Annotated in this window: 97 protein-coding genes (2 of these 97 running past the window's edge); 49 read left to right on the top strand and 48 right to left on the bottom strand. The window is 74.6% G+C overall.

The annotated features are described in order from the left end of the window. The 3 genes from AB0H75_RS03100 to AB0H75_RS03090 form a co-directional block, all read left to right on the top strand. Positions 1-731, top strand: partial view of a sensor histidine kinase gene (locus tag AB0H75_RS03100; protein WP_367789368.1) — the 3' portion only. The gene continues 409 nt to the left of window position 1, outside the view; the window shows 731 of its 1,140 coding nt (coding positions 410-1,140); its start codon lies off the left edge, out of view; its stop codon occupies positions 729-731. Next, entirely contained in the window at positions 728-1,366 is a 639-nt protein-coding gene (locus tag AB0H75_RS03095) for a response regulator (protein WP_367789365.1), read from the top strand. Before AB0H75_RS03100 ends, AB0H75_RS03095 begins: the two co-directional genes overlap by 4 nt. A 156-nt stretch (positions 1,367-1,522) precedes the next feature. Then, the gene (locus AB0H75_RS03090) at positions 1,523-2,011 is read left to right on the top strand and encodes an SRPBCC domain-containing protein (protein WP_367789362.1); all 489 of its coding nucleotides are present in this window, start codon (positions 1,523-1,525) and stop codon (positions 2,009-2,011) included. A 417-nt stretch (positions 2,012-2,428) separates the two neighbouring features. Here AB0H75_RS03090 and AB0H75_RS03085 read toward each other — a convergent pair whose 3' ends face one another. Both AB0H75_RS03085 and AB0H75_RS03080 read right to left on the bottom strand, forming a co-directional pair. Further along, positions 2,429-3,355: a M23 family metallopeptidase gene (locus AB0H75_RS03085; protein ID WP_367789359.1), complete on the bottom strand. Its 927-nt coding sequence runs from the start codon at positions 3,353-3,355 to the stop codon at positions 2,429-2,431. Positions 3,356-3,451: 96 nt separating this feature from the next. Then, a complete protein-coding gene (locus AB0H75_RS03080) occupies positions 3,452-4,042 on the bottom strand; it encodes a hypothetical protein (RefSeq protein WP_367789356.1) in 591 nt (196 codons plus the stop codon). Positions 4,043-4,337: 295 nt separating this feature from the next. On the opposite strand from AB0H75_RS03080, the gene AB0H75_RS03075 reads away from it, so the two are divergent. Next, a complete protein-coding gene (locus AB0H75_RS03075) occupies positions 4,338-7,205 on the top strand; it encodes a DUF6493 family protein (RefSeq protein ID WP_367789353.1) in 2,868 nt (955 codons plus the stop codon). Further along, positions 7,202-7,351, top strand: coding sequence for a pentapeptide repeat-containing protein (locus AB0H75_RS03070; protein WP_367789350.1), 150 nt, complete (start codon positions 7,202-7,204; stop codon positions 7,349-7,351). Before AB0H75_RS03075 ends, AB0H75_RS03070 begins: the two co-directional genes overlap by 4 nt. Before the next feature lie 148 nt (positions 7,352-7,499). Here AB0H75_RS03070 and AB0H75_RS03065 read toward each other — a convergent pair whose 3' ends face one another. Genes AB0H75_RS03065 through AB0H75_RS03040 form a run of 6 tightly spaced genes read right to left on the bottom strand, consistent with a single transcriptional unit; the run spans position 7,500 to position 25,306 of the window. Next, on the bottom strand, positions 7,500-8,339 hold the full coding sequence (locus AB0H75_RS03065; RefSeq protein WP_367789347.1) for a GNAT family N-acetyltransferase: 840 nt from the start codon (positions 8,337-8,339) through the stop codon (positions 7,500-7,502). Between the two features lie 60 nt (positions 8,340-8,399). Next, positions 8,400-8,624 carry an MbtH family protein gene (locus tag AB0H75_RS03060; protein ID WP_367789344.1) on the bottom strand — a complete coding sequence of 75 codons (225 nt, stop codon included), beginning with the start codon at positions 8,622-8,624 and terminating at the stop codon, positions 8,400-8,402. After that, positions 8,621-20,197 carry an amino acid adenylation domain-containing protein gene (locus AB0H75_RS03055; RefSeq protein WP_367789341.1) on the bottom strand — a complete coding sequence of 3,859 codons (11,577 nt, stop codon included), beginning with the start codon at positions 20,195-20,197 and terminating at the stop codon, positions 8,621-8,623. Before AB0H75_RS03055 ends, AB0H75_RS03060 begins: the two co-directional genes overlap by 4 nt. Next, complete coding sequence (locus AB0H75_RS03050) at positions 20,194-23,463, bottom strand: amino acid adenylation domain-containing protein (RefSeq protein ID WP_367789338.1); 3,270 nt, start codon at positions 23,461-23,463, stop codon at positions 20,194-20,196. Before AB0H75_RS03050 ends, AB0H75_RS03055 begins: the two co-directional genes overlap by 4 nt. Next, complete coding sequence (locus AB0H75_RS03045; protein ID WP_367789335.1) at positions 23,460-24,734, bottom strand: lysine N(6)-hydroxylase/L-ornithine N(5)-oxygenase family protein; 1,275 nt, start codon at positions 24,732-24,734, stop codon at positions 23,460-23,462. Before AB0H75_RS03045 ends, AB0H75_RS03050 begins: the two co-directional genes overlap by 4 nt. Further along, positions 24,728-25,306 (bottom strand): GNAT family N-acetyltransferase, encoded by a 579-nt coding sequence (locus tag AB0H75_RS03040; protein WP_367789332.1) that lies wholly within the window; start codon positions 25,304-25,306, stop codon positions 24,728-24,730. The genes AB0H75_RS03045 and AB0H75_RS03040 overlap by 7 nt, the downstream gene beginning before the upstream one ends. A 160-nt stretch (positions 25,307-25,466) precedes the next feature. Between AB0H75_RS03040 and AB0H75_RS03035 the strand changes: the two genes are divergently transcribed. Both AB0H75_RS03035 and AB0H75_RS03030 read left to right on the top strand, forming a co-directional pair. Continuing rightward, positions 25,467-27,125: an ABC transporter ATP-binding protein gene (locus tag AB0H75_RS03035; protein WP_367789329.1), complete on the top strand. Its 1,659-nt coding sequence runs from the start codon at positions 25,467-25,469 to the stop codon at positions 27,123-27,125. Beyond that, on the top strand, positions 27,122-28,867 hold the full coding sequence (locus AB0H75_RS03030) for an ABC transporter ATP-binding protein (RefSeq protein WP_367789326.1): 1,746 nt from the start codon (positions 27,122-27,124) through the stop codon (positions 28,865-28,867). The genes AB0H75_RS03035 and AB0H75_RS03030 overlap by 4 nt, the downstream gene beginning before the upstream one ends. Here the strand turns inward: AB0H75_RS03030 and AB0H75_RS03025 are convergent. Then, a complete protein-coding gene (locus tag AB0H75_RS03025) occupies positions 28,852-29,313 on the bottom strand; it encodes a MarR family winged helix-turn-helix transcriptional regulator (RefSeq protein WP_367789323.1) in 462 nt (153 codons plus the stop codon). The two genes, AB0H75_RS03030 and AB0H75_RS03025, sit on opposite strands and share 16 nt — an antisense overlap. Before the next feature lie 53 nt (positions 29,314-29,366). Between AB0H75_RS03025 and AB0H75_RS03020 the strand changes: the two genes are divergently transcribed. From AB0H75_RS03020 to AB0H75_RS03000, 5 genes are all read left to right on the top strand, one after another. Then, entirely contained in the window at positions 29,367-30,260 is an 894-nt protein-coding gene (locus tag AB0H75_RS03020; protein WP_367789321.1) for an alpha/beta fold hydrolase, read from the top strand. Between the two features lie 116 nt (positions 30,261-30,376). Then, complete coding sequence (locus tag AB0H75_RS03015; protein WP_367789319.1) at positions 30,377-30,769, top strand: hypothetical protein; 393 nt, start codon at positions 30,377-30,379, stop codon at positions 30,767-30,769. Between the two features lie 40 nt (positions 30,770-30,809). Continuing rightward, complete coding sequence (locus AB0H75_RS03010; RefSeq protein ID WP_367789317.1) at positions 30,810-31,961, top strand: sensor histidine kinase; 1,152 nt, start codon at positions 30,810-30,812, stop codon at positions 31,959-31,961. Next, complete coding sequence (locus AB0H75_RS03005; RefSeq protein ID WP_367789314.1) at positions 31,958-32,647, top strand: response regulator; 690 nt, start codon at positions 31,958-31,960, stop codon at positions 32,645-32,647. The genes AB0H75_RS03010 and AB0H75_RS03005 overlap by 4 nt, the downstream gene beginning before the upstream one ends. A gap of 101 nt (positions 32,648-32,748) precedes the next feature. Continuing rightward, positions 32,749-34,341, top strand: coding sequence for a Coagulation factor 5/8 type domain-containing protein (locus AB0H75_RS03000; RefSeq protein ID WP_367789311.1), 1,593 nt, complete (start codon positions 32,749-32,751; stop codon positions 34,339-34,341). A 170-nt stretch (positions 34,342-34,511) separates the two neighbouring features. Here the strand turns inward: AB0H75_RS03000 and AB0H75_RS02995 are convergent, their stop codons facing one another. From AB0H75_RS02995 to AB0H75_RS02980, 4 genes are all read right to left on the bottom strand, one after another. Then, complete coding sequence (locus AB0H75_RS02995; protein ID WP_367789308.1) at positions 34,512-35,258, bottom strand: hypothetical protein; 747 nt, start codon at positions 35,256-35,258, stop codon at positions 34,512-34,514. Continuing rightward, a complete protein-coding gene (locus AB0H75_RS02990) occupies positions 35,255-35,578 on the bottom strand; it encodes an RNA polymerase sigma factor (RefSeq protein ID WP_367789305.1) in 324 nt (107 codons plus the stop codon). The genes AB0H75_RS02995 and AB0H75_RS02990 overlap by 4 nt, the downstream gene beginning before the upstream one ends. Positions 35,579-35,665: 87 nt before the next feature. Continuing rightward, positions 35,666-36,286 carry a GNAT family N-acetyltransferase gene (locus AB0H75_RS02985; RefSeq protein WP_367789301.1) on the bottom strand — a complete coding sequence of 207 codons (621 nt, stop codon included), beginning with the start codon at positions 36,284-36,286 and terminating at the stop codon, positions 35,666-35,668. A gap of 55 nt (positions 36,287-36,341) precedes the next feature. Then, complete coding sequence (locus tag AB0H75_RS02980; protein ID WP_367789298.1) at positions 36,342-36,818, bottom strand: DoxX family protein; 477 nt, start codon at positions 36,816-36,818, stop codon at positions 36,342-36,344. A 224-nt stretch (positions 36,819-37,042) separates the two neighbouring features. Here AB0H75_RS02980 and AB0H75_RS02975 point away from each other — a divergent pair, with 224 nt between their 5' ends. Continuing rightward, complete coding sequence (locus AB0H75_RS02975; RefSeq protein ID WP_367789295.1) at positions 37,043-37,393, top strand: STAS domain-containing protein; 351 nt, start codon at positions 37,043-37,045, stop codon at positions 37,391-37,393. Here AB0H75_RS02975 and AB0H75_RS02970 read toward each other — a convergent pair whose 3' ends face one another. Next, a complete protein-coding gene (locus AB0H75_RS02970; RefSeq protein WP_367789292.1) occupies positions 37,394-37,837 on the bottom strand; it encodes an ATP-binding protein in 444 nt (147 codons plus the stop codon). Between the two features lie 388 nt (positions 37,838-38,225). Here AB0H75_RS02970 and AB0H75_RS02965 point away from each other — a divergent pair, with 388 nt between their 5' ends. Next, complete coding sequence (locus AB0H75_RS02965) at positions 38,226-38,921, top strand: hypothetical protein (protein ID WP_367789289.1); 696 nt, start codon at positions 38,226-38,228, stop codon at positions 38,919-38,921. Between the two features lie 62 nt (positions 38,922-38,983). On the opposite strand, the gene AB0H75_RS02960 is transcribed toward AB0H75_RS02965, so the two are convergent. Further along, positions 38,984-40,291, bottom strand: coding sequence for an MFS transporter (locus AB0H75_RS02960; protein ID WP_367789287.1), 1,308 nt, complete (start codon positions 40,289-40,291; stop codon positions 38,984-38,986). Between the two features lie 230 nt (positions 40,292-40,521). Between AB0H75_RS02960 and AB0H75_RS02955 the strand changes: the two genes are divergently transcribed. The 5 genes from AB0H75_RS02955 to AB0H75_RS02935 all read left to right on the top strand — a co-directional run bounded on the left by AB0H75_RS02955 (position 40,522) and on the right by AB0H75_RS02935 (position 44,497). Next, positions 40,522-41,421, top strand: a complete 900-nt coding sequence (locus tag AB0H75_RS02955; protein WP_367789284.1) for a M48 family metalloprotease — start codon at positions 40,522-40,524, stop codon at positions 41,419-41,421. A 199-nt stretch (positions 41,422-41,620) separates the two neighbouring features. After that, complete coding sequence (locus AB0H75_RS02950) at positions 41,621-42,046, top strand: hypothetical protein (RefSeq protein ID WP_367789281.1); 426 nt, start codon at positions 41,621-41,623, stop codon at positions 42,044-42,046. A gap of 122 nt (positions 42,047-42,168) precedes the next feature. Beyond that, positions 42,169-42,303 (top strand): hypothetical protein, encoded by a 135-nt coding sequence (locus AB0H75_RS02945; RefSeq protein WP_367789278.1) that lies wholly within the window; start codon positions 42,169-42,171, stop codon positions 42,301-42,303. Positions 42,304-42,539: 236 nt separating this feature from the next. Further along, positions 42,540-43,481: a hypothetical protein gene (locus AB0H75_RS02940; RefSeq protein WP_367789275.1), complete on the top strand. Its 942-nt coding sequence runs from the start codon at positions 42,540-42,542 to the stop codon at positions 43,479-43,481. A 23-nt stretch (positions 43,482-43,504) separates the two neighbouring features. Continuing rightward, positions 43,505-44,497 carry a threo-3-hydroxy-L-aspartate ammonia-lyase gene (locus AB0H75_RS02935; RefSeq protein ID WP_367789271.1) on the top strand — a complete coding sequence of 331 codons (993 nt, stop codon included), beginning with the start codon at positions 43,505-43,507 and terminating at the stop codon, positions 44,495-44,497. A gap of 133 nt (positions 44,498-44,630) precedes the next feature. On the opposite strand, the gene AB0H75_RS02930 is transcribed toward AB0H75_RS02935, so the two are convergent. Next, positions 44,631-45,239, bottom strand: coding sequence for a TetR/AcrR family transcriptional regulator (locus tag AB0H75_RS02930; protein ID WP_367789268.1), 609 nt, complete (start codon positions 45,237-45,239; stop codon positions 44,631-44,633). A gap of 72 nt (positions 45,240-45,311) precedes the next feature. Between AB0H75_RS02930 and AB0H75_RS02925 the strand changes: the two genes are divergently transcribed. Both AB0H75_RS02925 and AB0H75_RS02920 read left to right on the top strand, forming a co-directional pair. Continuing rightward, positions 45,312-45,995 carry a carboxymuconolactone decarboxylase family protein gene (locus AB0H75_RS02925; protein ID WP_367789265.1) on the top strand — a complete coding sequence of 228 codons (684 nt, stop codon included), beginning with the start codon at positions 45,312-45,314 and terminating at the stop codon, positions 45,993-45,995. Between the two features lie 52 nt (positions 45,996-46,047). Further along, on the top strand, positions 46,048-46,422 hold the full coding sequence (locus tag AB0H75_RS02920) for a BlaI/MecI/CopY family transcriptional regulator (protein WP_367789262.1): 375 nt from the start codon (positions 46,048-46,050) through the stop codon (positions 46,420-46,422). 50 nt (positions 46,423-46,472) lie between these two features. On the opposite strand, the gene AB0H75_RS02915 is transcribed toward AB0H75_RS02920, so the two are convergent. From AB0H75_RS02915 to AB0H75_RS02905, 3 genes are all read right to left on the bottom strand, one after another. Next, entirely contained in the window at positions 46,473-47,234 is a 762-nt protein-coding gene (locus AB0H75_RS02915; protein WP_367789258.1) for a methyltransferase domain-containing protein, read from the bottom strand. A gap of 34 nt (positions 47,235-47,268) precedes the next feature. Continuing rightward, positions 47,269-48,804, bottom strand: a complete 1,536-nt coding sequence (locus tag AB0H75_RS02910; protein WP_367789255.1) for a PP2C family protein-serine/threonine phosphatase — start codon at positions 48,802-48,804, stop codon at positions 47,269-47,271. Positions 48,805-49,112: 308 nt separating this feature from the next. After that, entirely contained in the window at positions 49,113-50,012 is a 900-nt protein-coding gene (locus AB0H75_RS02905; RefSeq protein ID WP_367789251.1) for an LLM class flavin-dependent oxidoreductase, read from the bottom strand. 148 nt (positions 50,013-50,160) lie between these two features. Between AB0H75_RS02905 and AB0H75_RS02900 the strand changes: the two genes are divergently transcribed. Together AB0H75_RS02900 and AB0H75_RS02895 are read left to right on the top strand one after the other, a co-directional pair. Beyond that, on the top strand, positions 50,161-50,718 hold the full coding sequence (locus AB0H75_RS02900; protein WP_367789248.1) for a hypothetical protein: 558 nt from the start codon (positions 50,161-50,163) through the stop codon (positions 50,716-50,718). A 45-nt stretch (positions 50,719-50,763) separates the two neighbouring features. Then, positions 50,764-51,708 carry a DUF4097 domain-containing protein gene (locus AB0H75_RS02895; RefSeq protein ID WP_367789245.1) on the top strand — a complete coding sequence of 315 codons (945 nt, stop codon included), beginning with the start codon at positions 50,764-50,766 and terminating at the stop codon, positions 51,706-51,708. A gap of 40 nt (positions 51,709-51,748) precedes the next feature. Here AB0H75_RS02895 and AB0H75_RS02890 read toward each other — a convergent pair whose 3' ends face one another. Genes AB0H75_RS02890 through AB0H75_RS02880 form a run of 3 tightly spaced genes read right to left on the bottom strand, consistent with a single transcriptional unit; the run spans position 51,749 to position 53,682 of the window. Then, positions 51,749-52,267 carry a hypothetical protein gene (locus AB0H75_RS02890; protein WP_367789242.1) on the bottom strand — a complete coding sequence of 173 codons (519 nt, stop codon included), beginning with the start codon at positions 52,265-52,267 and terminating at the stop codon, positions 51,749-51,751. Next, on the bottom strand, positions 52,264-53,070 hold the full coding sequence (locus AB0H75_RS02885; RefSeq protein WP_367789239.1) for a MerR family transcriptional regulator: 807 nt from the start codon (positions 53,068-53,070) through the stop codon (positions 52,264-52,266). Before AB0H75_RS02885 ends, AB0H75_RS02890 begins: the two co-directional genes overlap by 4 nt. 54 nt (positions 53,071-53,124) lie before the next feature. Beyond that, positions 53,125-53,682, bottom strand: a complete 558-nt coding sequence (locus AB0H75_RS02880; protein WP_367789236.1) for an NADPH-dependent FMN reductase — start codon at positions 53,680-53,682, stop codon at positions 53,125-53,127. 133 nt (positions 53,683-53,815) lie between these two features. On the opposite strand from AB0H75_RS02880, the gene AB0H75_RS02875 reads away from it, so the two are divergent. From AB0H75_RS02875 to AB0H75_RS02860, 4 genes are all read left to right on the top strand, one after another. Continuing rightward, positions 53,816-54,775, top strand: a complete 960-nt coding sequence (locus AB0H75_RS02875) for an AraC family transcriptional regulator (RefSeq protein ID WP_367790473.1) — start codon at positions 53,816-53,818, stop codon at positions 54,773-54,775. Between the two features lie 1,829 nt (positions 54,776-56,604). Beyond that, the gene (locus AB0H75_RS02870) at positions 56,605-56,970 is read left to right on the top strand and encodes a hypothetical protein (protein ID WP_367789233.1); all 366 of its coding nucleotides are present in this window, start codon (positions 56,605-56,607) and stop codon (positions 56,968-56,970) included. Between the two features lie 71 nt (positions 56,971-57,041). Continuing rightward, on the top strand, positions 57,042-58,217 hold the full coding sequence (locus AB0H75_RS02865) for a four-carbon acid sugar kinase family protein (protein ID WP_367789230.1): 1,176 nt from the start codon (positions 57,042-57,044) through the stop codon (positions 58,215-58,217). Beyond that, on the top strand, positions 58,157-58,360 hold the full coding sequence (locus tag AB0H75_RS02860) for a nucleotide-binding domain containing protein (RefSeq protein WP_367789227.1): 204 nt from the start codon (positions 58,157-58,159) through the stop codon (positions 58,358-58,360). The genes AB0H75_RS02865 and AB0H75_RS02860 overlap by 61 nt, the downstream gene beginning before the upstream one ends. Before the next feature lie 490 nt (positions 58,361-58,850). Here AB0H75_RS02860 and AB0H75_RS02855 read toward each other — a convergent pair whose 3' ends face one another. Then, the gene (locus AB0H75_RS02855; RefSeq protein ID WP_367789224.1) at positions 58,851-59,789 is read right to left on the bottom strand and encodes a LysR family transcriptional regulator; all 939 of its coding nucleotides are present in this window, start codon (positions 59,787-59,789) and stop codon (positions 58,851-58,853) included. Positions 59,790-59,884: 95 nt separating this feature from the next. Here AB0H75_RS02855 and AB0H75_RS02850 point away from each other — a divergent pair, with 95 nt between their 5' ends. Continuing rightward, on the top strand, positions 59,885-60,721 hold the full coding sequence (locus AB0H75_RS02850; RefSeq protein WP_367789221.1) for an alpha/beta fold hydrolase: 837 nt from the start codon (positions 59,885-59,887) through the stop codon (positions 60,719-60,721). A 742-nt stretch (positions 60,722-61,463) separates the two neighbouring features. On the opposite strand, the gene AB0H75_RS02845 is transcribed toward AB0H75_RS02850, so the two are convergent. Further along, positions 61,464-63,017 (bottom strand): nitrilase-related carbon-nitrogen hydrolase, encoded by a 1,554-nt coding sequence (locus AB0H75_RS02845; protein WP_367789218.1) that lies wholly within the window; start codon positions 63,015-63,017, stop codon positions 61,464-61,466. Positions 63,018-63,030: 13 nt separating this feature from the next. Continuing rightward, complete coding sequence (locus AB0H75_RS02840) at positions 63,031-63,936, bottom strand: SDR family oxidoreductase (protein WP_367789215.1); 906 nt, start codon at positions 63,934-63,936, stop codon at positions 63,031-63,033. 151 nt (positions 63,937-64,087) lie between these two features. Between AB0H75_RS02840 and AB0H75_RS02835 the strand changes: the two genes are divergently transcribed. Beyond that, positions 64,088-64,666: a TetR/AcrR family transcriptional regulator gene (locus AB0H75_RS02835; RefSeq protein WP_367789212.1), complete on the top strand. Its 579-nt coding sequence runs from the start codon at positions 64,088-64,090 to the stop codon at positions 64,664-64,666. Between the two features lie 111 nt (positions 64,667-64,777). On the opposite strand, the gene AB0H75_RS02830 is transcribed toward AB0H75_RS02835, so the two are convergent. Beyond that, positions 64,778-67,573 carry an AAA family ATPase gene (locus tag AB0H75_RS02830; RefSeq protein ID WP_367789209.1) on the bottom strand — a complete coding sequence of 932 codons (2,796 nt, stop codon included), beginning with the start codon at positions 67,571-67,573 and terminating at the stop codon, positions 64,778-64,780. A 100-nt stretch (positions 67,574-67,673) separates the two neighbouring features. On the opposite strand from AB0H75_RS02830, the gene AB0H75_RS02825 reads away from it, so the two are divergent. Continuing rightward, positions 67,674-68,291: a LysE family translocator gene (locus AB0H75_RS02825; RefSeq protein WP_367789206.1), complete on the top strand. Its 618-nt coding sequence runs from the start codon at positions 67,674-67,676 to the stop codon at positions 68,289-68,291. A 5-nt stretch (positions 68,292-68,296) separates the two neighbouring features. Continuing rightward, positions 68,297-68,857, top strand: a complete 561-nt coding sequence (locus tag AB0H75_RS02820) for a TetR/AcrR family transcriptional regulator (RefSeq protein ID WP_367789203.1) — start codon at positions 68,297-68,299, stop codon at positions 68,855-68,857. 49 nt (positions 68,858-68,906) lie between these two features. Here AB0H75_RS02820 and AB0H75_RS02815 read toward each other — a convergent pair whose 3' ends face one another. The 6 genes from AB0H75_RS02815 to AB0H75_RS02790 are packed head-to-tail and all read right to left on the bottom strand — an operon-like array spanning position 68,907 to position 77,057. After that, a complete protein-coding gene (locus AB0H75_RS02815; RefSeq protein ID WP_367789200.1) occupies positions 68,907-70,103 on the bottom strand; it encodes a hypothetical protein in 1,197 nt (398 codons plus the stop codon). 9 nt (positions 70,104-70,112) lie between these two features. Continuing rightward, positions 70,113-70,493, bottom strand: a complete 381-nt coding sequence (locus tag AB0H75_RS02810) for a RidA family protein (RefSeq protein WP_367789197.1) — start codon at positions 70,491-70,493, stop codon at positions 70,113-70,115. 9 nt (positions 70,494-70,502) lie between these two features. Next, positions 70,503-71,567 carry an alanine racemase gene (locus AB0H75_RS02805; RefSeq protein WP_367789194.1) on the bottom strand — a complete coding sequence of 355 codons (1,065 nt, stop codon included), beginning with the start codon at positions 71,565-71,567 and terminating at the stop codon, positions 70,503-70,505. Positions 71,568-71,605: 38 nt separating this feature from the next. Beyond that, entirely contained in the window at positions 71,606-73,135 is a 1,530-nt protein-coding gene (locus AB0H75_RS02800) for an amidohydrolase family protein (protein ID WP_367789191.1), read from the bottom strand. An 8-nt stretch (positions 73,136-73,143) separates the two neighbouring features. Continuing rightward, positions 73,144-76,401 carry a DUF4153 domain-containing protein gene (locus AB0H75_RS02795; protein ID WP_367789188.1) on the bottom strand — a complete coding sequence of 1,086 codons (3,258 nt, stop codon included), beginning with the start codon at positions 76,399-76,401 and terminating at the stop codon, positions 73,144-73,146. Next, complete coding sequence (locus tag AB0H75_RS02790; RefSeq protein ID WP_367790470.1) at positions 76,398-77,057, bottom strand: response regulator transcription factor; 660 nt, start codon at positions 77,055-77,057, stop codon at positions 76,398-76,400. The genes AB0H75_RS02795 and AB0H75_RS02790 overlap by 4 nt, the downstream gene beginning before the upstream one ends. A 263-nt stretch (positions 77,058-77,320) precedes the next feature. On the opposite strand from AB0H75_RS02790, the gene AB0H75_RS02785 reads away from it, so the two are divergent. Both AB0H75_RS02785 and AB0H75_RS02780 read left to right on the top strand, forming a co-directional pair. Further along, complete coding sequence (locus tag AB0H75_RS02785; RefSeq protein WP_367789185.1) at positions 77,321-78,400, top strand: protein kinase; 1,080 nt, start codon at positions 77,321-77,323, stop codon at positions 78,398-78,400. A gap of 106 nt (positions 78,401-78,506) precedes the next feature. After that, positions 78,507-78,701 carry a hypothetical protein gene (locus tag AB0H75_RS02780; protein WP_367789183.1) on the top strand — a complete coding sequence of 65 codons (195 nt, stop codon included), beginning with the start codon at positions 78,507-78,509 and terminating at the stop codon, positions 78,699-78,701. 34 nt (positions 78,702-78,735) lie between these two features. Here AB0H75_RS02780 and AB0H75_RS02775 read toward each other — a convergent pair whose 3' ends face one another. Beyond that, positions 78,736-79,047, bottom strand: coding sequence for a DUF3817 domain-containing protein (locus AB0H75_RS02775; RefSeq protein WP_367789180.1), 312 nt, complete (start codon positions 79,045-79,047; stop codon positions 78,736-78,738). Between the two features lie 3 nt (positions 79,048-79,050). Next, positions 79,051-79,845 (bottom strand): SURF1 family protein, encoded by a 795-nt coding sequence (locus AB0H75_RS02770; protein ID WP_367789177.1) that lies wholly within the window; start codon positions 79,843-79,845, stop codon positions 79,051-79,053. A gap of 104 nt (positions 79,846-79,949) precedes the next feature. Between AB0H75_RS02770 and AB0H75_RS02765 the strand changes: the two genes are divergently transcribed. After that, positions 79,950-80,123: a hypothetical protein gene (locus AB0H75_RS02765; protein WP_367789174.1), complete on the top strand. Its 174-nt coding sequence runs from the start codon at positions 79,950-79,952 to the stop codon at positions 80,121-80,123. Positions 80,124-80,243: 120 nt separating this feature from the next. Next, positions 80,244-81,743: a flavin-containing monooxygenase gene (locus AB0H75_RS02760; protein WP_367789171.1), complete on the top strand. Its 1,500-nt coding sequence runs from the start codon at positions 80,244-80,246 to the stop codon at positions 81,741-81,743. Here AB0H75_RS02760 and AB0H75_RS02755 read toward each other — a convergent pair. After that, positions 81,727-83,514 (bottom strand): gamma-glutamyltransferase family protein, encoded by a 1,788-nt coding sequence (locus AB0H75_RS02755; protein WP_367789168.1) that lies wholly within the window; start codon positions 83,512-83,514, stop codon positions 81,727-81,729. The genes AB0H75_RS02760 and AB0H75_RS02755 overlap by 17 nt on opposite strands. 95 nt (positions 83,515-83,609) lie before the next feature. Between AB0H75_RS02755 and AB0H75_RS02750 the strand changes: the two genes are divergently transcribed. Both AB0H75_RS02750 and AB0H75_RS02745 read left to right on the top strand, forming a co-directional pair. After that, positions 83,610-84,734, top strand: a complete 1,125-nt coding sequence (locus tag AB0H75_RS02750) for a sensor histidine kinase (protein ID WP_367789165.1) — start codon at positions 83,610-83,612, stop codon at positions 84,732-84,734. Beyond that, the gene (locus AB0H75_RS02745; RefSeq protein WP_367789162.1) at positions 84,731-85,378 is read left to right on the top strand and encodes a response regulator; all 648 of its coding nucleotides are present in this window, start codon (positions 84,731-84,733) and stop codon (positions 85,376-85,378) included. Before AB0H75_RS02750 ends, AB0H75_RS02745 begins: the two co-directional genes overlap by 4 nt. On the opposite strand, the gene AB0H75_RS02740 is transcribed toward AB0H75_RS02745, so the two are convergent. Then, complete coding sequence (locus AB0H75_RS02740; protein ID WP_367789159.1) at positions 85,359-86,837, bottom strand: FAD-dependent monooxygenase; 1,479 nt, start codon at positions 86,835-86,837, stop codon at positions 85,359-85,361. The two genes, AB0H75_RS02745 and AB0H75_RS02740, sit on opposite strands and share 20 nt — an antisense overlap. 52 nt (positions 86,838-86,889) lie before the next feature. Between AB0H75_RS02740 and AB0H75_RS02735 the strand changes: the two genes are divergently transcribed. The 6 genes from AB0H75_RS02735 (at position 86,890) to AB0H75_RS02710 (ending at position 91,239) form a co-directional block, all read left to right on the top strand. Next, complete coding sequence (locus AB0H75_RS02735) at positions 86,890-87,093, top strand: helix-turn-helix domain-containing protein (RefSeq protein WP_185071099.1); 204 nt, start codon at positions 86,890-86,892, stop codon at positions 87,091-87,093. A 10-nt stretch (positions 87,094-87,103) separates the two neighbouring features. Further along, complete coding sequence (locus AB0H75_RS02730; RefSeq protein WP_367789155.1) at positions 87,104-87,565, top strand: Clp protease N-terminal domain-containing protein; 462 nt, start codon at positions 87,104-87,106, stop codon at positions 87,563-87,565. A gap of 47 nt (positions 87,566-87,612) precedes the next feature. Beyond that, on the top strand, positions 87,613-88,371 hold the full coding sequence (locus AB0H75_RS02725) for a class I SAM-dependent methyltransferase (RefSeq protein ID WP_367789152.1): 759 nt from the start codon (positions 87,613-87,615) through the stop codon (positions 88,369-88,371). Positions 88,372-88,529: 158 nt separating this feature from the next. After that, positions 88,530-88,814, top strand: coding sequence for an SHOCT domain-containing protein (locus AB0H75_RS02720; RefSeq protein WP_367789149.1), 285 nt, complete (start codon positions 88,530-88,532; stop codon positions 88,812-88,814). Positions 88,815-88,939: 125 nt separating this feature from the next. Beyond that, on the top strand, positions 88,940-89,788 hold the full coding sequence (locus AB0H75_RS02715) for a sulfite exporter TauE/SafE family protein (protein ID WP_367789147.1): 849 nt from the start codon (positions 88,940-88,942) through the stop codon (positions 89,786-89,788). Positions 89,789-89,874: 86 nt separating this feature from the next. Beyond that, positions 89,875-91,239 (top strand): tetratricopeptide repeat protein, encoded by a 1,365-nt coding sequence (locus AB0H75_RS02710; protein WP_367789144.1) that lies wholly within the window; start codon positions 89,875-89,877, stop codon positions 91,237-91,239. Positions 91,240-91,272: 33 nt separating this feature from the next. On the opposite strand, the gene ald is transcribed toward AB0H75_RS02710, so the two are convergent. Both ald and AB0H75_RS02700 read right to left on the bottom strand, forming a co-directional pair. Next, positions 91,273-92,382 carry an alanine dehydrogenase gene (gene ald / locus AB0H75_RS02705; RefSeq protein ID WP_367789141.1) on the bottom strand — a complete coding sequence of 370 codons (1,110 nt, stop codon included), beginning with the start codon at positions 92,380-92,382 and terminating at the stop codon, positions 91,273-91,275. A 67-nt stretch (positions 92,383-92,449) separates the two neighbouring features. Next, positions 92,450-93,832 (bottom strand): aspartate aminotransferase family protein, encoded by a 1,383-nt coding sequence (locus AB0H75_RS02700; RefSeq protein WP_367789138.1) that lies wholly within the window; start codon positions 93,830-93,832, stop codon positions 92,450-92,452. A gap of 257 nt (positions 93,833-94,089) precedes the next feature. Here AB0H75_RS02700 and AB0H75_RS02695 point away from each other — a divergent pair, with 257 nt between their 5' ends. After that, entirely contained in the window at positions 94,090-95,445 is a 1,356-nt protein-coding gene (locus tag AB0H75_RS02695; protein WP_367789136.1) for a dipeptidase, read from the top strand. Positions 95,446-95,449: 4 nt separating this feature from the next. On the opposite strand, the gene AB0H75_RS02690 is transcribed toward AB0H75_RS02695, so the two are convergent. Then, positions 95,450-95,914, bottom strand: a complete 465-nt coding sequence (locus AB0H75_RS02690; protein ID WP_367789133.1) for an NUDIX domain-containing protein — start codon at positions 95,912-95,914, stop codon at positions 95,450-95,452. A gap of 51 nt (positions 95,915-95,965) precedes the next feature. Between AB0H75_RS02690 and AB0H75_RS02685 the strand changes: the two genes are divergently transcribed. Beyond that, positions 95,966-96,607 (top strand): class I SAM-dependent methyltransferase family protein, encoded by a 642-nt coding sequence (locus AB0H75_RS02685; protein WP_367789130.1) that lies wholly within the window; start codon positions 95,966-95,968, stop codon positions 96,605-96,607. A 16-nt stretch (positions 96,608-96,623) separates the two neighbouring features. Here AB0H75_RS02685 and AB0H75_RS02680 read toward each other — a convergent pair whose 3' ends face one another. Further along, positions 96,624-97,178 carry a TetR/AcrR family transcriptional regulator gene (locus AB0H75_RS02680; protein WP_367789127.1) on the bottom strand — a complete coding sequence of 185 codons (555 nt, stop codon included), beginning with the start codon at positions 97,176-97,178 and terminating at the stop codon, positions 96,624-96,626. A 62-nt stretch (positions 97,179-97,240) separates the two neighbouring features. Here AB0H75_RS02680 and AB0H75_RS02675 point away from each other — a divergent pair, with 62 nt between their 5' ends. Continuing rightward, on the top strand, positions 97,241-97,648 hold the full coding sequence (locus AB0H75_RS02675; RefSeq protein WP_367789124.1) for an ester cyclase: 408 nt from the start codon (positions 97,241-97,243) through the stop codon (positions 97,646-97,648). Between the two features lie 18 nt (positions 97,649-97,666). On the opposite strand, the gene AB0H75_RS02670 is transcribed toward AB0H75_RS02675, so the two are convergent. From AB0H75_RS02670 to AB0H75_RS02660, 3 genes are all read right to left on the bottom strand, one after another. After that, the gene (locus AB0H75_RS02670) at positions 97,667-97,972 is read right to left on the bottom strand and encodes a hypothetical protein (RefSeq protein WP_367789121.1); all 306 of its coding nucleotides are present in this window, start codon (positions 97,970-97,972) and stop codon (positions 97,667-97,669) included. A 16-nt stretch (positions 97,973-97,988) separates the two neighbouring features. Further along, complete coding sequence (locus AB0H75_RS02665) at positions 97,989-98,591, bottom strand: ArsR/SmtB family transcription factor (protein WP_367789117.1); 603 nt, start codon at positions 98,589-98,591, stop codon at positions 97,989-97,991. A gap of 77 nt (positions 98,592-98,668) precedes the next feature. Beyond that, positions 98,669-99,199 (bottom strand): cysteine dioxygenase, encoded by a 531-nt coding sequence (locus AB0H75_RS02660; protein WP_367789114.1) that lies wholly within the window; start codon positions 99,197-99,199, stop codon positions 98,669-98,671. 111 nt (positions 99,200-99,310) lie between these two features. Here AB0H75_RS02660 and AB0H75_RS02655 point away from each other — a divergent pair, with 111 nt between their 5' ends. The 3 genes from AB0H75_RS02655 to AB0H75_RS02645 all read left to right on the top strand — a co-directional run bounded on the left by AB0H75_RS02655 (position 99,311) and on the right by AB0H75_RS02645 (position 107,576). Further along, entirely contained in the window at positions 99,311-100,174 is an 864-nt protein-coding gene (locus AB0H75_RS02655; protein WP_367789112.1) for a LysR family transcriptional regulator, read from the top strand. 21 nt (positions 100,175-100,195) lie between these two features. Next, the gene (locus AB0H75_RS02650) at positions 100,196-100,822 is read left to right on the top strand and encodes a LysE family translocator (protein ID WP_367789109.1); all 627 of its coding nucleotides are present in this window, start codon (positions 100,196-100,198) and stop codon (positions 100,820-100,822) included. A gap of 103 nt (positions 100,823-100,925) precedes the next feature. Then, the gene (locus tag AB0H75_RS02645; RefSeq protein ID WP_367789105.1) at positions 100,926-107,576 is read left to right on the top strand and encodes a tetratricopeptide repeat protein; all 6,651 of its coding nucleotides are present in this window, start codon (positions 100,926-100,928) and stop codon (positions 107,574-107,576) included. A 119-nt stretch (positions 107,577-107,695) separates the two neighbouring features. On the opposite strand, the gene AB0H75_RS02640 is transcribed toward AB0H75_RS02645, so the two are convergent. The 5 genes in view from AB0H75_RS02640 to AB0H75_RS02620 are tightly spaced (at most 51 nt apart) and all read right to left on the bottom strand, a layout consistent with a single transcriptional unit that may run on beyond the window. Then, a complete protein-coding gene (locus AB0H75_RS02640) occupies positions 107,696-109,282 on the bottom strand; it encodes an acyl-CoA synthetase (protein ID WP_367789102.1) in 1,587 nt (528 codons plus the stop codon). Beyond that, a complete protein-coding gene (locus AB0H75_RS02635) occupies positions 109,282-110,430 on the bottom strand; it encodes a thiolase domain-containing protein (RefSeq protein WP_367789099.1) in 1,149 nt (382 codons plus the stop codon). Before AB0H75_RS02635 ends, AB0H75_RS02640 begins: the two co-directional genes overlap by 1 nt. Position 110,431: 1 nt before the next feature. Beyond that, positions 110,432-111,427, bottom strand: coding sequence for a lipid-transfer protein (locus AB0H75_RS02630; RefSeq protein ID WP_367789096.1), 996 nt, complete (start codon positions 111,425-111,427; stop codon positions 110,432-110,434). A 51-nt stretch (positions 111,428-111,478) separates the two neighbouring features. Further along, on the bottom strand, positions 111,479-112,378 hold the full coding sequence (locus AB0H75_RS02625) for a Zn-ribbon domain-containing OB-fold protein (RefSeq protein WP_367789093.1): 900 nt from the start codon (positions 112,376-112,378) through the stop codon (positions 111,479-111,481). Continuing rightward, on the bottom strand, positions 112,368-113,602 hold the 3' portion of the coding sequence (locus tag AB0H75_RS02620; RefSeq protein WP_367789091.1) for an acyl-CoA synthetase. The gene runs 322 nt beyond the window's last position; the window shows 1,235 of its 1,557 coding nt (coding positions 323-1,557); its start codon lies beyond the right edge, outside the window — the gene reads right to left on this strand; the stop codon is at positions 112,368-112,370. The genes AB0H75_RS02625 and AB0H75_RS02620 overlap by 11 nt, the downstream gene beginning before the upstream one ends.

Genomic DNA, 113,602 nt, shown 5'->3' with positions numbered 1-113,602 from the left:
CGACCGGAGGCGTGATCGTCGGCGGTCTCACCGCGGTCGGCCTCTACCTGCGCGAGCGGCGCGACCTGGCCGCCTCCCGGGCCGCCGCGCAGGCCGGCCGCATCGAGCAGGCCAGGCTGGCCGAGCGGGTGAAAATCGCCCAGGAGATGCACGACGTGCTGGCCCATCGCATCTCGTTGCTGGCCATGCTCGCCGGCGGCCTGGCGCACCGCACCGACCTCACTCCCGAGCAGACTCGCGAGGCGGCGCAGGCGATCCAGGAGAACGCGCACCAGTCGCTCAACGAGCTGCGCACCGTGCTCGGGACGTTACGCCGCGACGGCGGTGTCGAGCTTCCGCAGCCCGACCTCTCCCATCTGGACGACCTGTTCGACGAGGTCCGGGCGGCCGGGCAGCGGATCGAGGTCACCGACACCATCGACCGGCGCGAGCTGCTGCCGTCCCAGATCGGGCGGCACGCGTACCGGATCGTGCAGGAGGCGCTCACCAACGCCCGCAAGCACGCGCCCGGCGGACCCGTGCGGGCCGAGCTGGGCGGGCGGCCGGGCCACGGGCTGCGGATCCGGGTGAGCAATCCGGCTCCGTACGGCACCCGGCCGGGGCCGGGCGGGCGGCTGGGCCTGGTCGGGCTGGCCGAGCGCGCCCGGATGGCCGGGGGCACGATCAGCCATGCCGTCCAGGACGGACGTTTCGTCCTCGACGCCCGTCTGCCCTGGGAGGACGATCAGTGATCCGTGTGGTGATCGTGGACGACGATCCGATGGTGCGCACGGGGCTGCGTCTCATCCTGGGCGGCGAGCCCGACCTCGACCTGGCCGGCGACGCCGACAACGGCAAGCAGGCCATGACCGTGATCCGCGACCTGCGACCCGACGTGGTGCTGATGGACATCCGGATGCCCGTCCAGGACGGGCTCGTCACCACCGAGCTGCTGCTTCGCCAGCCCTCGCCGCCGCGCATCCTCGTGCTGACGACGTTCGACGCCGACGACATGGTGTTGCGGGCCCTCCGGCTCGGCGCGCACGGCTTCCTGCTGAAGGACACGCCACCGGCGAAGATGATCGAAGCCGTGCGGGCGGTGGCCCGGGGCGAGCCGGCGCTGTCGCCCAGCGTGGCTCGGCAGGTGATCGCGGCGGCCACCGGCGCGTACGAGCCGGTGGCGCTCCAGGAGCTCGACCGGCTGACCGACCGCGAGCGCGAGGTGGCCGTCGAGATCGCCAGAGGCAGCTCCAACGCCGAGATCGCCGAGAGCCTGTGCGTGAGCGTGGCCACCGTGAAGGCCAACATCACGCGCATCTTCGCCAAGCTCGGCACGGACAACCGGGTCCATGTCGCCATGAAGGTACGCGACGCCGGGCTGTTGTGAGGGAGCGAGGCGGGTCGGTGGGTGGTTGGGACAAGCGGCGGTCGTTCCAGTGGGCTTGTGAGAGGGGATCTCATTAGAGAGCGGTGCTCTTGACGGATGAGTCGATTCTGAGAGAGCATTGCTCTCGTAAGGGAACGGCGATCTCAAGGGGTTGTGGTGAAGGTCTTCTACGCGGGGCCCTCGATCGAGCGGTTGCATGAGGAGTACGCCAAGAAGGGGCTGCTCGACCAGGACGCTCCCGTCAGGTCGTCATCGACGGTCGTCATCGACGCTCCGGCCGGCAAGGTGTGGAAGCTGCTCGCCGACATGGCGAACTGGCCGGACTGGCGATCGGACGCCCGAGTGGTCGAGCTTGGCGAGGTCCAGCCGGACGCGACCTTCCGCTGGAAGATCCGAGGCATGACGATCACGTCCACCTTCGCCGTCGTGGCGCCCGAGCGGGAGCTCACGTGGACCGGGGTCGCCATGGGTTTCGTGAAGGCGATCGATCGGATGAAGCTCCACGAGACCGGTGACGGGCGGACGCGGGTCACCATCGAGGAGTCGATGTCCGGGCCCCTGCTGCCGCTCTTCTACAACACCGCCAAGCTCCGCCAGGGGCACGAGGACATTCTGCGCATGCTCAAGGTCGCCGCCGAAGGCTGATCGGGGAGGAACTGAGCGGGAGCGGCCAAGCGGGAGCGGCCGAGCGGGAGCGCGGAGAAGTCGCAGGGGACGTTCAGGGAACGCGCGAGGGTGGGAGCGGGGCGGAAGTGCGGGTGGAACACGCAGGGGGAACGCGCAGGGGAACGCGCAGGGGGAGCGTCCAGGGGAAAGGGGGGTGGGAGCGGGCGTGGAACGCTCAGATGGAGTGTGCAGAGGGCACGTGCAGGTGGGAGAAGGTAAGAGGGTCCGCAGAAGGGTGCGGAGAGGACCGGGGAAGGGCGCAGGAAGATCGGGGAAGGGCGCGGGGAGATCGGGGAAAGGCGCGGGGAAGACCGGGAAGGCCACTGCCCACCCGTGCGGCAGTGGCCTTCGGGGTTCGGTTGCTGGTCGTGGGTGGGACCGGCGGTCGGTTGAAGGTCAGTCGCAGTGCTCGAAGGGGCTGGTGTACGCGCTGCTGCCGACCGAGCCGCCCCACTTGACGCACTGGCCGGGCGCCTTGCGCTTCACCGGACCCGCGTAGTAGGCGTAGCTGCCCGAGTCGGTCGTCCTGCTGGCTCCCTTCGGCTCGAGGAAGGCGGAGGCGGCCGAGGCGGAGCCGAGCTTGGCGGTCTTCAGCGTCACGACGCAGTTGTAGCCGTTGCCCGCGTTGTAGAGCAGGTAGGCGCGGCCGCCGACGAGTGCGGCGGAGTCTATGACCGCGTAACCGCTGCCGCAGACCTTCTCGGGGGTGTAGGAGCTGCTGCCGCCGCCGCCCCCGCTACCGCCGCTGCAGCCGTTGGTGCTGGTGATGGCCTTCTTCTGGCCCAGGGAGACGGTCACGCCGTCCACGGTCGGGCTGGTGTCCATCGCGCCGGCGGAGGTGCGCTGCTCGTAGTGCAGGTGCGGAGCCTGGGAGCCGCCGGTGGAGCCGACAGTGCCGATCACGGTGCCCTGGCCGACGCTCATCGAGCCGCCGGCGGCCTTGACCATGGTGGCCAGGTGGGCGTAGCGGGTCCTGGAGCCGTCGCTGTGGCGGATCTCGATCCACTTGCCGTAGCTCGTGTTGCCCGCGTTGTAGAAGTAGGCGGTGCCTGCGGCGGTGGCGCGGACGGTCTCGCCGTTGATGGCGTCGGAGCCGTGGTTCTGCCAGTCGATGGAGCCGGACGGGTTGTGGCCCGGCGACCAGTTGTTGGCGTTGAAGGTCTTCCCGCAGTTGAACGGGCTCTTGTGCGTCACCGCGAGGGCACCGGCGTCCTGCGCCGAGGCGGCGGCCTGCGGGACGAGTGCCAGGGGAAGGGCGATCAGCAAGGGGGTGATCGCGGCTCTGAGGGTCTTCGGCTGGTTCGGCTCGCCGGTGGTCGGCATGCTTGCCTCTCTGAACGGGGTGCGTACGAGGGGGATACGGTCAGGCGCTCAGCTCTCCTGTGCCGAGGTGCTCAAGGAATGCACCTGCAAGGCGGATCATGAAGATAGCGGCTGAAAGTTCTCTTCATCAATGACTTGCAGATGAAATTTTGCGGCTCCCCTGGTGAGAGCGCGGAAGCGGAACGGAAGATCTTTGATCGAAGGGACGGCAGCCGCCCGCCGATCGTCGCCGAGGGCCTGGGTGGACGCCGGAGCCTGCTGGGCCTGCTGGGCCTGCTGGATCAGGATCATCCGATCGAGCCCTTCGGCGCCCGACTTCTCGTGGCCGGCCATCGAACTCCCTTCGCCATCGGCCCACGCTTCGCTGACTGTATATATCAGTGATTTTTGTGAAATGCCGGAAGACCGAAAAGGTGAGAGTGACTGCTGTGATCGCAGGTGGCCGGTGGCGCCACGGCGGTCAGCAGGTCGAGTGAACAGGCTGCCCATCACCACCGATGCCACCACCGACGCCGCCGTTGCCGCCCGCTTGTTGTAGCGGCCGACGGCGGCCCTCGGCTCCTCCACGTGTGCCTCGACGTCCTGGTCCGCCAGCTCGGCGAGCGTCTTGGGACGGACCCGCCGCGCCAGCTTCATGCCCCGGGACAGCATGACGACCGCGCAGCCCCGCTCCAGCAGCTCGCGCACGTCGGCGGGCCGGATGCCGGGTGAGTGCCAGGTGGCGGTCTCGTTCCAGTCCCCCGGGACGGCCGCCGATCCCAGGGGTGGCCGCCGGTCTCAAGGGTGAGTGCCGGTCCCAAGGGTGAGTGCCGCCAGGACGGGACTTGAAGTCCTCGCCCTCGATCACCATCCGATCTCAGGTGATGTGCGTGGTGAGCAGGCTTTTGTCGTCGTTCGTGGAGGCGAGGCCATGACTACGCGGCGGATTGTCGGAGGCGGTGGTTAGGGTCCGGGCCATGATCGCTTGGAACGGGGTGCCCGGATGAACCCTTGGCTGGAGGCTCTCGACCGCATCGAGGCGGGCGACGACGAGGATCTGGTGAGCTTCCTGGACGGGCTGAGCGACCTGGGCCGGCGGGCGGTCGCCGTGCGGCTTCCGGGTCATCTGGCCGAGGAACTACGTGGCGGGTTCACGGCCCGGCAGGAGATCGCGGAGCTGGCGACCGGTTTCCGGCTGGCGGGAGCGGCCTGCTTCACCGGGGCCGAGCAGGTGGCGGCCTGGCTCGACCGCAGGGAGCTGCGCGCGCCGCGTGACCCCGAGCGGGACGCCGGTCACATCGTCGCCCTGCTGCGGCGCCGGTCCGTCGAGTGGCGCCGCGACCTGGCCGTCCGGCTGGCCGGGCGGCTGCGGCCGCCGACCGGCAGGCGGAGGAGCGGATGGTGGCGCATGGAGGGGGTCCCCGGTTGGGACCTCGTCGCGGCGCTGGTGTCCGAGAGCGGTCTCGAACCGCCGGACAGCGACGCGTTCGTCCTCGGCTGGGTGTGGCGGCTGGCACTGCGGCGACGCTGGGGCGGGCCGGGTCTCGGCGGCGACCTGTTGCTCGGGTCGGGTCTCGGGGGTGAGCCGTCGCTCGGGTCAGGTCTTGGGGGTGGGCCGTTGCGCGATCCGGACCTCGGGGGTGAGCCGTTGCGCGATCCGGATCTCGGCGGCGGGGCGTCGCGCGATCCGTTGCTCAGGACGTTGTTGCCGCGTCTGTTCCGGACGCCGGGCGTGGCTGAGCCGCTGGCCCTGATCGGGCATGCGGGCACGACGATCCTCGACGAGCTGGCCGTGCTGGCCCGCGAGGGCCGGGTGCCGCGCCGGATGCTGATCGACGGCTGCGCGAGCCGGTTCCTGACTGGTGAGCCGGGCGAAAGTGTCGTCCCGTTCGTGATGTTCTGGCGGAGTTTACGGCCGGAGCCGGCGGAGATCCCGGTGCTCGACTTCGTCCGTCTGCTGCCGGCGGCCGATCCATCGCTGGCGCAGCTCGCGCTGGACGAGCTGCGGCGGGCCGAGGACGCGGGGCTGCTCAGTGACGAGCTGTTCGCCGAGGCGGTGGTGGCGCTGGCGTACCGGCCGGAGAAGAAGCTGCTGCGGGCGGCTGTGCAGTGGCTGGCGCGCACGCCCGGGCCGAGGAGTGGCGGCGCGGTGCCCGCGCTGGCCGTCGTGTTCGGCGTGGACACGCCTGCTCTGCGCGAGCGCGCGGTGCGGCTGGCGGTCCGGCTGGCCCCGTACGCGGACGAGGCCGGCCGGGAGGCGGTCCGCGAGGCCGCTGCCCGGCTGCCCGCCGAGCTGCGCGAGCGCCTGGCCGCCGGTTACGGCCCGGTCGCCGGGGAGGAGCCGGAGCGGCCGGTCGCCGTCCTGCGGGCGCCCGCGCCGCCCGCTCTGGCGCCGCCGTTCGGCTCGGCGGCCGAGCTGGTCGCCGAGCTGCGGGCGCTGAGCTGGGACGCCGAGCCGCTGCGCTGCGAGCGTGCCTTCGGCGGGCTCGTCGCGCTGACCCACCGCGACCGTGACGGCATGGTGGCGGCACTCCGGTCGTGGTGGGAGGAGAGCCGGCCGGACGGTCCCGGCGAGTACGTGTTCGACCGCAACTTGTACCATCCCGGCGTCCCCGACCTGCTGGCCCGCTGCGCGCTGGCGGTCCTGGCGCCGGAGCGGAGCCTGGAGCTGGGCAGGAGGACGGGCGTCTACTGCGACACCTCCTACGAGTGGCCGGTGCAGGGGCTCCTGCGGCGCCGCCTGGAGGAGGTGACCGCCCTCTTCGAACGCGGGCAGAGCGTCCCTTCGCTGCTCGCCACACCGACCTCGGCCACCGGTCACGTCGCCGCCGAGGCCCTGGTGGAGCGGATGGAGCTGCTGGGCGAGCGGGAGCCGCTGGAGGCCGACTTCCAGCAGGCGCTGCTGCGGCTGCCCCGGCACACCCCTCCCGAGCTGCTGGTACGCGCGGAGAAGCTGCCGTCGCGGGCGGGCCGGACGCTGGCCGCCTGGCTGCGCGACGGCGGCCTGCCCGATCCGGTGGTGCGGCTGGAGCCGCGGGAGGAGAAGCCGGACGGCTACCACTCGACCGACTGGTACCGGCGGGTACGGGCCGAGGTCGTGCCGCTGGAAGGGCTGCCCGGCTGGCTGGCGGAGCTGTGGGTGGTCGACGAGCGCCTCCCCTACCCCTACGAGAGACGTGACATGTCGTGGTGGCCGGTGATCATGCCTTCGCACCGGGAGGTCGTGGCCGCCTGGCTCGCGCGTGTCCAGCCCTGGCTGGCCGGCGCCAACGACACCAGGATGGAGGCCCTGGCCACCCTGGCCCACGGGGACGGGCCGGTGGGCGACGCCGTCGCGTTCGTGGTCGCGGCCGGGCTGGGGCACCGGCGGGACGGGCAGCGGGCCGTGGCGGTCGAGGCGGCGCTCACGCTGGCCGCGCGCGGGCAGCTCCCGGCCGCCGGGCTCGGGCAGGCCGTCGTGGAGCTGGTCCGGCACGAGTGGGTGGGGCTCAGGCGGGTCACCGCCGCGTTCGCCGAGCTGGTGGCGGGCGGGGCGCACGCCGCGGTGTGGAAGACGCTGGCCGTGGCCCTCCCGCCGCTGCTGCCCAGGCCCGGCGAACGGCCGCGCGCCGGGCTGGGCGAGTTGCTGGGGGTGGCGGCCGAGGCGGCAACCGGGGTGGCAACCGGGGTGGCAGCGTTCTCGGACGCGGCCGAGGCGGCGACCAGGGGGGCGGCGTTCGTAGGCGGGGTCGGGACGGCAGCCGGGGCGGCGTTCGCGGGGGCGAGGGGTGAGATCGCCGGGCTGGCGGAGCTGGCCGCGCGCAAGGGGTCGAGCCTGCTGCTGCACGAGGCACGCCGCTTGCACAAAGTACTCACCGCGCCGGCCGAATGAGCGGGGCGCAGGGAGTGGGGAGCGGGGAGCAGGAAGCGGGGCACGGGGCGCGGGTGAGCGGGACGCGGATGAGCGGGACGCGGATGAGCGGGACGCGGATGAGCGGGACGCGGATGAGCGGGACGCGGGGAGCGGGACGCGGGTGAGTGTCCTCTGAAGGAGAATCCCCCGGACGAACACCGGACGTGCGCCACCCGGACGAGCGCTCCTGAGTGAGCGCCGTCCGGGCAGGCGCCCCTGAATGAGCCGGAAGGAGACCCGGAGGAGTGCTCGTCCGGGCGGGATGGAGGGAGGTCAGGGCTCGTAGCGGGCGCGGCGGGCGATCGTTTGGAAGCCGAGGCCGTGGAACAGGGCGGCCGAGGCCGGGTTGTTGACGTTGACGTCCAGGAAGACCTCCGTCGCGCCGGCGTCGCGCATGCGGCCGAGCGCGGTGACCGCGAGCGCCCGCGCCAGGCCGCGCCGCCGCCAGCCGGGCACCGCGCCGGCCTGGATGAGGAAGCCCTCCGCGCAGGCCACGAAGCCGGCGGCGGCACCGTCCGGCTCGCGGGCCACCAGCGAGCAGCCGGGCAGGAAGTCGTCGTCCACCAGCCAGTCCACCCACTCCTCGCGCGACCATCCGGGGAAGCCGGGGCGGTCGGCGAACGACGCGGAGTAGGCCGCGTAGAAGGACTCCTCGGTGGCCGGCGACCACTCCTCGACCTTCAGCCCGGACGGGAGGGAGGCGTCGGGGAGCGGCCGGGTCAGGTCGCGGCGCATGACGTCCTCGGCGAAGGTCCGCCGGAAGCCGCGCGCCTCGAAGAGGGCGTGCGCCTCGGGGGTGAGCGACTCGGTCTCCAGCCGGACCGGCCCTTCCACCAGCCGGTCGAGCAGGCCGGACCCCAGGCCGCGGCCCCGGTGGGCGGGATCGACCAGGCCGGTCACCGCCCGCGCGTCGCCCACCGGGCGCGCGGCCCCGCAGGCGACCAGGCGTCCGCCGGAGAACGCGCCCACCGCCGGGCCGGCGGTGTAGCGGCGCTCCAGGAAGGACGGGGACGCGGTCGCCGGGAGCCCGCCGTCGTGCGCGGCGACCCGCTGGGCGAGGTCGGCGACGGCAGGCAGGTCGGCGGCGGACAGCGCGGCCCATTCGATGGTCACATCAGCTCCTTGTCGCAGGTGGAGGACCGAGTATGCCAGCGACCGGGCGCGCCGGACCCGTCACCCGGGGAGCGGCGTCCCGTCCGTCGCGCGGGCCAGGCTGGCCGGGCGCATGTCGGTCCAGTGGGTCTCCACGTACTCCAGGCACTGCTCGCGGGCCGCCGGGCCGTGCACGTCCCGCCAGCCCTGCGGCACCGGGATCCACGCGGGCCACAGCGCGTGCTGGGCCTCGTCGTTGACGACCACGAGGTAGTCGTGCTCGGGGTCCTCGAACGGGTTGGTCATCGCAGTCTCTCCTTCAGGACGCGGGCGACCGCAGCCAGCGGTCCCGGGTCGGCGAGCTGGTAGTGCTCGCAGTCGATGGTGTGCTCCTCGACGGCGCCGCCGACGTACGGGCGCCAGCGGGAGGGGTGGAGGTCCGCGCCGTCCTTGTCCGCGCCGGCGGTGAAGAACAGCAGGTCCCCGTCGAAGTACGGATGCCGGTCGGTGGTGATGAGGCGCTCGGCGTTGACCGCGACGTCGATCATCGCGCCGATCGTGTCCTCCTCGACCTCGGCCAGCGCGCCACCACCGGCCCGCAGGTGGCGCAGCACGTGGCGGCGGTCGAGCGGGCCGCGCGCGTCGTGCCCGGCCAGGCGGAGCAGGAAGCGCAGGGCGTCCTGCTCGTCGTCGCCGGTCTCGGGCCGCTCGCCGGGCAGCAGCGGGTAGGAGTCGAGCATGGCCAGCAGCTCCACCTCCGCCCCCTCGCGGCGCAGGCGGGCGGCCATCGCGTGCGCGACGACGCCGCCGAAGGACCAGCCGAGCAGCCGGTACGGCCCGTCCGGCCACACCGCGCGGACGGCCTCCAGGTAGCCGGCGGCCATCTCGTCCAGGCTGCGCGGCAGCGGCTCGGGGCCGGCCAGGCCGCGCGCCTGCAGCCCGTACACCGGCACGTCCACCAGCCCGGCCAGGCCGGTGAAGCACCAGGCGAGGCCGAACAGCGGGTGTACGCAGAACAGCGGTGGGCCCTCTCCCCCGGTCCTGATGGGCAGCAGCACGTCCAGGGCGTGGCCGGGCCGGTACGGCGCGCTCACGCGCTCGGCCAGCGCGGCGGCCGTGGGCGCCTCGAACAGCGTCCTGACCGGCAGCCGCACGCCGAACTCCGCCTCGACCCGCCTCATCAGCGTCCCGGCCAGCAGGGAGTGGCCGCCCAGCTCGAAGAAGCCCTCGTCCGGGCCGGGCACCGGCACGCCGAGCACGTCGGCGAACAGCTCCGCCATCCGGCTCGCGAGCCGCGCGGGCCGCCCGTTCCCGGTGGCCGCGTGGACCTGCTCCCAGACGGCGCGCTCGATCGTGGCGGCGGGCAGCTCGCCGAGCCGGGTGCCGGGGTCGCGCGCCACGGTGGCCAGCAGCTCCGCCAGGGCGGCGGCGATCCGCTGTGCCGTGTCCCTGGTGTACAGGTCCGTACGGTATTCGAGCGTGCCCTCGCCGTCCGCCGACAGCGACACCGCCAGGTCGAACTTGGCCGTACCCGCCGGCACCGCCTCGATCCCGGCGTGCGCCTCCCCCAGCGGTCCGAGCGGCGGCCCGGCCGGGTGGTAGGCCGCCACGACCTGGAACAGCGGGTGCCAGGCGGGCGAGCGGGCCGGCGCGACGGCCTGGACCACCTGGTCGAAGGGGACGCCGGCGTGGTCGAAGGCGGCCAGGTCGGCCTCCCGCGCCCGCTCCAGCAGCTCGGCGAAGGTGGGGTCGCCGCCGGTGTCCACGCGCAGCACGACCGTGTTGACGAAGAAACCGACCAGCCCGGCCAGCGCGTCGTCGGGCCGGTTCGCGACCGGCGTGCCGACCGCGATGTCGGTGCCCGCGCCGAGCCGGGTCAGCAGCGCCGCCACGGCCGCGTGCACCACCATGAACGGGGTGCAACCGGCCCGCCGGGCCAGAGCCTCCACCGTGCCGGGCGGCAGGCGGAACCCGGCCACGTCGCCCGCGCCGGTCGGGGCGGGCGGCCGGGGCAGGTCGTGCGGCAGCGGGGGCCGCTCGGGCAGCCCGGCGAGGGTGCGCCGCCAGAACGCGAGCCGGTCCGGGTCGTGGCTCTCGCGTTCCCACAGGGCGTAGTCGGCGTACTGGACGGGCAGCGGCTCCCAGTCGGGGGCGCGGCCGGCCGCGCGGGCCCGGTAGGCGGTGGCCAGGTCGTCCCACAGCGGGCCGACGGACCACTCGTCGCCGGCGATGTGGTGCAGCAGGATGAGCAGCAGGTGCTCGCCGGGGCCCTCGGCGTGCAGCCAGGCGCGGATGGGCAGCTCGCCGTCCAGCCGGAAGCGGTGGCCGGGATCGCCGGGGCCGGTCCCGAACGCCAGCATCGCCCGGGCCCGCTCCGGGTCGAGGATGACCTGGTACGGGCCCCGCTCGTCCTCGGCGATCAGCGTCCGGAGCGCTTCGTGCCTGATCACGACGTCCGCGATGGCCTCGCGCAGGGCGTCCGCGGACAGCGGGCCGCGCAGCCGCACGGCCAGCGGCACGTTGTAGGCGGCCGACGGCCCGTCGAGGGTGTGCAGGAACCACAGCCGCCGCTGCGCCGACGACAGCGGCACCCGCTCCCCGCGCGGCCTCGGCAGCAACGCGGGGCCGCCCGCCGCGCCGCCCGGGACGAGCGCGGCCGCGAGCCCGGCGACGGTGGGGGCGTCGAAGACGTCCCTGATGGTGACGGTGGCGCCCAGCTCCGCCCTGATCCGGCTGATCAGCCGGACGGCGAGCAGCGAGTGCCCGCCGAGGTGGAAGAAGTCGTCGCCGACGCCGATCCCGGTCCGGCCCAGGACCTCCTCGAAGATCGCCAGCAGTCGCGTCTCGGCCGGGCCCTCGGGGTCGCGCCGCCGCGTCACCGCCTTCGGGGCGCGGCGGCGGGCGGTGAAGCCCGCGGCGGGCAGGTCCAGGTCGCCGATCGGCGCGGTCGGGGCCGCCGCCACCTGCTCCAGCACCCGCAGCAGGCCGTCGGCGATCCGCTCGGCCGCCGCCGGATCCAGCCGGTGCTCCACGGCCGCCTCCAGGCCACCGGACCCGGCGAAGGACTCGGCGAAGGACTCGGTGAAGGAGAAGGCCAGGTCGAACTTCGGGGCGGGCGGGCCGGGCTCGGGCAGCGGCTCCAGCGCGGCGGCCGTGCCGCGCTGGTAGGCCACCATCACCTGGAACAGCGGGTTCCCGGCGGCCGAGCGGTCGGGGTTGACCGCCTCCACCACCCGCTCGAACGGCGCGTCGGCGTGCTCGAACGCGGCCAGGTCCGCCTCGCGCACCCGGTCCAGCAGGTCGGCGAAGGTCGGGTCGCCGCCGGTGGCGACGCGCAGCACGACCGTGTTGACGAAGAAGCCGACCACCCCGGCCAGCGCGTCGTCGGGGCGGCCCGCGACGGGCGTGCCGACCACGATGTCGGTGCCCGCGCCGAGCCGGGTCAGCAGCGCCGCCACGGCCGCGTGCAGCACCATGAACACGCTCGTGCCGGCGCGGGCGGCCAGCGCGGCCAGCGCCTGCCGCACCTCGGCGGGCACCTGGCGGACGACCGCCCCGCCCGGCCCGGCCGGCGGCAGCGCGAGCCGTTCCGGCAGCCCGTCGAGGGCCCGCGTCCAGTACGCCAGGTGGGCGGGCAGGACGGCGCCGAGCCGGTCGCGCTCCCACAGCGCGTGGTCGGCCACCTGCACGGGCAGCGGCGCCCAGTCCGGGGCGCGCCCGGCCGCCCGCGCCTCCAGGGCGGTGGCCAGGTCGTCCAGCAGCGGGCCCACGGACCACTCGTCGCAGGCGATGTGGTGCAGCAGCAGCGTGAGCCGGTCGCCGTCCAGCCACACGCGCAGCGGCGGCTCGGCGGCCAGGTCGAAGGCGTGCTCCAGGTCGGGCGGCCCGGCCGTCACCACGGGGTCCGCCGGTTCGAGGACCACTTGGTACGGGACGCCGTCCGCCTCCCGGTAGACCGTGCGCAGGACCTCGTGCCGCCGTACGACGTCGCCCAGGGCCGCCGCCAGCGCCGCCGCGTCCACGGGGGCGGGCAGCCGTACCGCGACGGGCACGTTGTAGGTGGCCGAGGGGCCTTCGAGCGCCTGGAGGAACCAGAGCCGGAGCTGCGCCGACGACAGCGGCACCCGCTCCGGGCGCGGCACGGGCGCCAGGGGCGGCGTCCCCGCGGCGGGGCCGAGCGCCCCGGCCAGGGCGGCGACCGTCGGCGCGTCGAACAGGGCCCGCAGCGTCATCTCCGCGCCGAGCCTGGCCCGCACCCGCGCCATCACCTTGACCGCGAGCAGCGAGTGCCCGCCGAGGTGGAAGAAGTTGTCGTCCACGCCGACGGACCCGGCGCCCAGCACCTCGGCGAAGATCTCGCACAACGCCCGTTCGGTGGCCGTGCGCGGCGCCCGCGACCTCCCGGCGGCCGAGCCGGGGGCGGGCAGGGCCCTGCGGTCCACCTTGCCGTTGACCATGAGCGGCAGGGCGTCGAGCGCGACGAACGCGGCGGGCACCATGTAGTCGGGGAGCCTGGCGGCGACGTGCGCCCGCAGCGTGGCCGGGTCGGTCTCCGCGCCGGTCACGTACGCCACCAGCCGCCGGTCGCCCGGCCGGTCCTCGCGGGCGATCACCGCGACCTCGCGCACGCCGGGGCAGCCGGCCAGCACCGACTCGACCTCGCCGGGCTCGATGCGGAAGCCGCGGATCTTGATCTGGCCGTCCGCGCGGCCGGCGAACTCCACCGCGCCGTCGTCGCGCCACCGGGCCAGGTCGCCGGTCCGGTACATGCGGCTGCCCGGCGGCCCGTAGGGGTCGGGCACGAAACGCTCGCCGGTCAGGGCGGGCCGGTCGAGGTAGCCGCGCGCCAGGCCGGCGCCCGCCACGTACAGCTCGCCGAGCACGCCGGGCGGCACGGGACGCAGCGCGCGGTCCAGCACGTAGACGCGCTTGCCCACGTCGGGGTGGCCGATGGGCACGGTGGTCAGGGCGTCCAGGTCGCCGCGGGCGGGCCACAGCGTGGAGTTGACCATCGCCTCGGTGGGGCCGTAGGCGTCGATGACGCGGTGCCGCTTGGCCCAGCGCCGGACCAGCTCGGGCGTCACCGTCTCGGTGCCGACCAGCAGCGTTGAGCCCTCCGGCAGCGTGCAGTCCTCGGGCAGGGCCGACAGCAGCGCGGGCGGCAGCGCCAGGTGGGTGACCGCGTGGGCGGTGGCGTACTCGGTCAGCTCGGGGCCGGCGACCCGCCGCTCGGCGGGGACGACCACGAGCGTCGCGCCGGTGCACAGCGCCATGGTCAGCTCCCAGAACGCCACGTCGAAGCTGATCGAGGCGAACTGCAGCACCCGGCTGCCCGGGCCGACGCCGAAGCGGCGCACGGCGGTCTCCACGAGCGCGCGCACCCCGGCGTGCTCCAGGACGACGCCCTTGGGCCGGCCGGTCGAGCCGGAGGTGTGGATGACGTAGACCGGGTGGCGCGGCAGCGGCCCGACCGGCGTCGCGGCGGACGCGGGCGGGTCCTCCATGAGCAGCGGCGTCATGGGCACCCGGCCGGCCGTCTCGCGGGTGGCCAGCAGCAGCACCGGCCGCGCGTCGGCGAGCGTCACGGCGATCCGCTCGGCGGGATGGGCGGGGTCGATCGGCAGGTACGCCGCGCCGGCCTTGGCCACCGCCAGCACGCCGACCACCATCCGCAGGTCGCGGGGGAGCGCGACGGCCACGATCCGCTCGGGGCCGGCGCCGGCCGCGGCGAGCGTGGCGGCCAGGCGGTCCGCCCGCGCGTCCAGCTCGGCGTAGGTCAGCGACTCCTCCTCGCACACCGCCGCCACCGCGTCGGGCGTGGCCCTGGCCTGGGCCTCGAACAGCTCCGGCAGGGTCGGGCCCGGCTCGGCGGAGCCGGTGTCGTTCCAGGTGGCGAGGATGGTCTCCAGCTCGGCGGGCGCGAGGATCGCGGCCTCGCTCAGCCGCGCGCCGGGGTCGGCGGTCACCGCGTCCAGCAGGCGGAGCAGGTGGGTGGCGTACCGGCCGGCCGCGCCGCCGCGGTGCTCGACCAGCAGGTCCAGCTCGGCGGAGCCGGCGCGCTCGGTGAAGGTGACGGACAGGTCGAACTTGGCCGGCCCGGCGGGCGCGGGCTCCTCCTCGGCGTCGAACCCGGCGACCGACCCGACGGCCGTCCCGGCGGCTGGCCCGGCGGCTGGCCCGGTGGCTGGCCCGGCGGCTGGCCCGGTGGCTGGCCCGGCGGCTGGCCGGGTGGCCGGGTGGTAGGCGACCGCCACCTGGAACAGCGGGTTGCCGGTGCCGGCGCGCTCGGGGTTGACCGCCTCCACCACCTGGTCGAAGGGGACGTCGGCGTGGTCGAAGGCGGCCAGGTCGGCGGCGCGCACCCGCGCCAGCAGCTCGCTGAAGGTCGGGTCGCCGCCGGTGTCCACGCGCAGCACGACCGTGTTGACGAAGAAGCCGACCAGCCCGGCCAGCGCCTCGTCGGGGCGGCCCGCGACCGCCGTGCCGACCGGGACGTCGGTGCCCGCGCCGAGCCGGGTCAGCAGCGCCGCCACGGCCGCGTGCGCGACCATGAACATCGTCGTGCCGGTGCGCCGGGCCAGCTCGCGCAGCGGTCCGGCGGGCAGCGTGGCGGCGGCGGTGCCGCGCCCGCCGGTCCAGGCAGGCAGCTCCAGCCGCTCGGGCAGCTCGGCGAGCGTGCCGGTCCAGTGGTCGAGCTGGGGCCCGGCGAGGCCGGCGAGCAGGTCGTGCTGCCACAGGGCGTAGTCGGCGTACTGAACGGGCAGCGGCGCCCAGTCCGGGGCGCGGCCGGCCGCCCGGGCTCGGTAGGCGGTGGCCAGGTCGTTCATGAGCGGCTCCAGCGACCACTCGTCGCAGGCGATGTGGTGCAGCAGCAACGTGAGCCGGTCGCCGTCCAGCCAGACCCGCAGCGGCGGCTCGGCCGCCAGGTCGAAGACGTGCCCGAGGTCGGCGAGCCCGGTGGCGACGGGCGGCGCCACCCGGTCCAGCACGACCTGGTACGGCTCGCCGTCCTCCTCGCCGAACACGGTGCGCAGCGCCTCGTGCCGGTCCAGCACGTCGCCGACGGCCAGGCGGAGGGTGCCGGCGTCCAGCGGCTCGCGCAGCCGCAGGATCAGCGGCACCGTGTAGGCCGACGAGGGGCCGTCCAGCCGGTCCAGGAACCACAGCCGCCGCTGCGCGGCCGAAAGCGGCACCCGCGCCGGCCGCCCGGCCGCCACGAGGGCCGGGCGCCGCGCGACGGCAGGAGCCCGGTGTTCCGCCGGGGCGAGCAGGGCGGCCAGGCCGGCGGCGGTCGGTGCGGCGAAGACGTCGCCGAGCGCCACCTCCGCCCCCAGGACGGACCTGATCCTGGCGGCCAGCCGCACGGCGAGCAGCGAGTGCCCGCCCAGCAGGAAGAAGTCGTCGTGGACGCCGACCTCGCCGGTGCCGAGCACCTCGCCGACCAGCCGGCACAGGGTCCGCTCCACCTCCGTACGGGGCCGCCCGCCACCGGCCGCCCGGCCGGGCACCCCCCGGACGGCGGGCACCCGCATGGGCGCGACCGCCAGCTCCCCGAGTGGCCGCTCGGGACGGGCCGCCGCCTGCCGGACGATCTCGGCCAGGCGGGCCGCGAGCCCTTCGGCGGTGGCGGCGTCGAACAGGTCCGTCCTGAACTCCAGCCGCCCGCCGCCGGGCCGCAGCACGAACGTCAGGTCGAACTTGGCCACCCCCAGCTCGACCTCCTCGACCGGCAGCCCGGAGTCCCGCTCGTCGGCGACCATCACCTGGAACAGCGGGTGCCGCCCGGGCACGCGGGCCGGTCGCAGCTCCTCCACCAGCAGGTCGAACGGGGTCTCGGCGTGGTCGAAGGCGGCCAGGTCGGCCGCGCGCACCCGTTCCAGCAGCTCGGCGAAGGTCGGGTCGCCGCCGGTGTCCACGCGCAGCACGACCGTGTTGACGAAGAAACCCACCAGCCCGGCCAGCACGTCGTCGGGCCGGCCCGCGACCGGCGTGCCAACCGCGATGTCGGTGCCCGCGCCGAGCCGGGTCAGCAGCACCGCCACGGCCGCGTGCACCACCATGAACGGGGTGCAACCGGCCCGCCGGGCCAGCGCGTCCACCGCCTCGCGCGGCAGGGCGAAGTCGATCGTCGCGCCGCGTCGGCCGGGCACGTCGGGGAAGGGCCGGTCCACGGGCAGCGGCAGCTCGGCCGGGAGGCCGTCGAGCGCCTGCCGCCAGTACGCCAGCTCCCTGGCCAGGCTGCTCGCCGGGTCGTCCCGGTCGCCCAGCACCTCGCGCTGCCACAGCGCGTAGTCGGCGTACTGGACGGGCAGCGGCTCCCAGCCGGGGGCACGGCCGGCCGCCCGCGCCCGGTAGGCGGCGGTCAGGTCCGCCACCAGGGGGCGCAGCGACAGCTCGTCCCCGGCGACGTGGTGCAGCAGCACCGTGAGCCGGTCGCCGTCCAGCCACACCCGCAGCGGCGGCCCGGCCGCCAGGTCGAAGACGTGCTCCAGGTCGGCGGGCCCGCTCTCGACGCGCGGCGCCACCCGGTCCAGCACGACCTGGTACGGCTCGCCGTCCTCCTCGCCGAACACCGTGCGCAGCACCTCGTGCCTGGCCACCACGTCACCCAGCGCCCGTTCCAGCGCCGCGACGTCGGGCGGGCCGTCCAGCCGCAGCACGAAGGGCATGTTGTAGGTGGCCGAGCCGCCCTCCAGCCGGTGCTGGAGCCACAGGCGGCGCTGGGCGTACGACGGCGGCACCCGTTGCGGGCGCGGGCGCGGCACCAGCGGGGGCCGCTCGGCCGCCACGCCGAGCCGGCCGCTCAGCTCCGCGACGGTCGGCGCGTCGAACAGCGTGCGGACGCCCGCCTCGGCGCCGAGGTCCGACCGGATCCGGCTCACCAGCCGGGCGGCGAGCAGCGAGTGCCCGCCCAGCTCGAAGAAGTCGTCGTCGGCGCCCACCCCCTCCACGCCCAGGACCTCGGCGAACAGCGCGCACAGCCGCTCCTCCAGCGGCCCGCGCGGCGCCCGCCCCCCGGCGCGCGGCCGGCCCGGGTCGGGCAGGGCACGCCGGTCCACCTTGCCGTTGGGCAGCAGCGGCAGCTCGTCGAGCAGCACGAACGCCGACGGCACCAGGTGCCGGGGCAGCACCCCTCGCAGGTACGCGGCCAGCTCGCCCTCGCTCGCCCGGCCGCGTACGTAGGCCACCAGCCGCCGGCCGCCGGAGCCCGTCCCCCGCACCGCGACCGCCGCCTCCTCGACGCCGGGGCAGGCGGCCAGCGCGGCCTCGACCTCGCCCGGCTCGATCCGGAACCCGCGGATCTTCACCTGGTCGTCGGCCCGCCCGGCCAGCTCCAGCCGGCCCTCCCGCCACCGCGCCAGGTCGCCGGTGCGGTACATGCGGCTGCCCGGCGGCCCGTACGGGCAGGGCACGAACCGCTCGGCGCTCAGCCCGGGCCGTCCCAGGTAGCCGCGGGCCAGCCCGGCGCCCGCCAGGTACAGCTCCCCCGTCACGCCGGGCGGCGCCGGGCGCAACATCGTGTCCAGCACCAGCGCGCGGATTCCCGGCACGGGGCCGGCGCTGCCGTCCTGGCGGCGCAGGTAGGCGTCCACCGTGCACTCGGTCGGGCCGTACAGGTCGCGGGCGAGCACGCCGGGCAGCGCGCAGACCCGCCGCCAGAGCGGCGCGGGCACCGCCTCGCCGCCGACCGCGATCACCGCGGGCCGGTGCGGGCCGTCCTCCAGCGCCGGGATCAGCGCGGCCAGGTACGACGGCGTCACGTCGAGGTAGTCGACGCGGTGCTCGGCGAGGTAGCCGGCCAGCAGCGCGGGATCCTGGTACGTGGTGTCGTCCAGGACGTGCAGCTCGTGCCCGGCCAGCATCCACAGCAGCGGGTCCACCGAGGCGTCGAACGAGAACGACGCGCTGTGCGCCACCCGCAGCCGCCGGCCGCCCGTGGCCGCGACCGCCTCGGCGATCACGTCGGCCTCGTGCGCGGCCAGCAGGTTGGCCACCGCCCCGTGCGGCACCACGACCCCCTTGGGGCGGCCGGTGGAGCCGGAGGTGTAGATCACGTAGGCCGGGTGCTCGGGCCGGACGGCGGCACCGCCGCCGGAGGGCGGGGCACCGTCCCCGGGCAGGGCGTCCCCGGGCAGGGCGTCGAGCAGGAGCAGCCGGGCGGACGGCGTCGGGGGCAGGGCGGGCGCGGTCGCGGTGTCGGTGACCACGGCGGCGGCACGCGCGTCGCCCAGCATGAGCGCGATCCGGTCGGCCGGGTAGCCCGGATCGACCGGCAGGTACGCGGCCCCCGCCCGCCAGACCGCCAGGACGGCCGCCACCAGGTCCGGCCCGCGCGGCAGCGCCAGGGCGACCACGTCCTCGGGACCGACCCCGCCGAGCGCCCCGGCGATGCGGTCGGCCCGCGCGGCCAGCTCGGCGTAGGTGAGCGTGTCGCCGCGCGGGTCCACCACGGCCGTCGCGTCCGGCATGTCGGCGCACCGCGCGGCGAAGGCGTCGGCCGGCGTGCGGGCCGGGACGGGACGCGCCTCCCCCGCCCACGCGCCGAGCACCTGGCCGCGCTCGCGCTCGTCCAACAGGTCGATGAGCCCGATGGGCCGATCGGACGCGTCGGCCATCCGCTCCAGCGCCCTGACCAGCCGGTACGCCGCCCGCTCGGCCTCGGCGGCGCTCACCGCGCCCTCCCGGCAGGCCAGCTCCAGGCGCAGCCGCTCGCCGGGGCGGGCGCAGACGGTGATCGGGTAGTGGGTGGCGTCGCGCTCCTCGACCCCCTCGACAAGCGGCCCGGCCGCCAGCGACGGCTGGTTCTCGAACAGCACCAGCGTGTCGAACAGCTCGCCCCGGCCCGCCGCCGCCTGGATCTCGGCCAGCCCCAGGTGCTGGTGGTCGGCCAGGCGGGCGTGGACGTCCCGGAGCCGGGCGAGGTGGGCGGTGACCGGCTCGGCCGCGCGCAGCCGTACCCGTACGGGCAGGGTGTTGATGAACAGACCGATCATGCGGTCGGCGCCCGGCAGCTCGGGCGGGCGGCCGGAGACGGTGGTGCCGAACACCACGTCGTCCCGGCCGGTGAGCGTGCCGAGCACGAGCGCCCACGCCGTCTGCACGACCATGCTCAGGGTGGCGCGCGACGCGCGGGCCAGCTCGGCGAGCCGGGCGGTCAGCTCGGCGGGCAGCTCGGCGACGACCTCGCGCACCGGCCCCGCGTCCCCGCCGGAGGCGAGGCCGGGGGCCAGCAGCGTGGGCTCGGCGAGCCCGTCCAGGTGGTCCCGCCAGGCGGCCCGCGCGGCGGCGCCGTCCCGGGCGGCCAGCCAGGCCAGGTAGTCCTTGACCGGCGGCGCGGGCGGCGGCTCGGCGCCCTCGTACAGCTCGAACAGCTCGCGCAGCGCCAGGTGCAGCGACCAGCCGTCCAGCACCAGGTGGTGGTTGGCCACGAGCAGCAGGTGCCGGTCGGGAGCCTCCTTGACCAGCGTGAACCGCAGCAGCGGCGGCGCCGCCAGGTCGAACGGGGTGCGCCGGTCCCGCTCGACGATCTCGCGGAGCCCGGCGGCCGGGTCGCCGCCGGTCAGGTCCTCCTCGTGCCAGCGCAGGGCGGCGCGGGCGGCGATGACCTGCACCGGCTGGCCGTTCCTGCGGTGGCGGAAGGCGGCGCGCAGCGGGTCGTGCCGGGCCAGCAGGCGCTCGGCCGCGGCACGCAGGGCCGCCGCGTCCAGCGGCCCGCGCAACCGCACCGTGGTGTGAACGATGTAGGGGGTGTGAACGGTGTAGGGGGTGTGGCCGGCGCGCGGGCCGTCCTCGCCGTGCAGGGCGTGGAAGAGCAGGCCCTCCTGGAGAGGGGTGAGCGGCCAGACGTCCTTGATCTTCTTGGCCTCGGGGCCGGTCACGCCAGGGTCTCCTCGAATTCGTCGAGCTCGGCCTGGTCGAGCGCGACCAGGAAGGCGCCGGACGGCGCGGTGGCGCGCAACGCGCCGAGCCACAGCTCCGACAGCTCGCGGACCAGGGCCTCGGGCAGCACGCGGGTCGCCCACGTCCAGGTGGACTCCAGCCGCGCGCCGCCCGGCCCCTCGGCCACGAACGCGTCGACGGTCAGGGGATGCGCCGGTCGCAGGCCGGGATCGGCCAGGTCCAGGAAGCTGTCCGGCTCCAGGACCAGGTCCCAGTCGCCCGTCCCGGCGGGGAAGCGGCCCAGGAAGTTGACGCAGATCCCGGGCCTGGGCAGGCGGGCCAGGAGCGGGCCGGCCTCCGGGTCGAGGTGGCGGAGCAGGCCGTACCCGACGCCCTTGGCGGGCACGGCGCGCAACCGGGCCGAGACGCGGGCCAGCGCGTCGGCGCCCCCGACCGGCCCGGGGTCCAGGCGGACGGGCCAGATGCTGGTGAACCAGCCCACCGTGCGCGACAGGTCCGCGCCGTCCACCAGGTCCTCGCGGCCGTGCGCCTCGACGTCCAGCAGGACCTCGCGCCCGCCCGGCAGGCCGTGGCGGGCCCGCTGCTCGGTCACGGCCAGCGCGAGCGCGGTGAGTACCCGGTCGAGCGAGACGTCGAGCGTGGCGTCCAGCGGGAGGCCGGCGGTCAGGCGGGCGCAGGTGGCGGCGGTGTCGCGGGCCGGGTCGAGCCGCCACGGCTCCGGGTTCTCCGGGTCGCCCGCCAGGGTCGCGGTCCAGTACGGCAGCTCGGCGCGGCGGTCCAGGGCGGGCAGGGCGCGGGCCCACGTGCGGAAGGAGGTGGAGCGGGACAGGGGGGCCGTGCCCTCGTACGCCTGCGCCAGGTCCTCGGCCAGCACGCGCCAGGAGACGCCGTCCACGACGAGGTGGTGCGCGACCAGGTGCAGCCGCCCTCCTGCGTGGCCGGGCGGGCGGTGCCACACCGCGCGCAGCATCACGCCGTCGCGCGGGGTCAGCGCGGCCCGGGCGTCCGCCAGCGCCCTCGGCAGGAGCGCGTCGTCGCGTACCTCGCGCAGCAGACCGTCGGCGGGCGCCCGGCCGGGCGGGGGCACGTGCAGGCCGTCGCCGGTCAGCCGGGCGCGGAGCAGGTCGTGGTGGTCCAGGACGGTTCGCAGGGCGCGGACGAGGCGGTCGCGGTCCGCGTCGCGGGGCAGGCGGAGGGTGATCGACTGGGCGAAGTGGTCGAGGTCGTCGCCGCGCTCGCGCAGCCAGCCCATGATCGGGGTGGCGGGGACGTCGCCGAGCGCCGCCCCGGCGGGTTCGGCGGCGGTGCCGGGGGTGGCGGCGGCGGCGAGGGCGCGGGCGGTCCCGAGTTCGAGCACCTGGCGGGCGGTGATCGCCAGGCCGACGCGGCGGGCGCGGCCGACCAGGTGGAGGGCGAGGATGCTGTCGCCGCCGAGGGCGAAGAAGTCGTCGGCCGGGTCCACGGCGGGCAGCCGCAGCACGTCGGCGATGAGCGCGGCCAGGCGCCCTTCGACGTCCGCGCCGGGCTCCGGCCCGGGCTCCGGTCCCGGCTCCGGTCCTGGCTCCGCGGACGGGGGCGCGGACGGGGACGCGGACGGGGACGCGGGCGTGGGCGCGGGTGCGGACGCGGGCGTGGGCGCCGGCGGCAGGGAGCGGCGGTCGAGCTTGCCGCTGGCGGTCAGGGGGAGCGCCGCCAGGGTGACGAACGCGGCCGGCACCATGTGGGCGGGCAGCCGCGCGGCGGCGTACGCGCGCAGCGCCTCCGGATCCACGCCCGCGCCGTCGCCCGTGCCGGCTGTCGTGCCGGCGGTCGGGCCGTCGCCCGCGCCGGCGGTCGAGCCGTTCCCCGCGCCGGCTGTCGTGCCGGCGGTCGGGCCGTCGCCCGTGCCGGCGGTCGGGCCGTTCCCCGTGCCGACGCCCGTGCCGGCGGCCGGGACGACGTAGCCGATCAGCCGGTGGACGCCCGGGCGCTGCTCCTGGGCGGTGACCACCGCCTGGCGCACGTCCGGGTGCGTCGCCAGCACCGCCTCGATCTCGCCGGGCTCCACCCGGAAGCCGCGGATCTTGATCTGGTCGTCGGCACGGCCCGCGTACTCGACGACCCCGTCGGGGCGGCGCCGCGCCAGGTCGCCCGTCCGGTACATGCGCGACCCCGGCGGCCCGAACGGGTCCGGGACGAACCGCTCGGCGCTCAGCCCCGGCCGACCCAGGTACCCCCGGGCGAGCTGCACGCCGCCGATGTAGAGCTCGCCGGACGCGGCCGGGCGCAGCTCCCGGTCCAGCACGTGGATGGTGGTGTTCCAGACCGGCCGGCCGATCGGCACCGGCCCGTCATCGCCCGGGCGGCACGCCCAGTGCGTCACGTCCACCGCCGCCTCGGTCGGCCCGTACAGGTTGTGCAGCTCGCAGCCGGGCAGCGTGGCGTGGAACTCGGCGGCCAGGTCGGCGGGCAGCGCCTCGCCGCTGCAGACGACCCGGCGCAGGCCGGTGCAGCCCGCCGCGTCGGGATCGGCCAGGAACGCCCGCAGCATGGACGGCACGAAGTGCGCGGTGGTGACCCGTTCCCGCTGGATCAGCCCGGCCAGGTAGGCGGCGTCGCGGTGCCCGCCCGGCTCGGCCACCACCAGCGTGGCCCCGGCGATCAGCGCCCAGAAGAACTCCCACACCGACACGTCGAAGCTGGACGGCGTCTTCTGCAGCACCCGGTCCTCGCCGGTCAGGCCGTACTCGGCCTGCATCCAGCGCAGCCGGTTGACGATGGCCTCGTGGGCGACCACGACGCCCTTGGGCCGGCCGGTGGAGCCGGAGGTGTAGATCACGTAGGCCGGGTGGCGCGGATCGACGCGCGTGCCCGGCGCGGGCGGCCGGCCCGGGTGGACGGCCGCCTCGCGCAGCGTCACCACGGGCTCGGCGTCGGCCAGCATGAAGGCGATCCGCTCGGCGGGGTAGTCCGGGTCCACCGGCAGGTACGCGGCCCCGCTCTTCAGCACCGCGACCAGCGCCACGACCAGCTCGACCGAGCGCGGCAGCGCGACCGCGACGACGCGCTCGGGGCCCGCGCCCCGCTCGCGCAGCCGCGCGGCCAGCTCCGAGGCGGCCCCGTCCAGCTCGGCGTAGGTCAGGGTACGGTCGCGGAAGCGCAGCGCGGCCCTGCCGGGGGTGGCGGCCGCCTGCGCCTCGATCAGCTCGGTGAGGGTCGGCCCGGTGAGAGTCGGCCCGGTGCGGGTCGGGTCAGGCAGGGTCACTGCACCGGCTCCAGCACGGAGGAGGCCGCGAGCGAGTCGACGATCTCGCCGGCCCGCACGGCCGTCGTGGACAGCAGCGTGGCGGTCAGCCCGTGGGTGTGCTCGGTCGCGCCCTGGAGGTAGATCCCGCAGGCCAGCTCGGGCGCGGTGCGGACGCGGTGGTCGCGGCCGACCAGCAGCGCGCCGTGCTCGTCGCGCAGGCAGTAGCGCCCGGCGGCGCCGAGCAGGTCCAGCGGGTCCACCGGGCGGTAGCCGGTGGCGTAGACGACCACGTCGGCACGCAGCGCCTCGACCTCGCCGCTGACCAGCGACTGGACGTGCACGCTCACCTCGTCGGGCCGGGTCTCCAGCCCGACGGCGCGCGAGAGGTTCAGCACGCGCAGCCGCTCGACGCCGGCGACCTTCTCCCGGTACGCGCGGCCGAACAGCTCCTGCAGCAGGTCGAGGTCCACGACGGAGTAGTTGGTGTTGGCGTGGTAGTCCATGATCATGCGCTTGACCTCGTGGGGCGCGTCGTAGAAACGATCGACGGCGGCGGGGTCGAAGACGCTGTTGGCGAAGGGGCTGTCGTCGGCGGGGCTGTAGCCGTACCGGGAGAAGACCGCGCAGACCTGGGCGGAGGGGAAGCGGCTGTGCAGGTGCTCGACCACCTCGGCGGCGCTCTGCCCGGCGCCGACCACCACGAACCTGCGGGGCCGCTCGACCGGCAGGTCCGCCAGCCGGTGCATCAGCTCCTGGCTGTGCCACACCCGCTCGCCCGCCACGACCCCGGGGGGCAGGACGGGGCGCAGGCCGGCGGCCAGGACGACGTTGCGCGCCCGGTAGGTGGTCAGCTCGCCGTCCTGGGCCACGATGTCGAGGTGCGTGATCGTGTCGCCGTCCGGCACGGGCTGGATGGTGACGGCCTCGGCGCCGTAGCGGACCTGGTGCTCGAAGCGGGCCGCCACCCATTCCAGGTAGTCGTGGAACTCCACGCGGGTGGGGTACATCGTCTTCTGGTTGATGAAGTCGGCCAGCCGGCCCTTGGCGTGCAGGTAGCTGACGAAGCTGTGCGGGCTGGCGGGGTTGCGCATGGTGACCAGGTCCTTGAGGAAGGACACCTGCATGGTCGCGCCCTCGATCAGCATCCCCCGGTGCCAGCCGAACGACGGCTGCTTCTCCAGGAACAGGGCCGACAGCGCCGGGGAGCGCGACTCCGACAGCGCGACGGCCAGGGCGAGGTTGGAAGGGCCGAAACCGATTCCGACGAGGTCGTGGGCCGGGGTCACCACTGAGGCAGATCCTCCTGAGCGCGCGGGTACACCATCAGCGCCGCCGTCTTGTGCGGCATCGTCACCTCTCCGGCCCGGACGAACCCGGCCGCGGTGAACGCCCGGACGGAGGGCTCGTTGCGGACGTTCGGCTCGGCGACGACGCGGGTGCACTGCTCGTCGGCCGCGAGCAGGCCCTCGGCGACGGCGCGCAGCAGCCTCCGGCCGACGCCGCGGCCGAGGTTGCGCTCGTCCCCGATGGCGACGTGTACGCCGAGGTCGTGCGGCCGGTACGGGTACAGCGGCGCCAGCCGGTCCCGCAGCACCCGGTACAGCTCCAGGTAGGCGACCGGCTCGCCGTCCAGGTACGCCAGGCACGGCCGCGAGTGGTCGCCCTCGGCCTGGCGGGCGATCTCCCCGGCCCATCGCTCGTACGGCCAGGCCTGGTCCCAGGGGCCGGCCACGTGCGGCCGGTTCATCCACTCGTGGACCACGGCGACGCCGTCGGCACCCGGCTCGATCGGGGCCACCCGCCATCCGTCCCCCAGCGAGGGGATCGGCGGGGCGCCGACCTCCTCCACGTACACGCCCACTCGTCCTCCATAGTTAGGTATGCCTTACCTAAGGCCGTGGCCACGCACAACAAAACATCGAACGGATGAGGGCGTCAAGGGGCGCTCTTCAGCCACCGGGTAGGAAATGTTAGGTTTGCCTGGCCTAACAACCGCTGATTTTTTCTTTGAGGAGCACGGCTTGCACACCGGGCGGGACGTACTGCTGCGTACGGTCAGGAGCCAGTGGCGCCGGCTGGCCGCCGGCTCGCTGCTCGGCGCCGGCCACCAGGCGGGCGAGGCCCTGGTGCCCGTGCTCATCGGCCTGGCCATCGACCAGGCCGTCGCCGGCGGGGACTGGGGGCGGCTGCTGCTGTGGCTGGGCGTGCTCGCCGCCGTCTACACCGGCCTGTCGTTCAGCTACCGCTTCGGCGCCCGCGCCGGCGAGCGCGCCGCCGAGGAGGCCGCGCACGACCTGCGCACCGCCGTCGTCGCCAGGGTCCTGCACCCCGGCGGCGGCGCGGACGAGGGCCGCCTGCCCGGCGAGCTGACCGGCATCGCCACCGAGGACGTGCGGCGCGTCGGCGCGGTGGTGATGGCGGTGCTGGCCGGCGTCGCCGCCCTGACCGGCCTGGTCGTCGCCGGCGTGCTGCTGCTGCGTACCTCGGTGGAGCTGGGGCTGATCGTGCTCGCCGGGACGCCGGCCCTGCTGTGGCTGGGGCACCTGCTCAGCAAGCCGCTGGAACGCCGCAGCGCCGTCGAGCAGGAGCACGCCGCGCACGCCTCCGGCATGGCCGCCGACCTGGTGGCCGGGTTGCGGGTGCTCAAGGGCATCGGCGCCGAGCGGGCCGCCGTCGAGCGTTACCGGCGCACCAGCCGCGACTCCCTGTCCGCCACCCTGCGCGCCGCCCGCGCCGAGGCCCTGCAGAACGGCGTCGTCCTGGCCCTGACCGGCGCCTTCATCGCGGTGATCGCGCTGGCCGGCGGCGCCTTCGCCGCCGGTGGCGCCATCACCCTCGGGCAGCTCGTCTCCGCGGTCGGGCTCGCCCTCTTCCTGCAGGGGCCGCTGCAACTGTTCGCCTGGGTCAACGCCGAGCTGGCGCAGGGCCGGGCCTCGGCCGCGCGGGTCGCGGCGCTGCTGTCCGCGCCGCCCGCCGTGCCCCCGGGCGGGCGCGAGCCGCCGCGCGACGTGGCGGGCGCGCTGCGGCTGCGCTCGGTCACCCACGGCCGGCTGCGCGGGCTGGACCTGGAGGTCGGGCCCGGGGAGCTGGTGGGCGTGGCCGCCACCGACCCGGCGGCGGCGCTCGCCCTGGTGCGCTGCCTGGGCCGGCAGGCCGACCCCGAGTCGGGGACGGTCGAGCTCGACGGCGTCCCGCTGCGCGACCTCGACCCCGGGCGGCTGCGGGAGGCGGTGCTGGTGGCCGAGCACGACGCGGTCCTGTTCGAGGGCACCGTCGCGACGAACGTCACCCCGGCCGCCGAACCCCTGCGGGCGGAGGCACTGGCGGCCGCCTGCGCCGGGGACATCCCGCCGGACACGCCGGTCGGCGAGCGCGGCGGCGCGCTGTCCGGCGGCCAGCGCCAGCGCGTCGCCCTGGCCAGGGCCCTCGCCGCGGCCCGGCCGGTCCTCGTCCTGCACGACCCCACCACCGCCGTGGACGCCGTCACCGAGACCCGCATCGCCCAGGGCATCAGGCGGCTGCGCCGCGACCGCACGACCGTGCTCGTGACCACCAGCCCGGCCCTGCTCGCCGTGACCGACCGGGTGCTCCTGCTGGACGGCGGGCGGGTCACCGACGCGGCGTCCCACGCCGACCTGCTGCGCCGCAACCCCGGCTACCAGGCGGCGGTGCTGGCGTGAGCCGGGAACTGCTGCCCACCGCGTCCCCCGCCCGTACCCGCGCGGCGGTGTGGCGGATCCTCCGCCCGCACCGGCGGCCCGCCCTGGCCGGCCTCGGCCTGCTGGTCGTGGCCACCTCCGCGGGCCTGCTCATCCAGCCGCTGCTCGGCCGCGTCGTCGATCTGGTGGCCGCCCGCGAGCCGGCCGCCGCGCTGGTCACGCCCGCCGCGCTGCTGGTGCTCGCCGGCCTGGCCCAGGGGGCGCTGACCGCCTGGGGGCTGACGCTGGTCGCCCGGCTGGGCGAGAGCGCCCTCGCGGACCTGCGCGAGCGCTTCGTCGAGCGGGTCCTGTCCCTGCCGCTCGAACGCGCCGAGCGGGCTGGCTCCGGCGACCTGACCTCCCGGGTGACCGGCGACGTGGCGCGGGTGGCCGAGGCCGTGCGCTCGGCGCTGCCCGCGCTGGCCCGCTCGCTGCTGTCGATCGTCCTGACGCTGGTGGCGCTGGCGCTGCTCGACTGGCGTTTCCTGGTCGCGGCGCTGCTGGCCGTGCCCGTGCAGGCGCACACCGCCCGCTGGTACGTCCGCAACGCGGTGCCCATCTACGCCGCCCAGCGGGTGGCGACCGGCGAGCAGCAGCAACAGCTGCTGGACACGATCGCGGGGGCGTCCACCGTACGGGCCTTCCGCGCCGAGGCCGCGCACCTGGAGCGGGTGGCCGGGCGCTCGCGGGCGGCGGTGGAGCTGACGATGCGCGGGGTCGGGCTGATGCTGCGCTTCTACAGCCGCCTGCACGTCGCCGAGTACGTCGGCCTGGCCGCCGTGCTCGCCGCCGGGGTGCTGCTGGTGCGCGACGGCTCGGCCGGCATCGGCACCGCCACGGCCGCCGCCCTGTACTTCCACAACCTGTTCGGCCCGATCAACACCGCGCTGGCCCTGCTCGACGAGGCCCAGTCGGCCTCCGCGAGCCTCGCCCGCATCGTCGGCGTGGCCGACACCGTACCCCCCGCACCCTCCGCATCCCCGGCACCCCCGGCTCCGGGGCCGACCGTGACCGGAGGGGTGAGCGTGCGCGGGCTCGCCCACGCCTACGAGCCGGGCCGCCCGGTGCTGCACGGCGTGGACCTCGACATCCGCCCCGGCGAGCGCGTCGCGCTGGTCGGCGCGAGCGGCGCGGGCAAGACCACGCTGGCCAAGCTGGTCGCCGGCGTGCACGAGCCCACGGCCGGCACCGTCGAGACGCCGCCGGGCGTCGCCCTGGTGACCCAGGAGGTGCACGTGTTCGCCGGCCCGCTCGCCGACGACCTGCGCCTGGCCCGGCCCGCCGCCACCGACGACGACCTGCGTGCCGCCCTGGCCCCGGTGGACGCCCTGGACTGGGTGGAGGCGCTGCCCGACGGCCTGGCGACCGTGGTCGGCGAGGGCGGGCACCGCCTGACCGGCGCGCAGCGGCAGCAGCTCGCGCTGGCCCGGCTGGTGCTGGCCGACCCGGCCGTGGCGATCCTCGACGAGGCGACGGCGGAGGCGGGCAGCGCCGGCGCCCGGGTGCTGGAGCGCGCCGCCGAGCGCGCCGTGGACGGCCGGGCCGCCCTGATCGTCGCCCACCGCCTCACCCAGGCCGCCACCGCCGACAGCGTGGTCGTCCTGGAGGACGGGCGCGTCGTGGAGCGCGGCCCGCACGCCGACCTGCGCGCGGCCGGCGGCCCCTACGCCGCCCACTGGACGGCCTGGTCCCGCCACCGCCCCGGCACTCAGCCGGACGCCTGATCCCCCGCCGGGGTGTGCGCGTCGTAGAGGGCGCGCAGCAGGCGGTTGAGATGGGTGCGGTCGCGCCGGGTCAGCGCGCGCAGGAAACGGTCCTGCTCGACGGCCGCGGCGGCGGCGACGGCGTCCAGGAGGGCGGTCCCGGCGTCGGTGAGCGTGACGATGCGCCGCCGGCGGTCGCCCTCGTGGGCCCGGCGCCGGACGAGCCCCCGGGCGGCCAGGGAGTCGAGGACGGTCACGAGGTTGCGGGCGTCCACGGCGATGAGCTCGGCCAGGCGGCGCTGCCCGAGCGGGCCGCTCTCCCTGACGGTCGTCAGGACCAGGTATTGGGCCTGCGTGAGGCCGTGCTCGTGCAGGAACGCGGCCCACGACCGCGCGGCCAGCGACCCCAGCCGGGCCAGCAGGAACCCGGCCCCGCGCTCGAAGGCCGGCCGGTCCGCCTCATCCATGCCCCCCAGACTACCCGATAGACATGAAACATGTCCTTTGATAGACATGCGACATGTCTTTTGAACCGCGTCACCGCCACCTGCCGATCGGCGGCCAGTCGCTCCACGTCGTCGAGACGGGCGCCCCGGACGGCAGGCCCTACCTGCTCCTGCACGGCTGGCCGGAGTCGTGGCGCGGCTGGGAAGGCGTGATGCGGGCGGCGGACCCCGATGCCCGCCTGATCGCCATCGACCTGCCCGGCATCGGCGGGTCCACCGGGCCCGCGACCGGCGGCGCCAAGCGCCGCCTGGCGGAGGTGGTGCACGAGCTGGTACGCCACCTCGGCCTCACCGGAGCCACGCTGGTCGGCCACGACGCCGGCGGCATGATCGCCTACGCCTACCTGCGCCACCACGCCGGCGCCGACGCCGCCGGGGTCGCCGGGGTGGTCATCATGAACACGGTGATCCCCGGCGTCGCCCCCTGGGACGAGGTGCTGGCCAACCCCTCCATCTGGCACTTCGGCCTGCACGCCGTGCCGGCACTGCCGGAGACCCTGGTCGAGGGGCGCCAGCCGGAGTACTTCGCCTACTTCTACGACGCGCTGTCCGTGGACGCCGCCAGGATCACCCCCGAGCTGCGGGCCGCCCACGCCGCGGCCTACGCCGGCCGGGCCGCGCTCACCGCCGGGTTCGACCTCTACCGGGCCTTCGGCCGGGACGCGCGCGACAACGCGGCCGCCGCCGAGGCCGGCCCGGCCGGCACGCCGGTGCTCTACCTGCGCGGCGAGGGCGAGCACGGCGACCTGGCCGCCTACGCGCGCGGCTTCCGCGAGGCGGGGGTCGGCAACCTGGAGACCGCCCTGGTGCCGGGCGCGGGGCACTTCGCCCCGGAGGAGGCGCCGGCCCGCGTCTGGAGCCTGATCTCCGGCTTCGCCGGCTCCCTCCGCCTGCACCCGTCGGTGTAGCGCGTACCGCGAACGGTGCACCGCGAAGTGACGATCGGCGGCCGACGCGCGCCCGCCCCGCCCCGGCCTAGCGTTTCCCCCGTCACACCGACCGCACCGGAGCCGGAGGAACCGCCATGAGCAGAGGACTGATCGCCGCGATCGCCGGGACGGGCCTGGCCGCCGCCCTGCTGATCCCCGGGGGAAGCGCCCAGGCCGCCACGCCGAAGCCGCCGAGGCCGCCGAAGGGCGCCAGGGCGGTGGTCGTGGTCAGCCCGAACCCCACGACCGAGCGCGGCCAGCGGGTGACGATCACCGGTCACTGCGGCGGCGGCAAGGGCCTCAGGGCCGTGCTGGCCGGGATCGACAGGGAGCACCCGGTGTTGCGGGACATCCGCGTCGTCAAGGACGATCCGAAGGGCTTCGTGGCGAAGGCGACCCTCTCCCCCACCATCGGCAACGGCGTCGGCCCCGTCTTCGTGGACTGCGGCGGCGAGGCGGGCGTGACGCTCCTGGTCACCCACGTCTGACGCCGGGCCTCCGTCCGCCGACACCTGGGAAGGGATCCGCATGGCCGCCACGCCGCCGCCGCGACGGCGCGAGCCCGTCGCCGTCCGGGGCCTCGCCTGGCTGACCGACCTCGCGCTCGCCGCCGTCACCGTGGTCGTCTTCGTCGCGGTCGCCCTGGCCACGGGGGTCCACAGCCCCTGGGACGGCGTGATCCCGCTCGCCCTGTACCTGGGGGCGCTCCTGCTGGTGCGGCGGCGCCGGCCGACGGCGGTGCTGCTGCTGTCGGTCGGCGGCCTCCTGGCCTACCGCCTCACCGGGCACTTCTCGCCCGCCGGCTGGATCTGGCCGCTGGCTGTCGCCTACTTCACCGTCGCCGCCGCCTCCCGCGCGCGCTGGGCGGCCGTCATCGGCCTGCTCCAGCTCGTCTACTCCGCGCTCGACTTCCGCCGGGTCCTGGAGCTCAACCCGGCCCGCTACTTCATCCACGTCGTGGGCGAAGGGCTGCTCCTGGCGGCCCTCATCGGCGCGGGCCTCGCCTACGCCGCCGTGGCGCGCGGGCGCGAGCGGCTGCGCGACAGCGACGCCCGCGCCCGCGCCGCCGAGGAGCGGCTGCGCGTCTCGCACGAGGTCCACGACATCGTCGCCCACACGCTGGCCGTCGTCGGCGTGCAGCTCAACGTCGCCGCCGACACCCTCCAGGAGGACCCGGACGCCGCCGCCGAAGCGCTGCGCCTGGCCAAGGACGTCAGGAACCGGGCGATGGCCGACCTACGCGCCCTCATGGCGGTGCTGCGCGACGGCGACGGCGGCACCGCGCCCCAGCCGGACCTGGCGGCGCTGGGCACGCTCGTCGCCGACGCCCGCGCCGCCGGGCTGGAGGTGGTCCTCAGCGAGCGCGGCGATCCTGCCGGGGTGCCCGCCGCGCCCGCCGTCGCCGCCTACCGGGTCGTCCAGGAGTCCCTGGCCAACACGCTCAAGCACGCGGGGGCGGCCAGGGCCGAGGTGCGGCTCGGCTACGGGCCGCGCTCGGTCACGGTGGAGGTGACCGACGACGGCCGCGGCGTCCCCGGCGGCGGCGCGGTGAGCGAGGGGCACGGCCTGGCCGGCATGCGCGAGCGGGTGGGCGCGCTCGGGGGCACGCTCGCCGCCGGGCCGGTCCCCGGCGGTTTCGCCGTGCGGGCCGAGATCCCTGTGGCAGGCTCGCCGGCATGACGATCAGGGTGCTCCTCGCCGACGACCAGGCTCTCGTCCGGGCCGGTTTCCGCAGCCTGCTGGCCCGTTCCCGGGACATCACGGTCGTCGGTGAGGCCCAGGACGGCGAGGAGGCCGTACGGCTGGCCGCGAGCACCCGCCCCGACGTGGTCCTCATGGACATCCGCATGCCCGGCACCGACGGGATCGCCGCCACCCGCCGCATCGCCGGCGACCGGGGCGTGCCGGGCTGCCGGGTGATCATCCTCACCACGTTCGACACCGACGAGCACGTCTTCGCCGCCCTGCGCGCCGGCGCCAGCGGCTTCCTCACCAAGGAGGTCGAGCCCGCCGACCTGCGCCGGGCGGTCGCCGCGGTCGCCGCCGGGGACGCGCTCCTGTCGCCGGGCGTGACGCGCCGCGTCATCGAGCAGTTCGCCCGCCGGCGGGGCCTCGCGCCCGTGGCGGGGCGGCGGCTGGCCGGGCTCACCGCGCGGGAGCTGGAGACGGTCCGGCTCGTGGCGCTCGGCCTGTCCAACCACGAGATCGCCGAGCGCCTGGTCATCAGCCCGGCCACGGCCAAGACCCACATCACCAGGGCCATCGCGAAGCTGGACGTCCGCGACCGGGTCCAGCTCGTCATCCTGGCCTACGAGAGCGGCCTGGTACGGCCCGGCGGGGAGGAGGAGCCCGCGCCGGCCGGGTGAGAGCCGATTAGGTGAGATTGGCTCATGTTCGGTCTTGCCGAGGGCCTGATCGCGGTGGATGCTGGCGGCAACCCCGGTACCGAAGCCTGGGAGGTGGTCCCGTGCTCCACCGACTCACCCACAGGGCGGCCGCCGCCGTCCTCCTCCTGGCCGGCGCGCTGGTCGCGCCGGCGACCCCCGCTCCCGCCAGTGCCGCCGGCGCCGCCCCCGTGAGCGGCTTCATCGACGGCCACAGCCATCTGTTCTCCTACGAGGCGTTCGGCGGCCTGCTCATGTGCGGCAAGCCGTACGACCCGGGCGGCATCGCGCGCGCCCTGACCGACTGCGTCGACCACTACCCGAACGGCGAGCTGGCCTGGTACGAGAACTTCACCAGGACCGGCTCCCCCGTCGGCACCCACGACCCGGTCGGCTGGCCCACCTTCCGCGACTGGCCCGCCCACGACTCGCTGACCCACCAGCAGGCGTACTACACCTGGGTGGAACGCGCCTGGCGCGGCGGTCTGCGCGTGCTGGTCAACGACCTGGTGGCCAACCGGCAGCTCTGCGCGATCTACCCGCTGAAGAAGTACTCCTGCGACGAGATGGGCTCCATCAGGCTCCAGGCCCAGCGGGCCCGCGAGCTTCAGGACCACATCGACGCCGAGTCCGGCGGCCCCGGGCAGGGCTGGTTCCGCCTCGTGACCAGCCCGGCCCAGGCCAGGCAGGTGGTCCAGGCCGGCAAGCTGGCCGTCGTGCTGGGCGTCGAGACCTCCGAGCCGTTCGGCTGCCGCCAGATCCTCGGCGTCCCCCAGTGCACGCGGGCCCAGATCGACCAGGGCCTGGACGAGATGTACGCGCTCGGCGTGCGCAGCATGTTCGTCTGCCACAAGTACGACAACGCGCTGTGCGGCGTGCGCTTCGACTCCGGCACCCAGGGCGCGATCGTGAACGTCGGCAACCTGCTCGCCACCGGCTCCTTCTGGCAGGCCCGCACCTGCACCGGCCCCGAGCACGACAACACCATCGAACCGGCCGGCGTGCTCCCCGACCAGATCGCCCGGTTGTTGCCGCCGGGCGTCTCGCTGCCGCTGTACCCGCCGGCGCCGCACTGCAACACCCGCGGCCTGACCGCGCTCGGCGAGTACATGGTGCAGGGCATGATCCGGCGCGGCATGCTGGTGGAGATCGACCACATGAGCGTCAAGGCCGCCGACCGCACGCTCGACCTGCTGGAGGCGGCCCGCTACCCCGGCGTGATCTCCTCCCACAGCTGGGCCGACCCGGGCTTCTTCGCCCGCGTCTACGCCCTCGGCGGCATGATCACCCAGTACGGCCACGACGCCGCGGACTTCGTGGCCGAGTGGCGGCGCACGGTGCCGCTGCGGCAGCAGTACCAGGTGTCCGGGTACGGCTACGGCCTGGACGTCAACGGCATGGGCCGCCTGCCCGCCCCGCGCGCCGGCAACGCCGCCAACCCGGTGACCTACCCGTTCACCTCCTACGACGGCAGCGTGCGGCTGGACCGGCTGAGCACCGGCCAGCGCGTGTGGGACGTCAACGTGGACGGGGTGGCCAACTACGGCCTGGTCCCCGACTGGATCGAGGACATGCGCCTGCTCGCCGGCCCGGATCTCATCCGCGATCTGGCCGGGGGCGCGGAGGCGTACCTGCGGACGTGGGAGGCCGCCGCCGGATCGGCGCCACCAGCGTGAGCTGGCGGGGCCGCGCACCTGCCCGGTGAGGTGGCCGGCCACCGGCGCGTTCCGGCCGTTCCACGTCCATGTGGGGGTTCCGCCGCCCGCCGTCCTCGCGGAACGGCGCGGCGGCCGAGCCGATGAGCGCGGGCAGGTCCCCGGGGCGGGCGGCGGTTCCGAACGGCTGCTCAGCCGGGGAGGTCGTACCACTGGGGTTCGGCGACCGTGCGCGGGTCGGGGGCGGGGCCGGCGCCGGGGCCGGGGCCGGGGACGACGTACAGGTCCACGGTGTCGGAGCTGTGGTCGCGGGTCTCGTTGACGATCCAGTCGTCGGCGTAGGGCTCGCCCGGCCTGGCGGGGCGGCCGATGCCGAGGACGACGCGGCCGGGGAAGTCCGCGGGCATCCAGACCTTGCCGCAGAAGGCCGAGGCGCACGGCTCCACCGCCTGCGTGCCGATGCTGCCGTGCCACTTGAAGCCCTCGGGCACGATCGGGCCGACCAGCTCGCCGACCTCGTCCGGCGGCACCGGGATGACCTTCACCATGACGTTCAGCCCCACGGCGGCGAACGCCTCCTCGAAGCGCCGGCGGTCGGCCGTCGGGTCGGTGACGGTGACGGAGAAGTAGCCGTCGGACCGGTTGATGGAGACCGCCGCGTTGGCGTACTGGGTGGCCGGGCCGGCGGCGGGCAGGCCGACGCCGATCGCGACGGCCACGGCCGCGGCGGCGACCAGCCCGGCCAGGACGGGCCGGCGGACGGGCCGGCGGACGCGCCGCGACCCGGGGAGCCGCCCGCCCGGCAGCCGGAACGCCCGGCGCCCGCGCGGAACCGGCGTGTCCACGATCATGGCGCGCAGCTCGCGCGCGCCGGGCCCCTGCTCCGGCGCGTGCGGGGCAGGATCGATGGCCTTCACCAGGTTGTCGATGTCGCTCATGCTTCCCCCACCGAGATCGTCGAGAGCTCCGGACGCTCCAGCCTGGCCGCCAGCCGTTTGCGTGCCCGGTGCAGCCGGGTCCTGGCGGCGATCGCCGTGCATTCCACGACCTTGGCGATCTGCTCGCTGGTCAGCCCCTCCCAGCAGGCCAGCGCCAGCACCTCGCGGTCGCGCTCGGGCAGGGCGTCGAAGGCGGTCAGGAACGTCTCGGAGATGACGTCGGCGGTGTCGTCGGCCGAGCCGGTACGGCGAGCGGCGTACTGATGGATGGCTGGGTAGTACGCGTCATAGATCGCCTCGAAGCGATCTTGAGGTGTCACGAGGTCTCCTTGCGCCGGGTGCCGGACACTTTGGTACATGTCCGGCGCCCGACGGGGTGTTGCAGAGGCCCCGATCCGCGCGCGAGGTCAGACCGGGCCCGCCGTGGAGCGGCCGAGGTAGGTGACCGGGCCCGGGTCGGGCACGGGGATCTCGTGGAAGCCCACCCGGTCGTAGAAGGCGCGGGCGCGGGTGTTGGCGGTGAGCATGCTCAGGTGGATCGCGGGCACGCCCTTGGCCTCCAGCGCCCGGAGGAGCGCGGCCATCAGGGCACGGCCGTGCCCGGCGCGCTGGTAGCCGGGCAGCAGGTCGATGTGCAGGTGGGCGGGGTAGCCGGCCAGCTCGGGGAGGATCATCCGCTCCGGGTCGTGCATGAGGGCGACCATCTCCTCGGAGGGCGTGGCCGGCGGGCGCTCCGGAGCCGGGTAGCGGTCGGCGAGCCTGGGCAGCCATTCCTCGCGGTAGGCCCGGACGAAGGCCTGCGTGTCGGCGCAGCCGACGATGTAGCCGACCGCCTGCCCGCCGTCGCCGGCGACGAAGGCCAGGTCGGGTTCGAGGTGGACGTACGGCGCGGCGAAGATGCTGGGCATCAGGTCGAGGTCGGGGTACAGGTGCCGGGAGTCCTCGCCGGCATCGGCGGTGCGGACGCAGATGTCGTAGAGGGCTTCTTTGTCCGTCGCGTGCCGGTATGGCCTGATGGTCACGGTCATGGCGCTCAGACTGGCAGCCTGGGAGCGCTCCCAACAAGCCTTCCCGGCACCAGCCTCAGACCCTGGCGCGTTCGCGGACGGGGACCAGGCGGGCGCCCAGCGCGCGGGCGCCGATCACCATCGCCGCGGCGGCGAGGACGATGTCCTTGAAGATGTACTGCGCCTCCAGCGTGGGCGCGCCGGGGAACAGGCTGGTGAAGAAGAGCACGTACGGGGCGAAGAACCCGGCCAGCGCGCCGGCCATCACGACCAGGCCGGTCTTGAGCAGCCTGCCGGTCACCAGCGTGAGGCCGATGAAGACCTCCATCGCGGCGATCGCGGCCTGGGCCGCGTACCCCGACAACGTCCCCATGGACAGCTTCTCCAGCGTGGCCACCGACAACGCCTCGGCCGGGCTCACCCCGGGGAAGAACTTGAGCGTCCCGAAGGCCACGAAGACCAGCCCGAGGCTGACCCGCAGGATGTCGATGCTGTGCCGGGCCAGCCAGCCGGCCAGCTTGGCGGACACGGTCTCGATGGCGGTGGCGATCATGTCGTGCTCCCTTGCCGAGGATCGGTTCGTCGTGATCCAAGACTCCGGAATCCGGCGCCGTCCGGCATCCGGCTGAGGGAGGCATCCGCGCTACACCGCCCCGGGTACGGGCGGCGCGCGGCGTACCGCCCCGGGCCTAAGGGGTCCGCCCTAGGGGACGCCCTTACCGCCACCGTCGTTGGGTAGGGGAGGGACATGTGTCCGCCGGAACGAACCCAGCAGGTATGACCCACTTGAAGATCACCGTCAAGCACCACCCCGGGTTCCACCTGGTGACCCTGATCGGGGAGCTGGACCGGCAGACCCGGTCCGACCTCCACCGGTTCCTCGACCCGCTGCTGCGCGGGCCCGTCCCGCGGATCGTGGTGGACACCGCCGCGCTCACCTTCTGCGACTCGCAGGGGTTGTGCGCGCTGATCGACAGCCAGCGCCGCGCCGAGGCGCGCGGCGGCGGGCTGCGGCTGATCGGCGTCCGGGGCACCCTGGCCCAGCTTCTGGTCGTGACGCAGCTCGTCGACCTGTTCCCGCCGTACGCGAGCCTCGCCCAGGCCGCCCGCTGGCCCGCGCGGGCGTGATCAGCCGCCGGGCCGCTCGTCGCCCCTGGCGGCCGGGCTGCCGTTCATGGAGGGCTGCCGGCGGTTGAGCCGCAGGCGGAGCCGGCTGCCGCCGCCGGGGTGGTCGATGACGACCTCGTCGCACAGCCGAGCGATGACCCACAGCCCGTAGCCGTGCCGGGCGAGCGGCGGCGGCACCGCGGTGGACCGGCGGAAGTGATCGGCGGTCAGCGTGCCGCCGGGGTCGAGCATCTCGATCCAGAGGTCGTCGCCGGCGGCGCGGGCGAGCAGGGTGCCCGATCCGCTGCCGTGCTCCAGCAGGTTGTCGGCCGCCTCGTTGACCACCAGCACCACGTCGCGCAGCCGCGCGCCGGTGAAGCCGGCGGCCAGGGCGAAGCCCTCCACCCGGTCGCGCAGCGCGCCCAGGTCGGCCGTGACAGGGCAGCGCAATGTCTGCTCGATCATGCCCCGTCCCCCATCCTCCGCGTCTCGGGCCCGGCGGGCATCTTCCCGCAGTCGGGGCGGCCATGCCTGGAACGCCTCGATCGTCCGGGCCGTGTCTGGTACGCACGGGCGCGGCGGGGGCGTTCAGTCCGATGCCGTCTGGCGTTGTGGCGGGGGCGGGGGCGCAGGGCGCTCGCACAATGGGGCGATGACGTACCCATCACAACACCCGCCGTATCCGCAGCCCCGCCAAGGGGGCCCGCCCGGCTTACCCGGCTTACCCGGCTTCCCCGACGGGCGAGGGCCCTACGACCCTCCGCCCACGCATCTCCCCCGGTACGGTCCGCCACAGGGCCCCTACGGCCCGTACGACCCCGTCGGCCCGCCGCCCAGGCGCGGCCCCTCGCCGGTGATCGTCCTGTCGGCCGGCCTGGGCGTGCTCCTGCTGCTCGGCGGCGGGTACGGCGTGATCTCCCACCTCCGCGCCGCCGCGACCGCCCGGCCGCCGGCCGTCCAGCCGCGCGACACCCCGCCGGCGCCCTGGGACTCGGCCGGGCCGAGCGAGCCCGCCCCGCCCTCCGCCACCCCCACCGGCGCCCCCGCCGACGGCGGCACCACGCACGCGGCGCCGGGATCGCCGATCTCCAACAGCGAGTTCGGCGACTGGAGGTTCAAGGCGGGCACCGTCAGGTTCGAGGCGAACAAGGCGGGCGGCTGGACCTACGACACGTGCGACCCGGTGGACGCGCGGGGCGTGCTGGCCGAGCACCGCTGCGAGCGGGCCGTGCAGATCGCCTACTCGGCCTACCGGGGGCACCTGAAGGCGGTGCAGGTCGTGATGGCGTTCCCGACGGGCAAGAGGGCCGAGGACGCCGCCAAGCGCCTGGCGAAGCTCACCACGGGCGCGCTGAACATCCGCCAGGACAAGGTGCGGGCCACCTACGCGTACGGAAAGGTCCGGACGAACGCCATCAAGAAGTACGTGATCGTCACGATCGTCACCGCCGACCGCACGGCCCGGGCGAAGGCCCCGAAGTTCCACCTCTACCTGCAGGCCGACACCTTCAGCTACTTCCTGCTGCGCGACACGACCGTCACGAGCTGACCCGCCGGGCGGAGGAAACCGCGCGGCCGGCGTACCGCGCGATCTCCTCGCCGGCGGCGCGATCACTTCCCGTAGGCGCCGTGCTGCGTGATGTCGATCTTGGAGCGGTCGGGCAGCGCCAGCGTCGCCGCGAGCCCGACCACCGCCCCGACGATCATGAAGACGGCGATGGCCTGCCAGCCGTAGTCGTGCAGCAGCCAGGTCGCGATCAGCGGTGCCGGCCCGCCCGCCACGACGGAGGCGAGCTGGTAGCCCAGCCCCGCGCCGCCGTAACGCAGCGGCGTGGGGAAGCTCTCGGCGATGAGCGAGGCCTGCGGGCCGTACTCCATCGAGTGCTGGATCTGGGTGATGATGATCGTGGCGAAGACGACGGCCACGATCCCGGTGTTGAGCAGCAGGAAGTACGGGAACGCCACCACCGCCAGCAGCGCCGCCCCGACCGCGTACACCAGGCGGCGGCCGATCCGGTCGCTGAGGTGCCCGAAGAACGGGATCGCCGCCAGCTCCACGGCCGCCGCGCAGGTGACCGCGGTCAGCGCGATCGTCCGCGACAGGTGGAGCTGCTGGGTCACGTACGTGATGGCGAAGGTCGTGAACAGGTAGAACGGCATCTGCTCGGAGACCCGCAGCAGCGCGCTGAGCACGACCTCCTTCGGATGCCGCCGGAGCACCTCCAGCACCGGCAGCCGCACGACGTCGCCCCGCTCCAGCACCCGCGCGAACAGCGGCGTCTCCAGCACCTTCAGCCGCACCCACAGCCCGACGGCCACCAGCAGCAGGCTGGCCAGGAACGGCACCCGCCAGCCCCAGTCCTTGAAGGCGTCCCCCGCGGTGGCGGCCAGCAGCGACATCGCGCCGGTGCCGAGGATGAGGCCGATGGGCACGCCGACCTGCGGCCAGCTCGCCATCAGGCCGCGCCTGCGCTGGTCGCCCCACTCCATGGACAGCAGCACCGAGCCGCTCCACTCGCCGCCGACCGCGATGCCCTGCACGATGCGCAGCAGGACGAGGATGACCGGCGCGGCCACGCCGATCGAGGCGGTGCCCGGCAGCACGCCGATGAGCGCGCTGGCCACGCCCATGAGCAGCAGGGTGACGATGAGCGTGGCCTTGCGGCCGATCCGGTCGCCCCAGTGGCCGAAGATCGCCGCGCCGACCGGGCGGGCGGCGAAGCCGACGAAGTTCGTGGCGAAGGCCGCCAGGGTGCCGGCGTACGGGGTGGACTCGGGGAAGAAGACCTCGGCGAAGACGACCGCGGCGGCGGTGTTGTAGAGGAAGAAGTCGTACCACTCGATGGCGGTGCCCACCACGCTGGCGGTGGCCGCCTTACGGACCTGTGCCCTGTGCTCGGATGTCGTCAGCTCGGTCACGTGTGCCTCCGGGAAGTGCGGCCCGGTCTCTGTCCACGGATCTCGCGGGGAGATCGTGTATACAGAATGCTTTTACTCCCGTAACCGGCCGTTGACCAGCCCTCCGCGGGCCGCCTCCTTCCGTACGCCGGCGGGCGTCCGCCGGGCGTCCGGCGGCCCTTCCTTGATCGGCCCGGCCGCGCGAGGTCTACTGGGAGCCGGAGCCCTTCGGCAGGCGGCGGGAGAAGTCCATGACGCGACAGGCGGCACACGGCCTCGTCCCCCGGATGGTCGCGGCCGCGGCGATGCTGGTGCTGGTGTACGCCGTCGCGGCCGGAGCGCTGTCGCTGGCCGGCGTCCCCTGGCCGGTCGTGGCGGCGGGCGTGGTGCCGGCGGCGGCGGCGCAGTGGTGGACGGCCGAGTGGCTGGCCCGCGCGACGACCCGGGCCCGGATCGTCACCCCTGACCAGGAGCCGGGGCTGCACGCCGTGCTGGACCGGCTGTGCGCGCTGGACGGCCTGCCCAAGCCGCGGGTGGCCGTCACCCCCGACCCGGTGCCCAACGCCTTCACCCTCGGCCGCTCCAAGCGGCACACCACCGTCGTGGTGACCCGCGGCCTGCTGGAGGCGCTGGAGCCGGACGAGCTGGGCGTGGCCCTGGCGCACGAGATCGCGCACATCCGCCACCGCGACGTGGCGGTCATGACCCTGGCCGGCTCGCCCGCCGTCGCCCTGTCCTGGGGCGCGCGGGTGGCCCACGGCTTCGTCCGGCGCAACTCCCGGCCGGCCCCGCTCCTCCACCAGCTCAGGGACCTGCCGCTCGCCCTCGTGCTGCCGGTGCTCTACCCGCTGATCGCCGGGCTCGGGCTGGTCGCGCTGCTGGCCCAGCTCCCGCTGCGGGCGCTGGGCCGCCACCGGGAGCTGGCCGCCGACCACGACGCGGCCGTACGGACCGGGCAGCCCGCGCTGCTGGCCGCCACCCTGCTCAAGATCGGCGCCCGTGACGCGATCCCCGCCACCGACCTGCGCGCCGCCCGCGTCCCCGCGACTGCCCTGGTGCCCACCAGGCGGGCCCGCTTCGCCTGGTGGTCCACCCATCCGGCGGTCGCCCGGCGCGTCGACCGCCTCACCCGGGGAGCGCCGCCCGCGTGAGCGGTGAATGATCCGTTTAGGGGCGTGGATCACGGGCAGTCCCGGGCGTGAGCGTGATGTGAGGTCACGGTCGTCTCTCCGGGAGGGTGCGGAGGCTGTCACGAGCCGCCGCGCCGGTTCCCCGGGTGCTCACCGGCGGGCGGTGAGCACCCGGGGGCTTCCTTCGCTGACGGCGGGAAAACCGGGTAGAGCCTCCCTCATGGTCGAGCATCTGCCTGAACGCAACGAGGAAGCGCGGGAACGCGCCCAGCGGGCGCGGGAGCGGGCGCGCCGTGCCGACGAGCGGGCCGAGCAGGTCCGGCAGCGGATCACCGAGCTGGAGCAGTCGCGGAAGCAGTCGCCCGAGGGCCCGACGCACGGCTCCACCCCGGAGCAGGCGCGGCAGGCCGGCGAGCAGGTCCAGCAGGCCGAGCAGGAGGCGGCACGGGCGGAGGGCGAGGCCCGCGACGGCTATCGCCATGCCGCCCGCGCGCACCGGGAGAACGCCGCCATGCACGAGCGGGTGGCCGCCGCCGGGGTGGGGGACGAGTCCCGCCACCGGGAGCGGGCGGCGCAGGAGCGCCGGGAGGCGCGCGAGAACGACCTGCGTGCCGAGCCGGACCCCGGGCGGGCGGACGGGGAGTGACCGGCGCGGGTCCGCGTACACCCCTGGCGAGGGATGGATGAGGAATGGATTCCGTGCGCGGCGCCCCAAGTCCCGGCCAAGCCGCCCCCCTGGCGTTCCGGTATGTGATTGACCTGATGGTCATGATCGAACAGTGGATTCTGCAGGACGAGCGGGAGCTGGAGGCACGCCGTGCCCGCTTCCAGGCGACGAGGCTCGCGACCGAGTACGGCACGGACGACCCGGACATCGAGGACGAGACCGGCCCGGCGGCATAGAAGCGGCGCGGGCCCGGGGTCCTCGGCCACGGGCCCGGCGGTGTCTCAACGGCCCCTCCCCGGACCGGCGCGTCCGTGCGAGGGGCGTTCCATCCCGTTCCACCGGCGGACGGACACCGAGTCGCCTATGTCACCCATCGAGCGTCATGTCCGAACACCGTCCCTGTAGCATCGGCGCGGCGTTCACGTGACCTCGAAGGGAACCCCATGCACACCCCCCTGGCAAGCAGGCCCGCGTGAGCGAGCACACCCTGACCGGCCGGCGCGACCCGGACCCGCCACCACCCCCGCCCGCCCCGGCCCTCGCCGCCCCGGCCCTGGAGCCGGCCCTGGAGCCGGAGAGCGACGGTGGCGGCGTGCTCGGCATCCTCGAACGCATCGGCTCGGTCGTGGTGCCGGTCGGCGTCGCGCTGTACGCCGTCCTCTACCTCGGCATCGAGCAGGTCTACTGGGTCTTCGACATCAACCCGCAGCAGGCCGGCATCGACCAGTCCGTCCTGCTGGGCCGCCTCGTCGGCACGCTCATCCTGCTCCTGCTGATACTCGTCCCGGCCGTGTGCGCCCTCGTCGGCCTGGGCTGGCTGGCCGACCGGGCCACGCGCGGGGCCGCCGGGCGGCTGCTCGCGCGGGTGCGGGAGCGGCCGTGGATCGTGGCCGCCCTGGCCGCGCTGTGGTCCGGGGCGACGTACTGGGGGCTGTTCAACCTGGTCGCCGACCTGACGCTCGGGATCATGGTGGCCGTCGCGGTGGGGCTCGGCGTGCTGGCCTTCCTGGTGCCGTTCCGGCTGCTGCGCCGCAGGCGGGTGGGGCGCGCCGGGATGAAGGTGCTGGTGGCCGCGCTGACCGGGCTCGGGCTGGGCTTCGTGCTGATCCTCGGCCTCGTCGAGAGCGCGATCGAGGTGCACGAGAGCGGCCGCTCCAGCGACCTGCTCGGCTACGTCGGCTTCCAGGACCAGTGGGCGGTGCTGCGCGACGCCGAGCACGACAAGCCCCTCTACGACGGCCGCTGGATGATGCTGCTCGGCGAGAGCGACGGCACGTACGTCTTCTACGACTGCGACAAGAAGGAGACCTTCCGCCGCCCGATGGAGACCACCAACCTCGGCGACCTCCAGCTCGACCCGGACCGCGAGCCGGGCTTCCGCTGCGGCACCCTCGCCGAGCCGCCCACCGGCTGATCCCGCGCGTTATACATACGTCCATGACGAACACGCTTCCGGTCACCCTGGACGACGTCCGCGACGCCGCGGCCCGGCTCAAGGGCGTCGCGCACCGCACGCCCGTCCTGCGCTCACGCACGCTGGACGCCCTCGCCGGGGCCGAGGTCCTCGTCAAGTGCGAGAACCTCCAGCGGGTCGGGGCGTTCAAGTTCCGCGGCGCCTACAACGCGATCTCGCGGCTGGCGCCGGAGCGGCTGGCCAGGGGCATCGTGACGTACTCGTCGGGCAACCACGCCCAGGCCGTCGCCCTGGCCGCGCGCGAGCTGGGCAGCAGCGCGGTGATCGTCATGCCGGAGGACGCGCCGCGCTCCAAGCGCGAGGCCGCCGCCGGGTACGGCGCCGAGATCGTCACCTACGACCGCTACACCGGCGACCGGGTGGCCGTCGGCGAGGCGCTGGCGGCCGAGCGCGGGCTGGCGCTGATCCCGCCGTACGAGCACCCGCACGTCATCGCCGGCCAGGGCACCGCGGCTCTGGAGCTGGTCGAGGAGGTCGGCGAGCTGGACGCGCTGCTGGTCCCCGTCGGGGGCGGCGGGCTGATCGCGGGCAGCGCGACGGCGGCCAAGGGGCTGCTGCCGGGCGTGCGGGTGATCGGCGTGGAGCCCGAGGCGGGCGACGACACCAAGCGCTCGCTGGCGGCGGGCGAGCGCGTACGGATCCCGGTCCCGCGGACGATCGCCGACGGCCAGGCGGCCGAGATCCCCGGCGAGCTGACGTTCTCCATCAACAAGCACCTGGTGGACGACGTCGTCCTGGTCTCGGACGAGGAGATCGGGCAGGCGATGCGGATGGCGTTCGAGCGCATGAAGACGGTCGTCGAGCCGAGCGGCGCCACGCCGCTCGCGGCCCTGCTGGCGGGGCGGCTGGCGGGATGGCTCGCGGAAGGGCCGGAGCGGCCCCCGCGGCGGATCGGCGTGATCCTCTCGGGCGGCAACGTGGACGCCCGTCGCTTCGCGGAGCTGTGCGCCCACTGACCGGCCCGGCCCGGCGCTGACCGGCCCGGCCCGGCGCAGGCCCGCTCCGCCCGTGTCGGGCCGGCCCGTGTCGGGCCGGCCCGCGGCGGCCCGGCCCGCGTCGGCCCGGCCCGCGTCGGCCGGTCCTGAGCGGTCAGAGCCGCACGCCCACCAGCTTCGCCAGGAACCGGTCGACCTGCTCCGCCAGCGGCGGCCAGGGCAGGTCGGGCTGGTTGACCCGCATCGACACGGCCCCGTGGACGGCTGCCCGCAGGTCCAGCGAGACGGCCGCCGCGTCGTCGGCCGGCGCCAGCCCCGCGTCCATGCAGCGCCGGACGGCGGCGGTGGTGCGCTCGGCCAGCTCCTGCTTGAACGCCATCGCCGCCCGCTGGTTGAGGGTGCTCTCGTGGAGCACCTTGTAGAGCCCGGGGTGCTCGTGGACCCATGCGCCGAGCACCAGCACCCGGGCCCGCAGCTTGCCCACCGGGTCGGCCGCCCCCTCCTCGGCGCCGTCCACCGCGCGTACGAGATCGCCGTGGAAGCGCTCCAGGGCCGCCAGCACGAGCGCGTCGCGGTCGGCGAAGTGGATGTAGACCGAGGTCGCCGCGACGCCGACGGCCCTCGCCACCGCCCGCATCGACAGGGCCTGGTCGTCGCCCAGCTCGTCGAGGAGCCGGACGGTGGCCGTCACGATCTCCTCGCGCAGCCGCTCGCCCTGCCCGCGCGGGTTGCGGCCGCGCGCGCGACCCGTGGTGGTCTCCATGACCCCATTGTATGCGTGCGCCTGTTGCACTACAGTCGTAGCGCTACAGTCGTTCACCTAAGAGGAGCTTCCATGTACACCCAGGCGAAAGCCCTGGACCCGGTGTTCGCGGAGATGATCGAGGCCACCGACCGCATGCTCCGGGAGGAGATCCCCGAGCTGTCCCCGCGCGAGAAGGCCCTGCTGTGCCTGGCCGCAGACGTCTGCCAGCAGACCCTCGGCCTGCCCTTCGAGCAGCACGTACGCCTGGCCGCCGAGCACGGCGTCACCGCCGACGACCTGCGCGAGCTGATCCGCTTCGTCGCCTACGACAGCGGTTACCCGGCCGCCCTGTCGGCCCTGGCCCGCCTGGCGGAGATCGAGCGCGAGCACGGCCTGCCCGGCCCCACAGGCCAGGGGCACGAGCTGAACGCCGACGGCGACGGCAGCCCGATCCCCGAGCCGATGCGGCGCGCCGTCCGCGACCTCGACGCGACCTTCGGCCGTTACCTGGACCTTCAGTCGCGCATGCGGGGCGGCATGCGGCTGCTGCCGCCCCGGGAGCGCGCGTTCGTCACGATGACCGTGGACGTGCTCTTCCAGACCCTGGAGGAGAGCTTCCGTGCCCACGTCACCCGCGCCTTCGCCGCCGGCGCGACGCCCGAGCAGGCGCGGGCGGTGGTGCGGTTCTCGGCCAGGTTCGGGCTGACCAAGGCGTGGCGCGGGCTGCGCGTGCTCGACGCGCTGCTGACCGAGACGGGCAGCGTGTACGGCTGACCGTCCGGGCCGGGGCCGCCGGGGCTCACCGGCGGCCAGTAGCATCGACGGCATGATGCGCGGGTTGGGCGAGCTCGAATCCACGATCATGGACCACATGTGGGCCCGCCGCAGGCCGGCCTCCGTCCGGGAGGTGCTGGAGGAGCTGCGGCGGGACCGCGGCATCGCCTACACCACGGTGATGACCGTGATGGACAAGCTGCACACCAAGGGCCTGCTCAGGCGCGAGGCGGTCGGCCGGGCCTACGTGTACGAGCCGGTGTCGTCCAGGGAGGCCTACACCGCCGACCTCATGCGCAGCGCCCTGGCCGGCAGCGGCAACCAGGCCGCGGCCCTCGTCCACTTCCTGGAGCGGCTCACGCCCGAGGAGGCCACGGCGCTGGAGACGGCCCTCCAGGTGGTCCCGCCCAGGGGGCAGCGGTCATGACCCCGGCACCGCGCTGAAGGCGGTCGCCACGCCAAGGGCGAGTGACCGCGCTACGGGCGGGTGGCCGCGGCCACGAAGAAGGGGACGGCCAGGAACATCCGGCCCGCCCCGGCCCGCCGCCGCTGCTCGGCGACCCACGCCTCCTCCTGCCCGGCGTCGATGCCCCCGGCCGCCCGGACGGACCCGGCGAGGTCGGTCAGCACCGGCAACATCGCGGCGTCGGTGAAGACCCCGGTACGCACCTCCACGTGAACCTCCTCGAACCCGGCGTCGAGCAGCAGGTTCCGGTGGCGGCGGGCGACCCGCGGCGCGGGCACCAGGTCGGCGCGGGCATGGACGAGGGCCCGGGTGAGCGCCGGGTCGTCGGAGTCGATGACGAGGGTGTCCCAGTCCTGGCCGACCAGCACGACCCGGCCGCCGGGCACGAGCACTCGCCGCGCCTCGGCCAGCGCCTTGAGCGGGTCGGCGAGCTGGTGGAAGAGCTTGTCGGCCCGGTAACCGGCCACCGAGCCGTCCTCCAGCGGCAGCGCGCACGCGTCGCCGAGCCGGAAGTCGGCCTCCGGCCACCGGTGGCGGGCCACCTCGATCATCTCCTCGCCGAGGTCCACGCCGATCGCCCTGGCGCCGCGACCGGCCAGCTCGGCCACCGCGCGGCCGCCGCCGCACCCCACGTCCACCACACCTGCCCCCGCCGGGAGCCGCAGCAGCTCGTACGAGAGTTCCCGCAGCTCGGCGGAGCCGGGCATGGCGTCCACCGCGTCGAGCTGCCGCAGCAGCGACTCCACCCGTGATCGTCGTTCGATGTCAGACATGTCGCCCAGCTTGCGACTTCAAGCGGACTTGAAGTCAAGCCCCCGCCGGATCGTCCGCGTCCGGGGCGCTCCTGGGCGCGGAGATCACCACGATGGCCATGTCGTCGTGCTCGCCGCCGCCGACCCATTGGGACGCCAGCATCAAGACGCGCTCGGCCAGCGCCTCGGCCGGCATGCCCGCGCAGTGGGCCAGCTCCGCGTACAGGCGCTCCTCGTCGAACATCTCCGCGCCGAGCGGCCCGCCCATCGCCTCGGTGATCCCGTCGCTGTAGAGCAGGCAGCTCTCGCCGGGCGCCAGCAGCACGGTGTCGGAGACGCTGTCGATCGGCTCCAGCATGCCGATCAGGGTGCCCTGGGTGCGGGCGGCCTCGACCCGGCCGTCGTTGCGCACGATCACCGGGGGCGGGTGCCCGGCGCTGGTCAGCCGCAGCGCCAGCCCCGGGTCGCGGCGCTCGATCGAGGCGAGCACGAGCGTGACGAAGCGTTTGCGGTCGCCGCTGAGCAGCACGCCGTTCAGCAGGTCCAGGACGCGCCGGTGGTCGTCGGCCACCGGCAGCAGGGCCTTCAGGGTGTTGCGGATCCTGCCGGTGAGCACGGCGGCCTCCAGGCCCTTGCCCGCCACGTCGCCGAGCACCACCAGCGGCTCCTCGCGGGTGCCCGCGACCGGGTGCACGTCGTAGAAGTCGCCGCCGACCCGCTCGCCGTCGCCGGCCGGGCGGTAGCGGGCGGCCAGCGCGACGCCGTCCAGCCTCGGCACCACGGGCGGCAGCAGGTCGGCCATGAGGGTCTCGGTGATGGCGGCCTGCTCGGCGTACAGGCGGGCGACCGAGATCGCGGTGCCGGCGCGGGCGGCGAACAGCTCCGCGAACTCCTCCTCCTCGGGCGAGAAACCGGCCCGCTCCGAGCGGCGCAGCAGCACGAGCGCGCCCGAGGGCAGGCCGTGGCCGGGCAGCGCGACCACCACCACGCGGCCGGCCTCGCCCAGCCCGTCACGCGCCACCCACCCGGGCGCCCCCGCCAGGTCGCTCCAGCGGGCCGGCACCGGCGGGAAGCCCCGCAGCGCCTCGGCGAGCCCCGGCACCTCGCGCGGATCGACGCTCAGGTCCTCGCGCACCACCTCGTCCCCGCCGTCGCCGTAGGTGAGCGCGTAGCGGCGGCGGCCGAGCGGCAGGACGACCAGCGCGGCGTCGGCGAGGTGCCGCACTGCCAGGCGCACGGTCATCTCCAGGCAGCGGTCGAGGTTCAGCGACGACAGCAGCTCAGTGGCGGCCTCGACCATGACGGAGTTCCAGTCGTGGCCGGCGCGCGGCCCCTCGGTCACCTGCCGCCGGCCGGTGACGTCGACCAGCCACCACACGACGCGCTCGCCGTCGGCGTGCACCGGATGCGCCTCGAACACCCGGTCGCCGACCGGCCCGCACGCCGGCCCGAGCGGCCCGCCGCCCTCCTGAGCGGTGAGCGCGCGGCGGTGGGCGCGGGCGAGCCATTCAGGAACGGCGCCGGTCGCCGGCTCTCCGGGAGCCGCCCCCGCCATCAGCAGCCGGGCGGCCTCGTTCACCTGCGCGATCACGCCCGACGCACCGATGACCAGCATCGGGTACGGCGCGTCGTCCCAAACCGGACTGATGGTGCCTCTTCCCAACCCGTTCCCCTGGCCTGTCACTCTACCGGCCCCGCCCGGCCGGGCCGTCACCCGCCGGATCGCTCCCTACAGGGTCCTTCCCGGGCGGGCACCAGCTTTCGGTCAGGGCGCGATGGGGAAGTTGTCACGGAAGGGGCGCCGCCGGGGCCGTGGCGGCGTCTGAGCACCCGTCACCGGGGGCCGTTGCGGCGCTTGAACGCCTGTAGCCAGGGCTGTGGCGGCGCCCTGAGCGCCCGTCACCGGCCCGCGCGCCCGGCGGCCACGAGCTCGCGCACCGCCGGCGCGACCTGCCGCCCGAACGTCCGCAACGCCTCCGGGTCGTCGCTCATCAGGATGTAGGTGCTGACGCCGTGCCGCAGGGAGATCGCGGCCAGCCGCTCGGCCCACTGCTCGGGCGTCCCGGACAGCGGCTGGTCGCCCGGCGCCCCGAACCGGCCGGCGACGTTGAGCATCCGCCGCACCGCCGCCGGCTCCCGCCCCGCCGCCCGCGCCGCCTCGTCGATGACGGCGTTGCCCGCGTCGAGCTGGTCCAGGCTCTCCAGGTACGACAGGGACGGCAGCCAGCCGTCCGCCTTGGCGCCGACCAGGCGGAGCATGCGCGGCTTGTAGGCCCCCAGCCAGATGCCGATGTCGTGCGCCGGCGCGGGCCCGCGCTTGGCCCCGTTCACCTGGTAGTACGTGCCGTCCACCCGGAAGCGGTCCTGGTTGCCGGCGTCCCAGACGCCGCGGATGACGTCGATGGCCTCGTCGAGCGCGGTCACGGCCTGGGCCGGGGCGAGCCGCCGCCCGCCCATGGCCTCGATGGCCTCCCAGAACGCCCCCGCGCCCAGCCCGAGCTCGAACCGCCCGCCGCTCAGCAGGTCCAGGCTGGCCGCGGCGCGGGCGAGCACGGCGGGCGGGCGCAGCGGCAGGTTCGCGACGTTGGCCGAGAGGTGGACGCGCTCGGTGCGCGCGGCGACGTAGGAGAGCAGCGTCCAGGTGTCGAGGAAGGCCGGCTGGTACGGGTGGTCCTGGAAGGTCACGAGGTCCAGGCCCGCGTCCTCGGACACCCGGGCCAGGTCCACCGCCTGCTCCGGCACGGCGCCGGCCGGGGTGAGGAAGGACCCGAATCGCAGGTCGTGGCCGTAGTCAGGCATATGTGCGTTCCCCCTCGGGGAGATGTGCGGCTTCACCAACCGTATGTCCAGCAACTTTTACGACTTCCCATTACATTCCCGTTCCGGCAGTGCCGGACTGGCACCATTCGCACTTGCGGCAGTGCCATCTTGGCGCCATAGTGGCACCATGAATCTCAAGCCGTACGTCGACCGGCTCCGCCGGGATCTCGCGGTGGCCGCGGAGGCCGGCGGGGAGGACGCCCGCGCCCTGGCCGAGCGCCTCACCTCGCCGCTGGAGGCGTCCGTCCGGCTCGTCCTGCTGGAGGTGCTGTCGGCGGCCGCTGACGAGATCACCCGCGACCTCGCCCCCGCCTCGGTCGAGCTCCGCCTGCGCCGGGGCGACCCCGACTTCGTCCTGTCCCCGCCTCGGGCCTCTCTCGCCCACGCCGAGCCCCCCGCCCCCGACACGGGGCCCGGCACCGCCTCAGCCGGCACCGCCCCCGGCGCCACCACCGTCGGCACCACCGCTGCCGCCGGCGAACCGGGCAACACCGCCCGCATCAACCTCCGCCTCCCCGAGCACCTGAAGCTCCAGGTCGAGGAGGCCGCCCGCCAGGAGAGCCTGTCCGTCAACACCTGGCTCGTCCGCGCCGTGGCCGCCACCCTCGACGCCGGCCGCCGCCCGCCCGCGGGCCGCACCGCCCCGTCCGGCGGCGGCAGCCGCTACACCGGCTGGGTCGGCTGACCAGCCGACAGCCCCGCCCACCGGCAACCCGACCAGGAGGTTCCCATGCCGACATTCGACACCCCCACCCCGATCTCCGTCCGCATCGACGTGCCCGGCGGCGAGATCGTGATCGTCGCGAGCGACCGCACGGACACGGTGGTGGACGTGCGCCACGACGCCGGCGACGAGGACGCCGCGATCGAGGTCGCGTACACCGACGGCGAGCTGGTCATCCAGGCCACCGACCTGGAGCAGGAGCATCACTCTGACCCCTTCGGCCTGTCCCGCTACCTCGGCACCGCCGCGATCACCGCCATGAACCCACGCGGCTGGGGCATCGACCCGCGAAGCTGGGGCATCCCGGGGCTGTCGCGCATGTTCGGCGGCGGCTGCGACACCACCCGCGTCCACATCGAGCTGCCATCGGGCTCCCAGGTGCGCGGCGAGGTGATCTCGGGCGACTTCCGCTGCTCGGGCCGCCTGGGCGACTGCCGCCTGAGCACCGACTACGGCGACATCGTCCTCGAAACCGCCGCCGTGGTCCACCTCACCTCCGACAGCGGCGAGATCACCGTCGGGCGCGCCACCGGCGCCGCCGAGATCACCACCAGCAGCGGCGAGGTCAGGGTCAACGCCGCCGACGGTCCCGCCGCGATCAGGAACGACGACGGCGAGATCTACGTCGGCGACGCCGGCGGCGACTTACGGCTGACCGGCTCCCACGGCGACATGTACGTCAAACGCGCCCGCGCCAGCGTGGAGGCCACGAACGTGCACGGCTCCGTCCACCTGTCGGAGGTCGTGCGCGGTTCCGTCGCGCTGAGCAGCACCTCCGGCGACCTGACGGTCGGCATCCGCCGTGGCACCGCCGCCTGGCTCGACGCCGTCACCGCCAACGGCACCCTCCGCAACGCCCTCGACGCCCAGGACACCCCCGACTCCTTCGACGAAACGGTGGAGATCCATGCCCGCACGCACGACGGCGACATCACCGTCAACCGCGCCTGACCGCTGCCCGGCGGGCCCGCCCTCCGGCCGGCGTGGCGGGTCAGAGCGGGCGTACCGGCTGGCGGAGCAGGGTGCGCGGGGACGGGTGGTCCAGGGCGGTCAGGTAGATCTCGTGGTGCGGGCCGTTGACGGTCAGCCCGCGCTCGGCCATGAACTCCTCCATGACCTTCAGCGACAGGTGCTCCTCGCTGAACGGCCCTTCGTGCAGCAGCTCCACGCACTCCCCCTCGGTGACGGTGACCAGCCGCACCCGATCGACGGCCGCCCCCGACGGGCGGCTCCGCTCGCGGGCCCGCTCCAGTGCCCCTTCCGCCGGCGTCCTCTCCGCGAGCGGCAGCAGCAGGTGCCAGCGCCACTGCTCTCGCGGCACCTCCAGCGCGGGCCGCTCGCGGTCCTCCACCCACCACTGGCCCTCCAGCGGCGCGGTCGGCCCGCCCAGGGCGGCGGCCACGGCGTACAGCGCCCTGATGGCCTCGGTGTGCTCACGGCCGCCGGGCTCGCCCATGCCGGTCACGTTGAGGCAGGTGACCGGGCCGTGGGTGGCGATCGTCGGGGTCATGACGGTCCTTCCTCCAGGGGGATCATCAGGTGGGTGACGAGCCGGTCGGGCTCGGTGGTGGCCGGGTCGGAGACGTACACCTCGCGGATCGGCCCGCGCAGCGGGTGCCCCCGCTCGGCGCACCAGGCCAGCACGGCATGAGTGGTCAGCGAGATCTGGTCGTACGGGCCGACGTGGGTGGCGCACGCGAACGCGCCGCCGGGCAGCGCCTCCAGGGCGAGGCCCGCCCGTTCCCACGGGCGTGCCGGGTCGTCGCGATCGACGACGAGCGCGGCGCGCACCTCGAAGGCGTCGCTCAGCTCGATCGGGAACAACCCGATGAGCTGCACCGGTCCGGCGAGGGGCAGGGCCTGCCGCGTCAGGCGCCCGACGGCGGCCGAGGTGGCGCGGGCCACGTCGGCGATCCCGGCCGCGCTCTCGCGTTCCAGCACCACCAGCCGCGACGGCTCGGTGACCACCCTGACCGGCGCGGCCGGCAGCCCGTCGGCCATGACCCGCTCCAGCGTCGCCAGTGTCCGCCGCCGCCGCGCCAGCTCCGCCTCCAGCGTCTCGCGCACCCCGTGCAGGGCGTCCGCCGTTCCTCCCAGCACTTCGGCGATGACCGGCAGCGGCACGTCCAGCGAGCGCAGCAGCCCTATCGACAACGCCTGCCGGGCCTGCGTGCGGCGGTAGTAGCGGTAGCCGGAGTCGGGGTCCACGTATGCCGGGGCCAGCAGCCCGAGCTCGTCGTAGTGCCGCAACTGCTTGACACTCAACCGGCTCAACCTGGCGAACTGCCCGATCGGCAGCAGATCTCCGTCCACGCACCCAGGATGGACCCTCCGACAGCGGGAGACTCCAGCGCCCGGGTCCCCGGCTCACGCCCGCAGCGGGGCGAGGGCACCCGCCCAGGCGAGCACCTGGTCGAGCACGAGGGCGAGCCGGTCCTCCTGCTGGGCGGAGGGGCGGAAGTCGGTGGTGTTCTCGAAGTCCTCGAACAACGACAGCGTGACCTGCGCCGACACGGTGGCGACGCGGAGCATGCCGAGAACCTGCCGCAGATGCTCGACCGCCCGCACCCCGCCGTTCACGCCGTAGCCGACGAAGCCAGCGGCCTTGTCGGCCCATTCGGCGTACAGGAAGTCGATCGCGGTCTTGAGCACGCCGGGGAAGGAGCGGTTGTACTCGGGCGTCACGAAGACGAACGCGTCGAAGGAGGCGATCTTCTCCGCCCACCGCCGGGTGTGCTCGTGCCGGTAGTCGCCCATGGCCGCCGCCACCGGCTCGTCCAGGTGCGGCAGGTTGTAGTCGGCCAGGTCGACCACCTCGTACTCGGCGTCGCCGCGCTTGACCGCCAGGTCGTGCACCCAGCGCGCCACCGCTTCGCCGTTGCGGCCCGGACGGGTGCTGCCCAGGATGATGCCAATTCTGGTCATGTCAACGGTCCCCTCGGGAGAAAGACAATGGAACATACGTGGACAACCGTAGGCAACGGCGTTGAGATGATGAATGCTCCATACGCTCTACTTTTTGCGTCATCGTCTAAGCGGTTAGACTCATCGCGTGGACATGCTGAGTGATGTTGTGGCCCTCATGCGGACGGGCCGGCCGTTGTCCGCCCGCGTCACGTGGCGGGCCCCTTGGGGGATCGCCATCCCGGCGCGGCCCGGGTCAGCGGCGTTCCAGGTGGTTCTGCGGGGGTCGTGCTGGCTCGTCCCGCCATCCGGGGACCCCGTGCCGCTGAACGTCGGGGACGTGGTGTTCCTGCCGCACGGCCACGGATACGGGCTGACCGACAGCCCCGACCGGCCCCTTGAGGAGGCGTCCTGCGAGCTGCACGAGGGCGGCGCGCTGTTCTCCACCCCGACCATCGGCGGCACGGGCGCCGAGACCGTCACCATCTACGGCTCCTACCGCATGGCCCCCGGCCGGGTCCATCCCATCCTCGGCGCGCTGCCCGAGCTGATCCACCTGCCGACGACACTCGGCCGCCATCCCGAGCTCAGGGCCGCCGTCGAGCTGCTCGCCGGCGAGATCGCCACGCGCCGGCCCGGCGCCGACACCGTGGTCACGTCCCTGCTGGACATGCTCCAGCTCTACATCCTGCGCGCCTGGCTGGAGACCGTCCCCGGGATGTGCGAGCACACGGGGTGGGCGGCGGCGCTGTCCGACCCGGCGATCAGCCAGGCGCTCGACGCCATCCACCGCGACCCCGCCCACCGCTGGACCGTCGCGTCGCTGGCCGCCCGCGCCGGGCTCTCGCGCGCCGGCTTCGCCCGCCGCTTCACGGAGTTCGTGGGGCAGCCGCCGCTGACGTACCTCACGTGGTGGCGGCTGGCCACGGCGGCGCGGTTGCTGCGCGAGTCCGACATGCCGGTGGCGGAGGTGGCGCGGCAGGTGGGGTACGGGTCGGAGTTCGCGTTCGGCAACGCCTTCAAGCGTGAGTACGGGATCGCGCCCGGCCGCTACCACCGGCTGGCGTGCGACGAGGCCAAGAGCGAGTTGGTGGGGGTGCGCCTGGGTGCGTGATCGGCCGGGCCGCGTCCGGTTCCGCCGAAATGTTTCGTGGGGTAGTTGGGGCAGAAGGTGGCGAACTGCCCCACAATGGGGGAATGGCATACCCTCCTCAGCCTCAGCAGCCCCACCAGCAAGGACAGTGGGGCCCGCAGGCACAGGAACCCGGCCAACCAGCCCCCGGTCACCCCGCACCCAGCCAACCGGGATCTGGCCAGCCAGGAGACGGCCAGCCGGGACACGGCCAGCCGGGAGGACACGGCCATCCTTCGGTCCCGACGTCCCCGCAGGGCCAGGAGCCGGCACCCGGCCCCGCCCCAACCGGCCCGCAGCGACCCGGCTACGGCACCCAGCCGCCGAGCCGGCAGGGATACGCGCCCACGGCCGAGGCGTATGCCCCTTCCGCCCAGGGATACGGCACCACCCCCACCTCCCAGGCCCCGGGATACGGCACCACCGCCGCACCCGGCCCCCAGGGCTCCACCCCGAACCCCCAGGCCCAGGGGTTCGGCGCCACCGCCGTACCCCACCCCCAGGGCCCCACCCCGAACGCCCAGGCCCAGGGATACCGCGCCGCCCCTCAGGGCCCCACCCCGAACCCCCAAGCCCAGGGATACCGCGCCACCCTTCAGGACCCCACCCCGAATGCCCAACCCCAGGGATACGGGATGACCACGCCCGAGCCCCAGGTCCAAGGGCACACCCCTGGCACCCCGGGATACGCTCTCGACGTTCGGGGGCACGCCCCCGACGGGCCGAGGTACCCGCCGACCCCCCAGCCCTCCAGCCAGGGCTCCGGCACCCCTCCCCCTCAGCGGAACTACGGCCCCCCACCCGCTCAGCAGGGCTACGACGCGCTGCCGGCTCAGCAGGGTTATGGCGCTGCGCCTGGGCCGCAGGGCTACGGCACCCCACCGGGCCAGATGGTCCCGCCCGGCCCGGGAAGCCGGCCAGGCCCGGGAGGCCCAGCAACTCCGGGAGGCCAGCCAGGCCCAGGGCAAGCCGCCCCTAGGCCAGGCACCGTACCCGGACCAGGCACCGTACCCGGACCAGGCACCGTACCCGGACCAGGCACCGTACCGGGACCAGGCACCACACCCGGGCCGGGCAGTGCGCCGGGGCAGGCGGCCCCTCTCGGCTATGGCCAGCCCAGCGGCGCCCAAGGCGTCAACCCTCACGGCCAGGGCCCCTATCCCCATGCACAGGGCGCCACCCCATACGGCCAGAACGGGTCCACCCCATACGGCCAGAGCGGGCCGACCTCGACCCCGTACGGCCAGAACGGGCCGACCCCGTACGGCCAGAACGGGGCTAATCCCTACGATCAGCACCCCGCCAACCCGTACAACCAGGGCGGAGCCCACCCCTACAACCAGGGTGGCGGTCCCACCTACGGTCCGCAGGGGCCCTACGGACAGCCGCCCAAGCGCAACAACGGCCTGGTCATCACCCTGTCCATCGTTCTGGGCGTCCTCCTCCTGGGCGGTGGCACCGTCGGCGCGCTCGTCTACCTCAACAACTCGGACACGAGCACCACGGCAGCCATCTCCACCGCCGTCCCCACCGCCGTCCCGTCCCAGCCCCCATCCAACCCGTCCTCGGCCGCCCCTTCGGACTCCCCGACCTCCGACCCGACCTCCGATCCGAGTTCCGACCCGACCTCCGATCCAACGTCCGGCCCCACCTCCGACCCGGACCCAGACGCCACGTCCACGGCCGCCCCGCCGTCCACGTCCGACGGCCCGCTCCGGCACGACGAGTTCCAGGACTGGAACTTCCGCCTGGGCAGCGTCAAGTTCTCCGCCGACAAGGTCGCCGGCTGGACCTACAACGACTGCGACGCGGTGGACGGCGAAGGCGTGCTGGCCAAGTACCACTGCGAGAGCGCCATCCAGCTCGCCTACTCCGCCTACAGTGGCCACCTCAAGGCGGTGCAGCTCATCATGGCCTTCCCCACCGCCTCCGACGCCAAGAGCACCGCCAAGCGCCTGCAGAACCTCACCTCGGACGCGGTCCGCTGGCGTACGGACAAGACCCACAAGAGCTACGCCTACGGCAAGATCCTGTCGGGTTCGGTGGAGAAGTACGTGCTGGTCACGATCGTCACCGCGGACAGCTCGGCCAAGTCCAAGGCCCAGAAGTTCCATGCGTACCTCCAGGCCGACCACGCCAACTACTTCGTCATGCGCGGCGAGACCCTCACCAGCTGACCCCTCCCGCGGGGACCCGATACGGTCGGGTCCATGCTCGGCCTCCCCTTGCCCGTCCCGCCGGAGCAGCGATGATCGGCGTGATCGCGGACGACGTCACCGGCGCCACGGACGTCGCCGTAGCGCTGCGCCGGCGCGGCCTCCGCACGGTGCTGTTCTTCGGGGTTCCCACCGACGGCTCCGGGCCGCCCGCCTGTGACGCCGTCGTGGTCGCGCTGAAGACGCGGACCATCCCCCGGGCCGGCGCGGTCGCGCAGTCGCTGACGGCACTGGAGTGGCTGCGCGAGCGCGCCGGGGCCGGGCAGATCTACTTCAAGTACTGCTCGACGTTCGACTCGACGACCGAGGGCAACATCGGTCCGGTGCTGGACGCTCTGGCGGACGCGCTCGCGACGCCGCTGGTGGCCATGACGCCGAGCTCCCCGGAGCACGGCCGGACGCAGTACAACGGCTACCTCTTCGTCGGGGACGTGCTGCTGTCCGAGTCCCCGATGCGCCACCACCCGCTGACGCCGATGACGGACTCATACCTGCCGAGGGTGCTGGAGAGCCAGAGCGCCCACCGGGCGGGCGTGGTGACGCTGGCGCAGCTCCGGCGCGGCGAGCTGGGGCGGCGGCTGGCCGAGCTGGCGGAGCGGGGCGTGCGGTACGCGTTCGTGGACGCGGTCGAGGACGCCGACCTGGCCGTCGCCGGCCGGGAACTGGCCGGAGCACCGCTGGTGGCGGGCGCGGCGGGGCTGGCAGGCGGGCTGGCCGCAGCCCTCGGCCGTCCGGAGAGCGAGCAGCGCGGGCAGGACCCGCAGGATGAGCAGCGCGAGCAGGACCCGCAGGACGGTCAAGGCAGGCAGCGCGGGCAGGGCAGGCAGGGTGAGCAGCGCGGGCCGAGGCCGGGTGGCGGTGCCGCAGTGCTCGCGGGCAGTTGCTCGGCCCGTACGCTGAAGCAGGTCGAGGCCATGATCGCGGCCGGCAGGCCGGCGTACCGGCTGGACGTCCTGGCCGCGCCCGATCCGCACGTGCTCGCCGCGAACGCCCTGGCCTGGTACGACGGCCTCGACTCAGGAGCCGGGGCGCCCCTGGTCTACTCCTCGCTCGAACCGGCCGCGCTGCGCCGCGTCCAGGAAGCCCTGGGCGGGAACGGTCGGCGGCGATCCTGGAGGCGGCCGTCGGCCGGATCGCGCGGGGGCTGGTGGAGCGGGGTGTCACCCGGTTGGTCTCGGCCGGGGGCGAGACGTCGGGGGCGGTCGTGAGCGCGCTCGGCGTGCCCGGCGGCGTGGTCGGGCCGGAGGCGGCGCGTGGGGTGCCGTGGATCTTCACGGCGTCGGGGCTGAGCTTGCTGCTCAAGTCCGGAAATTTCGGAGAGCAGGAGCTACTGGTGGAAGCGTCCCGTTGAGTGAGCTCGCACGCGACGGAGCGGCAGGCGATCAAGGAACGGCAGGCGGTCACGGTCGGTCAAGGACCGGCGGGCCATCGCAGGATGGCGGGCCACCGCAGGATGGCGGGCCACCGCAGGGGTGGCGGACCACCGCGAAGTCGCGGGCAACTGCCGACGCTGCCAGTTCCGAAGAAGGTGTCTTCAAGCCCTGACCGTCGCCCCGATTGATCTTGTTCTCGTCCGCGAGCGTGATGGTGATTGCTTCGGATGCGGTCGCCCCAGTGACCGAAGGCGGATGCCGCCGGTCACGAGCATGATCAGCCCCAGGGCGGGACGGCCCGGGAACCCGGCGGGGCCGAGCACCGCGAACAGCCAGCAGGCCGTGCAGCCGAGCCACATCCCCAGGTAGAAGCGGCCCACCCCGGGCGCCTCCCCTCTTGACCGCCACTTGCACGCGGTCCGCTTCACGAAGGGCGGCCTCTGCGGACAGATCGTCACATACTGTCACTCAAGGGTTCAGCATGACGCGAGGGCGGTGGTCGAGAGCGGCGTCGACGACGGAGCAGTTACGCCGGATGACGTCGAGGAACGCGGCCAGCACCGGGGAGCGGTCCCAGGCGGCGAACGACAGGACCAGATCGGGCAGGGGCACGCGCGGCGTCACCTCGCAGAACCACGTGCCCGGACGCGGGACCGACAACATGCGCGAGGGCCCCAGCCCGACGCCGACGCCCGAGGCGGCCAGGCCGACGATCGTGTGCACGTCCCTGGCGGCGGTCGCGGCGGTCAGCGCCGGGGAGTCCTCACCCAGCAGCGCGCGCAGCACGGCGGCGACGGCGGGTTCGTCGTTCGCGGCTGAGACGATGAGCCGCTGGTTGCGCAACTGGCCCACGCCCACCGACGGCCGGCCCGCGTACGGGTGCGCGGCGCCCACGACGGCGACCAGGTGATCGTGCCCGATCGGCACGGACAGCAGCCGCTCGGCCCCCGCGCCCCGGGGCGGACCGAGGGTGATCGCCACGTCCAGCTCGCCGGCGACCAGCGCCGCCGTGCTGCCGCTGGTCGCCATCTCGTGCAGTTCGAGCCGTACGCCGGGCCGCTCGCGACCGAACCTGCCGAGCACGACGGGCAGCAGATCGAGCAGCGCGGAGGCGACGAACCCCAGGCGCAGCCGCCCCGTCTCGCCGCGCGCCGCCCGTCCCGCGTCGACGGTGGCGGCCGACATCTCCTCCAGCGCCCGGCGCGCCCGCACGAGGAACGCCTCCCCTGCCGCCGTCGGGAACACCCCCTGCCGCGTACGGTCGAACAGCCGGGCCCCGACCTCGCGCTCCAGGTCGGCGATCTGTTTGGACAGGGGCGGCTGTGCGATCCCCAGCGCCTGCGCCGCCCGGCCGAAGTGCTCGTGCTCGGCGAGCGCGAGCGCGTACCGCAGATGCCGGGCCTCCACCAGCGTCCCCTCTCGCGATATCTCCTGTGTATCGTCGTTCAGCCTGCCATATCTGGAGATAGATAACGTCGTGGTCATCTGCTGAGATGAACGACATGAGCAAGATTGTCTTCGTCTTCGTCCACGGCGCCTGGGGCGGCGCCGGGCAGTGGGCGGCCACGCAGCGCGCGCTCGCCGGGCCCGGAGTCGCGAGCGTGGCCGTGGACCTGCCCGGGCACGGCTTCGACGCGCCGTTGCCCAGCGGATACCTGCTGCCCGGCCAGCCCGGCCTGCTGACCGAGAAGTCCGCGCTGGCCGGCGTGACGATGGACGACTGCGCCGCCGCCGTCGTGGACACGCTGCGCCGGGTCCGCCACTACCCCGAGGTCGTGCTCGTCGCGCACAGCGCGGGCGGCGGGCCCGCGTCGCTCGCCGCCGAGCGGGCGCCCGAGCTGGTGGACCGGATCGTCTACGTCTCCGCGTTCGTCCCCGGCGGGCGGCCGCGCTTCTTCGACTACCTCAACGCGCCGGAGAACGCCGCCGCGCTGGGACAGGGCCTGTTCCTCGGCGACGCCGGAGCGCTGGGCGCCGTACGGATCAACCCGCTGTCCACGGACCCCGCCTACGTCGAGGAGTTGCGGCAGGCGCACTTCCACGACACGCCCGCGAACCGCTTCGGGCGCTGGCGCTCCACGCTGAGCCCGGACCTGCCACTGGCGATCCTCTCCACGCCGGTCGTGCTGACGGCCGGGCGCTGGGGACGGATCCCGCGCACCTTCATCCGCTGCGCCGACGACCGGAGCCTCCCGACGGCCACACAGGACCTGATGATCGCCGAGGCCGACGCGGCCTTCCCCGACGGCCCCTTCACCGTACGGACGATCCCGGGCGGTCACAGCCCTTTCGCCACCCGCCCGCACGAGCTCGCCACGGCCCTGCTCCAGGCGCCCTGACGCGTACCCGCCGCCGACGTCGCGCAGCATGCGGAACCACGCGTCCAGCCCATGCGGACCTCACCGCGCAGGCAGGCGCCGCTCCAGCGCCTCGGCGGCAGCGGCATCGAACGGCCCCGCGCAGGCCAGGGAGCCGATGAGCCGGAGGAACCAACCGGCCTCGGCCTCCGGCGGAGCCCACCTCGACCCGCGGCCGCACGTCCACCAGTCCCGACGCGGCGGCCGGCGCGCGATGGATCCGGCCGAGCAGCAGCCCGAGCTCGCGCGCCTGCCCGACGTCGAGGTCCGTGCCTTTGCGGTGCTCGCCGTCCACCCACGGCCTCAGGCAGGCCGCGACTCGCCCACCAGGACGGCGGAGCCGGGGCAGCCACCCTCGACACTCTCGGCATCCCCCAACACGAGCCCGTTCCCCGCCGAGTCGCGCACGAGCGCCTTGAACCCCAGGACCGACCCGGCTGTCGAGCCGGCCCGAAGCGATCAGGTGACCGTTCTTGTACGCCTCGGCCCTCAGATCGAACGTGGCCCCCACGTCGTCGCTGTTCCTGAGTCCGATCCAGTGCTGGCCGGAGCAAGCGCGGTGAGCCGCCGTCTCACCCGGCCGCTCGTGGCGGTCATGCGATGCGCGTCGGGGACGGGCCGGCGATCGTCGAACGGAAGATGGGTCCTTGTCAGCCAGGTGCCCGACGGCGGGTCGTACTCGTGGACGAGTACGACCCGGGCCGGTGACGGTGCTCACCGCCGCCTAACCTGCCATCGGTTCCGGCTCGCGCTGTGTGGTGGGCCGCGGCGTTTCGGCTGCCGAAGGGCGCCGACGGAAGACACCGAAACCGATGAGGACGGCCGTGCCGGCCAGACACAGCCAGGCGAAGGCGTCCCCGATCACGCGGTACGGCGTGGTGACGCCGCGGACCGGCACGTCGACCAGCCACTGGTCCTGATCGACCAAGGTGTTCTGTGTGGACAGCACATGGCCTTGGTGGTCGAACGCCGCCGACAAGCCGACGTAGTCCTGCCGGACGAGTGAGTAGCCGTTCTCGATGGCGCGCAAGCTGGCCATCTCGGAATGCACCCGGCCGATCTCCGGCCAGTCACCGCCGGGCACCAGCATGATGTCGGCATCGGCGTGCATCATCGCCGGGAAGTCGGCGTCGTAGCAGATCACGCTGGCGAGGCGGCCGTAGGGCGTGCTGACGACCGGGACGACGCCGTTGCCGGGCCGGTACGGCTCCATGCCGGGGACCGGGTGCGACTTCTGGTAGGTCCACAGGACGGTGCCGTCAGGGCCGATCAGGTGGGTTTCGTCCCGGCTGTCCCGCGGGTTGGGCAGGTAGACGTTGTCGGCGACGAGCAGGTAGATCTGCTCCTGGCGGGCGACGCTCCGCGCCTGGGAGAGGAGCGCGGGCAGGCCGGCGTGGGAGACGTAGGCCGCGTTCTCCGACCAGATGACGATCTTCGCGCCGGCCTGGGCCGCGCGCCGGGTTCTGGCGAACAGGTCGTCGATCACAGCGGTGGACTCCGGTCCCACCGTGTCCGGATCGAACCGCGGCAGCGCGCCCTGCCCGGCGGACACCTCGACCTCCGGGCGGCCGAGTGCCGTCATCTGCTTGTGGATCAGAGCCATGTTGGCGTTGAGGCCGGCGATGCGGACGGTCTGTGTGGTGTCCACCGGGAACCACGCCATCCGTGCGGCGCCACCGACCACCACGACGGCGAGCACCGCGACGTAGGCGCCCACGACGCGCGCGGTGCGCCACGACGGCGGGTGCTCCCAGGCCCAGTTCGCCACGGTCGCGCATCCGCCGATGAGGAAGCCGACGCCGTACGAGCCCGTCACGGCGGCCACCTGCAACAACGCGAGGTGGTCGAACTGGGTGTTGGCGAGCAGGCCGATGACCGTGCCGAACGGAGAGAGCGTACCCAACAGGAACTCGGCCACGACCAGCACCATCGGGAACAGCAACAACTCGCCGGCCGTCCCGAGGCGCCGCGCGACCAGCCGATCGGCGATGTAGGGCAGGGCGAGCACGGTGCCGAAAGTCAGGCCGGCCAGCACCGTTGTCCCGTTCATCGGCACGGCCGTCTGCCAGATCCAGAACATCGCGCCCGCCCAGGACACGAGCCATACCAGGACCAGGCCGCCGAGTGGGCGACTGGTGCGCGCGAAACGCAGCAGGAACACCGGAAAGAGCCACGCGGCCGGCGCGATGTCCCAGCGTCCACCCACGGCGAACAGGGCGGTCACTGTACCGATGACCAGCCACAACCAGCGTCGTCGACCGTTCACGACCTTACTCATCGAACCCTCCGAACTATTTGAAATCCCCACCAAGGAGCGCCGGCCCACACCGGACGGGGCCTCGGCGCGCTACGCCGCGTTCCTGACCAGGCCGAGCCTGATCAGGCTGCGGGCGCCGTCGACGATCAACTCCTCGTTGGACCTGGGTTGCCAGCCGAGCACGCGGCGCGCCTTCTCCGCGCTCGCCCCGGGCTGCCGGATCGGTCATCGCCCGCAGGTGCAGGTCCGCCACGTCCCGCACGTCGACCAGGGCGAAGGACAGGCGCGGCAGCGCCGGTATCTCGCGGTTCAGCAGACGCCGGACGAGTGTGCTGGAGGTCGACAGATCGGGTCCGAGCACCGGTCCAAGCACCGTGACCGGATTGACGACGGCGAGTTCGAGCGATCCGCCCTCACGATCCACGAAGTCCCACGCCGCGCGCTCGGCCAGCGTCTTGGACTTCGCATAGGCACTCACGCGAGGACCGTCTGGATCGGTCCAGTCCTGCTCGGTGAACGTCCGGTCGAGGCTCTGGTGGCCGTAGCTCATCGCCGCGAAGGACGAGGTCAGCACCACCCGCCGCACCCCTGCGTCGCGCGCGGCGCGCAGCACCCGCAGCGCACCGTCACGCGCCGGGACGATGAGGTCGTCCTCGTGGCAGGGCACAGCGGCCGGGAACGGCGAGGCGACGTGGAGCACGTAGTCGCAGCCCCGCACCGCGGTCGCCCAGCCCTCGTCGGAGGTGAGGTCGGCGAACGCGAAGCTGAGCGCGCCGCCCGGTTCCGCGCCGCCCGCGCGCAACAATCCGCGGACGTGCTCCTCCTGTTCCGGTGGGCGGACCGTCGTCCGCACGGTGTAACCCGCGTCGAGCAGCCGCAGGATGCAATGCGCCCCGACGAAACCCGAGCCCCCGGTGACCAACACCGATTCACCGCGCATGCCTTCGCTCCCCTGCACTCGATCTTCTCGCGTGGACCCGGCCCCCGGAGCGGTATGCAACGGGCATGCTTCACGCTGAGACATGAATGTATTGGTACGAGACTTGGGAGTCAAGACACCGGTGTCTCAATCTGGTACGCTGCTACCTACCATGGAATCGGCAACCCCTCCCAGCAGCAGCAAGAGCTCCCCGCGCTTCGACCGCACCTCCGCCGCGATCCTCGACGCTGCGGCCCGGGTCTTCTCCGAAGAGGGCGCCGGCGCGAACCTCGCCACCGTCGCCGTCGCAGCCGGTATCAGCCGCGCCACGCTGTACCGCTACTACGCCAACCGTGAGGTCCTGCTCGACGCCCTCACGGCCGACGCCCTCGACGCCGTGGCACGCCGCCTCGCGGACGCGAACCTCGAACGCGCGACCGTCGAAGACGCGATCGAGCGGATCCTGCGCGCGTTCGTGGCCGTCGGAGACCGCTACGCGGTGCTCACCCATGACCAGGCGACACTCGAAGCGGCACACGGAGAACTCGCCGCTCCGCTGCACGACGTACTCGCTCGAGGAATCGAGACCGGAGTACTGCGCGACGACCTGCCCGTCGAGATCCTCTACGAATTCCTCGCCGCCACCATCCTGAAGGCGATCGCGCTCAACCAGCAGCACCGCCTGGGGCTGGAAGAAGCCAGCGCCATCGCCGCGAGCTTCTTCTTGAACGGCACCCGCTCACGGGATTGATGGGCGGCGGGCCGTGGCGCGATGCGGTTCTCCCGCCGCGGCCGGGCCGGCTTGTCCCGGTTCGGTCTCCACGCCACGAGGGGGGAGGGGCAGGCGGGAGAAGGGGGATGGTCAGGGCAGTAGGCCGGTGCGGCGGGCGGAGGCGGCGGCCTGGGTGCGGGTGGAGACCTCCAGCTTGGCCAGGATGTTCGACACGTGCACGCTCACCGTCTTCTGGGCGATGAACAGCCGTTCGGCGATCTCCCGGTTGGTCAGCCCCTCGGCGACCAGCCGCAGCACCTCCAGCTCCCGCGCCGTCAACGCCCCCTCACCGCCGGAGCCGGAGCCGGACCCGCCTCCGGGCCCGCCGGCCGATCCGCCCCCGTGCCCGTGCCCACTGCCGAAGCGGGCCCGGCGGCCGAACTCCAGCAGCGCGTTCTCCAGCGGCGCGGCCCGCAGCTTGCCCGCCGCCTCCCTGGCCAGCTCCCACTCGGCCTGCGCCGCCTCCCGGTCGCCGTGGGCGAGCAGGGCCTCGGCCAGCCGCCAGCGGGCGCGCGCCACCTCGTAGACGAAGCCGAAGTCGAACGCCTCGACCACCCGCCGCCACAGCTCCACGTCGTGCCGCCCGTGCACGCGGTGCCACTCGGCCTCGACCCGCAGGGCCCAGGCCACGCCCTCGGGCCCGAGGTGCCCGCGCTCGCCGATGGGGCCGTGGTCGACGACGTAGCGGGCGCGCTCCAACAGCTCGTCGGCGCCGTCGGTGGTGCCGAGCTCGGCCATCGCCCACAGCCCGACCGCGCACAGCCGCAGCACGCCCGCCTCGCCCGGCACGAGCGGCGCCAGGGCCGCATGGACGTGCTCCAGCGCCGCGGCCGGATCGCCCTGCCAGAGCGCGTGCTCGGCGGCCAGCCCCCGGGACATGTAGGCGGCCAGCTCGCCGGACCAGAACGGCCGCAGCCAGCTCAGCCGGCTCTCCACGCCGGGCAGGCCGCGCCCCACCTCGACGAAGAGCGAGAACGACGACAGCGTCGCCTCCGGCAGCGTGCCCACCCGCACGGGGAAGGTGGCGGCGACGGCCTCCGCCTGGTCCCACTCGCCGGCCACGTAGTGGATGAGGAAGCGCAGGAAGCGCAGGTCGGTGCCGTAGGTGCTCCACTTGAGGCCGGTGTCGAGCGCCAGCCGGATGCCCTTGTCGGCCATGTCGGCGGCCTGGGCGAGCTTGCCCTGCTCGTAGTGGATGCGGGCGTGGTGGAAGCGGGCGCGCAGGTCCATCGCCAGGTCGCCGGTGTTGTGGGCGGAGGCGGTCTCGACCAGCTCGTGGGCCCTGGTCACGTCACCGCGGTATTCGGCGTAGGTGGCCAGCGTGAGCAGCGCGCCGACCTCGGCGTCCTTGGCCCCGGCGGCGCGGGCGGTCTCAAGGGCGCGGGTGGCCAGCGCCTCGACCTCCTTGTGGCGGGGGCTCCACAGCAGGGTGCGGGCGTGGGTGGCCAGGGCGCGGGCGAGCGCGCGCTCGTCCTCGGCGCTGCGGACCGCGCGCTCGGCGGCCGCGATGGCGCCGGGCTGGTCGTCGGTCTCGTACAGGTAGTAGGCCAGGCGCTCGCTGACCTCGGACGTCGGCGGCAGCGCCCGGAGCTGGACGACGGCGCGGTGGTTGTCGCCGCTGTCGGCGGCCATCGTCGCGCTGCGGAAGGCCAGCGCCGCCCGGCCCTCGCCGGCCAGCTCCTCGGCGCCCTCGACGCGGTCCCAGAGGCCGAGTGCCTGGTCGTAGTGGCGGTGGGCCTCGGCGGGCGCGCCCAGCCGCTCGGCCAGCCGGCCGGCCTCGGCGGACGCCTTGAGCGCGCCGGCGAGGTCGTGGCCGGCGAGGTGGTGGTGGGCCAGCTCGGCCGGCGAGGTCAGCAGGCGGGCGAAGGCGGCGTGCAGCCGGGTGCGCTCGCCGGGCAGCAGGTCGGTGTAGACCGCCTCCTGCAGCAGCGCGTGGCGGAAGGTGTAGCCGAAACCGTCGACCCGCAGCAGCCCGCGCGAGACGATCTCCCTGACCGCCTCCTCGAACTCGGCCAGCGGCAGCCCCGACACCTCCCGCAGCAGCTCGTCCTCCACCCGCCGCCCGGCCACCGCGGCGGCCCGCAGCACCCGCTGGCTCGCCTCGGACAGCACCTCGACCCGGGACATCAGCAGGCTGGCCAGCCCGTCGGGCAGGCTGTCGCCCTCGGCCACGGCCGCGAACAGCTCCTCGGCGTAGAACGGGTTGCCGTCGGCCCGTGCGACGATCTCCCCCAGCTCGTGGACGCCCACCTCCCCCATTGTGGCGACGTAGTCGGACAGGTCGCCGGCGCTGAGCGGCCCCAGCTCGACGCTGGTCACCGTCGGCAGGCGCTTGAGCTCGGCCAGCACGGACCGCAGCGGATGGCGGCGGTGCAGGTCGTCGGTGCGGTAGGTGCCCACGACGCAGACCTGCTCGGCCTGCACCATGCGGCTGAGGAAGACCAGCAGGTCGCGGGTGGAGCGGTCGGCCCAGTGCAGGTCCTCGATCACGAACAGCACGGGCTGCACGCCGGCCAGGAGCCCGAGCAGCGAGCCGAACAGCCGCTGCTGGGTGAGTCCGCTGGAGGGCGCGCTCTCGGTGCCTGGCAGGAGCTGGCCCAGCAGGGGGTGGGCGGCGGCGGCCTCCCGCACGGCCGGCTCGGCGCCGCGCAGCGCGTCGGCCAGCGGCAGGTAGGGCAGGGCGTCGCCCAGCTCGGCGCACTGGCCGACGAGCACGTGGAAGCCCAGCTCGCGGGCGCGCTCCACCAGCTCGCCCACCAGCCGTGTCTTGCCGATGCCCGCGTCGCCGCCGACGAGCGCGACGCCGGCCGTGCCCTCGGTGGCGGACCGCAGCACCCGCTCGAGCCTGGCGAGCTCGGCCGAGCGCCCGACGAGAAGTCCGTTCACGTCAGCAACTATGCCACGCCGCCCCGACAAGTTATTGGACCGGTAAACAACCCCCACATTGGCTCTTATACCCGGACCAAGGCCGTCCTAGGCTGCGGTAATGATCTCCCCCGCGACGTACGCGCTCTTCGTCACCGCCTCACTGGTCCTGGTGCTCGTCCCCGGCCCGAACCACTTCTACATCACCGCCCGCGGCCTGGCGCAGGGCCGGGCGGCCGGGCTGGCCAGCGCGTTCGGCGTGGAGACCGGCACGCTGGTGCACATCGCGGCCGCCGCGGCCGGCCTGTCGTACCTGATCTCGCGCTCGGCCGCGCTGTTCGCGGTGGTGAAGTGGGTGGGCGTGGCCTACCTCGGCTACCTGGCCTTCCGCGCGTTCACCGGCGGCGGGCAGGAGGAGGGCGGCACGCCGGCGCCGCAGCCGCTGCGCAAGGTGTTCCTCGAAGGGGTGCTGGTCAACGTGCTCAACCCCAAGGTGGCGCTGTTCTTCCTGGCGTTCCTGCCGCAGTTCGTGGACCCGGGGGCGGGCTCGCCCGCGCTGCAGATCGTGGTGTTCGGCCTGACGCTGCTGCTGCTCGGCCTGGTCTCGGACGTCGTGTACGCGTGCACCGCCGGCGCCCTCGGCCGCCGCCTGGGCCGCCACGTCCGGGCCCTGCGGTACGTCAGCGGCCTGGTCTACCTGGGCCTCGGCGTGGCCACGGCGTTCGCCGGGAGAAAATGAGGCTCATGGCCCCGAGGAAGCAGCAGGAGATCTTCGACGCGACGTTGCGGCTGGTCGCCGAGAAGGGCTACGACGGGCTGACCGTCGAGGGCGTCGCCGAGCGGTCGGGCGTCAACAAGACGACGATCTACCGGTGGTGGCCGTCCAAGGCGGCGCTGCTGGGGGCGGCGCTGGTGGAGGCCGACCTGCTCGGGTTCGACCCGCCCGACACCGGCAGCCTGCGCGGCGACCTGGTGGCGCTGGTCGATTCCGTGATCCGGCTGCTCACCGAGGCGCCGTCGGCCGACATCGCGGTGGCCGCGCTGGGCGCCGCCGTCCGCCATCCCGAGCTGGACGCCCGCCGCTTCCTCGCCGACCGCTTCGCGAGGGAGCGGGAGATCTTCGAGCGCGCGGTGCGCCGCGGCGAGCTGGCCGCCTCGGCCGACCCGATGCTGATCGTGGACCTGCTGGCGGGGGCGGTGTGGCTGCGGGTGGTCTTCCGCGGGCTGCGCGTGCCGGACGGCTTCGCCGACCAGGCGGTCTCGGCCCTGCTCGACGGCGTCCGGGCCGGGACCGGAACGGATTGAGGGACCGGAACGGGGGTCAAGGGGCCGGAGTCGAAGGGCCTGAACGGGGCTAGAGGACTTCGGCGAGGGCGGCGGAGATGCGGTCGAGCACGGGGTGCGGGGCCAGCCCGTAGGCGTAGAAGTCCACCGCGAGCGCTCCGGCCGCCTTGGCCGCGCGGACCTTGGCCACCAGCCGGTCGAGCGAGTCGCTGTCGGGATGCCCGGGCCGCAGCACCGCCCGAACCTCGCGGTCCTTGCCGACCGAGCGCAGGTAGGCCCCGACGTCGTCGGCCACCCGCGCCGCGTCGCGGGCGTAGGCCAGCACCCCGAACGCCGGCACCAGGTCACCCAACGCCACCAGGTCGACGCCGAGCTGCCAGGCGTCGTGGGCGGCCAGGCCCGGCGTGGGCAGGCCGTCGGCGTACCCCTTGACCGCGCCCGTGGAGTCGATGAACACCAGCTTGGAGCCCTCGTCGGCGACCGCGGAGGCCACCTCGGACACCAGCGTGGTGACGGTCTCGGAGCGGGCCCGGGCGTAGGCCACGACGTCGGGGCCGGCGTAGGCGGTCAGTGCCGCCCTGGTCACCTCGCCCTGCGCGGGCGGGTCGCCGTCGAGCACCCGGCCGACGATGCGGGCGCACTCCTCGCGCGCCACCTCGGCGTCCACGCCCAGGTCGGCGGCGCGGCGCAGGCAGTAGTCGCAGAAGCAGAGCCCGAACAGGTAGGCGTCCATCGGCCCGAGCGGCACGAACGAGCGCAGCGCCCGCATCGGCAGGAAGTGCAGCGCCTCGGCCACCACGCTGTCGACGCCGAGCCTGGCCACCGCGCGGGCCAGCGCCACCGCGTACTCGCGCACGTCGGGGTGGGCGGGGCACAGGTCGGTCGGCGAGCCGCGGTCGCCGAAGCAGTCGCGGACGGTGACGTCGGGGTGCTCGGCCCCGAGCGTGGCGTTGCGCAGGAAGACCGTCCAGCCGTGCAGCTTCATGGACCGCCGCGCGCACGCCTCGCGCAGGCCGTCGAAGACGGCGGCGTGGCCGGGCACCGGGGAGAGCCGCAGCCCGTCGAACAGGTCGGCGGGCGGGGCGAAGTGCGCCCCGTCGCGCCGGATGGTCAGCCTGGACAGCCCGTGCGGGGTGACGTCGCGGGAGGCGTGGTGCGCGGCGCCGACGGTGACGCCGGTCACGCCGTAGCCGCTGATCCTGTCGAGCACCCGCTCGACGCCCTCACCGCGCAGATCCTCGGCGAAGACGTAAACCGAACTGTCCACGAGCCGACCTTACGCGCTCTTGTGCGCGACGAAGTCGATCTCCACCAGGATGTTCAGGAGCTGGGATCCCACGGTGGTGCGGACCGGGTAGGGCGCGTTGAAGTACGACTTGTACACCTCGTTGAAGGCGGCGAAGTCGCGCTCCAGGTGCTGCAGGTGGACGGTGGCCTTGATCACGTCGTCGAAGCCGAGGCCGTGCGCGGCGAGGATGGCCCCGAGGTTGCGCATGGTCTGGTGGGTCTGGGCGGCCACGTCCTCGCCGACGACCTCGCCGGTGTTCGGGTCGAGCGGGCCCGCGCCGGAGGTGTAGACGAAGTCGCCGACCACGAGACCCTGCGAGTACGCGCCGATCGGGGCGGCGCCCTCGCTGGTACGGAGCTCCTTCTTCACGAAATCTCCCTAAAAATCGGTATTTATCATGCCAACGACACGGTAGTCGGAGTCCACCAGCGGCAGCACGCGCCACTTGTCGAAGGCCGTACAGGGATGGGAGATGCCGAAGGACAGCAGGTCACCGGGCTTGAGCCCGTCGGCGCGCACCACCGTGTGCTGGTCCTGCATCCTGAGGACGGTGACGCCGTCGCGGCGCGGGATCGGCAGGCCCTCGTCGTAGGGGGCGTCCCGCTTGCCCATGCCGACGATCGCCAGGCCGGGCTCGGGGGCGGACAGCACGTACGCCCACACCTCCAGCGCCGGGCGCAGCTCGCCGTCCACGCGGTTGAAGGGGGTGCGCTCGCGGTAGTAGCCGTCGTCGTGGCTGACGTACGCGCCGCTGCGCAGCAGGATCCTGGCCTGGACGGCGGCCAGCTCGCGCCCGATCACGTCGAACCACTGGCTGCCGCCGACGGACAGGAGCGGGTCGCGGAGGCGGACGTACTCCAGGGCTTCCACCAACGTGTCCAGATATTTCCGGACCTCGCCCGCGCCTGGCAGGCCGCCCTCGTACCCCGCCACCCCGGCCGGCTCCACCCCGGGCGTGCCCGCCGCGTGCTCCGCCACCCGCAGGAACTCCTCCAGCGAGCGGCAGCCCGCCCGGCCGCCCTCGTGCCCTCGCTCCACCAGCACCCGGAACGGCCGCCGCCCCGCGTGCCGGGCCAGGATGTCCACGCCCTCGACCGAGTCGGCGAAGCTCAGGAACTCGAAGGACGGGTCCCGCTCCAGCTCAGCGGCCGCCCAGGCCAGCCCCGCCGGGTCCACGACCTGGTTGGCGACGAGGACGCGCCGGGCGCCGAACCCGCGGGCCGCCCGCGCCTGCCGCGTGTCGGCCACGGTCAGCCCCCACGCGCCGGCCGCGAGCTGCCGCCGCGCGATCTCGGCGGACATGTGCGTCTTGGCGTGCGGGGCCAGCTCCATCCCGTGGCCGCGGACGAAGGCCGCCATCGTCGCGACGTTGTGCTCCAGCGCGTCCCGGTGCACGACCATCAGCGGGAAGTCGAACTCGCCGTCGAAGATCGATGTCGGCACGGATCCCCCTTCATCCGCGTCTGACCTTATTACACCGATCATGGATGGAGTGCCCGGCCCGGCGCCGCTCCCGTCAGCTCTCCGGCGGCCAGCACCGGCACGCCCGACACCAGTACGTCGTCCACGCCGGCCGCCGGCGTGCGCGGCTCGGCGTACGTCGCCCGGTCGCCCACCGTCGCCGGGTCGATCACCACCAGGTCGGCCGCGCAGCCCACCCGGACCAGCCCGCGGTCCGCCAGCCCGAACCGCCGGGCCGGATGCCCGGCCAGGTGCACGACGGCCTGCTCCCACGTCCAGTCGCCCAGCTCCCTGACGTGCCGGCCGAGGAAGCGGGCGAACGCCCCGAACCCACGCGGATGCGGATGTCCGCCCACGTAGATGGCGTCGGAACCGCCCGTGTGCGAGGGGTGGCGCAACATGCGGCGCACCGACTCCTCCCCCTCCGGGCCCTCGTCCGGGCGGGCGGTGACGACCCCCGCCTCCAGGTGCGTCTCGATGAGCAGGCGGCGGCACAGCTCGGCCGGTTTCGTCCCCGCCCGCTCGGCCGCCTCCACCAGGGTCAGCCCCTCGGTCCACTCCATGCCGGGGGCGTGCGAGACGGTCAGCCGGGGCCAGGTGGCCTCCATCGCGCCCCACCACTCGTCCAGGTCGGCGCCGGCGATCAGCTCCAGCGCCCGGCCGGTCTCCGCGGCGGGCACCGACGGCGGCAGCACGACCATCGCCAGGATCGTGTTGCCGCGCAGGTAGGGGTAGGTGTCGAAGGTCAGGTCCACGTCGCGGGCGAGGGCGTCCTCGACCAGCGGCAGCAGCACGTCGGCCGGGCCGTGCAGGTGCGAGACGTGCACGGCCGCGCCCGAGCGGGCGGCGATCTCCGCCACCTCGGCCATGCCGACCGCGGCGCCGGCGCCGTAGGCGCGCATGTGGGTGACGTACGGCAGGCCGCCGAGCGGGCGGCACAGCGCGGCCAGCTCCGCGGCGTCGGCGTAGCGGCCCGGCAGGTACTCCAGGCCGCTGGACAGCCCGGCCGCGCCCTCCGCCAGGCCGCGCTCGACGTGCCGCACCATCGCGGCCAGGTCGCCGGCGGAGGCCGGGCCCGGCTCGGGGCCCATCACGTCGTAGCGGATGGTGCCGTGCGGCAGCAGGTACGCCGTGTTGAGCGCGACCGCGCGGTCGTAGGACTCCAGCAGCTCCCCGACGGTCAGCGGCCCGTCGAAGCGCGACGGGCCGTTGACCGCGGCGAAGTAGCGGGAGGCGTAGGCGACGGTGGCGGCCGAGCCTGGCGCGTACGACAGCCCGTCCTGGCCGAGCACGAGCGTCGTCACCCCCTGGCGCAGCGCCGCCCGCTGCACCGCCGGGTCGAAGACGGCGGCGTCGCCGTGGGCGTGGCAGTCCACGAAGCCCGGCGCGACGAACCGCCCGGCCGCGTCGATCACCGTCGCCGCCTCGGCGGCCTCCAGCCTGCCCACGGCGGCGATCCGGTCGCCGCGCACCGCCACGTCCGCCCGGTACGGCGGCGCGCCCGTGCCGTCGAGCACCCTCCCGCCGCGGATGACCACGTCGAAGCTCATCCCGCGATTCAACCAGAGCGCCCGGTCGAGCGCGGCCCGCACGCCACCCCCTCGCGTACCGGGTGCGCGGCCAGCAGGTCGCGGGCCCGCGCGCGGGCCAGGTTCCAGCCGTTCCACGGGTCCGGCCGATCCAGCTCGTTCGCCCTGACCACGTCGGCCAGCACGCAGCTGCGCTGCGGCTCCGGCAGCCGGTCCAGCGCCGGCACCGCCTCCGCGCCGAGGTCGCCCAGGTAGTCGGAGTCCAGGTTGGCGACGCCGCGCACCTCCACCTGCGTGTACGCCACCCGCAGGTCCGGGTTCACCATCGCGAACGCGCCCAGGCCGAGCCCGGTCACCAGGACGATCGTGCGCGGCAGCCAGCCCGAGCCGCGCCCGGCCAGCCGCGCCGCGCCCGCCAGCAGCACCAGCGCGAACACCGCGCCCAGCCACCAGACCGTGGCCTGCACCGACAGCCGCAGCCGGGACAGGCCGTAGGCGTCGGTGTAGAGGTTCATCCGGTGCAGGGCCGAGGCCAGCACCACCATGGTCAGGCCGCAGAGCACGCCCAGCAGGCCGGCCAGCACCCAGCGCTCGCGCCGCCCGGTCCGCAGCAGGCCGGCCGCCACCGCCACGATGCCGAGCACGAACACGCTGACCACGACGAGCTGGAAAAAGCCCTGCCTGGCGTACTCGGCGTAGGTCAGGCCCGCCGTCCTCAGCACCCACGTGTTGCCGCCGAACAGCGCCGTGATCTGCACCGCCACGAACGAGGCGAACAGCAGGTTCACCGCCGTCAGCGGCACCGCCCACACGCTCCCGCTCACGGCGAACCTGCGCCCCGGGCCCACCGGGTCGGCCACCGGCCGCAGCGCGACCAGCACCACGGCCGCCAGCAGCACGGCGAACACCACGAACAGGACGATCCGCACCGGCGCCGACTCCATCCAGGCGGGAGCGGTCATCAGGCGGCCGGCGTACGAGGCGAACACCGCGTCCGCCGAGCTGAACAGCAGCCCGAACACCAGCAGCAGCACCACCGTGATGCCGGTCGCGGCCAGCGCCGGCAGGATCCGCCGCCGGGCCGTCAGTCTCTTCAGCGGCGCGGCCAGGAACCACGGCACCGGCCCCAGCGCCAGCAGCACCGACGCGCCGCCCCTGAGCACGCCGAGCCAGCCCGTCCCGGCCCCGGACACGGCCAGCGCGCCCAGGCCGGCCCCGCCCACGAGCAGGATCCCCACCAGCCAGTCGGCGTCGCGCACCGCCGCCATCGAGACCAGCCAGTACGCCGTGACGCCGAACGCCAGCGTCCACGGCGTCATCCGCCTGACCACGGCCGGCAGCGCCGCCGCGCCGAGAACCATCGCCACGAGCACGATCCCGAGGCCCACCTGCGCCTGCGGCAACGCCACGGCCGCGAACACCCCGGCCCCGCCGGCCGCGGGCAGCAGCCAGCGCGGCGGGTCCGGCAACTGGGGCCGCGGGAACAACGGCGGCGGCACGTACGCGGGCGGCCCGTACACCGGCCCGCCCGGCCCCCGGCCCCCGGCCCCCCCACCCCGCACCGGCTGCCCGGCCGCCGCCGGAGAGTGCCCGGCGTGGGCCGAGGACTGCCCCGCCGCGGCCGGGGGGTGGCCCGCCGGGGTCGGGGGGTGGCCCGCCGGGGCCGGGGGGTGTCCGGTGGGGCGGGTCGGTGGGGTGGAGTGGGCGCCCGGATGGGTGGAGGGGGCGCCCGGGTGGGTGGAGGGGGCGCCCGGGTGGGTGGAGTGGGCCGCCTGGTACGCCAGGGCCGCCGCGCGGCGGGCCGAGCCCGCGCCCACGGCCGCGCCGGTCGCGCCCACGCCCGCCGTACACAGGATGAGCGTGACGAGGGCCAGCCCGTCCCCGACCGTCACGCTGACGATCACGGCGCCGAACATCCCGAGCAGGAACCCGACCATCGTGCCGACGACACCTCCGCCGAACACCCGCACGAGCCCGGCCCCCGCCGACGGCGCCCCCACCGCCGGGTGAGCACCGGCGGCCGTCACGCCCGCAGCCCCACCCGGCACACCGGCCACCAGCGGCTCCCCACCGGCGACCGGAGGGCCACCGGCGGCCACCCCGGCCCCCGCGACCGGCGAGCCGTCAGCGACCGGACCACTCGCCGCCACCTCGCCGTCCCGCGACTCCCCGTGGTCCGGGAGCCCCCGGACGCCTTCCGCCGGGTCGTCGTCCGGCACGGCCTCCACAGGCTGCGCGGCCTGCGCGGCCTGCGCGGCCCGCGGCGGGTCCGCCTCCAGTGGCGTGTCGGTCATGGTCGTCGTCCTCCCTGGTAGCTCGACGACCATGCGGCACCCCGCGCAGTCGTCGATCCGTACCGATCCCCCGTGCAACTCCACGATCTCCTTGACGATGGCCAGCCCCAGCCCCGCGCCGCCCGAGTCGGCGGCCCGCCCGGAGTCCAGCCGCGAGAAGCGCTCGAACACCCGCCCCCGTGCCGCCGCCGGGATGCCGGGCCCGCGGTCGGCGACCGCGATCCGCACCCCGTCCCCCTCGGGTGCGCCGCTGACGGTGACCGTCCCGCCGGGCGGGCTGTGCCGGACCGCGTTGTCCAGCAGGTTGGCCAGGACCTGGGCGAGCAGGTCGGGGTCGGCCCGCACCACCAGGCCGCCCGGCACCACGGCCCGGATCGCGACGTCCTCGCGGGCCAGCCCCGCCTCCCGCACGGCCTGCTCGACGAGCGGCGCCAGCGTGACGTCCTCGGCCTCGATGAGCCGCGCCCCGCTGTCCAGCCGGGACAGGTCGAGGAGCTGCGCCACGAGCCGTCCGAGCCGTTCGGTCTGGGCGAGCGCGGTGGCCATGGTGACGGGGTCGGGCGCCGAGACGCCGTCCACCACGTTCTCCAGGACGGCCCGCAGCCCGGTGATGGGCGTGCGCAGCTCGTGGCTGACGTTGGCGACCAGCTCGCGCCGCTGCCGGTCCACCTCGCCGAGATCGGCCGCCATCGCGTTGAACGCCCTGGCCAGCTCCCCCACCTCGTCCCGCGAGGTGGCCTCGACCCGCAGCGCGTAGTGGCCCTTGGCGATGGTCTGGGCGGCGCGGGCCATCTGGCGCAGCGGCTTGGTCATCCCCATCGCGAGGAGCTGCACCATGATCAGCGCCAGGACGACGGCGACCGCGATGCGCAGCTCGCGCGACAGCCCCGAGTTGATGCCGACCTCGTTGACCACGAACGCCGTCCCGACGGCCAGCACGATCACGAGGCCGAGCTTGACCTTGATCCGGCCCAGGAAGTCGAGGGGCCTCATCGCCGGACCAGGGCGTACCCGACGCCGTGGACGGTGCGTACGACGTCGGGGCCGAGCTTGCGGCGCAGCGCCCGGACGTGGCTGTCCACGGTCCTGGTGGCGGCGGCCTCGGAGAAGCCCCACACGTCCGACAGCAGCCGGTCGCGCTCGAAGACCTGGCCGGGCCGCTCGGCCAGCCGCCGCAGCAGGTCGAACTCGGTCCGGGTGAGCTGCGCCTCGGCGCCGCGCACGAAGACCCGGCGGGCCGCGGTGTCGATCTCGACCTCGCCCACCCTGATCACGGTGTCCTCGGCGGCGAGCTGGGCGGCCCGCTCCACCCGGCGCAGCAGCGCGTGGATGCGGGCGACCAGCTCGCGCATGCTGAACGGCTTGGCCAGGTAGTCGTCGGCGCCGACGCCCAGCCCGACCAGCACGTCGGTCTCGTCGCCGAGCGCGGTCAGCATGAGCACCGGGACGGGGCGGGCGGCCTGCATGCGCCGGCACACCTCCAGCCCGTCCAGGCCCGGCAGCAGCCGGTCGAGGATCACCAGGTCGGGCTCTGCCCTGCCGTACTGGACGAGGGCGTCCTGCCCGTCGCCCGCCACCCGGACGTCGAACCCCTCGGCGGCCAGGCGGTTGCGCACGGCCAGGGCGATCGTCTCGTCGTCCTCGACCACGAGGATGCGTCGCTGCTCTGCCACGTACGAAAGCCTAGGAGCGGCCCGTGCAGAGCACACCTCCTGAAGCGTGCACATACGGTGCAGACTTGGCGGGTGAACATCGCCGCACACCTGCGCCGCATCGGGCTGGGCCGCCCGACGACGTCGGCGCGCGGGAGAAGGACGAGCTGCGGGGGAAGGTGCACAGCGCGCACGAGCCCTGGCCGGCCGGCCGGGCGACGTGACGGTTACGGGCCGGATGCGAGGGTGTGGAGGTTGTCGTGCACCTCGACATGGGAGGGGCGGGGAAGCTGGCCGGTCGTTACCGCCTGCTCGACCCCGTGGACGCGGCGCCGGTGCGCCCGGCCTTCGACGAGTCCGGCCGCCGCGAGGTGGCGGTCAGGGAGTTACGCCTGCCGCCCGAGCTGCGCGAGGCGGCGCTGCACCGGGCGCGGGCGGCGACGGCGCTGCGGCATCCGTCGATCGTGCCGGTGCTGGACGTGGTGGTCGCGGGCGGCACGCCGTGGCTGGTCATGGAGCCGGTCGCCGGGACGTCGCTGGAGCGGGCGGTGGGCTCGCGAGGCCCGCTCCCGGTGACGCAGGCGGCCAGGGCGGGGGTGGGCGTGCTGGCGGCGCTGACGGCGGGGCACGCGGCGGCGTACGTGCACGGCAACGTCGAGCCGGGCAACGTGCTGCTGACCGCGCGGGGGCGGGCGGTGCTGACCGGGTTCGGGCTGCCGAGCCGCAGCACCTGGCCGTCGGCCGACCTGTGGTCGCTGGGCGCGACGCTGCACTTCGCGGTCGAGGGCCGGCCGCCGCGCGAGAACCCCGCTCCCGGGCCGGACCCGTTGAGGTCGCTGATCAGGGCGATGCTCGGCCCGGCGGGGCCGCCGCCGGTGGAGGTGATCCGCGAGACGCTGGAGCGGCTGGCCGTGGACCAGCCGCTGGACCGGCTCATCGAGGCGCTGGGCCCGCTGCCGCCCGCCGAGGTGGCGGCGATCGGGCTGGCGATCGTGGAGCGGCTGCGGGACGGGCCGGGCCCGCACGGCGGGGTGCAGCCCGGGAACGTTCTAGTGGACGGCGAGGGCCGGGCCACGCTGCTGCCGTCGCTGCGGTCCGGCACGCCGCCGGCGTACGCGGCGCCGGAGGGCGTGCTCAGCCCGGCCGCCGACCTGTGGTCGCTCGGGGCCACGCTGTTCGCCGCGGTGGAGGGCAGGCCGCCCGCGCCGGGCGCGCCGCTGGTCCGCGCGGGCGCGCTGGCGCCGCTGCTGTTCCGGCTGCTGTCGGGCGACCCGGCCGAGCGGCCGGCGCTGGAGGAGCTGGCCCGCGAGCTGCGCGCGCTCGATCCGCGGAGCCGCTGATTTGCGATACATCGCGAGTGGGAACCCGCGGGGCGTCCCGCTCGTTGGACCGACGACGCAGAATGTGGGAGAGGCGGGGCGCGCGCTCCGCGGTCGGAGGAAGAGGATGTCGCCAGTCCAGAAGTACGCCATCGGCGCAGGCATCGCCGTCCTGCTCACGCTGATCCTGCCCCTGCCGGGCTGGGTCACCCTGCTGGTCATCCTCGCCGCGATCGGCGTGCCGGTGGCCGGCTACCTGATGCTCGACCCCTCGCAGCGCGAGCGGCTGAAGAGGTCCCGCCGGCGCGGCATCGGCCACTGAGCCACCGGGCGGCGGAGGCCCTTCCCGCCGGGCCTCAGGCCTCCGCCGCGGCCAGCGCCGCCTGCACGCGCCGGGTCACCCTGCGTTCGATGAAGAACGACAGGAACGGCACCGTGCCGCCGAGCATGACGCCCGCCATGTAGGGCCACGACCAGCGGGCCTTCATGCCCAGGTTCATGACGGTGACGAGGTAGATCATGTAGAACCCGCCGTGGATCGGGGCGGTGATCTTCGACAGGGCCGGATTGCCGAAGCCGTAGCGCAGCACCATCGCGACGCACAGGATGAGCAGCATGCAGCCGACGACATAGGCGAGCACCCGGAAGGGCTTCAGAGCCGATTCCACGATTTAACCTTCCAGAGCCATTTCAGGGGATTTGCCGCGATCCTGGTCGCGATCCCGATCCGTTCGTACGGCATCGCGGACGAAGTGGAACCACATGAACACGGCGAACCCCGCGAAGATCCACCAGTTGGCGGCGTATGCCAGGTTACGCCAGGTCAGCGTGCCCTCGGTCGCCGGCGGCGAGACCCTGACCTGCGTCAGCGTGCCGGACGGCGGCTGCGCGACCACGAAACCGGTGCGCACCTTCTGGCCGCTCCACAGGTTGACCAGCTCGCCCGTGGACACCGTCTGCACCTGCCCGGCGGGCAGCCGGTCGGCGCGCCGCTGCACGCTGTCGGTGCCCTGCTGGGGCTGGAGCCGCCCGGTCACCGCCACCCGGCCCGGCGGCACGGCGGCCACCGCCGGGTCGTCGCTCCTGAGCACCCAGCCCCGCACCACCGGCACCAGCGTGCCGTCGTCGAGCCGGACCGGGGTGAGCACCCAGTAGCCGTCGTCGCGGGAGACGTTGCCGCCGGGCGCGTCCACGTCGGGCCGCCGGTCGGCCACGAGGAGCTGGCGGGCGGCGTCGTACTCGCCCTCCGCCGTCACCCTGCGGCCCACGGCCTCGCCCTTGATCTGGGCGGCCAGGGGGGCGAGCGTGGCGGCGGGGACCGGCGCGGGGTCGGCGGCGGCGCGCGGCCTGCCCGACTCCTCGAAGACGCCGAGCTGCCAGCGCCCGAGGAGGATGAACGCGACGAGGACCCCGATCGTGAGCAGGTGCAGCCCGATGAGCCGGGGCGAGAGCAGGGTCCTGAGCATGCATCCAAGCTATCCGCCGGGTGGGGTGGTCCCCTAATCACCCCGCTCGATGAATCCCGCCAAAAGGCGCAAACGTCGCAGCGGATGCCGCTAGGCTTGCGCCCATGTCTGACCAGCATATCGACCCCGCGGGCAACACCCAGGCCTTCCGCGCCTTCGCCCAGGCACGCGAGCAGGAGGCGGCGGCCCAGCCCAAGAAGTCGCCCCTGCTGCCCATCATCGCGGTCGTCGCGGCGATCGTGATCATCGGCATCGCCGCCTTCCTTCTCCTCCGGTAACTCCCTCCTAGGACGACCTGGCAGGATCACCCGCCGCGACGCCGTGGCGGGTTTTCGGCATTCCCTCGCACCGCACCCGTGGCCTACATTGGACGCCTGGTCCAATAGGAGGTCCCCCGCGTGCGCGAGCAACCAGGAATCGTGGTCGTGGGTGCCGGCTTCGCCGGGATCTGCATGGCCGTCAAGCTGAAGGAAGCCGGTTACCACGACTTCGTCGTCCTGGAGAAGGCCGGCGAGCCGGGCGGGACCTGGCGCGACAACACCTACCCGGGATGCGCCTGCGACGTGCCGTCGCCCATGTACTCCTACTCGTTCGCCCTGAATCCCGGCTGGTCCCGGATGTTCGCCCCGCAGGAGGAGATCCAGCGCTATCTGCGCTCGTGCGCGGACAAGTACGGCGTGACCCCCCACATCCGGTACGGCAAGACCGTCACGGCCCTGGAGTACGACGACGCGCGCCGCTCCTGGTCGGTGACCACCGAGGACGGCGAGACGTTGCGGGCCAACGCCGTCGTCTCGGCCATCGGCGCCCTCCACATCCCGAAATATCCAGATATTCCGGGGCGGGAGACGTTCACCGGCCCCGCCTTCCACTCCGCCACCTGGGACCACTCCGTGGACCTGACCGGCAAGCGCGTCGCCGTCATCGGCACCGGCGCCTCGGCCGTCCAGTTCGTCCCCCGGATCGCCCCGCGCGCCGCGCACCTGACGGTCTTCCAGCGCACCGCCCCGTGGCTGCACCCCAAGCCCGACCTCGCCTTCCCCCCGGCGGCCCGGCGGCTGCTGCGCCTGCCCGGCGCGGCCAGGGCCCTGCGGTACGCCGTCTACTGGGCGCTGGAGAGCCGGGCGCTCGGCTTCGCCGTCCACCCGAGCCTCATGAAGGCCCACGAGCGGCTGGCCCTGCGCCACCTGGAGCGGCAGGTCCCCGACCCCGCGCTGCGCCGCGCCCTGACCCCCGACTACCTGATCGGCTGCAAGCGCGTCCTGATCTCCAGCGACTACTACCCGACCCTGACCAGGGACGACGTCTCGCTCGTCACCGACGCGATCACCGAGATCCGCGAGCGCTCCCTGGTGGACGCCACCGGCCGCGAGCACCCCGCGGACGTGATCGTCCACGGCACCGGCTTCAAGGTCGTGGACGCCCTCGCCGACCGGCACATCGTCGGCCGCGACGGCCTCAAGATCCAGGACGCCTGGCGCGACGGCGTCGAGGCCTACCACGGCATCGTCACCGCGGGCTTCCCCAACCTGTTCTTCCTGCTCGGCCCCAACACCGGCCTCGGGCACAACTCGGTCGTGTTCATGATCGAGTCACAGGTCCGGTACGTCATCGCGTGCCTGCGCCTGCTGGCCAGGACCGGGGCCAGGGCCCTGGACGTGCGCCCGGCCGCGCAGGCGGCCTTCAACCGCCGCCTGCGCGCCCGGCTGGACCCGCTGGTGTGGAACGCGGGCGGCTGCCGCTCCTGGTATCTGGACGAGCACGGCGTGAACCGGACGATCTGGCCGGGCTTCACCTTCGAGTACTGGGCGCGTACCCGGCGGGTGCGGCCCGGCGCCTACGAGCTCATCCCCGGGCTCAGCTCCGGGCTCACCTCCGGGCTCACCTCCGGGGACTGACCACCATCGCGCTGCCGCCGCCGCGCCGGACCGGCTCGGCCACCGCCTGGACCCGGCCCCGGCCGACGAACTCCAGCCCCGTGGCCGCGCCGATCTCCGGAGTGGGCGCGAAGGCGTGCCCGCGTGCCTCCAGCTCGCTCCGGTACCGGTCCAGGAACGCCTGCTCGGCCTGCGTCTGCGCGCTGTTGCGCTGCGAGGCCCTGGGCGCGGCGACCGCGTCGGGCAGGCTCATGCCGAACTCGTACCGGTTGACCAGGATCTGCAGCACGGTCGTGATGATCGTCGCGCCGCCGGGCGAGCCGACCGCCAGCACCGGCTCGCCGCCCTTGAACACCAGCGTGGGCGCCATCGACGAGCGGGGCCGCTTGCCGGGGCCGGGCAGGTTGGGGTCGCCGGGGGCCGGGCCGAAGGTGAAGTCGGTCAGCTCGTTGTTGAGCAGCACGCCGCGGCCCGGCACGACGATGCCGTTGCCGCCGGTGGACTCGATGGTGAGGTTGTAGGCGACGACGTTGCCCCACCGGTCGGCCACCACCAGGTGCGTGGTCTCCGGGCCCTCGGCCTTGGCGGCCGGGGACGAGGCGTCGCCCGGCCGGGCGCACGGCTCGTACGAGCCGTCGGGGCTGCCCGGCGCGACGGGGCTGGTGAGCGCCCGCTCGCCGATCAGGCAGGCGCGCTCCTTGGCGAAGCCGTCGGACAGCAGCTCCCTGAGCGGCACGCCGGGGATGTCGCCGATGTAGGCGTTGCGGTCGGCGAAGGCCAGCCGGGAGGACTCCAGGTACTCGTGCAGGCCGACCCGCGGCAGGGCTTCGAGGATGTTGAGCGCCTCGCCGACCGTGGAGCCGCCGGAGGACGGGGGCGCCATGCCGTACACGTCCAGGCCCTTGAAGGAGATCTTCGTGGGCTCGCGCAGGAGGGCGCGGTAGGCGGTCAGGTCCGAGGTCTCCATCAGGCCGGGGCGGACGTTGCGGGTGCTGCCCGGGGTGACCGGCGGCCGCTTGACGGTGGCCACGATCTCCTGGCCGAGCCGGCCGCCGTACAGCCAGCCGGGGCCGCGCCTGCCCAGCTCGCGGTAGGTGTCGGCCAGCTCGGGGTTCCTGAAGACCGAGCCGACGGGCGGCGGCGCGCCGTTCGGCAGGTAGAGCTTCGCGGTGGAGGTGAAGTCCTTGAAGCGGGCGGCGTTGGCGGCCGTCTGGTCGTAGAAGGTCTGGTCCACGACGAAGCCCTTGGAGGCCACCTCGATCGCGGGCTGGAGCGCCTGCCTGAGCGAGAGGGTGCCGAAGCGGCGCAGGGCGAGGTCCCAGGTCGCCACCGTGCCCGGCACGCCCGCCGACAGGCCGCTGGTGACGCCCTCCTCGAACGGGACGCCCTCGAACGCGGTGGCGGTCATGGCCCTGGGGGCGGTCTCGCGCCCGTCGATGGTGAAGACCTTGCGCCGCGCGGCGTCGTAGTAGACCAGGAAGCCGCCGCCGGCCAGCCCGGCCGAGTACGGCTCGGTGACGCCCAGCGTGGCGCCTGCGGCCACCGCGGCGTCCACGGCGTTGCCGCCCTTTCTCAGCACGGCGATGGCGGCCCTGGTCGCGTCGAGGTCCACGGTGGCGGCGGCGCCGCCGTACCCCTCGGCGACCGGGACCTTCTGCTGCGGCCCGGCGGCCGGGACCTTCTGCTGCGGCCCGGCGGCCGGGACCTTCTGCTGCGGCCCGGCGGCCGTGGCGGGCGCGGCCGGCGCGAGCGCGATGAGGGCTGCTGCTGCGGGAACGATCACTCGTCGCATGCCTTCCACGTAACACCAGCTACGCCCGCCGCGGTAGGGTCTCCTGCGACCTGGGGGTGATGCGCTGGTCAGGGGCTCTCCTCTAGCGTGGGGGCGTGCGTTCGAAGTCCGGTTTCGCTCCCTACCTCGCCCTCATCGTGGCCGTCTTCCAGGTCGTGCTGTCGCAGGGCGCCAACTGGGGGCAGCGCACGTTCCGCGAGCCGCTCGACCCGTGGGCCTACGCGCTGCTGCTGGTCGGGCCGCTGATGATCGTGGTGCATCGCACGTTCCCCGTTCCCACGGCCGTGGTGACCTTCGCCGTCACCTACACCTACATCTGGGGCGGCTACCCCTACGGCGGCATCTTCATCTCGCCGGTCGTCATGTTGTTCTGGCTGGTGGCGCGGCGGCACCGGCCGACCGCGTGGAGCCTGGGCGGGATCTCGCTGGCCGCGTTCATCGCCTACGCCTGGGTCACCCACCAGCCGCAGCGCGGCCTCTTCCACGACCTGGCGGTCTCGTCGTTCATCCTGCTCACCATGGTCGCGGCCGAGCTGGCCAGGATCGCCGGTGAGCGCCGCGCCCAGCAGCAGCGGGCGGCCGAGGAGGAGAGCCGGCGGCAGGCCAGCGAGGAGCGGCTGACCATGGCCCAGGAGCTGCACGACGTGCTCGCGCACAACATCTCGCTCATCCACGTGCAGGCCTCGACCGCGCTGCACCTCATCGACGACCACCCCGAGCAGGCCAGGACGGCCCTCGCCACGATCAAGACGGCCTCCAAGGAGGTGCTGGGCGAGATGCGCTCGGTGCTCAACGTCCTGCGCGAGGGCGCGCCGCGCTCCCCCACGGCCGGGCTCGACCGGCTGGACGAGCTGGTCGAGCTGGTCGGGCGCTCCGGGCTGAAGGTGGAGCTCGAACGCGCCGGCCCGCGCCCGCTGCCGCCCGCGGTGGAGCGGGCCGCGTACCGGATCGTGCAGGAGTGCCTGACCAACGCCGCCCGCTACGCCCCCGGCGCCGCGGTCACGGTGCGGCTGGAGTACGGCGAGCGCGAGCTGGCCATCCGCGTGAGCGACACCGGGGCGACCGGGCCGGCCGTCCTGTCCGGGTCGGGCGGCGGCAACGGCATCCCCGGCATGCGCGAGCGGGCCGCCGCGCTCGGCGGGACGCTCGTGGCCGGCCCCTCAGGTCCGGGCTTCCAGGTGGAGGCCCGGCTGCCCCTACCCGAGGAGACGACCTCATGATCAAGGTGCTGCTCGCCGACGACCAGGCGCTGGTCCGCGCGGGCTTCAAGGCGCTGCTGGACGCCCAGCCGGACATGACCGTGGTGGCCGAGGCCGCCGACGGGGCCGAGGCGGTGCGGCTGTCCGGCCGGCACGCCCCGGACGTGGTCCTCATGGACATCCGCATGCCCGGCACCGACGGCCTGACCGCCACCCGGCAGATGCCGGAGGGCCCGAGGATCATCATCCTGACCACGTTCGAGCTGGACGAGTACGTCTTCGAGGCCCTGCGCAGCGGCGCCAGCGGCTTCCTGGTCAAGGACACCGAGCCCGCCGAGCTGATCCAGGCCGTCCGGGTGGTGGCGGCCGGGGAGGCGCTGCTGTCGCCGAGCGTGACCCGCCGCCTCATCGCCGAGTACGCCTCCCGCGCCAAGGAGCCGGTCATCGCCGACGGCCTCGACCTGCTCACCGAGCGCGAGCGGGAGGTGCTGTCCCTGGTCGGCACGGGCATGACCAACGACGAGATCGCCGCCAAGCTCTTCATGTCGCCGGCCACGGCCAAGACGCACGTGAGCCGGGCGATGATGAAGCTGCACGCCCGCGACCGGGCGCAGCTCGTGGTCATCGCGTACGAGTCGGGGCTGGTCAGGCCCGGCTGGTTGTGACGGCCCCGAACCACCGGCCGGCCGCCTCGGCCAGCCCGCCGGCGCCCGCCCAGGCCACGTACCCGTCGGGCCTGATCAGCAGCACGTCGGCGGGCGGCTCCCCGGCGCCGTCCCCGATCGCGGCGTCCCCGATCGCGGCGTCCCCGGCCGTGGCGGACCTGACCACGTCGATCCAGCCGTCCTCGGGCACGCCGTCCGTGCCGCCGCCCAGGTCGAGCAGCACGGGACGGCCCGCCCGCAGCAGCTCGGCCACCGGCCGCCCGTCCGCCAGCCCGAGGTCCGGCACGAACCGGCCGGCCAGCGGGTGCGCGCCGGGGTGGCCAGGGTCGTAGCGGACGCCGGAGTCGTACAGCAGCCCGGCCAGGTGGCGGGCCGGCTCCTCCAGGGCGAACACCTCGCCGAGCAGCTCGCGCAGCGCGGTGCCGTACTCGGCCGGCGCCCGGTCGATGGCCGCCTGCGCGCGGGTCTGCACGAGCGTGCGCGCCCCGGCGGCCCGCCGCTCCGGCTCGTACGTGTCCAGCAGCTCCTCCGGCACCCGCCCCGCCAGCACGGCGGCCAACTTCCAGCCCAGGTTGACGGCGTCCGTCAGCCCGACGTTCAGCGCGGACCCGCCCGCCGGGAACAGGTGCGCGGCGTCGCCCGCCAGGAACACTCGCCCGGCCCGGTACCGCTCGGCCAGCCGGGCCTGCGCCACCGTGGACGACAGCCAGATCGGCTCGCCCAGCGGCAGCTCGCACCCGAGCTCCGCGCGCAGGGCCTCCTGGAACGCCTCCAGGGTGACCGGGCCCTCGGGCGGCGCGCCGGGCCGGCGCACGGCCGCGATGAGCACGCCCGGCTGGAGCGAGGTCAGCAGGACCCGGCGGTCCCAGCCGGGCCTGGCGCCCTCGGGCGCCGGTGCCTCCATCAGGTTGACGTCGGTCTTGAAGTGGCCCAGGAGCAGGTGCTCGGTGTCGGTGGTGCCGGGGAAGCCGATCCCGGCCGCCGCGCGCACCAGGCTGCGGGCGCCGTCGCAGCCGACGGCGTACCGGGCCCGCAGCTCGCCCTGGCCGGTGGTCAGCGTCACCCCGTCCTCGTCCTGCGCGAGCCCGAGCAGCTCGCACCCCCGCCTGATCTCGGCCCCGAGCTCCAGCGCCCGCTCGGTCAGTAATCGTTCGAGCCGCGGCTGCTGGATGAGCATCATCCGCAGCGGGACGCCCGGCACCCCCTGGAGGCGCAGCGGCACCCCGCCGAACGGGAAGCCGGGCGCGCGGCCGACGAACGGGCTGCCGGCGCCGAAGCGCTCCAGCAGGCCGCGGTGGTCCAGGGTCTCGACGATCTGCCCGACCAGGCCGTTGGCCTTGGGCACGCCGGAGATCTCCGGCCTCTTGTCCAGCACGATCGGGCGGGCGCCGGCCAGGCTCAGCTCGCACGCGAGCATCAGCCCGACGGGCCCCGCCCCCACGATCAGCACGTTCTCCATGCCTGTCAGGCTAGATTGACAGATTCGCGGCTGTCAAGCTAGCCTGACACACGTGGACGTCACAGAGCTCTCCGAGCGCATCAGGTCGAACGACCCGGCCCTGGGCCTGCGGGCGGTCGGCGCGCTGCACCGGCTGGCCGAGCAGGTCGAGGCGGTGTCGGTGGCGCTGGCCAGGGAGCAGGGCTGGACCTGGGAGCAGATCGGCGACGCGCTCGGCATGTCACGGCAGTCGGTGCACGCCAAATACGGGAAGTGAGGGGATCGCCATGTTCGGCAGGGAGAAGAGCCCCTTCGGGGTGATCATCAAGGCGGCGGCCGAGGAGGCCAGGCAGCGCGGCGACCGGCGCATGGGCACCGAGCACCTCCTGGTCGGCCTGCTCCACCACGAGCCCTGCGCGCAGGCGCTCGGCGTGGACGCCGCCGCGGCGCGGGCCGCGCTGGAGGAGCTCGACCGCGAGTCGCTGCGCATGCTCGGCCTGGAGGTGGGCGACGACCTGCCCGCGCGCAGGCCGCGCAGGCACCCGCCGATCGGCGGCGGCTCGCTCACCTCCAACGCGCGCGCCGTCGTCGGCCACGCGGTCAAGCACACGACCCTGCGCACCCGGGACAAGGTGGGGCCCGCGCTGGTCGCGCTCGCACTGCTCGACCGCAAGCGGCCGGACCCGGTCGCGCAGCTCATCGACCGGCTCGGCATCGACCGGCCGGCCGTGCGCGCCAGGCTGGCGTGACGGAAATCCGATTGATCCACGGGCCGGGCCGCCGGCAGGGTCGGGGGATGCCGCGTACGTACGACGACCTCGTCCAGGAGGCGGCCACCGTCTCCGTGGACGGCTGGGACTTCTCCTGGCTCGACGGCCGGGCCACCGAGGAACGCCCCTCCTGGGGCTACGCGCGGCTGCTCGCCGGGCGCATGGCGGCCGCGCGGGCCGCCCTCGACCTCCAGACCGGCGGCGGCGAGATCCTGGCGGGGCTGCCGGTCCTGCCGCCGGTCACCGTGGCCACCGAGTCCTGGCCGCCCAACCTGAGGCTGGCCGCCGCCCGGCTGCGCCCGCGCGGGGCGTGGGTGGTGGCCGACGACGACGAGCCGCGCCTGCCGTTCGCGGCCGGCGCCTTCGACCTGGTCACCAGCCGGCACCCGGTACGCACGTGGTGGGCGGAGATCGCCCGGGTGCTGCGTCCCGGTGGCACGTACTTCTCGCAGCAGGTCGGGCCGCGCACGGTCTTCGAGCTGGCCGAGCACTTCCTCGGCCCGCTGGACGGCTCGGCCCGCGAGCCGGGCGAGACCGCGAAGGACGCCGGGGCCGCCGGGCTGGAGGTGGTGGACCTGCGCTCCGAGCGGCTGCGGATGGAGTTCGGCGACATCGGCGCGGTGGTCTACTTCCTGCGCAAGGTCATCTGGATCGTGCCGGGCTTCTCGGTCGAGCGCCACGCGGGCGAGCTGCGCGCGCTGCACGAGCGCATCGAGGCCGAGGGCCCGTTCGTGGCCCATTCCAGCCGTTTCCTCATCGAGGCGAGGAAACCCGGCCCCATGTGATCGGCGGGTCTGATCGGTGGGCCCGGGCACGTACCCCGGCGGGCGTACCCGCCGGGCCGCCGCGCACTCCGCCGGGCGCAGTGCCGGACGGGACCGGCGGACGATTCGGCGCGGCCTCCTTCCGCGGACCCTGGAGGTACCACGACAAGGAGGAGAGCATGAACACGATCGCGCTGACGGCGCCCCACTGGGGAGGCGGGTTCTGGCCGGTCTTCCCGGCCTTCTGGGGCCTGTTCTGGATCGCCGCCGTCGCCCTGGCCGTCACGGCCTGGCGCCGGGGCTGGTGGGGGCCGCGCCGCCGGACCCCCGCGAGCGCCACGCCCGCGAGCGGCAGCTCCACGAGCGGCGCCGAGCGGATCCTCGCCGAGCGGTACGCCCGGGGCGAGATGAGCGACGACGAGTACTTCGAGAAGATGTCCGTGCTTCGCAACGCTGGGGGGTAAACGTCACGATCAGTGCCACTTCTGTCACTGGTCGTGCCCATCGGGCCGGATTACGGTACGGGTATGCGACCCGGTGAGGAGCGCGCCCCCTGAGCGCAGAAGCCGCCGCCCTGCTCGCCGGCGGGGTGGCCGCGGGGCTGGTGGCGGGCACCGCGACGTGCGCCGCCACCCAGGGCGGGCTGCTCGTGGGCCTGGTCGGCCGGGGCGGTGACCCGGCGGCGGTCGGGTGGTTCCTGGCCGGGCGGCTGGGGTCGTACACGCTGGCCGGGGCGCTGCTCGGGCTGCTCGGCTCGGCCGTCAGCCTGCCGCCCGCCGCGCGCGCGGCGCTGCTCGTCGCGGCCGGCGTCATGGTGATCGGCTTCGCGGTCCGGATGTTGCGGCGCGGGCACTGCGCGGCGCGTCCCGGGGAGCGGCCGGTCTCCCGGCTCAGGGCGCCGCTGATCGGCGCGGCGACCGTCCTGGTGCCGTGCGGGATGACGCTCGGCATGGAGATGATCGCCGTCTCCAGCGGCTCGCCCGTCGCCGGCGCCGCGGCGATGGCGGGGTTCGTGGCCGGCACCGCGCCGGCGTTCGCGCTGCTCGGGTACGTACTGCGCCGCGTCTCCCGCACCCGCCTGGCCAGGGCCGCCGGGGTGGTCGCGATCGTCGCCGGGCTCTGGACCGCCGGCGCCGGCCTCAACCTGGCCGGCTGGCTGCCCGCCGCCGCGCCACGGGCCCGGGCCGGCCCCGCCTCTCCGGTGGTGACCGTGTGGGCCACGCGCCAGGGTTACCGCCCGGCCCTGGTGTCCGCCCCGGCGGGCGTACCGGTCGAGATCGTCTTCAAGGTGGCCGGCCGGGGCTGCACCAGCACCGTCAGCATCGCCGGGCGCGACGTCGCGCTGCCCGCCACCGTGCGCCTGCCGCCGCAGCCGCCCGGCACGCTCCGCTACGTCTGCGGCATGGGCATGTACACCGGCTTCGTGGACTTCTCGTGATCCCAGCCGCGCGTCGTCGGCGATTACCGTTCGCGATCGCGTGATCACGTGCCACGCTGTGCGCTATGGCCTGGCAAGGAGACGTGATGGCGCCTGCCGTACCGGCGCCGCGCAGGGGCGAGGAGCCCGAGTTGCTGACCGCCGCGTGGGCGGGCGACCCGCGAGCCGCGCACCGGCTCGGCCGGCTGTACGCCGAACGCGGCGACCGCGCGGCCGCCAAGCACTGGTGGGAACGCGCGGCCGCGGCCGGCAACGTCGACAGCGCCTACAACCTGGGCATCTGGCACGAGAAGCACGGCAGCCTGGTCGAGGCCGTCACCTGGTACGAGAGCGCCGCCGCCGCCGGTGACGCCGAGGCCGCGGCCAACCTGGCGACGCTGCTGCTGGAGCAGCGCGGCGACGTCGCGGCGGCCCGCCGCTGGTTCGAGGCGGCGGCCGAGGCCGGCTCCCGGGTCGCCGCCCGGCGGCTGGCGCTGGTGTGCGAGGACGCCGGCGAGCAGGGGGCGGCCCGCGAGTGGCACCGCCGGGCGGCTGCGGCGGGCGACACCGCCTCGGCCCACGACCTCGGCTTCCTGGCGTACGCGGCGGGCGAGGACGAGGAGACCGTGCGGTGGTGGGAGTTCGCCGCCCGGGGCGGCCACGTCGAGTCCGCCTACTGCATGGGCCTCTACCTGGACGCCGCCCGCGACCCCGAGGGCGCCGAGGCCTACTACCGGCTGGCCGCCAGGAACGAGCACCCGGCCGCGGCCTCCTGGCTCGGCGGCATCGCGCTGTCGCGGGGCGACCTGCACACGGCGCGGGCCTGGTACGAGCGGGCCGCGCAGGCCGGCCGCGTCGAGGACCAGCGCATGGCCGGGTTCGTCTGCGTGGAGCTGGGCGACTGCGGCACGGCCGGCCACTGGTTCGGCCGGGCGGCGGCGGGCGGCGACGCCGAGGCCGCCTTCACCTACGGCCTGCTGCTCATCGCCGAGTTCGGCGACCTGACCGGCGGGCGGCACTGGTTCCGGCAGGCGGCGCGGGCCGGGCACCACGGGGCCGCGCTGGAGCTGGGCGGGCTGCTGACGGCCTCCGGCGAGCTGGGCGAGGCGCACGAGTGGCTGTCCGACCCGCCGCCGCCGGTCTGGGCCCGCCCGGCCGAGCCGGAGCTGGCCGCGCGGGCGGAGCTGGCCGCCGCCGCGACCGGCCGGCGGGGCGGCGAGGCGCTGGACGCGGCCGCGCTCACCGAGATCCTGTCCACATGGGACCTGATGACCAGGCCGCTGCACGACCACTCCGACGTGGTGGGCTGGCTGGTGCGGCGCTGCGGGACGCACGCCGAGGCGGTCGAGCACCTGGCGTCGGTGCGGGGCGCGCTGCTGCGTCCCGGCACGGCGCCCTGGCCGAGCCCGGCGGAGGTGCAGCACGTCCTGGCCACCGCCCGCGACCTGCGCGGGCGGCTCGGCCTGGAGTGAGGCGAGGGGCCGCGGGGCCTCGGCCCGGCGGGGCTACACGACCTCGGCGAGCGGGGTGAACGGCAGGCCGAGGGCTTCGGCGACGGGCCGGTTCGTCAGGCGGCCGGCGTGCGTGTTGAGGCCGGCGGCCAGCGCGGGGTCGGCCTTCAGCGCCTCGCGCCAGCCCAGGTTGGCCAGCTTGACCGCGTACGGGAGGGTCGCGTTGGTCAGGGCGTGGGTGGAGGTGTGGGCCACCGAGCCGGGCATGTTGGCCACGCAGTAGAAGACCGTCTCGTGCACCTTGTAGGTCGGCTCGGCGTGCGTGGTCGGGCGCGAGTCCTCGAAGCAGCCGCCCTGGTCGATGGCGATGTCCACGAGCACCGAGCCGGGCTTCATGCGGCTGACCAGGTCGTTGGAGACCAGCGTCGGGGCCTTGGCGCCGGGGATCAGCACCGCGCCGATGACCAGGTCGGCCTGCAGCACCTCCTGCTCGATGGCGAAGCCGGTGGAGACCAGCGTCCTCATGCGGCCCTGGTAGATGGCGTCGATGTGGCGCAGGCGGTCGATGTCGGTGTCGAGGACGGTGACGTCGGCGCCCATGCCGACCGCGATCTGGGCGGCGTTCAGGCCGGACACGCCGCCGCCGATGACGACCACCTTGGCGGGGGCCACGCCGGGCACGCCGCCGGGCAGGACGCCGCGGCCGCCGTTGAAGCGCATGAGGTTGTAGGCGCCCACCTGCGGCGCGAGCCGGCCGGCGACCTCGGACATCGGGGCGAGCAGCGGCAGGGTGCGGCCGACCTGGACGGTCTCGTACGCGATGCCCGTGGTCCCGGCGCCCAGCAGGGCGTCGGTGCAGGGCCGGGAGGCGGCCAGGTGGAGGTAGGTGAACAGCACCAGGCCCTCGCGCAGCCGGTGGTACTCCTCGGCGATGGGCTCCTTGACCTTGAGCACCATGTCCGCCTCGCCCCACACGGCGTCGGCGCCGTCGATGATCTTGGCGCCGGCGGACAGGTACTCCTCGTCGGTGATGTGCGAGCCGAGGCCCGCGCCGCGCTGGACCAGGACGTCGTGGCCGTTGCGCACCAGCTCGTGGACGCCTGCGGGTGTGGCGGCCACGCGGTACTCGTGGTTCTTGACCTCGGCAGGGACGCCGATCTTCATTGCGGTGCATCCTTTCGGGAACCGGCACGCCGTCGTGCCGGGTTGAGGGGTGCGGGGAGGCGTTGCGTCAGATGCGGGACCAGGCCTCGGTGAGCACGCCGCGCAGGATCGAGCCGATCTCCTCGAACTCCCGCGGGCCGGCGATCAGCGGCGGCGCGAGCTGGATGACGGGGTCGCCGCGGTCGTCGGCCCGGCAGTAGAGGCCGGCGTCGAACAGCGCTTTGGACAGGAAGCCGCGCAGCAGCCGCTCGGACTCGTCGGCGTCGAAGGTCTGCTTGGTGGCCTTGTCCTTGACCAGCTCGATGCCCCAGAAGTAGCCGGAGCCGCGCACGTCGCCGACGATGGGCAGGTCGCGCAGGTCGTCGAGGGTCTGCCTGAACAGCGGCTCGTTCCTGGTGACGTGGCCCAGGAGGTCCTCGCGCTCGAAGATGTCGAGGTTGGCGAGGGCGACGGCGGACGAGACGGGGTGGCCGCCGAAGGTGTAGCCGTGGGCGAACATGGTGTCGCCGTCCTTGAACGGCTCGAACAGCCGCTCGTGCGCGATCATCGCGCCGATGGGCGCGTAGCCGCTGGTCATGCCCTTGGCGCAGGTGATGATGTCGGGCACGTAGTCGAACTTCTGGCCGCCGAACATGGTGCCGAGGCGGCCGAAGGCGCAGATGACCTCGTCGGAGACGAGCAGGACGTCGTACTCGTCGCAGATCTCGCGCAGCCGCTGGAAGTAGCCGGGGGGCGGCGGGAAGCAGCCGCCGGCGTTCTGCACGGGCTCGGCGAAGACGGCGGCCACGGTGTCGGGGCCCTCCATCTCGATGGCGCGGGCCACGCGGTCGGCGGCCCAGATGCCGTACTCCTCGGGGGTCATGCCGGGGACGCCGGTGATCTCGTCGGCGCGGTAGTGGTTGGTGTTCGGGACGCGGACCGAGCCGGGCACCAGCGGCTCGAACATCTGCTTGAACGCGGGGATGCCGGTGATCGACAGCGCGCCCTGCGGAGTGCCGTGGTAGGCGATCTGGCGGCTGATGACCTTGTGCTTGAGTGGCTTGCCGACGAGCTTGTAGTACTGCTTGGCCAGCTTCCAGGCGGTCTCGACGGCCTCGCCGCCGCCGGTGGTGAAGAAGACGCGGTTGAGCTCGCCGGGGGTGTGGGCGGCCAGGCGCTGGGCCAGCTCGGCGGCCTTGGGGTGGGCGTAGGACCACAGGGGGAAGAAGGCCAGCTCCTGGGCCTGCTTGGCGGCGGCCTCGGCCAGCTCCTGGCGGCCGTGGCCGACCTGGACGACGAAGAGCCCGGCCAGGCCGTCGAGGTAGCGCTTGCCGTGGATGTCGTAGACGTAGGACCCCTCGCCGCGCACGATGGTCGGGATCTCGGACTGCTCGTAGGCGCTGTGCCTGGTGAAGTGCAACCACAGGTGGTCCTGCGCCGCCTTCAGCACGTCGTTCTCCGGCTGCGTCATGGCTATCTTCCCTCGTCTCCTGAACTAGCCCACAGTCTGCATGTTCGTCGAAAGTTTGCCAAGCGAATCGGTCGCAGCAGTGTGCAAGAAAATCGAGATCCGCAGAACCTCTATGTAACAGCAACGAAATCCGCACGTCGATGTGCGGGTGGACGGATGTCCGCTTCGTCCCTTTCGACGGGTTGCTTCCCAGCTCGTCGGGCGGGTGTGGTGCAATGAGACGCAAACTGCCGAAAACGATCCCGGGGGAACGTCCCGTGACTCCAGACCAGATAGAGAGCGCCGTCGCGGCCTCGATGCCCCAGACCGTCGAGGACCTCAAGCGGCTGGCCGCCATCCCCTCCGTCGCCTTCCCCGGGCACCCCGAGGAGCCCGTCTTCGCGGCCGCCGCGGTGACGGAGGAGCTGCTGCGCTCAGCGGGTCTGCCGCACGTCCAGCAGGTGGCCGTCGAGGGCAGCTTCCCCGCGGTCTACGGCGAGGCGCCCGCCCCGCCCGGCGCCCCCACCGTCCTGCTGTACGCGCACTACGACGTGCAGCCCGCCGGTGACCCGGCCGCCTGGCGCACCCCGCCGTTCGAGCCGACCCTCATCGACGGCCGCCTCTACGGCCGCGGCACCGCCGACGACAAGTCCGGCGTGATCTCGCACGTCGCCGCGCTGCGCGCCTTCCGCGGCCGGTTCCCGGTGGGCGTCAAGGTCATCGTCGAGGGGCAGGAGGAGTACGCGGGCGAGCGCCTGGAGGCGTTCGTCGAGCGCAACCCCGAGCTGCTGCGCGCCGACGCCGTCGTGGTCGCCGACACCGGCAACCCGCGCCTCGGCGACCCTGCCGTGACCACCTCGCTGCGCGGCATGGCCGCCTTCACCGTCGAGGTGCGCACGCTGCGCGAGCCGGTCCACAGCGGCCAGTTCGGCGGCGCCGCGCCCGACGCGCTGGCCGCCCTCATGCGCATGCTGACCTCGCTGCACGACGACAACGGCGACATCCGCGTCCCGGGCCTGCCGCGCGGCACGTTCCTCGGGCAGGGGCCGTCGGAGGAGGAGTTCAGGAAGACGGCGGGCGTCCTGGACGGGGTCTCGCTGGTGGGCTCCGGCGCACTGGCCGACCGCCTGTGGTCGTCCTACGCCATCACCGTGACCGGCATGGACGTGCCGACGGTGCCGCAGGCGATCAACGCGGTGCAGCCGGTCGCCCGGGCCCGCGTGACGGTCCGCGTCCCGCCGGCCGGCGACCCGAAGACGACCGTGAACGCGGTGGTGGACTTCCTGCGCCAGGTGGCCCCGTGGGGCGTGCAGGTGGGCTTCGGCGACTTCACGGTGGGCTCCGGCTTCCAGGCCGACTCCGGCGGCACCGCCCGCGCCGCCCTCAACCGCGCCATGGAGCGCGCCTTCGGCCGCCCGCCGCGCGACGTGGGCGCCGGCGGCTCGATCCCGCTGGTGAACACGCTGCTCAAGCAGTTCCCCGCCGCCGAGATCCTGCTGTTCGGCGCCGAGGACGAGGACGCCGGCTGCCACGCCCCGAACGAGCGCGTGGACCTGGAGGAGCTCCGCAAGGTCGCCACCACCGAGGCCCTGTTCCTGCACGAACTGGGCCTCCCCTCCGCCCTCGGCGTCTGACCCGTCAGCCGCCCGGCCCGGAGGGCGCCTCTTCCAGCAGCTCGCGGTGGGCGGGCTGGAGGCCCTCCGGGAGGTGGCCGGCGGGGCACCAGCGGGCCTCCAGGATCTCCAGGGGGTCGAGGCGGAGGGTGCCGCCGGTCAGGACGGCCTCGTAGGCGATCTCGGCGCGCAGGGCGAAGCCGCTGCGGACCCGCAGGAGGCGGCCCACCCGGACGTCCAGGCCGGTCTCCTCGCGGACCTCGCGCCGGACCGTCTCCTCGAACGTCTCGCCCCGCCTGGCGTAGCCCGTGGGGAAGCCCCACGGGCGGCTCTCCGGCCACAGCCGGTGCCGGAGCACCAGCAGCCGCCCTTCGCCGTCCCGTACCAGGCCGGTGACGCCGACCATGAACGTGGCGTGCGTGAGCCACACCAGCCGCCAGCGCAGCCGGCCGCCCAGCAGCCGCCAGATCCGGGCGAGTAGCCGTATCACGAGTTTCCTTCTCCTCGGTCGTCGGTGGTGTTCGCGCCATAGTGTCGCGTCATGGACTGGCAGGAGTGGCACGACGAGTACGACAGGACGGATTCGCGGCTGGCGCGGCGGCTGGAGGTGGTCCGGGAGCGGATCCGGACGGCGCTGGACGCGGCGCCCGCCGGGCCGGTGAAGGTGATCAGCATGTGCGCGGGCCAGGGCCGCGACCTCATCCCCGTGCTGGCGGCGCACCCGCGCCGCGACGACGTGCGGGCGCGGCTGGTGGAGCTGGATCCCCTCATCTGCGACCAGGCCAGGGAGGCGGCCTGCGCGGCCGGGCTCGGCGGCCGGGTCGAGGTGGTCGTCGGGGACGCCTCGGTGGTCGACCGGTACGCCGGCATGACCCCCGCCGACCTGGTCCTGGCCTGCGGGGTCTTCGGCAACATCACCGACGAGGACGTCCGGCGCACCATCGGCTTCCTCCCCCGCCTGTGCGCCGGGGGCGGCACGGTCGTCTGGACGCGGCACCGTGAGGAGCCCGACCTCGTGCCGCGGATGTGCGAGTGGTTCGGGGAGAACGGGTTCGAGCTGGAGTGGGTCTCGGAGCCGGACACCGGGTACGGGGTCGGCGCGCACCGCTTCACCGGCGAGCCCCGGCCGCTGGGCGGCGGGGAGCAGATGTTCCGCTTCCTCGGGTACGAGCGGCTGCGCTGACCCCGGGCGGGGCGCGTCACAGGTCGACGAGGGCCAGGAGGCGGGCCGCCTGCTCCTCGCCGTCGGCGGCCAGCGCGATGCCCTTGACGAGGGTCAGCAGGTCGCGGACGTCGAGGTCGGGGCGGGCCGCGCCGGCGCGGCGGGCGGCGTCCACGAGGTCCGAGGCCGTGGCGAGCATCGCGGCGTGCCAGTCGGCCAGCCGCCGCGAGCGCTCGTCGCCCGCGACCGCCAGGGCCAGGTCGCGCTTGGCCGCGACGTGGGTCATGAACAGGCGCAGCCACGCGCGCAGCGCCTCGGCAGGCCGGCCGTCCGCCAGCCCCTCGGCCAGCAGGGCCTCGCCGCGGGCGCAGAGCTGGGCCACCTCGTCGGCGTAGACCGCCACCAGCAGGTCGGAACGGGTGGGGAAGTGCCGGTACATGGTGGCGTTGCCCACGCCGGCGCGGCGGGCCACCTCGTCGAGGGGCGCGTCGGCGCCCTTCTCGGCGAAGACCTGGGCGGCGGCGGCCAGGAGCAGGTCGTGGTTGCGCTGGGCGTCGGCCCGGCGCGGGCGGGCATTGTGAAATGGGGACATCCCCGATTAGTGTAGCCGCACATCGGAAACGGGGAGTTCCCCGTTTAGCTGGAGGAGACGGCATGCGGGCAGGAGAAGTACACCGGCGGGTCGTGGAGCTGTATCCGCAGGTGGTGGCGACCGGGGAGTTGGACGAGGCCCTGGCGTACATCGACCCCGACGTGATCGACCATCGCGGCGGCACCGAGGGCGATCACGTCGGGATCGGCGCCTGGCGGGAGAAGTGGGAGCGGGTGGTGTCCGGCAAGGGCGACTTCCACGACGTGTCGGTGGTCGTGGAGCAGAACGTCGCGACCGACGACCTGTCGGCCAACGTCTACCTCAGCCGGGGCACGCACACCGCGACCGGGCGGCGGTACGAGGTGCGCGGGCTGGACATGATCCGGGTACGGGACGGGCGGATCGTCGAGCACTGGGCCGTGCGGGACACGGTGGCGATGCACGACCAGCTCCGGCTCGACGGCGCGTAGCCGCGGGCGGGCGGGCCGTCAGTGGCCGGCCGCGTGGCGGCGGGCGTTGGCCTGGACGAGGCGCAGGCCGGTCTCGACCAGGGCCCAGCCGAGGCGCGCCCGCCAGAGCCCACGGCGACCGGCGTCGGCACGGGCATGGGCACGGGCATGGGCACGGGCCTGAGCAGCGGCACGGGCACCAGCCTGGGCAGCGGCCTGGGCATCGGCACCGGCACGGGCATCGGCGGCGGCGAGGTGGCGGGCCGCGGTGCGGTGGCGGGCGGCCGCGGCGCGGAGCTCGCGGGCGCGGGCCTTCTCGACGTACAGGTACAGGTCCGGGTCCATCGGGTCCTCCTGGGGGTCAGCGTCCGGGGTTCCACGAGCGGAAGGGGAAGCCGTACATCTGGACGGCGACGCTCTCGCGCCCCTCCATGTCGCCCGCCTCGCGGGCGGCCCTGCCGCGCGCCCGCCACCTGTCGGCCAGGTCGCGGAGCTCGTCGGCGAGCCGGCCCAGCTCGTCGGGCGTGAGCCACATCAGGTGCTCGGAGGAGAAGGCCGCGTCGCGCCAGGCGGGCTCCCAGGCCATCTGGGCGTCGAGGTAGCCCTCGTACATCTCGTGCTGCTGGCGGGCGTGCGCGCGGCTCATCGCGGCGTGGGCGGCGACCTCCTCGGGACTGTCGCGGAAGTCCTCGTCCCGGGTGGAGATGCTCTCCGCGACCGGGCGCCACCAGCGCTCGCGGGCGTCGCCGCCGTCCTGCGGAGCCTCCTCGATGAGGCCGTGCGCGGCCAGCTTGCGCAGGTGGTAGCTGACCAGGCTGACGGCCTCGTCCACCTGCTCGGCGAGGTGCGAGGCCGTCGCCGAGCCCGCGACGTAGAGCACGCGGTAGAGCTTCATGCGCAGCGGGTGGCCCAGGGCCTTGAGCGTGTCGAGGTCCTTGACGCGGCGGGTCTTCTCGGTGGCCATGACACCACCGTAGACGCGAAAGATAAATTGCGCAAATATTTTTGCGCATCTGCCCCCGGATCAGGAGCGCCGGCGGATCACCTGACCGGCAGCTCGTAGACGCGGCGCACGCTGCTGCCGAGCCGGCTCACGTCCGCGCCGTACACGTGCACGGAGACGCCGACCTCGTCGCTGGTGTTGCGGACCTTGTGGATGTCGCCGGGCGGGGCGAAGCCGCTGACCTCGCCGGGACGGTTCTCGGCGCGGCCGATCTCGCGCAGGTGGTCGCCCATGTCCCGGTAGAGGATCTCGTACTCGATGCCGCTCAGGACGCCGAACGCACACCAGGACACGTGGTCGTGGATGACGGTGTCCTGGCCGGGCCGCCACACCACCGCGACGATCGAGAAGTCGGCCTCGGCGTGCAGCAGGTGGGAGACGTAGCCGTCGGGCGAGCCGGCGCGCTCCTCCGGGGTGAGCAGGTCGAGGCCGGGCAGGTGCGCGCGGAGCAGGTCGGCGACGGCGTACGCGGTCTGCCGGGCCTCCAGCCGCCGGGCGACGACGGCGGAGACACCGGTCACGAGCGGACCCAGCCCCGGACGGGCGACGGTGGTGACGGCCATATCCATGTTATCCCCCTAGGGAAAGCCGATAATCGTTCTTCCCTCTCTACAGTGCTACGAGCAGCACCAATAGGTCCAACAGAAGTCTTCTGGCTCATCCATAGATATGGTTGATAGATGCTCGACGTCGTCCGTCTGCGGGTCCTGCTCGCGGTCGCCCGCAAGGGCTCGCTGACCGCCGCGGCCAAGGAGCTGCACTACTCGCAGCCGTCCGTCAGCCACCACCTGGCCAGGCTGGAGGCCGAGACCGGCGCCCAGCTCGTCCAGCGCGCCGGCCGGGGCATCCGCCTGACGGAGGCCGGGCGGCTGCTCGCCGAGCGCGCCGCCGAGATCATCGGCCGGCTCGACGACACCGCCGAGGAGCTGGCCGCCCACGTGGGGCTGCGCGCGGGCCGGGTGCGGCTGGCCGCCTTCCCCTCGGCGCTCGGGACGTTCGTCCCCCAGGCCGCCACCCTCCTCAAGGCCGACCATCCCGACCTGCGGCTGCACCTCACCGAGATCGAGCCGCCCGAGGCGCTGCGGCTGCTGCGGGCCGGCCGGGTGGACGTCGCGGTGGTCTTCCGCTACGACGACACCGCCCCCGAGGAGGGCGGCGTCACCATGATCCCGCTGCTGGAGGACCCCAGCTACCTGGTGTCCGACCTGCCCGTGGACGGCGACCTGGCCCGGCACGCCGGCGCGTCCTGGATCGCGGGCTGCGACCGCTGCCGCAGCCACCTCCTCGACGTGTGCGAGAAGGCCGGCTTCGCGCCGCGCATCTCGTTCACCAGCGACGACATCGTGGCGGTGCAGGCGCTGGTCGCGGCCGGGCTCGGCCTGACCATGCTGCCCGGCCTCGCCCTGCGCGCCCACCGCCACCCCGAGGTCGAGGTGGCCGAGATCCCGGGCTCGACCCGGCACGTGTACGCGGCCGTCCACGGCGACCCGCCCCACCCGCCGGCCACCGCGGCGCTGCTGCGCGCTCTGCGGAAAAGCCTTTGACGGCCCGCTTACGATGCGGTCATGCCGGATGTCTCGACTCTCGCCCTCTTCTGTGTGGCCACGCTCGGCCTGCTCGTGGTGCCCGGGCCCGCGGTCCTCTACATCGTCACCCGCAGCGTCGCGCAGGGCCGGGGCGCGGGGCTGATCTCCGTGCTGGGCGTCCACACGGGCTCGCTCGTCCACGTGGCCGCGGCGGCGCTCGGCATCAGCGCGCTGCTGGCCGCCTCCGCCACGGCGTTCACCGTGGTCAAGTACGTCGGCGTCGCCTACCTGCTCTGGCTCGGCGTGCGCAAGCTGATGCGGCGCGGCGGCGGCGAGGAGGCCGTGGAGCTGCGGGTGCAGTCGAAGCGGCGGTTGTTCTGGGAGGGGTTCGTGGTGAACGTGCTCAACCCCAAGACGGCGATCTTCTTCCTGGCGTTCCTGCCGCAGTTCGTGAGCCCGGCCGCCGGGCCCGTCGGCCCGCAGATCCTGCTGCTCGGGCTGCTGTGGATCGTGCTGGGCATGCTCTCCGACGGCACGTACGCGCTGCTCGCCTCGGCCCTGGCCGGGCGGGTACGCGGCTCCGTGCGGGCGCGGCGGCGGCTGGACGTGGGCAGCGGGCTGGTGTACGTCGGGCTGGCGGCCTGGCTCACGACCGCGAAGGCCTGACAAGCCGCGAAATTTCTGGCCCGCAGTGCGATAGTGAGGTCAAGCGTTGGACGGGGGCGGCACTCCCGGACGTCCCTGACAGGCCGGCCTCAAGGCGGTTCCCATGGACACGCCACCGTACCGCCTCGGGCCCGAGCGGGCCGTCGAGGTCCGCGCGGGTCGCGACGACCTCGTCGGCGTGACCGGCTCGGGCTGTGCCATCGGCGCCGACCTCGTACTGACCAGCGGTGACGTCATCGAGCCCGGAACGCCGTGCCAAGTGCGCGCGGCCTGGTCCGGGCGGTGGGAGCCGGCCGAGGAGGTCTGGCGGGGGCGCGGCGCCACGGCCGCGGTGCTGCTGCGGGTGCCCGCCGCGCCGTGGCGGGACGTCCCCGGCATCGAGCACGTGCGATGGGCGCGGGCCGCCGCCGGCCACCGGTACCGCCTGCGCTGCGTGGCCAGGGGGTTCGCCAGGTCGCAGCGGCGGCGGGACGGGGCGTGGGGCGCGCGGACGCTGTCCGGGGCGGTGGAGGCGCCCGCCGGAGCGGTGTCCAAGGTGCTGTCGGTCACCGTGCTGGGCCCGGAGCCGGAGTCGCTGCCGGTCGCGCTGTGGGAGGGCCTGCCGGGGGCGGCGCTGCTCGCCGAGCCCGCCGGGCAGCTCCTCGGGGTCGTCGTGGCCGGGCGCGACGGGTACGCGCGGCGGCGGCTGGACGCGATCCCGGCCGCGGCGCTGCTGGGTGACGAGCGGTTCCGGGAGGTGGCGGGGGTCGCGCCGGGGCGGCTGGAGACCGTCGCCGAGGACGACCCGGCCGTGGTGCTGGCCGGGCTGCTGACCCCCTGGAGGGAGGAGCTGCCGCCCGACTGCCCCGACTGGCGGCTGCTGGAGCCGCGGCACGCGGTGGTGCCGTTCCTGGGGCGGCGGGAGGAGCTGGCGCGGCTGCGGGCGTGGGCGGCCGGGCCGGGGGCCCTGTCGATCGCGGTGGTGAGCGGGCGCGGCGGCACGGGGCGCAGCAGGCTGGCCGGGGAGCTGTGCGAGGAGCTGGGGCGGGCGGGGTGGGACGCCGGGTTCCTGACGCTGGACGCCGTTTGCGCGGTCCTGTGCGCGGAGGGAGGCCCGGGCCCGGTGGCGGCGGGGGGCGCGGGCCCGGTGGCGGCGGGGGGCGCCGGCCTGGTGGCGGCCGGAGGCGCGGGCGTGGTGGCGCCGGGGGACGCCGGCCTGGTGCGGCTGGAGGCGTTGCGGCCGACGCTGGCCGTCATCGAGCATCCGGAGCCGTCCGCGCCGCTGGTCGGCGAGCTGGTGCGGCGGCTGGCCAGGCACGGGCACAACCCGCCCGTACGCGTCCTGCTGGTGGTGCGGGAGCCGGGGGACGCCGAGTGGTGGCGCCGGCTCGACACGGCCGCGGGCGGGTGGCCGCGACGGCTCAACACCGCGACCGTCCAGCTCAACGCCCGCCCCCTGACCCTGGACGAGCGGAGGGAGCACGCGGTCGCGGCCATGAAGGCGTACGCGCCGAGCCGCGCGGCCCTGCCTCCCCCGCCGCCCCTGGACGACCCCGAGTTCGGGCTGCCGCTCCACGTCCACCTGGCCGCCCTGACCCGGCTGCGCGACGGCGCAACGCCCGGCGACGGCGGGCCGGCGCCGACCGAGGGGTTCCTGGAACGCGAGTTCCAGCAGTGGGCAAGAGCCTGGCCCGCCCCGCACGACCCCGCGACCACCCCACCCGAACCGCCCGACGGCAGGGGCGACGCGGATGGCGCGGGCGACGCGGGCGGCACGGACTGTGTGGACGGCATGGATGGCGCGGGCGGCGTCGGCGGCGCGGACCGTGTGGGCGGCATGGGCGGCATGGGCGGCGTGGACGGGGTCACGGCGTGGCAGGCGGTGGCGGTGCTGACGCTCACCGCGCCCGCGCTCGCCGAGCTGCCCGGCCTGCTGGAGGCCGTCCCCGCTCTCCGCGACCCGCCCTCCTCCCCCGGCCCCACCCGGCAGGGGCCAGAGAGCGAGGGCGGCGGCGGGCTCAGGAGTCACGCCCTGCACGTGGCGCGCTGGCTCGGCAGGGTCTTCCCCGGAGGCGCGCGGCTGACCCCGCTGGGCCCGGACGTGCTGGCCGAACGGCTGCTGGAGCGGACCGAGAGTCTGGATGCGATCGTGCTCGCCGTCCACGACCACGAGGGCCGGACGGAGCGGCACCTCGTCCGGATGCTGGACGTCCTGCGCTCGTCGGCGGCGGGATCCGCGCGGGCCCGCGCGGCACTGCGGTCCCTGCTGGTGAAGAGGATGGACAGGCTGGTCGCGGAGGCGGCGCGAGCACCCGCCACCCGTCTGGCGGACGCGGTCAACGCCGCCCTCGGCTGGTTCGCCGACGACCGGGACGTCGCCGCCGCCGTCGCCCGGCTGCCCCTGCGGCGCGGGGAGGTGCCCCTCGGGCTGAGGGCGCTGGAGGTGACGCTGGGCGAGCTGGCCGTGCGGCGGCTGCGGCTCGCGGGACGGCCGGGCGAGCTGGCCACGGCGCTGTCGGTGCTGGCGGGGCGGCTGGCGGCGGTCGGGCGGGTCGGCGAGGCGGTCGCGGCGGGGGCGGAGGCGGTGGAGATCTTCGCGGGCGCTCCCCCGTACGAGGCGGCCACCGCGCGAGCCGAGGCCCTGCACTGCCTGGCCGCCTGCCTGCTGCTCGCGGGCGAACCGGGCGGGGCGCTCAAGCCGGCCCAGGAGGCGGCGGCCCGCTTCCGCCTCCTCGCCGAGGACGACCCGGGCGGGCGGGGGGCGGCGCGGGTCGGGTCGGCGCACTACAACCTGGCGTGCGCGCTCGGAGGTGCCGGGCGCGTGGCGGAGGCGATCGAGGCGTACGCGTCCGCCGGCGGCGACACCGGACTCGCCGACGATCTGTCCACCGTCCTGCCCGCACTGTCCGTTCACCCCGCTCTGCCCGACCCGCCCGTTCACACCGACTCGTCCGTTCAGCTCGACCCGCCCGTCCAGCCCGATCCGCCCGTCCAGCCCGGCCCGTCCGTCCAGCCCGGTCTGCCTGCGCGGTCCAGTTCGCCCATTCGGCCTGCGCTGCCCGGCTCATTCAGCCCGGCCGGAACGACCAGCGGCCCCGGAGGGACCGGCCCAGCCGGGACGACCGCCGCGCCCGTCCCGGCGTCCGGGCCGGGGGCGGCGGTGGCCGGGCTGGGGGCGCACGCCTCGCTCGCCGAGCCCGGTGAGGCGGGGGTGACGGGCACCGTGCCTGGGGGGCTGGCGCCGTACGAAAGCGCGGGGCCGGGGGCGGTGGCGGAGCTGGGGGGCTGGCTGGCGGTGGCTGCGACCGCCGCCGTGAAGGGTGTGGCCCCGACCGACCGGGAGCTGGCCGAGCGCCTGTACTTGCTGGCCGCCCGCCTGCACCGCCTCGCCCGGACGCGGGAGGCCGTGGCGCCCGCCGCCGAGGCCGTGGCGCGGCTGCGCGGGCTGGCGGCCGAGGAGCCCGGCCTCAGGCTGATGCTGGCGCGGGCGGCGGGGCTGCTGGCCCGGCTCCGCCTGGCCGGGGACGACGTGGACGCCGCCACCCGTTCCGCCGCCGAGGCCGTACGGAACCTGCGGGCCCTGGCCGCGCTGGAGCCCGCCGAGCACCGCCCAGCCCTGGTGGCGCAGCTCCTCGACCTGGGCGAGCTGCTGCTCCTGGACGACCGTCCCGAGGAAGCCCTCAGCGCGCTGGAGGAGGCCCTGACAGCGGTGGACGGCCGGCGGGCGCAGGCCCGGGGCCGGTACCTGCTCGGCCTCTGCCTGGACGAGCTGGGACGTACGGCCGACGCGCGGGCACACCTGGAGATCGCCGCCGAGCTGTACGACGTCCTGAGCGCCGACGACCCCCGCCACCGGCGGACCCTGGCGGAGGTGCGTGCCAGGCTCGGCCGCTGCCGGACCCCACCGGTCCAGGGCGGCGAGCGGCACTGGATGCCGGCCCTGATCGCCCCGCGCCCGGAGGAGGCCGTGGCGAGAGCGGAGCAGGCGTTGTCCCGATGCCGGGCGGCGGTCGAGCGGAGCGACGGCGGCGACAGCGGTGCCGGTGGTGGCGGCGGCGGGCCCCGGCCGGAGGACGTGTACGCCTACCTGTCGGCCCAGGCGACGCTGGCCCGCGCGTGGACGGACGCGGGCCGGGCGGCCGACGGCCTCGCGCTGGCCATGCGGGCGGCCGAGCTGCTGGAGCGGCACGCCCCGCCGGAGCGACGCCCCACGCCGGAACGGCACGCCACGCCAGAGCGACGCCCTACGCCGGAGCGGCACGTCCCGCCGGAGCGACGCCCCACGCCGGAACGGCACGCCACGCCGGAGCGTCCGCACGCGATCGCCGTCGGACGGGTCGCGGCGGCGCTCGGGGGCGCGCTCGTCGGGCTGGGACGGCACAAGGAGGCCGTGCCGCACCTGCTGACGGCGATCGAGGCGCACGGCCACGCGGAGCCGACCCCCGCCGCCGGGAGGGAGCTGGCCGAACTGCTGGCCCTGGAGACGGTCGCGCTGTCCCGCTCCGCCTGCCCGGCGGACGCGGAGGCGGCGGCCGACCGGCTGGTACGGCTCTGCGCGACCCTGGCGTCGGAGGGCATCGAGTCGCCGGCGGCCCTGGCGGGGGCGTTGCGGTTGCAGGGCGGCATCCGGTTCGGCAGGGGGGACCTGGCGGGCGCGCTCACCTCGGCGACCCGGGCGGTGGACGTCCTTGCGGGCAAGGGCACGCCGCTGGTCCGGGGCGCGTGCCTGGAGCTGGGCGGGCTGTGCCTGGCCGAGCTGCACCAGGACGACGCGGCCAGGACGAGGCTGGCCGAGGGCACGGCGCTGGTGGCCGAGCACGGCCGCCCGCCCGCCGACCTGGCCGGCGTCCACCTGCTGGCGCTGGTGCGGCTGGCCAGGCTGCGGGCGCGGGAGGAGGGCCCGGCGGCGGGTTCGGTGCTGTACGCGCGAATCCTGGACACCCGGCCGCTCCCGCAGGGGGACGTGCTCAGGAGCCTGGTCACCGATCTCGCGGGCTACGTCGGCGACCTGGCCGAGGGGTCCGACCCGGCGGCACTGGTGGCTCCGCTGGAGGCGTTCACCGGCGACCTCGAACGGCAGGTGCCGCTGAGCGCCGATCCCGGCCTGTACGAGGACTACGCCCGCTGCCTGTCCCGCCTGTCCGCCGTCGCCGCCAGGGCGGGGGCGGCGGCCGGGGCGGTACGGGCCGCGCGGCTGGCCGTCCGCGTCTCCCGGGGCCTGGCCGCCCTCCCCGACGCCCGGCGCGACCGGCTGGGCCCGGCGCTCGCGGCCCTCGCCCGGCTCGACCCCGCCGACCTGGCCGCCGCCGAGCAGGCCGTCATCGTCCTCGACGGAGGCGGGCGGGCCGGGAGCGAGCGCGGGGAGGTGGCCGCCGTACGCACGCTGCACGCCGCCGAGCTGCTGGACCGCGGCCGCGCCGTGGAGGCCCTGGCCCACTGCGAGCACGCCGCCGACCTGTGCGACGAGCTGGACGACCCCGCCGTGGCCGCCGCCACCTACGCCCGGCTCGGCGCGGCCCTGGCGGCCCTGGACCGGCGGCGGGCGGCGCTGGAGGCGGTCACCTGGTCGCTGGCCGAGGCGGACCGGGCCAGGGAGCGGGGCCAGGAGCTGCCCGGCGTCCGCGCGCAGGCCGTCCATGTGCGGGGACGGGTGCTGCGGGCCCAGGGCGACGGGCAACGGGCCCTCACCCACCTGATGGAGGCGCTGCGGCTCTACACCCGGTTGCCCGGCCAGGACGCGGCCGCCGCCGAGGTCGCCGCGACGATCGCCGACGACCTGCTGGCGGCGGGACGCCCGGCGGAGGCCGCCGGGTACGCCAGGACCGCCGCCGCCGGCCACCCCGAGGACACCCTCAAGGGCACGCTGGCCGCCCAGCGGCTGGCCAGGTGCCACCTGATGCTGGGCGAGCCGGCCGAGGCGCACGCCCTGGTGGCGCGGCTGATCCCGCTGGCCAGGCGGCGGCCGGACGATCCGACGTACCGGGCGGTCCTGGCCGACTCGCTGGCCCAGAGCGCGGAGCTGCTGCCGCTGCTGGGGCTGGACGACGGCGGCGCCGAGGCGGAGGCCAGGGCCCGCGAGGCGGTCTCGATCTACGACGACCTGCTGGCCGCCGGCATGGACGCCGCCGCCCTGCACACCAGCCGGGCGGGCGCGTGCCTGGCCCTGGCCACCGCGTTGCGCACGCGCGGCCGGGCGGCGGAGGCGGTGCGGCCGCTGCGGGAGGCGGTCGGCGCGCTGGAACGCCACGCGCCCGGCGATCCGCTGCCGGCCGGGCTGCTGGCCAGGGCGATGCTCATGCTGGGCGACGCCCTGATGGAGGCGGACCGGCCGCTGGAGGCGAGCCTGGTCTTCCACCGGGGCACGCAGGTGACCAGGGACGCGCGGACCCGCGCGCTGGCCCATGCCCGGCTCGGCCTCTGCCAGCATGAGCTGGGCCGGGACGACGCGGCCGACGCCGCGCTCCGGGTCGCCGCGGGCCTGCTGCGCGAGCCGCCGACCGGCGCGGCGGCCGGAGGAGGAGCGGCCGGAGGAGGAGCGGCCGGAGGAGCGGCCGGAGGAGGGGCGGCCGGAGGAGGGGCGGCCGGGCGGGACGAGGGCTCCAGGGAGCTGCTGCGCGAGGTGCTGCGGGCCAGGCTGCGGCTCCTGGAGAAGGCGAGCGGCGGCAGGGGCGGCGGCCGGAGGAGAAACGGCAGGGCGGGCGAGGCGGCGAGCCGCGCGGCGAGCGAGGAGGCCCGGCGCGTCGAGGCCGACCTGCGCGCCCTCGACGACGGCTGACACACCCGGCCAAGGCGCCCGCCCGAAACACCCGGCCAAGGCGCCCGTCCGAAGCCGCCGCCCGAGATACCCGCCCGAAGCGCCCGGCCGGGGGGGAAGCCGGCGCTTCGGGCGGGTGGCTAGGGTTCGTGGGCCTCCACCGTCTCGCGGGCCCAGCGGTAGTCCGCCTTCCCGGCCGGGGAGCGCACCATCTCGGTGACGAACGCGTACGACCGCGGCACCTTGTACCCCGACAGCAGCGTGCGGCAGTGCGCGTCCAGCTCCGCGGCGGTGACCTCGACCCCGGGCCGCGGCTCGATCACGGCCGCCACCCGGTTGCCCCACCGGTCGTCCGGCACCCCGGTCACCACCGCGTCGAACACGCCGGGATGGCCCTTGAGCACCGCCTCGACCTCCTCGGGGAACACCTTCTCCCCGCCGGTGTTGATGCACTGCGAGCCGCGCCCGAACACGTTGACGGTCCCGTCGGGCTCGACGGTGGCCAGGTCGCCGGTGAGCAGCCAGCGGGTGCCCTGCTCGTCGGTGACGAACGTGCGGGCGGTCTTGCCGGGGTCGTTGTAGTAGCCGAACGCCACCCGCCCGGAGCGGGCGACGGTGCCGAGCTGCCCGGAGCCGGGCTCGACCGGCCGGCCCGCCTCGTCCAGCACGGCGAGCCTGACCACCGAGTTCGGCTGGTAGCGCAGGCCCTTCTCGGGGGACGACCCGGCGACGCCGGAGGCGGTGAAACCGGACTCGGTGGAGCCGAAGTTGTCCATGATCATGACGTTCGGCAGCAGCTCCTGGAGCCGGTCGCGCACCGCGCCGGACAGGATGGCCCCGGTCGAGCTGACGACGAACAACGACGACACGTCGTAGGAGCCGGCGGCCAGCTCCTCGGCCAGGGGCCGGGCCATGGCGTCGCCGGTGATGTTCATGGTGAGGACGCGCTCGCGCCCGACGGCCCGCCACACCTCGGCGGGGTCGAACTTGCGCACGTACACCATCGTCCCGCCCAGGAACCAGGTGATGAACGTGCCCATCTGCGCCGCCCCGTGCATGAGCGGCGGCACCGCCATCATCGTCATCGGCCCGGACCCGGCGGCCGCGTCCACGACCTCCTGCGGGGTGGCGCGCGGCTCGCCGCCGGGGTTGCCGCCGCCGAAGCCGAAGAACAGGTCCTCCACCCGCCACATCGCGCCCTTGGGCATGCCGGTGGTGCCGCCGGTGTAGATGATGTAGACGTCCTGGCCGGAGCGCGGCGGGAAGCCCCGTTCCGGCTTGCCGCGCTCCAGGGCGGCCTCGTACGGCACCGCCGAGCCGATCGACGGCGGCCCGCCGACCGCGACCAGGTGCTCCAGCAGCGGCGCCTCGGCGACCACGGCGGCCACGCGCGGCTCGAACTCGACGTCGTAGACCAGCGCCCGGAGGTCGGAGTCCCGGTAGAGGTAGAGCAGCTCGGACTCGACGTAGCGGTAGTTGACGTTGATCGGGACGGCCCGGATCTTCAGCGCGGCCAGCATGCCGACGAGGTACGGCAGGCCGTTGTAGAGCTGCAGCCCGACGTGGTCGCCCGGCCCGACGCCCAGGTCCGCGAGGTAGTGGGCGAGCCGGTTGGCCTCGGTGTCCAGCTCGGCGTAGGTGCGGCGGTCGTCGCCGCAGATCGCCGCGACGCGGTCGGGGACGGCGTCGGCCACCCCTTCGAACAGGTCGGCGTGGTTGAACTCCATCACGGCTTCTCTCGTCCGACGATCCACATGGCGAAGAACTGCGCGCCGCCGCCGTAGGCGTGGCCGAGCGCGGTGCGCGCGCCGTCCACCTGGTGCTCGCCGGCCGTGCCGCGCACCTGCAACGCGGCCTCGGCGAACCTGATCAGCCCGGACGCGCCGATCGGGTTGCTGGACAGCACCCCGCCGGAGGCGTTCCAGGGGGTGTCGCCGTCGAGGGCGGTGGCGCCCGACTCGGTGAGCTTCCAGCCCTCGCCCTCGGCGCAGAAGCCCAGGTTCTCCAGCCACATCGGCTCGTACCAGGAGAAGGGCACGTACACCTCGGCGACGTCGATCTGCCGGCGCGGGTCAGTGATGCCGGCCTGCCGGTAGACGTCGGCGGCGCAGTCCTTGCCGGCCTGGGGGCTGACGGTGTCGCGGCCAGCGCGGAAGATCGGCTCGGAGCGCATGGCGGTGCCGTGGACCCAGGCGGGCGTGCCGGTGACCGCCCGCTCCGAGGCCAGCACCATCGCGCAGGCGCCGTCGCTGGACGGGCAGGTCTCCAGGTAGCGGATCGGCTCCCAGAGCATCGGGGTGGACTCGACCATCTTCTGGTCGATGCCGGGGATCCTGAGGTGCGCGTACGGGTTCTTCAGCGCGTTGAGCCGGTCCTTGACCGCGACGAGCGTGCCGATGTGGCCGGGCGCGCCGGTCCTGCGCATGTACTCGCGGATGTGCGGCGCGAAGTAGCCGCCCGCGCCGACCACGAGCGAGGCGTTGAAGGGCAGGTGCGTGGACAGCGCCCAGGTCGCGTTGGACTCCGACTGCTTCTCGAACGCCACCACCAGCACCCGGTCGTGCACCCCGCCCTGCACGAGCGAGGCGCCGACCAGCGCGGTGGAGCCGCCGACGCTGCCCGCCGTGTGGACGCGCATCATCGGCTTGCCGGCCGCGCCGAGCGCGTCGGCCAGGTACGCCTCCGGCATCATCACGCCCTCGAACAGGTCCGGCGCCTTGCCGATGACCACGGCGTCGATGTCCCTGAACGTCAGGCCGGCGTCCTCCAGCGCCCGCACCGCCGCCTCGCGCACCAGCCCCGCGATGGAGACGTCCCTGCGCCGGGTGGTGTAGTGCGTCTGCCCGACGCCGATGACCGCACAGCGGTTGGCCATCTCAGCCCTCCAGGACGGTGACGAGGTTGTGCTGCAGGCAGGGGCCGCCGGCGGCGTGCGCGACCGTGCGGCGGTGGCGGCCGTCGAGGATGTGCTGGGCGGCCTCGCCGAGGCGGATGAGGCCGGTGGCCATGACGGGATTGGCGGCCAGCGGGCCGCCGGACGGGTTGACCACGGTGTCGCCGGTCAGCTCCAGCGCCTCGCGCAGGATGATCTCCTCGTGCGCGAACTGGGCGTGCAGCTCGGCCACCTCGACGGGGCCCTTGCCGACCCCCGCGGCTCGTGCGGCGTCGGCCGCGGAGGTCGACCGGGCGAGGTTCCGCATGCCCAGGTAATGGGGTTCTATGCGGTGGGCGATGCCCTTGATGTAGGCGGGGGTGGTGGTGAGCCGGGTGGCGAGGTCGCCGGCGGCCAGCACGATCGCCGCCGCGCCGTCCGTGACGGGGGGCGCGACCAGGCCGTCGCCCTCGGGGTCGGGCAGGTCCAGCGCGTACGGGTTCGCCCGCCCGTCCGCCCGGCTGCGGCGTACGATCGCGGCCAGCTCCCCCGCGTCCGCGCCGAGGGCGGCGGCCTGGAGCGCGGCGTAGGAGAGCTGGTCGAGGCCGAGCGGGGCCAGGTAGTACGGGTCGAGCTGGAGCGTCATGATCGTACGCAGGTCGCCGAGCGACGACTTGCCGAACCCGTAGACCAGGGCCGAGTCGATGTCGCCGTGCTGGAGGCGCACCCACGCCTCGTACAGGGCCCAGGCCGCGTCCATCTCGACGTGGCTCTCGGAGATCGGCGGCCAGGCGCCCAGGGCGTCGAGCGCCGAGACGAACGAGAACGGCGCCCCGGCCAGGTAGTCGCAGCTCCCCGAGCAGGTGAAGCCGAAGCGGTCGAGCCCGGTGCGCTCCTTGACCTCGCTGATGACGGGCAGGATCAGCTCGGGCTCGCTCAGCCCGGTGTCGTGGGCGGTGTGCCGCGTCTGGGCGAACGCGACGATCGCGACCTCTCTCATGACGCGACCTCTCTCATGACGCGGCCTCTCATGACAGCTCCCCGTCGGGTCTCACGACAGCTCCACATCGGGCTCGCCGGTCGGGGCGAACCAGCGGATGTTCGCCATGGACGCCGTGCGCTCGCTCTCGGGCACCCACACGGCCCGCACCCGCATGCCCTGCCGCACCTCGTGCGCGGGCACGCCCGCGACCAGCGCGATCATCGGGATGTCGGCCCCGTCGAGCAGGATGTACGCCGACACGAACGGCACTTCGGGAGCGCGCGGGTCGGGCAGGTTGTTGATGGCGAACGTGGTGATCGTCCCGGTGTCGGGCAGTTCGAGGGTGTCCGGGATGAGGCCGCCGCACTCGGGACAGGACGCCCGGTACGGCACATACACCTTCGCGCACCGCTCGCAGCGCCCGCCGAGCAGCACGCCGCGCGCCACGCCCTCCAGGAACACCCGCAGCGAGCCGCCCGCCCGCAGCCGGTACTCCGCCCGCACCGGCGAGACGATCTTCGTGACCTCGGGGACGAAGTGCTCGATGTCGGTGATGTGCCCGGTGGGCCGCTCGCGCCAGACCGGCCAGACCCGCATGCCGGTCCGCATGGCCTTGGCGTCCTCGGCGACCACCGCGTGCAGCAGCGCCGTGTCGGCGCCGTCCAGCTCGATCAGCGCCCAGGCGAAGGGGCCGTCCACGGGGTGGGCGTCGAGCGGCTCGGGCACCCAGGTCCAGGTGGTGACCGTGCCGGCCGGGCCGACCTCGACATACTCGCCGGTCACGGGGTCGCCGGTGTCGGGGTCGTACTCCAGGGGCGGCACCAGCACGCGTCCCTCGGCGGTGCGCACGCCGACGACGCGGCGGGCGCGCAGCTCGCTGAGGAAGCGGCCGACCACCGGCCCGGTCGTACGCGTGTAGCCGCCGGGGAACTCCAGGACGTGCTGAGCGACCAGCGGATCAGATGGCACGGTCGTGTCCCTCCCAGTACGGGTCGCGGAGCTTGCGTTTGAGCAGCTTGCCGTTCGGCTCGCGGGGCATCTCGGCGATGAAGTCGATGCTCCTCGGCCACTTCATGCGGGCCAGCCGGCCCTCCAGGGAGGCCAGCAGCTCGGCGGCGAGGGCGGGGCCCGGCTCGGCGCCCGGGGCCGGCTCGACGACGGCCTTGATCTGCTCGCCCCACTCCTCGTCCGGGATGCCGAACACGGCCACGTCAGCCACCTTCGGGTGGACCATCAGCTCGTTCTCGATCTCGGCCGGGTAGATGTTGGCGCCGCCGGAGATGATCATGTCGGCCTTGCGGTCGCAGAGGTAGAGGAAGCCGTCCTCGTCGAGGTAGCCGATGTCGCCGACGGTGAAGTGGTCCTTGAGGCGGTTGGCGGCGGTCTTGCCAGGGTCGCCCTTGTACTCGAAGGAGGCGCCGGCCATCTTCATGTAGATCGTGCCGGGGGTGCCGGTGGGCACCGGGTCGCCGTGGTCGTCCACGATGAGCAGCTCGCTGATCGGCCAGGCGGTGCCCACCGTGCCGGGGTGGGACTTCCAGCCCTCGGGCGTGGCGATGGTGCCGCCGCCCTCGGTGGCCGCGTAGTACTCGTACACGCAGTCGCCCCACCACTCCAACATCGCCCATTTCACCGGGACGGGACAGGGGGCGGCGGCGTGGATCATCCATCTCAGCGAGGACAGGTCGTATTTGCGCCGGGTCTCCTCGGGCAGCGCGAGCAGCCGCTTGAAGTGCGTCGGCACCATGTGGGAGCTGGTGACGCGGTGCCGCTCGCACAGGCGCAGCAGCTCCTCGGCGTCGAAGCGGTCCATGTAGACGAGCGTGTGGCCCATGTGCAGGGCGGTGCCGCCGAACTGGGTGACGGCGGTGTGGTAGCTCGGCGAGGTGACCAGGTGGGCGTTGGGCCGCCCCGGCGTGACGCCGAACATGCCCAGCAGGAACGTCATCAGCTCGGCCGCGTCGTCCGGGTCGAGGCCGCTGAGCGGGCGGCGCACGCCCTTGGGCCGGCCGGTGGTGCCGGAGGTGTAGTGCATGGTCAGGCCGGCGGTGCGGTCGGGGGGCGCGGTGTCGGGGCGGCCGTCGGTCAGCTCGCGCAGCGGGCGGAACCCCTCGGCGCCGTCGCCGTCGCCGAGGACGAAGCGCCGCTCGGGCGCGATGGCCTCGGCCCCCCTGGCGCCCTCCTTGAGGAAGC

Origin of the sequence: Nonomuraea sp. NPDC050783 (assembly GCF_040802095.1) — a bacterium.
In the GTDB taxonomy this organism is placed as follows: Bacteria; Actinomycetota; Actinomycetes; order Streptosporangiales; family Streptosporangiaceae; genus Nonomuraea.
This window is presented reverse-complemented; position numbering and strand designations above follow the sequence as displayed.

What these genes read in the sequence shown, in the direction of transcription:
- AB0H75_RS03085 (WP_367789359.1), bottom strand. Translation starts at nt 3,355, where the DNA reads ATGCCGACCACCGGCGAGCCGAACCAGCCGAAGACCCTCAGAGCCGCG.
- AB0H75_RS03075 (WP_367789353.1), top strand. Translation starts at nt 4,338, where the DNA reads ATGAACCCTTGGCTGGAGGCTCTCGACCGCATCGAGGCGGGCGACGAC.
- AB0H75_RS03070 (WP_367789350.1), top strand. Translation starts at nt 7,202, where the DNA reads ATGAGCGGGGCGCAGGGAGTGGGGAGCGGGGAGCAGGAAGCGGGGCAC.
- AB0H75_RS03060 (WP_367789344.1), bottom strand. Translation starts at nt 8,624, where the DNA reads ATGACCAACCCGTTCGAGGACCCCGAGCACGACTACCTCGTGGTCGTC.
- AB0H75_RS03025 (WP_367789323.1), bottom strand. Translation starts at nt 29,313, where the DNA reads ATGGATGAGGCGGACCGGCCGGCCTTCGAGCGCGGGGCCGGGTTCCTG.
- AB0H75_RS03020 (WP_367789321.1), top strand. Translation starts at nt 29,367, where the DNA reads ATGTCTTTTGAACCGCGTCACCGCCACCTGCCGATCGGCGGCCAGTCG.
- AB0H75_RS03015 (WP_367789319.1), top strand. Translation starts at nt 30,377, where the DNA reads ATGAGCAGAGGACTGATCGCCGCGATCGCCGGGACGGGCCTGGCCGCC.
- AB0H75_RS03010 (WP_367789317.1), top strand. Translation starts at nt 30,810, where the DNA reads ATGGCCGCCACGCCGCCGCCGCGACGGCGCGAGCCCGTCGCCGTCCGG.
- AB0H75_RS03005 (WP_367789314.1), top strand. Translation starts at nt 31,958, where the DNA reads ATGACGATCAGGGTGCTCCTCGCCGACGACCAGGCTCTCGTCCGGGCC.
- AB0H75_RS02995 (WP_367789308.1), bottom strand. Translation starts at nt 35,258, where the DNA reads ATGAGCGACATCGACAACCTGGTGAAGGCCATCGATCCTGCCCCGCAC.
- AB0H75_RS02985 (WP_367789301.1), bottom strand. Translation starts at nt 36,286, where the DNA reads ATGACCGTGACCATCAGGCCATACCGGCACGCGACGGACAAAGAAGCC.
- AB0H75_RS02980 (WP_367789298.1), bottom strand. Translation starts at nt 36,818, where the DNA reads ATGATCGCCACCGCCATCGAGACCGTGTCCGCCAAGCTGGCCGGCTGG.
- AB0H75_RS02975 (WP_367789295.1), top strand. Translation starts at nt 37,043, where the DNA reads ATGACCCACTTGAAGATCACCGTCAAGCACCACCCCGGGTTCCACCTG.
- AB0H75_RS02970 (WP_367789292.1), bottom strand. Translation starts at nt 37,837, where the DNA reads ATGATCGAGCAGACATTGCGCTGCCCTGTCACGGCCGACCTGGGCGCG.
- AB0H75_RS02955 (WP_367789284.1), top strand. Translation starts at nt 40,522, where the DNA reads ATGACGCGACAGGCGGCACACGGCCTCGTCCCCCGGATGGTCGCGGCC.
- AB0H75_RS02950 (WP_367789281.1), top strand. Translation starts at nt 41,621, where the DNA reads ATGGTCGAGCATCTGCCTGAACGCAACGAGGAAGCGCGGGAACGCGCC.
- AB0H75_RS02945 (WP_367789278.1), top strand. Translation starts at nt 42,169, where the DNA reads ATGATCGAACAGTGGATTCTGCAGGACGAGCGGGAGCTGGAGGCACGC.
- AB0H75_RS02935 (WP_367789271.1), top strand. Translation starts at nt 43,505, where the DNA reads ATGACGAACACGCTTCCGGTCACCCTGGACGACGTCCGCGACGCCGCG.
- AB0H75_RS02930 (WP_367789268.1), bottom strand. Translation starts at nt 45,239, where the DNA reads ATGGAGACCACCACGGGTCGCGCGCGCGGCCGCAACCCGCGCGGGCAG.
- AB0H75_RS02925 (WP_367789265.1), top strand. Translation starts at nt 45,312, where the DNA reads ATGTACACCCAGGCGAAAGCCCTGGACCCGGTGTTCGCGGAGATGATC.
- AB0H75_RS02920 (WP_367789262.1), top strand. Translation starts at nt 46,048, where the DNA reads ATGATGCGCGGGTTGGGCGAGCTCGAATCCACGATCATGGACCACATG.
- AB0H75_RS02915 (WP_367789258.1), bottom strand. Translation starts at nt 47,234, where the DNA reads ATGTCTGACATCGAACGACGATCACGGGTGGAGTCGCTGCTGCGGCAG.
- AB0H75_RS02905 (WP_367789251.1), bottom strand. Translation starts at nt 50,012, where the DNA reads ATGCCTGACTACGGCCACGACCTGCGATTCGGGTCCTTCCTCACCCCG.
- AB0H75_RS02900 (WP_367789248.1), top strand. Translation starts at nt 50,161, where the DNA reads ATGAATCTCAAGCCGTACGTCGACCGGCTCCGCCGGGATCTCGCGGTG.
- AB0H75_RS02895 (WP_367789245.1), top strand. Translation starts at nt 50,764, where the DNA reads ATGCCGACATTCGACACCCCCACCCCGATCTCCGTCCGCATCGACGTG.
- AB0H75_RS02890 (WP_367789242.1), bottom strand. Translation starts at nt 52,267, where the DNA reads ATGACCCCGACGATCGCCACCCACGGCCCGGTCACCTGCCTCAACGTG.
- AB0H75_RS02880 (WP_367789236.1), bottom strand. Translation starts at nt 53,682, where the DNA reads ATGACCAGAATTGGCATCATCCTGGGCAGCACCCGTCCGGGCCGCAAC.
- AB0H75_RS02875 (WP_367790473.1), top strand. Translation starts at nt 53,816, where the DNA reads ATGCTGAGTGATGTTGTGGCCCTCATGCGGACGGGCCGGCCGTTGTCC.
- AB0H75_RS02865 (WP_367789230.1), top strand. Translation starts at nt 57,042, where the DNA reads ATGATCGGCGTGATCGCGGACGACGTCACCGGCGCCACGGACGTCGCC.
- AB0H75_RS02850 (WP_367789221.1), top strand. Translation starts at nt 59,885, where the DNA reads ATGAGCAAGATTGTCTTCGTCTTCGTCCACGGCGCCTGGGGCGGCGCC.
- AB0H75_RS02845 (WP_367789218.1), bottom strand. Translation starts at nt 63,017, where the DNA reads ATGAGTAAGGTCGTGAACGGTCGACGACGCTGGTTGTGGCTGGTCATC.
- AB0H75_RS02840 (WP_367789215.1), bottom strand. Translation starts at nt 63,936, where the DNA reads ATGCGCGGTGAATCGGTGTTGGTCACCGGGGGCTCGGGTTTCGTCGGG.
- AB0H75_RS02835 (WP_367789212.1), top strand. Translation starts at nt 64,088, where the DNA reads ATGGAATCGGCAACCCCTCCCAGCAGCAGCAAGAGCTCCCCGCGCTTC.
- AB0H75_RS02825 (WP_367789206.1), top strand. Translation starts at nt 67,674, where the DNA reads ATGATCTCCCCCGCGACGTACGCGCTCTTCGTCACCGCCTCACTGGTC.
- AB0H75_RS02820 (WP_367789203.1), top strand. Translation starts at nt 68,297, where the DNA reads ATGGCCCCGAGGAAGCAGCAGGAGATCTTCGACGCGACGTTGCGGCTG.
- AB0H75_RS02800 (WP_367789191.1), bottom strand. Translation starts at nt 73,135, where the DNA reads ATGAGCTTCGACGTGGTCATCCGCGGCGGGAGGGTGCTCGACGGCACG.
- AB0H75_RS02795 (WP_367789188.1), bottom strand. Translation starts at nt 76,401, where the DNA reads ATGAGGCCCCTCGACTTCCTGGGCCGGATCAAGGTCAAGCTCGGCCTC.
- AB0H75_RS02780 (WP_367789183.1), top strand. Translation starts at nt 78,507, where the DNA reads ATGTCGCCAGTCCAGAAGTACGCCATCGGCGCAGGCATCGCCGTCCTG.
- AB0H75_RS02770 (WP_367789177.1), bottom strand. Translation starts at nt 79,845, where the DNA reads ATGCTCAGGACCCTGCTCTCGCCCCGGCTCATCGGGCTGCACCTGCTC.
- AB0H75_RS02765 (WP_367789174.1), top strand. Translation starts at nt 79,950, where the DNA reads ATGTCTGACCAGCATATCGACCCCGCGGGCAACACCCAGGCCTTCCGC.
- AB0H75_RS02755 (WP_367789168.1), bottom strand. Translation starts at nt 83,514, where the DNA reads ATGCGACGAGTGATCGTTCCCGCAGCAGCAGCCCTCATCGCGCTCGCG.
- AB0H75_RS02745 (WP_367789162.1), top strand. Translation starts at nt 84,731, where the DNA reads ATGATCAAGGTGCTGCTCGCCGACGACCAGGCGCTGGTCCGCGCGGGC.
- AB0H75_RS02740 (WP_367789159.1), bottom strand. Translation starts at nt 86,837, where the DNA reads ATGGAGAACGTGCTGATCGTGGGGGCGGGGCCCGTCGGGCTGATGCTC.
- AB0H75_RS02730 (WP_367789155.1), top strand. Translation starts at nt 87,104, where the DNA reads ATGTTCGGCAGGGAGAAGAGCCCCTTCGGGGTGATCATCAAGGCGGCG.
- AB0H75_RS02725 (WP_367789152.1), top strand. Translation starts at nt 87,613, where the DNA reads ATGCCGCGTACGTACGACGACCTCGTCCAGGAGGCGGCCACCGTCTCC.
- AB0H75_RS02720 (WP_367789149.1), top strand. Translation starts at nt 88,530, where the DNA reads ATGAACACGATCGCGCTGACGGCGCCCCACTGGGGAGGCGGGTTCTGG.
- AB0H75_RS02710 (WP_367789144.1), top strand. Translation starts at nt 89,875, where the DNA reads ATGGCGCCTGCCGTACCGGCGCCGCGCAGGGGCGAGGAGCCCGAGTTG.
- ald (WP_367789141.1), bottom strand. Translation starts at nt 92,382, where the DNA reads ATGAAGATCGGCGTCCCTGCCGAGGTCAAGAACCACGAGTACCGCGTG.
- AB0H75_RS02700 (WP_367789138.1), bottom strand. Translation starts at nt 93,832, where the DNA reads ATGACGCAGCCGGAGAACGACGTGCTGAAGGCGGCGCAGGACCACCTG.
- AB0H75_RS02685 (WP_367789130.1), top strand. Translation starts at nt 95,966, where the DNA reads ATGGACTGGCAGGAGTGGCACGACGAGTACGACAGGACGGATTCGCGG.
- AB0H75_RS02680 (WP_367789127.1), bottom strand. Translation starts at nt 97,178, where the DNA reads ATGTCCCCATTTCACAATGCCCGCCCGCGCCGGGCCGACGCCCAGCGC.
- AB0H75_RS02675 (WP_367789124.1), top strand. Translation starts at nt 97,241, where the DNA reads ATGCGGGCAGGAGAAGTACACCGGCGGGTCGTGGAGCTGTATCCGCAG.
- AB0H75_RS02670 (WP_367789121.1), bottom strand. Translation starts at nt 97,972, where the DNA reads ATGGACCCGGACCTGTACCTGTACGTCGAGAAGGCCCGCGCCCGCGAG.
- AB0H75_RS02665 (WP_367789117.1), bottom strand. Translation starts at nt 98,591, where the DNA reads ATGGCCACCGAGAAGACCCGCCGCGTCAAGGACCTCGACACGCTCAAG.
- AB0H75_RS02660 (WP_367789114.1), bottom strand. Translation starts at nt 99,199, where the DNA reads ATGGATATGGCCGTCACCACCGTCGCCCGTCCGGGGCTGGGTCCGCTC.
- AB0H75_RS02655 (WP_367789112.1), top strand. Translation starts at nt 99,311, where the DNA reads ATGCTCGACGTCGTCCGTCTGCGGGTCCTGCTCGCGGTCGCCCGCAAG.
- AB0H75_RS02650 (WP_367789109.1), top strand. Translation starts at nt 100,196, where the DNA reads ATGCCGGATGTCTCGACTCTCGCCCTCTTCTGTGTGGCCACGCTCGGC.
- AB0H75_RS02645 (WP_367789105.1), top strand. Translation starts at nt 100,926, where the DNA reads ATGGACACGCCACCGTACCGCCTCGGGCCCGAGCGGGCCGTCGAGGTC.
- AB0H75_RS02640 (WP_367789102.1), bottom strand. Translation starts at nt 109,282, where the DNA reads ATGGAGTTCAACCACGCCGACCTGTTCGAAGGGGTGGCCGACGCCGTC.
- AB0H75_RS02635 (WP_367789099.1), bottom strand. Translation starts at nt 110,430, where the DNA reads ATGGCCAACCGCTGTGCGGTCATCGGCGTCGGGCAGACGCACTACACC.
- AB0H75_RS02630 (WP_367789096.1), bottom strand. Translation starts at nt 111,427, where the DNA reads ATGAGAGAGGTCGCGATCGTCGCGTTCGCCCAGACGCGGCACACCGCC.